At 72.2% G+C, this 115,343-nt stretch carries 94 protein-coding genes, 1 pseudogene and 1 riboswitch (1 of these 96 running past the window's edge); of the genes and pseudogenes, 60 read left to right on the top strand and 35 right to left on the bottom strand.

The window, feature by feature from the left end; genetic code table 11:
- Positions 1–1,408, top strand: partial view of a M14 family metallopeptidase gene (locus C5N14_RS08360; RefSeq protein WP_117667203.1) — the 3' portion only. 1,028 nt of this gene lie to the left of the window's left edge; 1,408 of the gene's 2,436 nt are visible here — the last part of the coding sequence; the start codon falls outside the window, past its left edge; it ends in the stop codon at positions 1,406–1,408.
- A 69-nt stretch (positions 1,409–1,477) separates the two neighbouring features.
- Here the strand turns inward: C5N14_RS08360 and C5N14_RS08355 are convergent, their stop codons facing one another.
- Positions 1,478–2,560, bottom strand: a complete 1,083-nt coding sequence (locus C5N14_RS08355; protein WP_117667201.1) for an SRPBCC domain-containing protein — start codon at positions 2,558–2,560, stop codon at positions 1,478–1,480.
- A 451-nt stretch (positions 2,561–3,011) separates the two neighbouring features.
- Here C5N14_RS08355 and kdpF point away from each other — a divergent pair, with 451 nt between their 5' ends.
- From kdpF to C5N14_RS08325, 6 genes are all read left to right on the top strand, one after another.
- A complete protein-coding gene (gene kdpF, locus C5N14_RS08350; RefSeq protein ID WP_036343797.1) occupies positions 3,012–3,101 on the top strand; it encodes a K(+)-transporting ATPase subunit F in 90 nt (29 codons plus the stop codon).
- Positions 3,101–4,756: a potassium-transporting ATPase subunit KdpA gene (gene kdpA / locus C5N14_RS08345; RefSeq protein ID WP_117667199.1), complete on the top strand. Its 1,656-nt coding sequence runs from the start codon at positions 3,101–3,103 to the stop codon at positions 4,754–4,756. Before kdpF ends, kdpA begins: the two co-directional genes overlap by 1 nt.
- Positions 4,757–4,776: 20 nt before the next feature.
- Positions 4,777–6,984: a potassium-transporting ATPase subunit KdpB gene (gene kdpB, locus C5N14_RS08340; protein WP_117667723.1), complete on the top strand. Its 2,208-nt coding sequence runs from the start codon at positions 4,777–4,779 to the stop codon at positions 6,982–6,984.
- Positions 6,984–7,865, top strand: a complete 882-nt coding sequence (locus tag C5N14_RS08335) for a potassium-transporting ATPase subunit C (RefSeq protein ID WP_117667197.1) — start codon at positions 6,984–6,986, stop codon at positions 7,863–7,865. The genes kdpB and C5N14_RS08335 overlap by 1 nt, the downstream gene beginning before the upstream one ends.
- A gap of 97 nt (positions 7,866–7,962) precedes the next feature.
- Complete coding sequence (locus C5N14_RS08330; protein ID WP_117667195.1) at positions 7,963–10,515, top strand: DUF4118 domain-containing protein; 2,553 nt, start codon at positions 7,963–7,965, stop codon at positions 10,513–10,515.
- Positions 10,512–11,198 carry a response regulator gene (locus tag C5N14_RS08325; RefSeq protein WP_117667193.1) on the top strand — a complete coding sequence of 229 codons (687 nt, stop codon included), beginning with the start codon at positions 10,512–10,514 and terminating at the stop codon, positions 11,196–11,198. Before C5N14_RS08330 ends, C5N14_RS08325 begins: the two co-directional genes overlap by 4 nt.
- Before the next feature lie 15 nt (positions 11,199–11,213).
- Here the strand turns inward: C5N14_RS08325 and C5N14_RS08320 are convergent, their stop codons facing one another.
- Positions 11,214–12,413 (bottom strand): S8 family peptidase, encoded by a 1,200-nt coding sequence (locus C5N14_RS08320; RefSeq protein WP_117667191.1) that lies wholly within the window; start codon positions 12,411–12,413, stop codon positions 11,214–11,216.
- An 882-nt stretch (positions 12,414–13,295) separates the two neighbouring features.
- Here C5N14_RS08320 and C5N14_RS08315 point away from each other — a divergent pair.
- The 5 genes from C5N14_RS08315 to C5N14_RS08295 all read left to right on the top strand — a co-directional run bounded on the left by C5N14_RS08315 (position 13,296) and on the right by C5N14_RS08295 (position 21,967).
- On the top strand, positions 13,296–14,630 hold the full coding sequence (locus C5N14_RS08315; protein ID WP_117667189.1) for an SWIM zinc finger family protein: 1,335 nt from the start codon (positions 13,296–13,298) through the stop codon (positions 14,628–14,630).
- Complete coding sequence (locus C5N14_RS08310) at positions 14,627–17,260, top strand: DUF6493 family protein (protein ID WP_243639313.1); 2,634 nt, start codon at positions 14,627–14,629, stop codon at positions 17,258–17,260. Before C5N14_RS08315 ends, C5N14_RS08310 begins: the two co-directional genes overlap by 4 nt.
- An 85-nt stretch (positions 17,261–17,345) precedes the next feature.
- Positions 17,346–18,884, top strand: coding sequence for a bifunctional 3-(3-hydroxy-phenyl)propionate/3-hydroxycinnamic acid hydroxylase (locus C5N14_RS08305; protein WP_117667187.1), 1,539 nt, complete (start codon positions 17,346–17,348; stop codon positions 18,882–18,884).
- Between the two features lie 216 nt (positions 18,885–19,100).
- Positions 19,101–20,654, top strand: a complete 1,554-nt coding sequence (locus C5N14_RS08300; protein WP_117667185.1) for a ricin-type beta-trefoil lectin domain protein — start codon at positions 19,101–19,103, stop codon at positions 20,652–20,654.
- A 56-nt stretch (positions 20,655–20,710) separates the two neighbouring features.
- Positions 20,711–21,967, top strand: a complete 1,257-nt coding sequence (locus C5N14_RS08295; protein WP_117667183.1) for a glycoside hydrolase family 16 protein — start codon at positions 20,711–20,713, stop codon at positions 21,965–21,967.
- A 736-nt stretch (positions 21,968–22,703) separates the two neighbouring features.
- On the opposite strand, the gene C5N14_RS32610 is transcribed toward C5N14_RS08295, so the two are convergent.
- On the bottom strand, positions 22,704–23,048 hold the full coding sequence (locus C5N14_RS32610; RefSeq protein WP_256371507.1) for a lactate utilisation protein LutB domain-containing protein: 345 nt from the start codon (positions 23,046–23,048) through the stop codon (positions 22,704–22,706).
- Between the two features lie 291 nt (positions 23,049–23,339).
- On the opposite strand from C5N14_RS32610, the gene C5N14_RS08285 reads away from it, so the two are divergent.
- From C5N14_RS08285 to C5N14_RS08255, 7 genes are all read left to right on the top strand, one after another.
- A complete protein-coding gene (locus tag C5N14_RS08285; RefSeq protein WP_117667181.1) occupies positions 23,340–24,251 on the top strand; it encodes a ribokinase in 912 nt (303 codons plus the stop codon).
- Between the two features lie 5 nt (positions 24,252–24,256).
- Positions 24,257–25,291 (top strand): ABC transporter permease, encoded by a 1,035-nt coding sequence (locus tag C5N14_RS08280; protein WP_207892653.1) that lies wholly within the window; start codon positions 24,257–24,259, stop codon positions 25,289–25,291.
- A 59-nt stretch (positions 25,292–25,350) separates the two neighbouring features.
- A complete protein-coding gene (locus C5N14_RS08275; RefSeq protein WP_117667179.1) occupies positions 25,351–26,370 on the top strand; it encodes a substrate-binding domain-containing protein in 1,020 nt (339 codons plus the stop codon).
- Between the two features lie 4 nt (positions 26,371–26,374).
- The gene (locus C5N14_RS08270) at positions 26,375–27,919 is read left to right on the top strand and encodes a sugar ABC transporter ATP-binding protein (RefSeq protein WP_117667177.1); all 1,545 of its coding nucleotides are present in this window, start codon (positions 26,375–26,377) and stop codon (positions 27,917–27,919) included.
- Positions 27,916–28,371, top strand: coding sequence for a D-ribose pyranase (rbsD, locus tag C5N14_RS08265; protein WP_117667175.1), 456 nt, complete (start codon positions 27,916–27,918; stop codon positions 28,369–28,371). The genes C5N14_RS08270 and rbsD overlap by 4 nt, the downstream gene beginning before the upstream one ends.
- A gap of 40 nt (positions 28,372–28,411) precedes the next feature.
- Complete coding sequence (gene deoC / locus C5N14_RS08260; protein ID WP_243639309.1) at positions 28,412–29,116, top strand: deoxyribose-phosphate aldolase; 705 nt, start codon at positions 28,412–28,414, stop codon at positions 29,114–29,116.
- Positions 29,117–29,199: 83 nt separating this feature from the next.
- The gene (locus C5N14_RS08255) at positions 29,200–29,967 is read left to right on the top strand and encodes a GntR family transcriptional regulator (protein WP_117667173.1); all 768 of its coding nucleotides are present in this window, start codon (positions 29,200–29,202) and stop codon (positions 29,965–29,967) included.
- On the opposite strand, the gene C5N14_RS08250 is transcribed toward C5N14_RS08255, so the two are convergent.
- On the bottom strand, positions 29,954–31,156 hold the full coding sequence (locus tag C5N14_RS08250; protein ID WP_207892651.1) for an NB-ARC domain-containing protein: 1,203 nt from the start codon (positions 31,154–31,156) through the stop codon (positions 29,954–29,956). The genes C5N14_RS08255 and C5N14_RS08250 overlap by 14 nt on opposite strands.
- A 235-nt stretch (positions 31,157–31,391) precedes the next feature.
- On the opposite strand from C5N14_RS08250, the gene C5N14_RS08245 reads away from it, so the two are divergent.
- Together C5N14_RS08245 and C5N14_RS08240 are read left to right on the top strand one after the other, a co-directional pair.
- On the top strand, positions 31,392–32,438 hold the full coding sequence (locus C5N14_RS08245) for a serine protease (protein WP_117667169.1): 1,047 nt from the start codon (positions 31,392–31,394) through the stop codon (positions 32,436–32,438).
- A 147-nt stretch (positions 32,439–32,585) separates the two neighbouring features.
- On the top strand, positions 32,586–32,819 hold the full coding sequence (locus C5N14_RS08240; protein WP_117667167.1) for a hypothetical protein: 234 nt from the start codon (positions 32,586–32,588) through the stop codon (positions 32,817–32,819).
- A gap of 28 nt (positions 32,820–32,847) precedes the next feature.
- Here the strand turns inward: C5N14_RS08240 and C5N14_RS33940 are convergent, their stop codons facing one another.
- Positions 32,848–34,053, bottom strand: a complete 1,206-nt coding sequence (locus tag C5N14_RS33940) for a chitosanase (protein WP_117667165.1) — start codon at positions 34,051–34,053, stop codon at positions 32,848–32,850.
- A 288-nt stretch (positions 34,054–34,341) separates the two neighbouring features.
- The gene (locus tag C5N14_RS08230; protein ID WP_117667163.1) at positions 34,342–35,571 is read right to left on the bottom strand and encodes a CdaR family transcriptional regulator; all 1,230 of its coding nucleotides are present in this window, start codon (positions 35,569–35,571) and stop codon (positions 34,342–34,344) included.
- Between the two features lie 257 nt (positions 35,572–35,828).
- On the opposite strand from C5N14_RS08230, the gene C5N14_RS08225 reads away from it, so the two are divergent.
- From C5N14_RS08225 to C5N14_RS08190, 8 genes are all read left to right on the top strand, one after another.
- Complete coding sequence (locus C5N14_RS08225; protein WP_117667161.1) at positions 35,829–36,746, top strand: dihydrodipicolinate synthase family protein; 918 nt, start codon at positions 35,829–35,831, stop codon at positions 36,744–36,746.
- Positions 36,747–36,923: 177 nt separating this feature from the next.
- Positions 36,924–38,969 carry a M6 family metalloprotease domain-containing protein gene (locus tag C5N14_RS08220; RefSeq protein WP_243639307.1) on the top strand — a complete coding sequence of 682 codons (2,046 nt, stop codon included), beginning with the start codon at positions 36,924–36,926 and terminating at the stop codon, positions 38,967–38,969.
- Between the two features lie 88 nt (positions 38,970–39,057).
- Complete coding sequence (locus C5N14_RS08215; protein WP_128763539.1) at positions 39,058–39,492, top strand: hypothetical protein; 435 nt, start codon at positions 39,058–39,060, stop codon at positions 39,490–39,492.
- Positions 39,489–40,070: a TlpA disulfide reductase family protein gene (locus C5N14_RS08210; protein WP_117667157.1), complete on the top strand. Its 582-nt coding sequence runs from the start codon at positions 39,489–39,491 to the stop codon at positions 40,068–40,070. Before C5N14_RS08215 ends, C5N14_RS08210 begins: the two co-directional genes overlap by 4 nt.
- 397 nt (positions 40,071–40,467) lie before the next feature.
- On the top strand, positions 40,468–41,583 hold the full coding sequence (locus C5N14_RS08205; protein ID WP_117667155.1) for a sugar phosphate isomerase/epimerase: 1,116 nt from the start codon (positions 40,468–40,470) through the stop codon (positions 41,581–41,583).
- Between the two features lie 430 nt (positions 41,584–42,013).
- The gene (locus C5N14_RS08200) at positions 42,014–45,232 is read left to right on the top strand and encodes a ThuA domain-containing protein (RefSeq protein ID WP_117667153.1); all 3,219 of its coding nucleotides are present in this window, start codon (positions 42,014–42,016) and stop codon (positions 45,230–45,232) included.
- A 187-nt stretch (positions 45,233–45,419) separates the two neighbouring features.
- On the top strand, positions 45,420–46,667 hold the full coding sequence (locus C5N14_RS08195) for a glycosyltransferase family 4 protein (protein WP_128763538.1): 1,248 nt from the start codon (positions 45,420–45,422) through the stop codon (positions 46,665–46,667).
- A 38-nt stretch (positions 46,668–46,705) separates the two neighbouring features.
- Entirely contained in the window at positions 46,706–47,140 is a 435-nt protein-coding gene (locus C5N14_RS08190; protein WP_117667149.1) for a VOC family protein, read from the top strand.
- 171 nt (positions 47,141–47,311) lie between these two features.
- On the opposite strand, the gene C5N14_RS08185 is transcribed toward C5N14_RS08190, so the two are convergent.
- Positions 47,312–47,842, bottom strand: coding sequence for an SRPBCC family protein (locus tag C5N14_RS08185; RefSeq protein ID WP_117667147.1), 531 nt, complete (start codon positions 47,840–47,842; stop codon positions 47,312–47,314).
- A gap of 443 nt (positions 47,843–48,285) precedes the next feature.
- Here C5N14_RS08185 and C5N14_RS08180 point away from each other — a divergent pair, with 443 nt between their 5' ends.
- Genes C5N14_RS08180 through C5N14_RS08165 form a run of 4 tightly spaced genes read left to right on the top strand, consistent with a single transcriptional unit; the run spans position 48,286 to position 53,497 of the window.
- Positions 48,286–49,788: an O-antigen ligase gene (locus tag C5N14_RS08180; protein WP_128763537.1), complete on the top strand. Its 1,503-nt coding sequence runs from the start codon at positions 48,286–48,288 to the stop codon at positions 49,786–49,788.
- 26 nt (positions 49,789–49,814) lie between these two features.
- The gene (locus C5N14_RS08175) at positions 49,815–50,945 is read left to right on the top strand and encodes a Wzz/FepE/Etk N-terminal domain-containing protein (protein WP_165878052.1); all 1,131 of its coding nucleotides are present in this window, start codon (positions 49,815–49,817) and stop codon (positions 50,943–50,945) included.
- A 9-nt stretch (positions 50,946–50,954) separates the two neighbouring features.
- Positions 50,955–52,655 (top strand): oligosaccharide flippase family protein, encoded by a 1,701-nt coding sequence (locus C5N14_RS08170; RefSeq protein ID WP_117667141.1) that lies wholly within the window; start codon positions 50,955–50,957, stop codon positions 52,653–52,655.
- The gene (locus tag C5N14_RS08165) at positions 52,652–53,497 is read left to right on the top strand and encodes a sulfotransferase (RefSeq protein WP_165878051.1); all 846 of its coding nucleotides are present in this window, start codon (positions 52,652–52,654) and stop codon (positions 53,495–53,497) included. Before C5N14_RS08170 ends, C5N14_RS08165 begins: the two co-directional genes overlap by 4 nt.
- 54 nt (positions 53,498–53,551) lie before the next feature.
- Here the strand turns inward: C5N14_RS08165 and C5N14_RS08160 are convergent, their stop codons facing one another.
- Genes C5N14_RS08160 through C5N14_RS08150 form a run of 3 tightly spaced genes read right to left on the bottom strand, consistent with a single transcriptional unit; the run spans position 53,552 to position 56,845 of the window.
- Positions 53,552–55,036, bottom strand: a complete 1,485-nt coding sequence (locus C5N14_RS08160; RefSeq protein WP_117667137.1) for a hypothetical protein — start codon at positions 55,034–55,036, stop codon at positions 53,552–53,554.
- The gene (locus C5N14_RS08155) at positions 55,033–55,917 is read right to left on the bottom strand and encodes a sulfotransferase (protein WP_117667135.1); all 885 of its coding nucleotides are present in this window, start codon (positions 55,915–55,917) and stop codon (positions 55,033–55,035) included. The genes C5N14_RS08160 and C5N14_RS08155 overlap by 4 nt, the downstream gene beginning before the upstream one ends.
- Positions 55,910–56,845, bottom strand: a complete 936-nt coding sequence (locus tag C5N14_RS08150) for a hypothetical protein (RefSeq protein WP_117667133.1) — start codon at positions 56,843–56,845, stop codon at positions 55,910–55,912. Before C5N14_RS08150 ends, C5N14_RS08155 begins: the two co-directional genes overlap by 8 nt.
- A 239-nt stretch (positions 56,846–57,084) precedes the next feature.
- On the opposite strand from C5N14_RS08150, the gene C5N14_RS08145 reads away from it, so the two are divergent.
- From C5N14_RS08145 to C5N14_RS08120, 6 genes are all read left to right on the top strand, one after another.
- Positions 57,085–58,329: a glycosyltransferase gene (locus C5N14_RS08145; protein WP_117667131.1), complete on the top strand. Its 1,245-nt coding sequence runs from the start codon at positions 57,085–57,087 to the stop codon at positions 58,327–58,329.
- Entirely contained in the window at positions 58,326–59,294 is a 969-nt protein-coding gene (locus tag C5N14_RS08140) for a sulfotransferase (RefSeq protein WP_117667129.1), read from the top strand. The genes C5N14_RS08145 and C5N14_RS08140 overlap by 4 nt, the downstream gene beginning before the upstream one ends.
- 4 nt (positions 59,295–59,298) lie before the next feature.
- Positions 59,299–60,210 carry a sulfotransferase gene (locus tag C5N14_RS08135; RefSeq protein WP_117667127.1) on the top strand — a complete coding sequence of 304 codons (912 nt, stop codon included), beginning with the start codon at positions 59,299–59,301 and terminating at the stop codon, positions 60,208–60,210.
- A gap of 123 nt (positions 60,211–60,333) precedes the next feature.
- The gene (locus C5N14_RS08130) at positions 60,334–62,229 is read left to right on the top strand and encodes a CocE/NonD family hydrolase (protein ID WP_117667125.1); all 1,896 of its coding nucleotides are present in this window, start codon (positions 60,334–60,336) and stop codon (positions 62,227–62,229) included.
- A 172-nt stretch (positions 62,230–62,401) separates the two neighbouring features.
- On the top strand, positions 62,402–63,160 hold the full coding sequence (locus C5N14_RS08125) for a YdcF family protein (RefSeq protein ID WP_243639305.1): 759 nt from the start codon (positions 62,402–62,404) through the stop codon (positions 63,158–63,160).
- Between the two features lie 161 nt (positions 63,161–63,321).
- The gene (locus C5N14_RS08120) at positions 63,322–64,041 is read left to right on the top strand and encodes a glycosyltransferase family 2 protein (protein WP_117667121.1); all 720 of its coding nucleotides are present in this window, start codon (positions 63,322–63,324) and stop codon (positions 64,039–64,041) included.
- A 76-nt stretch (positions 64,042–64,117) separates the two neighbouring features.
- On the opposite strand, the gene C5N14_RS08115 is transcribed toward C5N14_RS08120, so the two are convergent.
- The 10 genes from C5N14_RS08115 to C5N14_RS08070 all read right to left on the bottom strand — a co-directional run bounded on the left by C5N14_RS08115 (position 64,118) and on the right by C5N14_RS08070 (position 75,391).
- Entirely contained in the window at positions 64,118–64,726 is a 609-nt protein-coding gene (locus tag C5N14_RS08115; protein WP_117667119.1) for a hypothetical protein, read from the bottom strand.
- Positions 64,727–65,499: 773 nt separating this feature from the next.
- Positions 65,500–67,989 carry an excinuclease ABC subunit UvrA gene (locus C5N14_RS08110; protein WP_117667117.1) on the bottom strand — a complete coding sequence of 830 codons (2,490 nt, stop codon included), beginning with the start codon at positions 67,987–67,989 and terminating at the stop codon, positions 65,500–65,502.
- Between the two features lie 198 nt (positions 67,990–68,187).
- Positions 68,188–68,718 (bottom strand): pyridoxamine 5'-phosphate oxidase family protein, encoded by a 531-nt coding sequence (locus C5N14_RS08105; protein WP_117667115.1) that lies wholly within the window; start codon positions 68,716–68,718, stop codon positions 68,188–68,190.
- A 266-nt stretch (positions 68,719–68,984) separates the two neighbouring features.
- Entirely contained in the window at positions 68,985–69,935 is a 951-nt protein-coding gene (locus tag C5N14_RS08100) for a ribokinase (RefSeq protein ID WP_207892650.1), read from the bottom strand.
- Complete coding sequence (locus C5N14_RS08095; protein ID WP_128763536.1) at positions 69,929–70,870, bottom strand: nucleoside hydrolase; 942 nt, start codon at positions 70,868–70,870, stop codon at positions 69,929–69,931. The genes C5N14_RS08100 and C5N14_RS08095 overlap by 7 nt, the downstream gene beginning before the upstream one ends.
- Positions 70,863–71,585, bottom strand: coding sequence for an ABC transporter permease (locus tag C5N14_RS08090; RefSeq protein ID WP_128763535.1), 723 nt, complete (start codon positions 71,583–71,585; stop codon positions 70,863–70,865). Before C5N14_RS08090 ends, C5N14_RS08095 begins: the two co-directional genes overlap by 8 nt.
- Before the next feature lie 53 nt (positions 71,586–71,638).
- A complete protein-coding gene (locus tag C5N14_RS08085; RefSeq protein ID WP_117667109.1) occupies positions 71,639–72,670 on the bottom strand; it encodes an ABC transporter substrate-binding protein in 1,032 nt (343 codons plus the stop codon).
- A gap of 62 nt (positions 72,671–72,732) precedes the next feature.
- A complete protein-coding gene (locus tag C5N14_RS08080) occupies positions 72,733–73,584 on the bottom strand; it encodes an ABC transporter permease (RefSeq protein ID WP_117667107.1) in 852 nt (283 codons plus the stop codon).
- Positions 73,581–74,387 carry an ABC transporter ATP-binding protein gene (locus C5N14_RS08075; protein WP_117667105.1) on the bottom strand — a complete coding sequence of 269 codons (807 nt, stop codon included), beginning with the start codon at positions 74,385–74,387 and terminating at the stop codon, positions 73,581–73,583. The genes C5N14_RS08080 and C5N14_RS08075 overlap by 4 nt, the downstream gene beginning before the upstream one ends.
- Positions 74,384–75,391, bottom strand: coding sequence for a LacI family DNA-binding transcriptional regulator (locus tag C5N14_RS08070; protein ID WP_128763534.1), 1,008 nt, complete (start codon positions 75,389–75,391; stop codon positions 74,384–74,386). The genes C5N14_RS08075 and C5N14_RS08070 overlap by 4 nt, the downstream gene beginning before the upstream one ends.
- 440 nt (positions 75,392–75,831) lie before the next feature.
- Between C5N14_RS08070 and C5N14_RS08065 the strand changes: the two genes are divergently transcribed.
- The 9 genes from C5N14_RS08065 (at position 75,832) to C5N14_RS08025 (ending at position 83,434) form a co-directional block, all read left to right on the top strand.
- Complete coding sequence (locus C5N14_RS08065; protein WP_207892649.1) at positions 75,832–76,833, top strand: dihydroorotate dehydrogenase; 1,002 nt, start codon at positions 75,832–75,834, stop codon at positions 76,831–76,833.
- A gap of 35 nt (positions 76,834–76,868) precedes the next feature.
- Positions 76,869–77,714 (top strand): IclR family transcriptional regulator, encoded by an 846-nt coding sequence (locus C5N14_RS08060; RefSeq protein ID WP_117667099.1) that lies wholly within the window; start codon positions 76,869–76,871, stop codon positions 77,712–77,714.
- The gene (locus tag C5N14_RS08055; protein ID WP_117667097.1) at positions 77,701–78,321 is read left to right on the top strand and encodes an orotate phosphoribosyltransferase; all 621 of its coding nucleotides are present in this window, start codon (positions 77,701–77,703) and stop codon (positions 78,319–78,321) included. Before C5N14_RS08060 ends, C5N14_RS08055 begins: the two co-directional genes overlap by 14 nt.
- Before the next feature lie 181 nt (positions 78,322–78,502).
- Positions 78,503–78,862, top strand: a complete 360-nt coding sequence (locus C5N14_RS08050) for a hypothetical protein (RefSeq protein WP_117667095.1) — start codon at positions 78,503–78,505, stop codon at positions 78,860–78,862.
- The gene (locus C5N14_RS08045; RefSeq protein ID WP_117667093.1) at positions 78,859–80,154 is read left to right on the top strand and encodes a Zn-dependent hydrolase; all 1,296 of its coding nucleotides are present in this window, start codon (positions 78,859–78,861) and stop codon (positions 80,152–80,154) included. The genes C5N14_RS08050 and C5N14_RS08045 overlap by 4 nt, the downstream gene beginning before the upstream one ends.
- Entirely contained in the window at positions 80,148–80,996 is an 849-nt protein-coding gene (locus C5N14_RS08040) for a hypothetical protein (RefSeq protein ID WP_207892648.1), read from the top strand. The genes C5N14_RS08045 and C5N14_RS08040 overlap by 7 nt, the downstream gene beginning before the upstream one ends.
- Before the next feature lie 46 nt (positions 80,997–81,042).
- Positions 81,043–82,359, top strand: a complete 1,317-nt coding sequence (locus C5N14_RS08035; protein WP_371685821.1) for a dihydroorotase — start codon at positions 81,043–81,045, stop codon at positions 82,357–82,359.
- A 185-nt stretch (positions 82,360–82,544) separates the two neighbouring features.
- On the top strand, positions 82,545–83,159 hold the full coding sequence (locus C5N14_RS08030) for a superoxide dismutase (protein WP_117667089.1): 615 nt from the start codon (positions 82,545–82,547) through the stop codon (positions 83,157–83,159).
- A gap of 5 nt (positions 83,160–83,164) precedes the next feature.
- Complete coding sequence (locus C5N14_RS08025) at positions 83,165–83,434, top strand: superoxide dismutase (protein ID WP_117667087.1); 270 nt, start codon at positions 83,165–83,167, stop codon at positions 83,432–83,434.
- Between the two features lie 148 nt (positions 83,435–83,582).
- Here C5N14_RS08025 and C5N14_RS08020 read toward each other — a convergent pair whose 3' ends face one another.
- Positions 83,583–84,080: an acyl-CoA thioesterase gene (locus C5N14_RS08020; protein ID WP_117667709.1), complete on the bottom strand. Its 498-nt coding sequence runs from the start codon at positions 84,078–84,080 to the stop codon at positions 83,583–83,585.
- A 138-nt stretch (positions 84,081–84,218) separates the two neighbouring features.
- Positions 84,219–84,433: riboswitch (cobalamin riboswitch) on the bottom strand.
- A gap of 375 nt (positions 84,434–84,808) precedes the next feature.
- Between C5N14_RS08020 and C5N14_RS08015 the strand changes: the two genes are divergently transcribed.
- On the top strand, positions 84,809–85,864 hold the full coding sequence (locus C5N14_RS08015) for a hypothetical protein (protein WP_117667085.1): 1,056 nt from the start codon (positions 84,809–84,811) through the stop codon (positions 85,862–85,864).
- Positions 85,865–86,068: 204 nt separating this feature from the next.
- Here C5N14_RS08015 and C5N14_RS08010 read toward each other — a convergent pair whose 3' ends face one another.
- The 7 genes from C5N14_RS08010 to C5N14_RS07980 all read right to left on the bottom strand — a co-directional run bounded on the left by C5N14_RS08010 (position 86,069) and on the right by C5N14_RS07980 (position 93,648).
- Complete coding sequence (locus tag C5N14_RS08010; RefSeq protein WP_117667083.1) at positions 86,069–86,800, bottom strand: hypothetical protein; 732 nt, start codon at positions 86,798–86,800, stop codon at positions 86,069–86,071.
- 90 nt (positions 86,801–86,890) lie between these two features.
- The gene (locus tag C5N14_RS08005; protein ID WP_165878050.1) at positions 86,891–88,117 is read right to left on the bottom strand and encodes a cytochrome P450; all 1,227 of its coding nucleotides are present in this window, start codon (positions 88,115–88,117) and stop codon (positions 86,891–86,893) included.
- Complete coding sequence (locus C5N14_RS08000) at positions 88,114–89,124, bottom strand: aspartyl/asparaginyl beta-hydroxylase domain-containing protein (protein ID WP_117667079.1); 1,011 nt, start codon at positions 89,122–89,124, stop codon at positions 88,114–88,116. Before C5N14_RS08000 ends, C5N14_RS08005 begins: the two co-directional genes overlap by 4 nt.
- Positions 89,121–89,873: a class I SAM-dependent methyltransferase gene (locus C5N14_RS07995; RefSeq protein ID WP_165878049.1), complete on the bottom strand. Its 753-nt coding sequence runs from the start codon at positions 89,871–89,873 to the stop codon at positions 89,121–89,123. Before C5N14_RS07995 ends, C5N14_RS08000 begins: the two co-directional genes overlap by 4 nt.
- A 175-nt stretch (positions 89,874–90,048) precedes the next feature.
- Entirely contained in the window at positions 90,049–91,221 is a 1,173-nt protein-coding gene (locus C5N14_RS07990) for a cytochrome P450 (protein ID WP_165878048.1), read from the bottom strand.
- 287 nt (positions 91,222–91,508) lie between these two features.
- The gene (locus tag C5N14_RS07985) at positions 91,509–92,090 is read right to left on the bottom strand and encodes a TetR/AcrR family transcriptional regulator (RefSeq protein WP_117667074.1); all 582 of its coding nucleotides are present in this window, start codon (positions 92,088–92,090) and stop codon (positions 91,509–91,511) included.
- Between the two features lie 46 nt (positions 92,091–92,136).
- Positions 92,137–93,648, bottom strand: a complete 1,512-nt coding sequence (locus tag C5N14_RS07980) for an MFS transporter (protein WP_243639301.1) — start codon at positions 93,646–93,648, stop codon at positions 92,137–92,139.
- A gap of 248 nt (positions 93,649–93,896) precedes the next feature.
- Here C5N14_RS07980 and C5N14_RS07975 point away from each other — a divergent pair, with 248 nt between their 5' ends.
- The 4 genes from C5N14_RS07975 to C5N14_RS07960 all read left to right on the top strand — a co-directional run bounded on the left by C5N14_RS07975 (position 93,897) and on the right by C5N14_RS07960 (position 98,517).
- Complete coding sequence (locus C5N14_RS07975) at positions 93,897–94,469, top strand: copper chaperone PCu(A)C (RefSeq protein ID WP_117667070.1); 573 nt, start codon at positions 93,897–93,899, stop codon at positions 94,467–94,469.
- A 23-nt stretch (positions 94,470–94,492) separates the two neighbouring features.
- Positions 94,493–95,686, top strand: coding sequence for a Dyp-type peroxidase (locus C5N14_RS07970; protein WP_371685812.1), 1,194 nt, complete (start codon positions 94,493–94,495; stop codon positions 95,684–95,686).
- Positions 95,687–95,768: 82 nt separating this feature from the next.
- Positions 95,769–96,320: a copper resistance CopC family protein gene (locus C5N14_RS07965; protein ID WP_117667066.1), complete on the top strand. Its 552-nt coding sequence runs from the start codon at positions 95,769–95,771 to the stop codon at positions 96,318–96,320.
- 223 nt (positions 96,321–96,543) lie between these two features.
- A complete protein-coding gene (locus tag C5N14_RS07960) occupies positions 96,544–98,517 on the top strand; it encodes a cytochrome c oxidase assembly protein (RefSeq protein WP_243639300.1) in 1,974 nt (657 codons plus the stop codon).
- Between the two features lie 161 nt (positions 98,518–98,678).
- Here the strand turns inward: C5N14_RS07960 and C5N14_RS07955 are convergent, their stop codons facing one another.
- Positions 98,679–99,287 (bottom strand): bifunctional 2-polyprenyl-6-hydroxyphenol methylase/3-demethylubiquinol 3-O-methyltransferase UbiG, encoded by a 609-nt coding sequence (locus C5N14_RS07955; RefSeq protein ID WP_117667062.1) that lies wholly within the window; start codon positions 99,285–99,287, stop codon positions 98,679–98,681.
- A gap of 363 nt (positions 99,288–99,650) precedes the next feature.
- Between C5N14_RS07955 and C5N14_RS07950 the strand changes: the two genes are divergently transcribed.
- The 4 genes from C5N14_RS07950 (at position 99,651) to C5N14_RS07935 (ending at position 107,593) form a co-directional block, all read left to right on the top strand.
- Positions 99,651–102,641, top strand: a complete 2,991-nt coding sequence (locus C5N14_RS07950; RefSeq protein WP_117667060.1) for a family 16 glycoside hydrolase — start codon at positions 99,651–99,653, stop codon at positions 102,639–102,641.
- A 556-nt stretch (positions 102,642–103,197) separates the two neighbouring features.
- Positions 103,198–105,795: a rifamycin-inactivating phosphotransferase gene (gene rph, locus C5N14_RS07945; protein ID WP_117667058.1), complete on the top strand. Its 2,598-nt coding sequence runs from the start codon at positions 103,198–103,200 to the stop codon at positions 105,793–105,795.
- A gap of 389 nt (positions 105,796–106,184) precedes the next feature.
- Positions 106,185–106,535 (top strand): PadR family transcriptional regulator, encoded by a 351-nt coding sequence (locus tag C5N14_RS07940; RefSeq protein WP_243639298.1) that lies wholly within the window; start codon positions 106,185–106,187, stop codon positions 106,533–106,535.
- Positions 106,532–107,593, top strand: coding sequence for a hypothetical protein (locus C5N14_RS07935; RefSeq protein WP_117667054.1), 1,062 nt, complete (start codon positions 106,532–106,534; stop codon positions 107,591–107,593). Before C5N14_RS07940 ends, C5N14_RS07935 begins: the two co-directional genes overlap by 4 nt.
- Positions 107,594–107,688: 95 nt before the next feature.
- Here the strand turns inward: C5N14_RS07935 and C5N14_RS07930 are convergent, their stop codons facing one another.
- From C5N14_RS07930 to C5N14_RS07915, 4 genes are all read right to left on the bottom strand, one after another.
- The gene (locus tag C5N14_RS07930; protein WP_117667052.1) at positions 107,689–108,012 is read right to left on the bottom strand and encodes an STAS domain-containing protein; all 324 of its coding nucleotides are present in this window, start codon (positions 108,010–108,012) and stop codon (positions 107,689–107,691) included.
- A complete protein-coding gene (locus tag C5N14_RS07925) occupies positions 108,009–108,524 on the bottom strand; it encodes an ATP-binding protein (RefSeq protein ID WP_117667050.1) in 516 nt (171 codons plus the stop codon). Before C5N14_RS07925 ends, C5N14_RS07930 begins: the two co-directional genes overlap by 4 nt.
- Before the next feature lie 137 nt (positions 108,525–108,661).
- A complete protein-coding gene (locus C5N14_RS07920; RefSeq protein ID WP_117667048.1) occupies positions 108,662–109,807 on the bottom strand; it encodes an RNA polymerase sigma factor in 1,146 nt (381 codons plus the stop codon).
- Positions 109,808–109,815: 8 nt separating this feature from the next.
- Entirely contained in the window at positions 109,816–110,223 is a 408-nt protein-coding gene (locus tag C5N14_RS07915) for a YciI family protein (protein WP_117667046.1), read from the bottom strand.
- 211 nt (positions 110,224–110,434) lie between these two features.
- Here C5N14_RS07915 and C5N14_RS07910 point away from each other — a divergent pair, with 211 nt between their 5' ends.
- Positions 110,435–110,644, top strand: a complete 210-nt coding sequence (locus tag C5N14_RS07910) for a hypothetical protein (RefSeq protein ID WP_117667044.1) — start codon at positions 110,435–110,437, stop codon at positions 110,642–110,644.
- A gap of 21 nt (positions 110,645–110,665) precedes the next feature.
- On the opposite strand, the gene C5N14_RS07905 is transcribed toward C5N14_RS07910, so the two are convergent.
- The gene (locus C5N14_RS07905; RefSeq protein ID WP_117667042.1) at positions 110,666–111,007 is read right to left on the bottom strand and encodes a helix-turn-helix transcriptional regulator; all 342 of its coding nucleotides are present in this window, start codon (positions 111,005–111,007) and stop codon (positions 110,666–110,668) included.
- Between the two features lie 159 nt (positions 111,008–111,166).
- Here C5N14_RS07905 and C5N14_RS07900 point away from each other — a divergent pair, with 159 nt between their 5' ends.
- The gene (locus C5N14_RS07900; protein WP_128763533.1) at positions 111,167–111,694 is read left to right on the top strand and encodes a hypothetical protein; all 528 of its coding nucleotides are present in this window, start codon (positions 111,167–111,169) and stop codon (positions 111,692–111,694) included.
- 204 nt (positions 111,695–111,898) lie between these two features.
- On the opposite strand, the pseudogene C5N14_RS07895 reads toward C5N14_RS07900, so the two are convergent.
- Positions 111,899–113,461 (bottom strand): annotated as a pseudogene (locus tag C5N14_RS07895) (MFS transporter); the annotation flags it as partial.
- A gap of 192 nt (positions 113,462–113,653) precedes the next feature.
- Here C5N14_RS07895 and C5N14_RS07890 point away from each other — a divergent pair.
- Positions 113,654–114,487, top strand: a complete 834-nt coding sequence (locus C5N14_RS07890; RefSeq protein ID WP_117667707.1) for a TetR/AcrR family transcriptional regulator — start codon at positions 113,654–113,656, stop codon at positions 114,485–114,487.
- Positions 114,488–115,343: the final 856 nt, after the last annotated feature.

The raw sequence follows: 115,343 nt of genomic DNA, 5'->3' as shown, positions 1-115,343 counted from the left end.
GGCCGACCGGCCGCTGTCGGTGACCGTGACGGACAAGGCCATCCGGGTCGCCCTGGCCACCGACGCCGCCGGGGCGGTCACCAGCACCGCCGCCGAGGTCGCCGCCGCGCTGAACGCCCAGGCCGGCGCGCTGGTCAAGGCGTACACCTACCGGGGCGACGCCGGCGCCGGCGTGGTCGCGCCGGCCGTGCGGACCCCGCTGTCGGACAACCTCAAGGCGCCCGCCGGCGTGTCCCGCGACCCCCACCCGGTGTACGCCATCCGGATCGGCAAGTACCGGGACGGTTCCCGCACGGGCGTGCTGGCGTACGCCCAGGAACACGCCCGGGAGTGGGTGCCGCCGCTGGTGACGATCGAGACCGCGGAGCGGCTGCTGCGCAACCACGCCACCGACGAGAACACCAAGCAACTGCTGCGCACCCTGGACATCTGGATCGTTCCGTCGATCAACCCCGACGGCGGGCACTACTCGTTCTACGACTACGCCTCGCAGCGGCGGAACATGACCAACCACTGCGCGCCGGGGGGAGCCACCGACGCCCTCGCCCGCAACTCGTGGGGCGTGGACAACAACCGCAACTACACCGAGTACAGCCTGTTCGACGGGTACTCGGGCGCGTCGGCGAGCTGCACCAGCGACACCTACGCCGGGCCGAGCGAGCTGTCCGAACCGGAGAACAAGAACGTCGACTGGCTGGCCCAGCGGCCGAACATGAAGTTCTCGATGAACCTGCACTCCTCGGGCAACTACTTCATGTGGTCGCCGGGCGCCTACGCCACCCCCGGGCGGCTCTCCGCCCCGCGACCGACGCTGGCCGAGGAGTCGTTCTTCTGGGGCGCGTCGTCGCGGATCCTCACCGCCATCAAGCGGCACCGCAACATGGCGGTCACCCCGGCGCGGACCGGCCCGATCTCCGACGTGCTCTACTCGGCGGCCGGGAACTCCGGGGACATGCTGTGGTACAAGTACGGCATCTACGCCTGGAACTTCGAGGTCGGCACCAGCTTCCAGCCCACCTGGGACGAGGCGCACCAGGAGGCGCTGGAGTTCAGCAACGGCCTGGTCGAGCTGATGCGGGTGGCCCGGGACTTCGACAAGGACAAGCACCGGCCGACGAGCACCCTGTCGGTCGCCCCTGGTGACACCCCGGGCACGGTGAGCGTCCGGTTCGACGTCAGCGAGCCGGCGGCGGTGTTCTACACCCTCGACGGCGGCCGGCCCAGCTACACCTCCACCCTGTACGCCTCGGCGGGCATCCGGGAGGGGGCGGAGACGCTGACCGTCCCGGTCGGCACGAAGATCCACTGGTTCTCGGTGGACGCGGCCGGCAACGTGGAGAAGAACTACCGCCCGGACGGCGACAGCAAGAACTTCAACCGGGGCTGGGCGACGCTGCCCACGGGCTGAGGCAGCCCGACCCCGGCGACCGGCGGCCCGTAGACGCTCGTCTGCGGGCCGCCGGCCCGTTCCCCATGCTCACAGGCCCGCGCACGGGTCGTCGTCCACGGTGCAGCCCGCGGGCGCCTTGCTGAGCGGATCGGCGTCGCGGACCTCGAACCGGATGGTCTGCGACCGTCGGGGCGGCACGGCCGGCCCGGTGAAGACGACGGACTGCCCGTCCTGCCGCCAGTCGGCCCCGTTCACGTCCGACACCGAGCTGCCCGGGGGCAGGGTGACGACCACCGTCCAACCCCGGGCCGCCGCCCCGGCCCGGTTGTCGACCACCACCTCGCCGGTGTAGCCGAAGACCCGGGTCGACACCGTCTCGTACCGGGCGCGCAGCGCCGCCGACGGCGACGGGCCCGGTGTACGCGACGGCCCGGCCGTGGCGGTGCGGCCCGGCCGGGCACTGCTCCTCGGGGCGGTCCGGGTCGGCCGGGCGGACGGGGTCGCCCGCGACGGGCCGCTCGTGGCGGGCGTGGCGCTCGCACCGGTGGGCAGGGGCAGCGGGTCGGGCGCCGCCCCGCGTTGCGGCTCGCCGGGCAGCAGGGCCCACGCGGCCAGCCCGGTGGCCAGTACGGCGCCGCCCAGCCCCGCGACCAGCGCGATCCGACGGCGGCCGGCCGGCGCCGGCCGGTCGCCCGACACCTCGGTCACCGGCAGCACGGCGGTCGCCGCGAGGTCGTCGCGCCGCAGGTCGACCTGCTGGAAGGCCAGCCAGTCGAGGATCGCCGGCAGCCGGCCGGTCAGCGCCTGCTGGTAGCACTGCTCGCGGCGCACGCGCTGCTCGACGGGCCAGGCGCCGCGCTCCAGGGTCTCCCGCACCGACAGCCGGCACCCCTCGGCCGTGCGGGTGATCGCGCAGGTCAGCAGGGTGTGCCGGCCGGCTTCGTGGCAGCGCAGGGCGATCAGCTCCGGCTCCCGCCGGTCGGCCACCTCCGCGTCGACGGCGGCGTCGAAGCCGGGCAGTCCCGCCGTGTACAGCAGCAGCCGGCCCGGCCGGCCGGTGACCGCCTCGGCCTCGGCGAACCACCGGGCGAGCAGTCCCGGCTCCGTCACCGCCCGCCAGACCCGGTCGGCAGGGTGGGACAAATCGATCTGGGCGCCGATCTCGATCACGGCGAGACTCTACGGGTCTCGATGTCCGATGCAGGCCCGGCCCCTGGTGGGCCGGCTCGGCACGCCTTCCTGAGCAGTGGCTGGTCATCGGCGTCGCCGCGCGCCTGACGGGCCTGCCGGGCCAGCAGGAGGTGCTGGGCGGGCCCGGTCCGACTCGCCGCCCAGGCGACCCGGCCCGGCTCAGGCGGGCAAAGCGCGCCGGTGACCGCCGTCACCGGCGCGGCCGGGCGCGTGAAAACGGCGTCAAGAAACGGCCCGTCGCCGTCATGGTCGCGTGAAGGACCCTGTCCGGACGGCGCCGGGGGCGTTGTGATTGCCCGGCGTGACCGGAAGGCGGTCGCGGCAACCGAGTCGGGTAAGAGGAGCCAGCCGTGTCTGACATGGTGTTCGTGCTGGGGACGGTGGCGCTGTTCGCGGCGCTCGCCCTCGTGGTGAGGGGCGTGGAGAAGCTGTGAGCGCCGTCAACGCCGTCGGCCTGGTGCTGGCGATCGGCCTGGGTGTGTTCCTGGTGGTCGCCCTGCTGTTCCCGGAGCGCTTCTGATGACCATGACGACAGCCGGTGTGCTGTTCATCCTCTCCCTCGTGGTGGCGCTGGTCGCCGTCCACAAGCCGTTCGGCGACCACCTGTACCGGGTGGTCTCGGGCACCCGGCACTCCCGCGTCGAGCGGGGCGTCTACCGACTGGTCGGGGTCGACCCGTCCGCCGGGCAGGCCTGGGGCGTGTACGCCCGCGCGGTGCTGGCCTTCTCGGCCGTGTCGATCCTGTTCCTGTACGCGTTCCAGCGGTTGCAGAACCACCTGTGGCTGTCCCTCGGCTTCGACCCGGTCGTGCCGCACGGGGCGTGGAACACGGCGGTGTCGTTCGTGACCAACACCAACTGGCAGTGGTACTCCGGCGAGTCGACCATGGGCCACCTGGTGCAGATGGCCGGGCTGGCGGTGCAGAACTTCGTCTCCGCCGCCGTCGGGATCGCCGTCGCGGTCGCCCTGGTCCGCGGGTTCGCCCGCAGCCGTACGGGCGACCTGGGCAACTTCTGGGTCGACCTGACCCGGATCACGTTGCGGGTCCTGCTGCCCGTCTCGGTGCTCGGGGCGCTCGCCCTGATGGCCGGGGGAGTGGTGCAGAACCTGTCCGCCGGCACCGACGTGACCACCCTCACCGGTGCGGCCCAGACGATCACCGGCGGGCCGGTCGCCGGCCAGGAGGTGATCAAGGAACTGGGCACCAACGGCGGGGGCTTCTACAACGCCAACAGCGCCCACCCGTTCGAGAACCCGACGGCCTGGACGAACTGGCTGGAGATCTTCCTGATCCTGCTGATCCCGTTCAGCCTGCCCCGGGTCTTCGGCCGGATCGTCGGCCAGCACCGGCAGGGATACGCCGTGGCCGCGGTGATGGCGGTCCTGGCGGTGGCGAGCGTCGCCCTGACCAACGTCTTCGAGCTGACCGGGCACGGCACGGTGCCGCAGGCGGTCGGCGCGGCGCTGGAGGGCAAGGAGGTGCGGTTCGACGTGTCGAACTCGGCGACCTTCGCCGCCGCGACGACGCTGACCTCCACCGGGGCGGTGAACTCGTTCCACGACTCGTACACCGCGTTCGGCGGGATGATGCCACTGGTCAACATGATGCTCGGCGAGGTGGCGCCCGGCGGTGTCGGCGCGGGCCTGTACGGCCTGCTGATCCTCGCGGTGATCACGGTCTTCGTGGCCGGCCTGATGGTCGGCCGGACCCCGGAGTACGTGGGTAAGAAGATCGGCTCACGGGAGATCAAGTTCGCCTCGCTGTACTTCCTGGTCACCCCGGCCCTGGTGCTGACCGGCACGGCGGCGGCCTTCGCCACCGGCAACGCGGCGACCGCGCTGAACGCCGGCCCGCACGGACTGTCCGAGGTGCTCTACGCGTTCACCTCGGCGAGCAACAACAACGGCTCCGCGTTCGCCGGCATCACGGTGAACACCCCGTGGTGGAACACCGCCCTGGGGTTGTGCATGCTGCTCGGCCGGTTCCTGCCGATCATCTTCGTTCTCGCCCTGGCCGGCTCCCTGGCCCGCCAGGCGCCCACCCCCGCCTCCGAGGGCACCCTGCCGACCCACCGCCCCCTGTTCGTCGGGATGGTCGTGGGCGTCACGGTGATCCTCGTGGCGCTGACCTTCCTGCCCGCGCTCGCGCTCGGCCCCCTGGCCGAAGGGCTGTGACCACCATGAGGAACGACGACATGACCCTTTCCCCGCAGGCGCCGCACGGCGGGGTCGACCAGGCCACCCCCGGCACGCCCGCCACCAGGGGCGACCGGGCCGGCGGCCTGCTCGACCCGAGGCAGCTGCTGACCTCCCTGCCGGAGGCGCTGCGCAAGCTCGACCCGCGCACCCTGTGGCGCAACCCGGTGATGCTGATCGTCGAGATCGGCGCGGCCTTCACCACCGTCCTCGCGGCGACCGACCCGTCGGTCTTCGCCTGGGCCATCACCGGCTGGCTCTGGCTGACCGTGCTGTTCGCCAACCTCGCCGAGGCGGTCGCCGAGGGGCGGGGCAAGGCCCAGGCCGCCACCCTGCGCCGGGCCAAGCAGGACACCATCGCCACCCGACTGGTCGGCTGGACCCCGGGCGCCCCCGCCAACGCCTACCGCGACGAGGCGGTGCCCGCGCCCGAGCTGCGCCGGGGCGACGTCGTCCTGGTCTGCGCCGGCGGGATCATCCCCGGCGACGGCGACGTCGTCGAGGGCATCGCCAGCGTCGACGAGTCGGCCATCACCGGCGAGTCCGCCCCCGTCATCCGGGAGTCCGGCGGGGACCGCAGCGCGGTCACCGGCGGCACGCGGGTGCTCTCCGACCGGATCGTCGTGCGGATCACCCAGAAGCCGGGGGAGAGCTTCATCGACCGGATGATCGCCCTGGTCGAGGGGGCGAACCGGCAGAAGACGCCGAACGAGATAGCGCTGAACATCCTGCTCGCCGCGCTCACGGTCGTCTTCCTGCTCGCCGTGGTGACGTTGCAGCCCCTCGCCGCCTTCTCCAAGCAGTACCAGGCCGCCGCCCCGGACACCGGCGCGATCACCGACGCGGGGGTCAGCGGCGTGGTGCTGGTGTCGCTGCTGGTCTGCCTCATCCCCACCACCATCGGCGCGCTGCTGTCGGCGATCGGCATCGCCGGCATGGACCGCCTCGTCCAGCGCAACGTCCTGGCGATGAGCGGCCGGGCGGTCGAGGCCGCCGGCGACGTGAACACCCTGCTGCTGGACAAGACCGGCACCATCACCCTGGGCAACCGGCAGGCCGCCGAGTTCCTGCCGGTCGAGGGGGTCACCGCCGCCGAACTGGCCGACGCGGCGCAGTTGGCCAGCCTCGCCGACGAGACCCCGGAGGGCCGGTCCGTGGTGGTCCTGGCCAAGAACGAGTTCGGGTTGCGGGAGCGGGAGCCCGGCCTCGTGCCGCACGCCACGTTCGTGCCGTTCACCGCCCAGACCCGGATGAGCGGCGTCGACCTCACGCCGGACGCGACGGTCGACGGCGGCGCCACCGGGCCCGCGCGGCGGGTCCGCAAGGGCGCGGCGGCGGCCGTGATGAAGTGGGTCCGCGAGCACGGCGGCCACCCCACCGAGCAGGTGGGCCAGGTCGTCGACGAGATCAGCGGCATCGGCGGGACCCCGCTGGTGGTGGCCGAGCACGTCGACGGTGAGCCGGCGCGGGCCCTCGGCGTGATCCACCTCAAGGACGTCGTGAAGGCCGGCATGCGGGAACGGTTCGACGAGATGCGCCGGATGGGCATCCGCACCGTCATGATCACCGGCGACAACCCGCGGACGGCGAGGGCGATCGCCGACGAGGCGGGCGTGGACGACTTCCTCGCCGAGGCCACCCCGGAGGACAAGCTCGCCCTGATCAAGCGCGAGCAGCAGGGCGGCCGGCTGGTCGCGATGACCGGGGACGGCACCAACGACGCCCCGGCGCTCGCCCAGGCCGACGTCGGGGTGGCCATGAACACCGGCACCTCGGCGGCGAAGGAGGCCGGCAACATGGTCGACCTCGACTCCGACCCGACCAAGCTCATCGAGATCGTCGAGATCGGCAAGCAACTGCTCATCACCCGGGGCGCCCTGACGACCTTCTCGATCGCCAACGACATCGCGAAGTACTTCGCCATCATCCCGGCCATGTTCGCCGGCATCTATCCCAGCCTGGACACGCTGAACGTCATGCGGCTGGCGAGCCCGCAGTCGGCGATCCTCTCGGCGGTCGTCTTCAACGCCCTGGTGATCATCGCGCTGATCCCGCTGGCCCTGCGGGGCGTCCGCTACCGCCCGGCGGCGGCGGCCAAACTGCTCAGCCGCAACCTGCTGGTCTACGGCCTCGGCGGCATCATCGTGCCGTTCGTCGGCATCAAGCTCATCGACCTGCTCATCCAGTTCATCCCAGGGATCTCGTGATGCGCCTACCCACCTGGCTCGCCCAACACCTGGCCGCCCTGCGCGCCCTGCTCGTGTTCACCGTCCTGCTCGGCCTGGCGTACCCGCTGGCCCTGGTCGCCGCCGGCCGCCTGCCCGGCCTGGCCGCCGGGGCGGACGGCTCGCTCGTCGCCGCCGGCGGCCGGACCGTCGGCAGCGCGCTGATCGGCCAGTCCTTCACCGACGCCGACGGCAATCCCGTCCCGCGCTACTTTCAGTCCCGCCCCTCGGCGGCCGGCGACGGCTACGACCCCACCTCCACCGCCGCCTCCAACCTCGGCCCGGAGAGCATCGTCGACACCCTCGCCGCCGACCCGGCCGAGTCGACCGAGAGCCTGCTCACCCAGGTCTGCGCCCGCAGCCGGGCGATCGGCCGGCTCGACGGCGTGGACGGCCGCCGGCCGTACTGCACCGCCGACGGCGTCGGCGCCGTCCTGGGCGTGTTCCACCGCGACGGGCTGACCGGGCCGGTCACCCGGGTGGTGAGCGTCAACCAGGCCGCCCCCGCCACCCCGTTCGTGACCACGTGGCAGGGCGTCCCGGTGGAGCCGGCGCGACCGGGCGTGGACCACGTCGCCGCCGGGGCGGTGATCGTCCCCGTCCGCGGCGACGCCCCCGCCGAGCCGGCCGTACCGGCGGACGCGGTCACCGCCAGCGGCAGCGGCCTCGACCCGCACATCAGCCCCGCGTACGCCGAGATCCAGGTCGCCCGGGTGGCCCGGGAACGCGGCGCGGACCCGGCCGCGGTCCGGCGGCTGGTGGCCGCGCACACCACCGGCCGGGCGCTCGGCTTCCTGGGCGCCCCCGGCGTTAACGTGCTGGAGCTGAACCTCGCCCTCGACCAGCGGTTCGCCGCTCGTTGAACCCCTCGCCGGGCGGGCCACGACAGGCCCGCCCGGCGGTCACCGCCCCGACCACGGCCGCGCCGCCGGACGGCCCGCCCACCGGAAGGACCCGCCCGTGCCCAGAGGGGAACTGCGCATCTACCTCGGGGCCGCGCCCGGCGTCGGCAAGACGTACGCGATGCTCCAGGAGGCCCGGCGGCGGGCCGAACGCGGCACCGACGTGGTGATCGGGCTGGTCGAGACCCACGGCCGCCCGCACACCGCCGCCATGATCGGCGACCTGGAGCAGGTGCCCAGGCGCGCCCTCGCGCACCGGGGCGTCGAGTTCACCGAGCTGGACCTCGACGCGCTCCTGGCCCGCCGGCCCGAGATCGCGGTCGTCGACGAGCTGGCCCACACCAACGTGCCCGGCTCCCGCAACGACAAGCGCTGGCAGGACGTGCAGGAGCTGCTGGACGCCGGCATCTGCGTGCTGTCCACGGTCAACGTCCAGCACCTCGAATCGGTCAACGACGTCGTCGCCCAGATCACCGGCACCACCCAGCGCGAGACGATCCCCGACGCCGTCGTCCGCGCCGCCGAGCAGGTCGAGCTGGTCGACATGACCCCGGAGGCGCTGCGCCGCCGGATGGCCCACGGCAACATCTACCGCCCCGACAAGATCGACGCCGCGCTCGGCAACTACTTCCGGATCGGCAACCTCACGGCCCTGCGCGAGCTGGCCCTGATCTGGCTCGCCGACAAGGTCGACGACCAGCTCGGCGCCTACCGCGCCCAGCAGGGCATCTCCGACACCTGGGAGGCCCGGGAACGGGTCGTCGTCGCGCTGACCGGCGGGCCGGAGGGCGACACGCTGATCCGTCGGGCGGCCCGGGTGGCCGCCCGGGGCCGGGGCGCCGACCTGCTCGCCGTGCACGTCGCCCGCAGCGACGGCCTGGCCGGCGTCGACCCCGCCCGGCTGGCCCGCCAGCGGGTGCTGGTGGAGAGCCTCGGCGGCACGTACCACCAGGTGCTCGGCACGGACGTGCCGGCCGCGCTGCTCGACTTCGCCCGCGGCGTCAACGCCACCCAGCTCGTCCTGGGCGCCAGCCGCCGGGGCCGGTTCGCCCAGCTGCTCAGCCGGGGCGTAGGGGTGACCACCACGGCCCTGTCCGGGCCGATCGACGTGCACCTGGTCACCCACCCGCAGGCGGGGCGGGGCCGGCGGACCGGTGGGTTGCCGGCCGCGCTGTCCCGGCGGCGCCGGCTGCTCGGCTTCGCCCTCGCCGGGCTCGGTATGCCGGCGCTCACCGGGGCGCTGAGCGCGCTGCCCGACCTCACCCTGACCAACGACATCCTGCTGTTCCTCGCCGGCGTCGTCGGGGTGGCGCTGGTCGGCGGCCTGTGGCCGGCGCTGGTCGCCGCCCTCGGCGGGTCGCTGCTGCTGAACTGGTTCTTCACCCCGCCGTTTCACACGCTGACCATCGCCGAGGCGGACAACCTGCTCGCGTTGGGCGTCTTCGTCGGCGTCGCCCTGGCGGTGAGCTGGGTCGTCGACGTGGCCGCCCGGCGCACCCGGGAGGCGGCGCGGGCCTCCGCCGACGCGCAGACCCTCGCCACCGTCGCGGGCGGCGTGCTGCGCGGCGAGCGCCCGCTGCCGGCGCTGCTGGACCGGCTGCGGGAGACGTTCGCGCTGCGCGCCGTCAGCGTCCTGGAACTGGCACCGGACGCGCGGGGACGCCCCAACCGGGCCTACGAGCGGGACGTCTGGCGGCTGGTGGCCGCCGTCGGGGAGGCACCGGCGACCAGCCCCGACGCCGGGGAGACGGCGGTACCGGTCGACGACCGGCTCACCGTCGTGCTGGCCGGCCGGCGGCTGGAGGCCGCCGACCGGCGGGTCGTCGAGGCGTTCGCCGCCCAGGCCGCCGTGGCGCTTCGCCAGGAACGCCTCGCCGAGGAGGCGGCGACCGCCCGGCCGCTGGCGGAGGCCGACCGGATGCGCACCGCGCTGCTCGCCGCCGTCAGCCACGACCTGCGTACGCCGCTCGCCTCGGCGAAGGCGGCGGTGAGCAGCCTGCGCAGCCACGACGTCGAGTTCGACGCCGACGACCGGGACGAGCTGCTGGCCACCGCCGACGAGTCCCTGGACCGGCTGGGCCGCCTCGTGGCGAACCTGCTGGACATGAGCCGGTTGCAGGCCGGCGCGCTCGGCGTGGCCGCCGCCGCGATCGGGTTGGAGGACGTGGTGCCGCGGGCCCTGGACGAGCTGGGCCCGGCCGCCGCCGACGTCGCCACCGACATCCCCGCCGACCTGCCCGCCGCGCTGGCGGATCCCGGCCTGCTGGAACGCGTGCTGGTCAACATCGTCGCCAACGCCCTGCGGCACAGCCCGCCCGGCCGGCCGCCCACCGTCACCGCCAGCGCCCACGCCGGGCAGGTGGAGCTGCGGGTCATCGACACCGGCCCCGGCATCCCCGAGGACCAGTGGGAACACGTCTTCCTGCCCTTCCAGCGCCTCGGCGACCGGGACAACCAGACCGGTGTGGGGCTCGGCCTCGCCCTGTCCCGCGGCCTCGCCGAGGCGATGGGTGGCAGCATCACCCCCGAGACCACCCCGGGCGGCGGGCTGACCATGGTGCTGCGCCTGCCCGCCGCCACCCTTACCGGCACCGAAGGGCCGCAGGAATGAGCCGCATCCTCGTCGTCGACGACGAACCGCAGATCCTGCGGGCCCTGCGCATCAACCTGCGGGCCCGCGGGTACGACGTGCAGGTCGCCGAGACCGGCGCCGCCGCGCTGCGGGCCGCCGCCGCCCATCCGCCGGACCTGGTGGTCCTCGACCTGGGCCTGCCCGACCTCGACGGCGTCGAGGTGATCCGGGGCCTGCGCGGCTGGACGACGGTGCCGATCATCGTGCTGTCCGGCCGGGCGGGCAGCGAGGACAAGGTCGCCGCCCTCGACGCCGGCGCCGACGACTACGTCACCAAGCCGTTCGGCGTCGACGAGCTGCTCGCCCGCATCCGCGCGGTCACCCGACGCCTCGCCGCCCCGGCGGCCGACGGGGCGACGGCGGCCCCCCGGGTGGGCCGGCACACCGTCGACCTCGTCGACCGCACGGTGACCCGCGACGACGGCGCGGAGGTCCGGCTCACCCCCACCCAGTGGGCGGTGCTCGACCGGCTGCTGCGCCATCCGGGCAAGCTCATCAGCCAGCGCCAGCTGCTGCACGAGGTGTGGGGACCGGAGTACCAGAACGAGACCAACTACCTGCGCCAGTACATGGCCCAACTGCGGCGCAAGCTGGAGGACGACCCGGCCCGTCCGCGACACCTCATCACCGAGCCCGGAATGGGCTACCGCTACCGGCCCTGACAGGCCGCCGCGACCTCAGCCGCCGCAGTAGAGCAGCCGGTTGGGCGAGCCGGCTCCCGGAGCGCCGACGACGCCGGTGGTGGCGGTGCCGGTGAGGTGGGCGGCGACCTGGGCGGGGGTCCAGGTGGGGTGGTCCTGGAGGACCAGGGCCGCGCACCCGGCGGTGTGCGCGGCGGCCATCGGCCCGCCGCTGATCGTGTTGGTGGCGGTGTCACTGGTGTGCCAGGTCGAGGTGATGCCCTGGCCGGGGGCGAACAGGTCCAGGCAGGAGCCGTAGTTGGCGGAACTCATCCGGGCGTCGGTCGGCGTGGTGCCGGCGACGGTGAGCGCCGCCGGCACCCGCGACGGGGAGTAGTTGCAGGCGTTGGTGGCGGAGCTGCCCGAGGTGACGGTGTAGGTCACGCCGGAGTTGATGGAGGCGGTCACCGCGCTGTCGAGCGCGGTGCTGGCGCTGCCGCCCAGGCCCATGGTGGCCACCGCGGGTTTCACCGCGTTCGCGGTGACCCAGTCGACCCCCGCGATGACCTGCGCGTAGGTGCCGCTGCCGGCGCAGTTGAGCACCCGCACCGGGACCAGGCGGACGTCCTTGGCGACCCCGTGCTGCTGGCCGCCGACGGTGCCGGCGAGGTGGGTGCCGTGGCCGTTGCAGTCGTCGGCGGGCAGGGCGCCGTCGACCGCGTCGTACCCGCCTGCGGCGGAGCCGGTGAAGTCGACGTGGGTGGCGCGGATGCCCGTGTCGACGACGTACGCGTGCACGCCGGGCGCGGTGTTCGGGTAGGCGTAGCGCTGGTCCAGCGGCAGCAGGCGCTGGTCGATGCGGTCCAGGCCCCACGACGGCGGGTTGAGCTGGACCCCGGCGGCCAGCGACACCACGTGGTTCTGCTCGACGTACGCCACGGCCGGGTCGGCGGCCAGTCGCCGGGCGGCCCGCTCCGGCAGCCGGGCCTCGAAACCGTGCAGCGCGGCACCGTAGACCTGGCCGACGGAACCGCCGTACCGGGCGGCGAGCCGCGTGGCCGAGTCGGCGGCGGTTCGCCCGCTGTCGGCGAGCACCACCACGTAGCTGCCCTCGACGGCGCTGGCCCCGCCCGCCCGCAGAATGTCGCCGGCGGCCGGTGCCGCGCCGGCCGGAGTCCCGGCCATGGCGGCGGCCACGACCGGGGCGAACAGGACGGCCATGGCGGCGGACCGGCGGCGGTTGCGTGGCGGCGTCATCCCGGCCTCCCGTGCTCTGGCCGTCTCCGGGGCCAGATGCCGCCGGGGAGACGACGCGAACGGACTGGGCCGAGCCTACCCATCATCCAGGGAGACGAATATATATCGGATGCCTCATACCGTGGCCCGATGCCTCATCGGGCCGTCGGGAGCTGAGACCGCGTTCGCGGGTGAGGGCTCGGGAGTTCGCATGACCTTGTTCACGAGCGAGACGGCCCTAGTCTCGCGTGTGTCCGGTGCGGGCGGCCGGTAGCGACCCGCGTCGGAGACTTCGGACGCTGGCAGGCGGTGTGGCTGGACCCAGAGGCGGTCCGCCACCGGCGATGCCTCCCCGCGTCAGACGCCGCTCGGATGGGAGGCTCTGCGAGAGGGGCGGCCCGGCATACCGCCGGGCGAGCCGCCTGGGCGGTGGAATCCGCGGTGGGAGGCCGCCGTCGCGGTGGCGCTGGCCCGCCTGCTGGCCGTGTCGGCCCGTACTGTACCTGACGGCCCTGTAGCCGACCCCTTCCGCCGAGCGCTTAACGCGCCGTACGAGCGCACACGATCGCGCTGGATGACACGCGCCCTAGCGCCGCCCCTCCCTTCGTGGGGGGCGACTCTCCATGATCGTTTGCTGTCCATGGAGAACTCGCCCGGCGTGTCGTCTCACAAATCAGCAGACGATCACGCCGGGCCTGTGTCGAAGCCGGCCGTGGGTGCAAGGGCGCGCCGACGGGGGCGATCCGGCCAGGTTGTGCTGTGCCCGATCACGACGGTCCGGCGCAGGGCCGGCTCGGCGGCCAGGGCCCGCTGCCGGGCGGCCAGCTGTCCACGCCGAGGCCGACCGATCCGCGTGATCCGCCCGGCGAGAACTGTCGGAGCGATCTTGTATCGTCCGGGCCCGTGAACGCCCAACAGACGTACCGGTACCTGGGGTCCTCGGCGCTGAGCCGTACCGGCCTCGCGTTGCAGACCAGCGGCGGCCCGGCGCCGAACCCCCGGTTCTTCACCGGCTTCCTCACCACGCCGCAGGCCGCCGCCGTCGGGCTGCTCGCCGTGGCCGAGGTGGCCCGCACCCGCTACTACCGGCCGGTCAGCCCGGCGAGCCTCGACCCGGTCGTCACCGGCAGCCGGGACCGGCTGCGGTTCGAGTCGTTCTCCGGCTGCTGCGGGGTCTACGCCCGCCTCGACGCCCTGCCGGAGGGCCTCGACGGCGACGTGGTGGAGCACGGCACCACCAACGTCGACGTCAACAACCCGCTGCGCCAGTCGCTCGCCCGGGTCGGCGGCCTCGACCCGCTGCACCTGTCGGTCGGCCCCGACGACCTGACCGTCTCCACCATGGACGGCGCGGTGGTGGAGAAGAAGGTGCCGCTGCCGGTGCGCTGGCTGCGCGGCTTCGCCGAGGTGCAGGTCCTGGCCGCGGCGTTCGAGCCGCGGGCGGAGATCCCGGCGGTCGAGGCCGCCGCGTTCCTGCGCCGGCTGCCGACGTCGAACGACCGGTCGGTGCTCTGGGCGGTGCCCGCCGGGCGTGGCCTGCGGCTGACCTCGCGGCCCGTGCCCGGCGCGGTCTGCCTCGCCGGCGCGGGCCGGCTGACCGCCCTGCGCGGCCTGCTGCGTTTCGCCCGGACCCTGCGCGTGTACGGCCCGACCGCCACGCCCGGCTCGGCGCCGCTGCCCAGCACCTGGGAGCTCGACACCGGGGCCCTGCGGCTGTCGCTGACCCTGTCCCCCGAGCCCTACCGCGGGTTCTCCGGCGAGGGCGCCGCCCTCACCGCCCTGGCCGGCGACGACGTCGTCGACGACGCCGAGCTGATCTCCGCCCTGCTGTCCTGGGACCCGACCGTCGACGTCGACGCGCTGGCCGCCTCCGCCGGCATCGACGCGGCCCGGGTCCGGGGCGCCCTCGCGCAGCTCGGCACCGCCGGGCGGGTCGGCTACGACGTCTCCGAGGCGGCGTACTTCCACCGCGTCATGCCGTACGACGCGGGCCGGGCCGAACGGGACAACCCGCGGCTGGTCGGCGCGCGGGCGCTGCTCGACGCCGGCGCCGTCGCGTCCGACGAGGCCGGCGCCACCGTGCGCAGCGGCGACGAGGTCTACCGGGTCCGCCGGCTGCCCGACGGCGGGTTCACCTGCACCTGCCCCTGGTGGGCCAAGCACCGCGGGCAGCGCGGGCCGTGCAAGCACGCGCTGGCCACCCGGATGGCCACCGCCGACGTGCGGGAGCGGGTGTGAAGACCACGGTCCGGCGCCGGTGGGAGCTGGCCGCCGGTGGCACCAGCGACCTGTTCGACCTGATCGACGCCGGATCGGCCGGGCTGATCGTCGACGCGCTGGCCGGGTTGCCCGAGGACCGGCGGCGCGCCGTCGGCGCCGAGCTGACCGACTGGCTCAAGGCACGGCGGAGCACCTGGTGGGGTATCGGCAAGGGCACCGCGCTGGCCGTGGCCGTGGTCGGCTGCCTGCCCAGTGCGGCCCAGGCGGCCCCCGTCCTGAGTCGTCGCGTCGTCGCCGTGGACGGCGAGCGGGCCGCGGCTCTCGTGCGGCGGGCCGCCGAGGACCGCGGGATCACCTGGCTCACCGACCTCGCCCTGCGGATGGCCGGGAAGCTCCAGCGCGACACCCAGGTCGAGCACTGGCGGTTCATCGCCGCGCTGCTGCACGCCGGGCAGGCCGAACCGCCGCCCGGGGACCGGTTCGTCGAGCTGTGGGTGCTCGCGCTGTCGCGGCCCGACCGGCCGGGGCGCGCCGCGCCCGTGCCGCTGCTCGACCGGCTACGCGCCGACCCGTTCCTGCCGGCGCTGCTGCCCCGGCTGTTCGAGGTCGACGGTCTCGGCTCGCCGATGATGTTCGACGAGATCGTCACCGACTGGAAGGACCGCCGCCCGCACGCCCTGCCGACCGCGCTCGCCCAGCTCGCCGCCGAGGGGCTGGTCGACCGCGCCGCCCTGCTCGACGGCGCGGTCGGCCGGCTGCTGCGCGGCGACCGGCCGGCGGCGCTGCGCGCCTTCACCGTGCTGCTCGACCTGCTCCAGCCGACCACCGACGAGGTCGCCGCCCGCGCCACCGACTACCTGCGACTGCTCGCCGACGCCCCCGGCGCCGTCGCCACCTCGGCGCAGAAGGCGCTGCGCGCGGTGCCCGACCTGGAGCTGGACGCGGTGCTCGACACCTCCCGCGAGGTGCTGGTGCGGCCGGACAAGGCGCTGGTGCGCGGCCAGCTCGCCTGGCTCGACCGGCTCGCCCGCCGGCACCGGGACCGGGCCGCCGAGATCGCCGAGGTGATCGCCGTCGCCGCCGAGCATCCCGCCGTCGACCTGCGCGAGCGCGCCACCGCCCTGGCCGCCCGCCACGGCCTCGACCCGGCCGCCGGCGCGGGCGCGACGGTCACCGCCCCGCGCGGCGACGACCTGCCCCGCCCCGGCCCGCCCCCGGCCGCCCCGCCGCCGATCACCGACGTCGACGAGCTCGCTGAGGAGGTCGCCGCGCTGCTCGGCACGGAGAGCCGGGACGAGCCGCTGGACCGACTCCTCGACGGGCTGGTCCGGCTCGCGGCGACCGACGGCGACCGGGTGCGCGCCGCGCTCGACCCGGTGCTGAGCCGCCGGCACTGGTCCTGGGCCAGCGAGCACCGCTGGGACCCGTGTTGCCTGTGCGGCCTCGTCGGCGACGTCCTGGAGGGCGCCGGCGGACCCACCCCGGCCGCCCAGCCCCGCAGCCGGTGGAGCGCGTTGCTGGCCGCCGTGCGGCGCACCAACCGGTCGCCGTCGCAGCCGGAGCTGGTCAGCACCGACTCCCGGGTGCCGGCGCCGCACGCCCTGCTGCGGGCCCGCGTCGCGGAGGTCGGCCACCACCTCGGCGAGCCGGGCCACCCCGGCCTGCTCGCGAGGCCGACCTCGGCCAACGGCGCGCTCGACCCGCTGGCCCTGCTGGAGCGGCTCGCCGCGCTCGGCGACCGCGAGCCGTGGCACTGGGACCTCACCCAGGCGCTGCTGCGCCTGCCCACCGCCGTCGACGACGGGCTGGCCGGCCGGGCCGAGGCGCTGCGCACCCCGGCCGGTGACCGGCTCGCCGCCTGGCTGCGCGGCGGCGGGCTGCCCGATCCCGTCATCCGGGTCACCACGCTCGCCCGCCGGGCCCGCAAGATCGGCTACGACTGGGAGTACGACCAGCTCCCGGCCCGCCGCGTCGCCGTCGAGCTGCGCCCACCGGACGGCTACGACGACCGGTACGGCCTGCTGACCGCCGACCCCGCCCCGATGCAGACGGACCACTTCGGCTGGACCCGGATGTGGCCGTCGGTGCTGCCCCACCACCTGGGCGTGGTCGCCGCGCACCTCCTGCCGGACGTGGCCGCCGCCGCGGACCTGGACCGCCGCGACGGTGCCCGGGCGCTGCCGCTGCTCGCCGAGTGCGGCGGATCCGGCGGGGCCTCCGTCGACCTCGCGCTGGCCTACGGCCTCGGGGCCCGCCACGGCGCCGACCGGGTCGCCGCGCTGGACGCCCTGCTCGCCCTGGCCGGCGCCGGCCGGCTCGACGCCGCCGCGGTGGGCGGGCAGCTCGGCGAGTTGGCCGCCGGGCAGGTGGTGAAGCTGACCCGGGCGGTCGAGCCGCTGCGCGACGCGGCGACGGCCGGGGCGCCGCTGAGCGTGTGGCGGCTGCTGGCCGCGGCGCTGCCGCCGCTGCTCGCCGCCCGCACGCCGCCACGGGGCCTGCCCGACCTGCTGACCCTGGCGGCCGAGACCGCCACGGGCACCGGGGTCGCGATCGAGGTGGCGGGGCTGGCCGAGGTGGCCGGCCGCAGCGGGACGACCCGGATGGTGACCGAGGCGCGCCGCCTGCACCGGGTGGTCACCGCCGGCTGACCGGGCGGTCGGTACCGTCGGACCGGGCGGGTCCGGCGCGCCGGCCGCCCGTATCCGGGTGGCGCGGGCCGGGCGAGGGGGACCGATGGAGGATCCGTGGCCCGTCGTCGTCGTGGGCGCCGGGCCGACCGGGGTGACGGCGGCCCGGCTGCTCGCCGTCCACGGTGTCCGCTGCGTCGTGCTGGACCGGTGGCCGGCCGTCTACCCCCGGCCTCGTGCGGTCCACCTCGACGACGAGGTGTGCCGGATCCTGCACCGGGCGGGGGTGCACGAGCAGTTCGCGGCGATCTCCCGGCCCGCCGAGGGGCTGCGGTTGCTGGGCCCCGACCACCGCGTCCTGGCGCAGTTCAGTCGCGGCACGACGGCCGGGATCCACGGCCACCCGCAGGCGAACATGTTCGACCAGCCGCGGCTGGAGGCCATCCTGCGCCGCGCCGTCGCCGATGATCCCCTGGTCACCCTGCGCGGCGGCGTCGAGGTCACCGCGGTTCGCGCCGACGGTGCCGGGGCGGTGGCCGTCGCGGTGACCGACCGGGGGTCGGGGGAGCGGGCGGCGCTGCGCGCGCGGTACGTCCTCGGCTGCGACGGCGCCAACAGCACCGTCCGGACGCAGGTCGGGTCGAGGATGCGCGACTTCGGCTTCGCGCAGCGCTGGCTCGTGGTCGACGTCGACACCGACGCCGCGATCGATGCCTGGGGGGGCGTGCACCAGGTGTGCGACCCCCGCCGGGCCGCGACCTACCTGCGCGTCGGGGCGCACCGGCACCGCTGGGAGTTCCGCCTCCTGCCCGGCGAGACGGCGGCGGCGGTGTCCACCCCGGCGACCCTGCGCGAGCTGGTCCGGCCGTGGACGGGGGACGTGCCGTTCGAGGCGCTCGTGGTGCTCCGCTGCGCGGAGTACACCTTCCGTGCCCAGGTGGCCGACCGGTGGCGGGCCGGGGGCGTGTTCCTGCTCGGCGACGCCGCCCACCTCACCCCGCCGTTCATCGGCCAGGGCCTGGGCGCCGGGCTGCGCGACGCCGCCAACCTCACCTGGAAACTGGCCTCGGTGCTGGCCGGGGGCCTGCCCGACGCCGCACTGGACAGCTACGAGGCTGAGCGCAGGCCCCACGTGACCGCGTCGATCCGGCTCGCCGTGGGCGTCGGCCGGGCGATGACCCGGGGTGGCGAGGTCGGCGACCTGCTGCGCCGGGCCGTCGCGCCCCGGCTGGTCCACGTCCCGGGCCTGCGGGCGCGGGTCCTGGACAGCACGACGCCGGCCCTGCGTCCCTCGGCCCTGCGCCGGCGGCGCTGGGTGCCGTGGAGCCGCGCCGGTCGGCTCTGCCCGAACCCGGTCCTGGGCGACGGCCGCCGCCTCGACGACGTGCTCGGGTCCCGCTTCGCGGTGCTCGTCGCCGGGCCGGTCCCCGGGGAGGTGGCCGCCGAGGCGCGGCGCCGACGGGTGGTGCTCGTGCCGGTGGAGCCGGGCTCGGCCCTCGGGCGGTGGCTGGGTCGCGGCGGGGCCCGGGCGGCGCTCGTGCGTCCCGACCGCACGGTGATGCGGACGGGCGCCGACGCGGCGGCGTTGCTCCGGGCAGCCCCGGCCCTGCCGCTCCGCCGGGTGCCGCACCGCGGCCCGGAGTAGGCCCCGGGCGTCGGGCCGGGCCGGCCCGGGCGCAAGCGTGCCCCGGGGATGACGGACCGCCCGCCGGCGGGTGGGCGGGCGTGGCGGGCAACTGGTAACAGTCTTGACAGAAGTCGTTAACATCGACAGACTTCGTTAGAGAGCGCTCTCTCAGCCCTTCCCGCCCCCCGCGTCGCACCGCCGCGACCGCCCGTACGTCCCCTCGGGAGGATCTTCATGCCGCGACAGCTACGCGCGTTCGGCACCATCACCGCAGCCCTCCTGCTCGTCGTCGCGTCGCCACTGGCGGCCCGCGCCGCCGACACCCCCGGCGCCCCCGCGGCCCCCGCCGCGACGGGCGTCGCCGACCTATCCCCGGAACTGGTCACGGCGATGCGCCGCGACCTCGGGCTGACCGCCGAGCAGGTCGGCGCCCGGCTGCGCGTCGAGGCCGCCGCCCCGCCGGTCGAGAAGCGGCTGCGCGCCCAGCTCGGCGCGGCGTTCGCCGGCGCCTGGATCCCGGCGGGCGGGCAGCGGCTGACCGTGGCGGTCACCGACCCCGCGCTGGCCGCCGTCGTCCGCGCCGAGGGCGCCGACGCCACCGTCGCCGCCCGCAGCGAGCGCACGCTCGGCACCGTCAAGCGGGCCCTCGACCGGCGCGCCGACCGGGCGGACCCGCAACGGATCCGCGGCTGGCACGTCGACGTCACCGGCAACAGCGTGGTGCTGACGGTGGCGCCGGGCGCCACCGCCGAGGCGACCGCGTTCGCGCGCACCAGCGGCGTCGCCGCCGACGCCGTCCGGATCGTCGAGTCCGCCGACACGCCCCGACCGCTGTACGACATCCGCGGCGGCGACCAGTACGTCATCAACGGCAACACGCTCTGCTCGGTCGGCTTCGCGGTCGCCGGCGGCTTCGTCACGGCCGGGCACTGCGGCGGCACCGGCAGCCCGACGCTCGGCTTCAACAACGTCGCGCAGGGCACCTTCGCCGGCTCGTCCTTCCCCGGCAACGACTACGGCTGGGTGCGGACCAACAGCAACTGGACCCCACGGCCCTGGGTGAACAACTACTCCGGCGGCAACGTCACGGTGGCAGGCTCGCAGGACGCCGCGATCGGCAGCTCCGTCTGCCGCTCCGGGCGTACCACCGGCTGGCGGTGCGGCACCATCCTGGGTCGCAACGAGACGGTGAACTACGCCCAGGGCGCGGTGTCCGGCCTGAGCCGCAGCAACGCCTGCGCCGAGGGCGGCGACTCCGGCGGGGCGTGGATCAGCGGCAACCAGGCGCAGGGGGTCACCTCCGGCGGCTCCGGCAACTGCTCCACCGGCGGCACCACCTGGTTCCAGCCGGTCAACGAGATCCTCGGCGCGTACGGGCTGTCGCTGGTCACGGCCGGCGGCGGGGGCGGGGACCGGCTGATCAGCAACTGGAACAACAAGTGCATCGACGTGCCGAACTCGAACTTCTCCGACGGCGTGCCCCTGCAGATGTGGAACTGCAACGGCACCGGAGCCCAGGCGTGGACCCTCACCGGCGGTTCCCTGCACACCCAGAACAACAAGTGCATGGACGTGGCCTGGGGGTCCACCGCCAACGGTGCGGTGATCCAGATCGCCAACTGCAGCGGCAACCCCGCCCAGCAGTTCGTCCTGTCCGCCGCCGGTGACCTGGTCAACCCGCAGGCCAACAAGTGCGTCGACATCGTCGACTGGAACGGCGGCGACGGCGCCCGGCTCCAACTGTGGGACTGCGCCGGCACCGCCAACCAGAAGTGGCGGCGGGGCTGACCGCGCCCCACCGCCCAGCCCTACGACCGCCCGGACCGTCCCCCGAGGAGGCCCCCGTGACCAGATCCCGCTCCGCGCCCCGCGCGTTCGCCCGCGCCGCCGTCGCCCTCGTCGTCGTCGCGGCGTCCCTCGTCCTGCCCGGCCCCACCGCGCCCGCCCAGGCGGCGATCGGCGGCATCACCTGGGCCGACGAGTTCAACGCCCCCGCCGGCACGGCCGTCGACCAGAGCAAGTGGCGGTTCGACATCGGCGGCAGCGGCTGGGGCAACAACGAGATGCAGTACTACACGAACAGCACCAGCAACGCGGTGCACGACGGCAATGGCAACCTGGTCATCACCGCCCGCAGGGAGAACCCGGCCAACTACCAGTGCCACTACGGCCGGTGCGAGTACACCTCGGCCCGGCTGCTCACCGCCGCGACGTTCACCCAGGCGTACGGCCGGTTCGAGGCCCGAATCAAGATCCCCCGGGGCCAGGGCATCTGGCCGGCGTTCTGGATGCTCGGCAACGACATGGGCAGCGTCGGCTGGCCGAACGCCGGCGAGATCGACATCATGGAGAACATCGGCCGCGAGCCGAACACCGCCTACGGCACCGTGCACGGGCCGGGGTACTCCGGCAGCGGCGGCATCAGCGGCAGCCGCAGCGTCGGCGCGCCGCTGGCCGACGCCTTCCACACCTACCGGGTGGACTGGCAGCCCAACTCGATCGTCTGGTACCTCGACGGCGTCGAGTTCCACCGCGTCGACCCGAGCCGGCTGGGCGGCAACCGGTGGGTCTTCGACCACCCGTTCTTCATGATCCTGAACGTGGCCGTCGGCGGCTACTGGCCGGGCTACCCGGACGCCTCCACCCAGTTCCCGCAGCAGATGCTGGTCGACTACGTCCGGGTCAACGGCTACACCGACGGCGGCAACCCGCCCACCGGCACCACGCGGCTCAGGGGCGCGCAGAGCGGGCGGTGCATCGACATCCCGAGCGCCAACCCGGTCGACGGCGCGAAGCTGCAGATCTGGGACTGCAACACCACGGCCGCGCAGGCGTGGACCTTCGCCACCGACGGCACGGTGCGGGCGATGGGCAAGTGCATGGACCCCGCCTGGGCCGGCACCGCCAACGGAACCGAGGTCAACCTCGTCACCTGCAACGGCAACCCGGCCCAGCGGTTCACCCTGAACGCCTCCGGTGACCTGGTGAACCTCAGCGCCAACCGGTGCGTCGACGTGCGCGACCAGAACCCGGCCAACGGGGGCAAGCTCCAGCTCTGGGACTGCGCGGGCAGCGCCAACCAGAGGTGGTCGCGGTACTGACCGCCGACCGGGGGCGCCGACGCGCCGCCCGCCGGCCGGGTGACGAAGGTGCCCGGCGCAGCGCGCGAGCCGCTGCGCCGGGCCCGCCGGCCAGCGGCTCCGGCGGGCGCGGTGGGCACCCCCTGCCGAGCCGTCGGGCCGCCGCGCGACCACGAAGAAGACACGCAGGACCGTCCCGCATGGACGACTGCGGTCGTCAGTCCGGGCGGGACCAGGACCACCACGGGGGTACGGGGGCGGGCACCCCTCCACCCGGTGCAGCTCGATGTCGCTGGTCGCGGACGGGCCGCTGACCAGGGTGCGCGGCCGGCGCCCAGGCCGGCAGGCGGGGCGGGACGATCACCCGGCCGCCGCCCGGGACGACCCGGGCCAGCTCGGCGGCCACCCTCGGCGAGCCGCCCCGGCGTGGCCGCGACGACCGTGGCGCGGTAGTCGGCGAGCGGGTCGAGCAGGGCCGGGTCGCCGGCCGGGTGCCCACCCCGGGTGCGGTGGTCCCGGGCACCGGCGGCACCGCCGGCTTGGGCCCCAGGGCGGCGGTGCCCACCCCGGGTGCGGTGCTTCCGGGCACCGGCAGCACCGCCGGCTCGGGCCCCAGGGCGGCGCGGATCCGCCCCAGCACGGTGTCCCCCGCGGCTCGGCGGCCCTCCTCGGCGATCGGACCGTCCGGAAGCGCGCGGGCTCATCGGTCCTCGCCCCGGGCCTGGCCGGCGGTCCCGGTCCCGTCGTCCGGCCGGGGTCAGACCCGGCCGGCGGTGCCGTGCCCGCCCCGGCTGTCGGCCCAGCCAGTAGAGCGCCACCACCGGCGGAAGGTACGCCGGGGCGGCCAGGGCACGTCCCGGCTGGCCGTCCACGTCGACAGCGGCGGCGGCAGGCGGGTGATCCACCCCCGCCGCCCGCCCAGCGACCGGGCGAGCCGCAGGGCGGACCCGGCGAGCCGGAACCGGCGCGGCGAGGCCATCACCCAGGCGGCCACGCCCATCGCGACGGCCTCCGCCGACGGCGGAGGCCGTCGGGCCCTGGCGGCGACGTGCTCGCCACGCAGGTCACCAGGATCGACGGGATGTCGATGCGCACCGGGCACCCGTCCAAGTAGGTGCCGCAGAGGCTGGACCCGTACGGCAGGGAGGCGCGGGGCGGCGCCGGGAGCGCGTCGTCCGGGCCGGGAGTCGCGGCTGGGCCGGGGGCGCGGCGGGGCGAAACGCGCGGAGGCGGCTCCACAAAAGGGGCAAAATTGTGTGATGGGCGTCTCTGTGGCGTCCCTCGGGTTGCGGAAACGTTTCGGATCAAAGTCGTCGAGGCCCTTGACATCGCCGGCTGGCGGTCCCTACGGTCCCCTCTGTTGTACATGGTTGTCCATGAACATGAGGCCAGGATGAAGATTGCAGTGATCGGCAGCTACGGCGCCGGGCTCACCATGCGGGTGTCCCGGGTGCCGGTCGCCGGGGAGACCCTGTCCGGTGGACGGTTCGCGTCCGGGCACGGGGGCAAGGGCTCGAACCAGGCGGTGGCCGCCGCCCGGCTCGGCGCGCGGGTCAGCCTCCTGACCGCCGTCGGCCCGGACCAGTTCGGCGCCGCCGCGCGCCAGCTCTGGGCGCAGGAGGGCGTCGACGCCGCCGGCGTACGCACCGCCGACGCCGCGACGATGGTCGGCGTCATCCTCGTCGACGAGCACGGCGAGAACCGGATCGCCATCGCCCCCGGAGCCCTGGACGAGCTGACACCCGCCGACGTGGAGGGTTTCGCCGACCGCATCGCCGAGGCGGACCTGGTCGTGGTCTCGCTGGAGATTCCGCTGCCGGTGGCCGTCGCGGCGCTGCGCACCGCCCACGAACGCGGAGTCCGGACGCTGCTCAACCCCGCGCCGGCCGTCGCCCTGCCGGACGAGGCGTGGGGCTGGATCGACGTGGTCACGCCCAACGCCAGCGAGGCCCGGGTGCTGACCGGCCGCGACCCTGAGGACCCGGCCACCGGCGACGAGCTGGTGGACCTGATCCGGGCCCGCTACGCCGGGACGATCGTGCTCACCCTCGGCGCCGACGGCGCACTCGTCGACCACGACGGGCGGCGGGTCCACGTCGACCCGGTCCCCGTGCCCCACGTCGTCGACACCACCGGCGCGGGCGACGCCTTCACCGGAGCCCTCGCTGTCGCCCTGGCCCGCGGCGACGCCCTCACCGACGCGGTCCGCTTCGCCGCCGCGGCCGGCGCGCACGCCGTCGGCGTCGCCGAGGTGATCCCCGCCCTGCCCCGCCCGGACGACGTCGCGGCCCTGTTGAGGAGATGAGACCGATGGCCCAGATGACCACCGCCCCCGCGGCGCCCCCCGTACCCGAGCGTGCCGCCGCCCCCGCCGCCCGTTCCCCGCTGCACCGTTTCCTGCACGCCCGGGAGGCCAGCACCTTCCTCGCCCTGGTCGTGTTGTTCGCCCTCGGCACCCTGATCGCCCCGGGCTTCGTCGGCACCGACAACTTCCTCACCGTCGGCCAGCAGATCGCGCAGATCGGCATCATGGCCGTCGGCGTCACCTTCGTGATCATCAACGCCGAGATCGACCTGTCCGTCGGCTCGATCTACGGCCTCGGCGCCGTCGTCTGTGGACTGCTGATGAGCTCCGACGTCGCCTGGCCGCTGGCCGCCCTCGGCGGGATCGCCGCCGGCGCGGTCGCCGGCCTGCTCAACGGCCTGATGACGGTGGGCTTCGGCATCCCGTCGTTCATCGTCACCCTCGGCACGCTGAGCGTCTACCGGGGCGTGACGCTGCTGCTCAGCGGCGGCTCGCCGATCTCGCTGTCCGCCAAGGACCCCGGCGTGGCCGAGTTCAACCTGCTCGGCCAGGGCAAGCTGTTCGGCCTGGTACCGATGCAGCTCGTCCTCTTCGCGCTCGTCGCCGTCGTCGGCATGATCGTGCTGTCCCGTTCCCGGTACGGCTTCAACACCTACGCCGTCGGCGGCAGCGCCGAGGCCGCCCGGCTGTGCGGGATCAACACCGGCCGGGTGAAGGTCGCCGCGTTCACCCTCTCCGGCACGCTCGCCGGCCTGGCCGGCGTGCTGGGCCTGTCCTTCCTCTCCTACGTGCAGGGCGTCACCGGCACCGGGATGGAGCTGACCGCCATCTCCGCCGTGATCATCGGCGGCGCGGCCCTGTTCGGCGGCTCCGGCACCATGCTCGGCACCGTCATCGGCGTCGCCTTCATCGGCGTGCTGCAGAACATCCTCAACCTGCGCGGCATCTCCTCGTTCTGGCAGACCGTGGCGACCGGCGCGGTGATCATCCTCGCCGTGGCCGCCGACACCTGGCTGCGCAGACGCTCCGGGCGTCGGTGACCTCCCCCGTCCCCCGCCCGCCACACCCCGTCCCCCCACACCGCAAGGAGCCCCCCGCAATGACGCTCTCCCTCCGGCGACGGATCGCCGTCGTCGCGACCCTCGGCCTCGCGCTGGTGGCCAACGCCGCCTGCGGCGCGGTCACCCCGGCCAGCACCGCCGCCGCCGACGGCAGCGGGTTCACGCTCGCCGGCTACATCAAGGACGCGGTCGAGAAGGGCCAACCCCTCAAGATCAAGCTCAGCTACCACGACCCGTCGCTGGCCTTCGCCGTCCCGATCCGGCAGGGCATGGAGCGCGGCGCCAAGGAGTTCGGCGTCGACGCCCAGATGATCGGGCCGTCCGGTGGCAACCCCGCCGACCAGGTCGCCGAGCTACAGACCCTGATCAACCAGAAGCAGATCCACGGTCTGGCCGTCTCCTCGGCCAGCAACGACGCCCTCAAGCCGGTCATCGCCCAGGCGTACGACGCCGGCATCCCGATCATCTCGTTCAACACCAACAACCCCGAGTCCAAGCAGATGGGCTTCGTCGGCCAGGACCTCGTCGCCTCCGGTAAGTCCCTCGCCAAGGAGCTGATCGGCGTCCTCAAGGGCAGGACGGGCAAGGTCGTGGTGGCCTCGGTCGACTCCGGCGCCGGCTGGTCCAACGACCGCTTCTCCGGATTCCAGGAGGGTGTCAAGGACGCCGGCCTGCAGATCGTCGGCCCGGTGAACACCGGCAACGAGCCCAGCGCCGCCTACAACACCATCGAGTCGACGATGGCCGCGCAGAAGGACGCCGTCGCCCTCGTCTCGCTCGACTGCTGCAGCTTCACCGCCGGAGCCAAGTGGCTCCAGCAGTCCGGCAACGCCGGAAAGATCCACTCGGTCGGCTTCGACGTCCAGCCGCAGACCGTCGAGTACCTCAAGTCCGGCGTCGTCGACCTGACCATCAGCCAGGCTCCGGCCGAGCAGGGCTACCAGGCGGTCAAGCTGCTCGCCGACTACCTGAAGAACGGCACCGAGATCTCCAGCGTCGACACGGGCGTCCTCGTCGTCACCCGCGCCAACGTCGGCGACGTGCCGGTGGAGGGCTGAGCCGATGACCAGCCCGGCCACGATCGCCGCCCCGACGACGGCCGCCGTCGAGGTGACGGGTCTGTCGAGGCACTTCGGAGCCGTACGGGCCCTACAGGACGTGACCCTGAGCGTGCCCGCCGGCAGCCTCACCGCCGTGATGGGGGAGAACGGCGCCGGCAAGTCGACCCTCATGAAGATCCTGGCCGGGCTGGACACACCCACGGCCGGCGCGGTCCGGGTGGCCGGGGAACAGGTCCGCCGGTTCGACCCGGCCACCCTGCTCAGCCGGCACCGGGTCGCCCTGGTCCCGCAGGAACTCGCCCTGGCCCAGGACCGCACGGTCGCCGAGAACATCATGCTCGGCGCCGAACCCGGGTCCCGCCCGTTCCCCGACCGCCGCCGCGTCGACGAGCGCGCCGCGGAGCTGCTCGACCGGCTCGGCCTGCGGGTCGACCCGCGCGGCGCCGTCCGGCACCTCGACGCCGCCTCGCAGCAGCTCGTGGTCATCGCCCGGTCCCTGGCCCGGCAGGCGCGGCTGGTCATCCTGGACGAGCCGACGTCGATCCTGTCGCCGGCGGAGTCGGAGCGGCTGTTCGGGGTGATCCGGTCGTTGCAGGCCGACGGCGTGACCCTGCTCTACGTCTCGCACCGGATGCCCGAGGTCTTCGCCCTGTCCCAGCACATCCACGTGCTGCGCGACGGCCGGCACGTCGGGCACTGGCCGACCGCCGAGGTCAGCCCCGACCAGGTGGTCGCGGCGATGGTCGGCCGGGAACTCGCCGCCGAGTTCGCCCGGCACGACACGCCCGCGCCCGCCCCGACGGCCACCCCCCGGCTGCGGCTGCGGGGCGTCCGCGGCACCGGGTTCACCGGCGTCGACCTCGACGTCGCGCCCGGCGAGGTGCTCGGCGTGGCCGGCCTGCCCGACAGCGGCCGGATCGAGCTGCTGCGCGGCATCTTCGGCGCCGACCCGATCAGTGGCGGTGAGCTGTCGCTCGACGGCGAGACGTTCACCGCCCGATCACCGCGCGACGCGATCCGCGCCCGCGTCGCGTACCTGCCGGGAGAGCGGCGGCAGCAGGGGATCCTGCCGACGATGAGCGTCGCCGACAACGTCAACATCCTGACGCTGGGCCGCCGGCAGCGCTTCGGCCTGCTGCGGCGGGGCGCGCTGCGGCGCGACGCCGACACCCGCGCCCGCGACCTGCGGGTGAAGACCTCGACCACCGCCCAGGGCATCACCCAGCTCTCCGGCGGCAACCAGCAGAAGGCGCTGCTCGCCCGCTGGTTGTCCATCGAGCCCCGGCTGATGCTGCTCGACGAGCCCACCCGCGGCGTCGACGTCGGCGCCAAGGCGGAGATCTACCGGCTGTTCCGCAGCCTCACCGAGGCCGGCGTCGGGATCGTCGTCTCCTCCTCGGACCTGCCCGAACTGCTGACCGTCAGCGACCGGATCGCCGTCCTGGCCGCCGGCCGGCTCGTCGGCGTCATCGACGCGGCCGAGGCCACCGAGGAGAAGGTCATGGCCCTGGCCACCGGCGCACACACCATGAAGGAGAACGCATGAAACGCAGCGGCCTGCTCAACGCCGAGCTGTCCGGGACGCTCGCCACCCTCGGTCACACCGACCTGCTGCTCGTGGTCGACGCCGGGTTCCCCATCCCGCGCGGCGCGCACCGCGTCGACCTGGCCATCGCCGAGGACCTGCCCCCGCTGACCACCGTGCTCGACCTCGTCGCCGACGAGATCATCGTCGAGGGCGTCGTGGTCGCCGAGGACGTGACCACCCACAACCGGCCGCTCGCCGACTGGCTGGGGCAGCGCTTCCCGGGCGTGCCGCTGACCACCCGCCAGCACGCCGAGATGCTCGGCGAGCTGGCCCACCAGGCCAAGGCGATCGTCCGGACCGGCGCGTTCAACCCCTGGGGCAACGTCGGGCTGGTCTGCGGCGTCGACGTGCCGCGCTGGTTCGACGAGCCCGGAGTCATCGTGCCCGACTACTACCGGGACCGGATGTAGTGGCGACACCCGCCACGTCGTACCGACATTGGAGAAGAACGTGAGCACTGCCATCCTGACCGACACCGAGATCACCTCCGCGGCGTTGGCGCCCTACATCCAACACACCCTGATCGACGTCGGCGTCACCCGCGACCAGATCGTCGCCCACGCCGAGGAGACCCTCCGGTACGGCTTCAACGCCGCCATGGTGCCCGGCTCCTGGGTCGCCGAGGTCGCCGAGGTACTGCGCGGCACCGACGCCGAGGTCGCCTCCGCGCTGGACTTCCCCACCGTGGGCGTGACCACCAGCGCCGGAAAGGCCGCCGAGGCCGAGAGCCTGGTCCGGGCCGGCGCCACGCAGATCGACATCGGCGTGCAGATCGGCTGGCTCAAGAGCGGCCGGTACGACGCGTTCCGCGCCGACATCGCCGGCGTGGTCGCCTCCGGCGTACCGGTCAAGGTGATGCTCGAACTGCCGCTGCTCACCCCGGCCGAGCGCGAGGCCGCCGTCGAGCTGTCCATCGAGGCCGGCGCCGCGTTCCTCAAGAACGCCAGCAGCGGCGCGGTCGAGGTGGCCAACCCCGACAGCGTCGCCTGGCTGGTGGCCCGCGCGCCGCAGGGCGTGCAGGTCAAGGCCTCCGGCGGGATCAAGTCCTTCGACCAGGCCGTGTCCCTGCTGCGCGCGGGGGCGGTGCTGCTGGGCACCAGCGCCGGGGTGGCTATCGTCACCGACGAAGTCAACGAGCACACCACGAGCTACTGACCGTCCGTCGCCCCTCGACACCGCACCGGTGGTCCGTACCACCACCGGGGTCGAGGGGCGACGGGCCGCCACGGGAAGGCGTCATGTCCGACCAGTCAAGCCCCGCCGGGGCGAGTGAGCAGCTCGACCGCGCCGCGCCCGCGCCGCTGCACGCGCAGGTGTCCGAGCAGATCAGGGCCCGGATCCTGTCCGGCGAATGGCCGCCGCACTACCGGCTGCGCAGCGAGCCGGAGCTGGCCGTCGACCTGGGCATCTCCCGGGGCACCCTGCGCCGGGCGCTGGCCACGCTGATCCGCGACGGCCTGCTCGTGCAGGTCCGCGGGCGCGGCACCTTCGTCACCTCCACCGCCATCGAGCCGTCCATCGCCCAGAAGCTCACCACGCTGTCGGAGGACTTCGCCCGGCAGGGCGTCACCGTCACCACCCAGGTGCTCTCCCACGAGGTGATGGCCGCCCCGTCGCCCGTGGCGGCCCTGCTCGACCTGCGCCCCGGCCAGTCGGTGCTCCGCCTGGAACGGCTCCGGTCGAGCACCGCCGGGCCGGTGGCCTGGCTGGTCAACTACGTACGCATCGACCTGGCCCCCGGCCTCGACCGGGACGACCTGGCCGACCGGTCGCTGTTCGGCCTGCTGGAGAACGACTACGGGCTGAAGATCAGCACCGGCCGGCGCACGTTCACCGCGACCGCCGCCTCCGGGCGGGTCGCCGAGGCCCTCGGGGTGCCCGAGGCATTCCCGCTGCTGTACCTGGAACAGATCACCTACCTCGACGACGGCCGGCCGATCGAATACTCCGACGTGTGGATCCACAGCGAGCGGATGCGGGTCACCTCCCTGCTCAGCCGGCGCTGAGCTGGGCCTGTTCCGGTCGTCGCGCCGGGGGACCGGCGCCGGGCGGGCGCACCCGGGACAACAGGGCCGGCGCCGTGACCCCGGTCGACCGGGCCGGGTCGGTCGGCCCGCGCAGGCGCGGCGGCCGGCCCCGCTCCGCCCCGGCGCCACCCCACGCCGGTTCGGCGGCCGTCCGGTCCGTGGCGGCCAGCACGAGCGTGCCGCGGGCCGCCGCCCGCTCCGCGGCGGCGCGCAGGGCCAGCGGGCGAGCCGCGCAGCGCCGGACGAGGTCGTACACGGCCTCGGGCTCCGCGTCGACCCGGTCGCCCAGCAGTCCGCGCAACAGTTCGACGGCCGCCTCGGTGCTCAGCGGCCCCAGCTCCAGCCGCCGCGCGCCGTGCCGGACCACCAGCTCGGCCAGGTTCTCCCGGCTGGTCACCAGGACCAGGCAGCCCGGTGACCCGGGCAGCAGGGGACGGACCTGTTCGACCGAGGACGCGTTGTCGAGCAGCACCAGCGTCCGGCGGCCGGACATCCGGGTCCGGTAGCAGGCGGCCAGCGCGGCGGCGGTGCCGGGCAGTTCGGTGCTGGCGACGCCGAGGGCGTTGAGGAAGGCGGCGAGCACCTCCGTCGGCGACGGCGGCTGACCCGAGCCGTCGCCTCGCAGGTCCACGTAGAGCTGGCCGTCGGGGAAACACCCGGCCACCCGGTGCGCCCAGTGCACGGCCAGCGCCGTCTTGCCGATCCCGGCCGCCCCGGTGAGCAGCACGGTCATCATCGCCGCCCGGTTCGCCGCCTCGGCCAGCAGCGCGTCCAGGGCGCCGCGGAGCAGGCCGCGCCCGGTGAACGGCAGAACGTCCGGGGGTAGTTCCCGGGGCACGGGGACGTGCGCCGCCGGTGCCCACGCCCGGTCCTGCGGCGCCGGGTCCACCGGCCCGACGTCGTCGCGGGCCTGGCAGCGGTGGGCCCGGCACCACAGGCCGGTGAACTCGTCGACGTCGCCGCCGAGCGCCCGGACGATCTCGCGTACCACCTCCCAGCGGGCGAGGCGCGGGCGGACGAAGGCGGCGTGGATGGACGTGGGGTTGATTCCCGTGGGCCACCGCCCGGTGCGGGTCAGCCGCTGCAACCGGCGCACGCTCGGTTGCCCGGCCGCGACGTGCAGGTCGTGCAGCCGCTCGTAGAAATCGGTCAGGGGACCCGCTGGCACGAACGGACGGGTGAGCCGACCCATCGGCGTTCTCCCCACGTATTCGACGCTGGTTCGGAAGTGGATACCAATTTCTATCACCGCCAGCGTCGACGCTATTGCCCTGAGTCATGACGCCGACACACTGTCAGCGACACAATTAACGCCTCGATCCGCTTCCGTTCATGCTTCCCGGCTGGCCATGCTGTCGCCAGCGCTTCCACAAGCGCCAATTCCACCACCGGGAGGGAAACGAATGCACTATCCGGACATCCGGCGCGCGACCCGGGTCGCCGCGACCGTGGCGCTCGCTGCGGGAATGGCCCTGGTCGGCACCGGCACCGCGCAGGCGGCCCCGGCGCCCGCCGCCACCGCCGGGGCGTCGGTCAGCACTGCGCCGGCGACCACCTCCACCACCGCCCGCAGTGGCCTGACGGCCGCCGAGCAGGCCAGCAACTACTGGACCGCCGAGCGGATGCGCACCGCGATCTCGGCGGACACGCTGGTCAAGAAGGCCCCCGCCAGCTCCGGTGAGAGCCTGCGCCCGACCGGCGCGGCCCAGTCCACGCCGCCCGCCGCGCCGAGCGTCAAGGCCGCGACCAGTCGCGTCCCCGCCGCTGGCGGTTCCATGGCCGCCAACGTCGCCGCCTCCGCCACGGTCGGCAAGGTCTTCTTCTACAACCCGGCCGACGGGAAGAACTACGTCTGCTCGGCGGGCACCGTGAACAGCGGCTCCAAGCTGCTCGTCATGAGCGCCGGGCACTGCGTGCACGGCGGCCGTGGCGGCCAGTGGATGCAGAACTGGGTATTCGTCCCGCTGTACAACTACGGTGCCGAACCGTACGGCCGCTGGTCGGCCAAGTATCTGACGACGTTCAATGCGTGGATCAACGACAGCAACCTCGATCGTGACGTCTCCTACATCACGGTGTGGCCGAACGGCTCTGGCCAGCGGCCCGTCGATGTGCTCGGCGGAAACGGGCTCTCGGTCAATTACAGCTACGACCAGGCCGTGACCATTCTCGCCTACCCGGCGGCGCCCCCGTACGACGGCGGCTGGCAGCAGTACTGCCAGGGCACGACCTACCGGCCCGGCATCTGGCCGTTCCAGGAGAACAAGATCGCCCTCGGCTGTGGCTTCACCGGTGGCTCCAGCGGATCGGTCTGGCTGCGGCTGTACAACGACGCGTACGGCTACGTCAACGGCATCATGAGCACGTTGGACGGCAACGGGGTGAACCGGAGCTCGTACTTCGACACCGCGGTGATGGACGCCTTCAACTCGGTGGCGAACCGCACCTGAGTCACCCGACAGGGTGAACCGCCGACCCCGACCGTGATCCGTGGGATCCGGTCGGGGCCCGCGCGCGTCCCACCGGGGTGGTGCTCCAGCCGCCCGGCCGGCGACCGGGACGGTCGAAGCGCCGGAGCCGGCGAGAAGGAGCGGAAGATGAGGAACGGCTGGGTGGTGGCCGTGGGGGCGGCGGTCGCGCTCGTGCTGGTCGCCGTCGTGGTGGCCGGGGTGGTGACGGCCCGCCGGTCCGGGCCGGCGGGGCAGCCCCCGGTCCCCACGCCCACCGGCGACGTCGGAACGGTCAGCACGCGCCTGCCGGCCCCGGACGACTCCTACTGGGACCCGGACCGGATGCGCAGCGCCCTGCCGGCGCCGATGCCGACCGACTGAGACCGTTCGCGCCCCCACGGCTGCCGGGCTACCCGATCCGGTACTGGTCGCCGTAGACGGCGAAGACCAGCGGCGTGTTCAGGTCGAAGTTGCCGTTGTTGAGGAACACCCGCTGGGCGGTGTCGACCCGGGACGTGTCGGAGTGGGCCTCCTCCTTCTTCATCTCGGCGACCCGCTCGTCGAGGAAGGCGTTGAGCCAGGTCCGCTCGTCGCCGCCCTGGGCCGGCGGCTTCGCCCGGGCGAGGGCGCGGCTGCGGATCGCCCGCATGCCCTCGTAGCCGTGCATCACCGCCGCGTCGTAGTAGGCGAACTGGCCGAGCGCCCGCACCCCGTCGGCCTTGCCGTCGCGCACCGACGGGTTGAAGTACACCCGGTCCCGCTCGGACTCCTGGGCGGCCTGGAACGCACCGTCGACGGCGGCCGTCCGCCAGTCGCGGGGGTAGTTCGGGTCGAGGCCCGCGTGCGAGTCGGTGCCGTTGACGCTGCGCAGGGCCGGCAGGTACGGGGCCAGCACGTTGCCCGGCTTGCTGGCCGTGTACGCCTCGACCAACTCCAGCATGTCGCCGGTGCCGGAGCAGAAGCCGATGATGCCGGCGGTGTAGCCCCGCCCGTCGCCGATGTCCTCGATGTAGGAGAACTGGGCCCGCCAGTTCAGCGACGAGTTCTCCGCGGCGGACACGATCTGCATGGCCACGTCCTTCTTCGCCGGGTTGTCGAGGTTCACCCCGGCGGGGGCGGACGGGCTGGGGGTGGTGCCCCCGCCGGGCACCGTCCACCGCTGGTTCGCGCTGCCGGCGCAGGTCCAGATCTGCAACCGGGTGCCGTCGGCCGTGCTCCGGTCCGTGACGTCCAGGCACTTGCCCGAGCCGGCGTTGACGAGGGCGCCGTCGGCCGCGCTCCACCGCTGGGCGCCGGTGCCGTTGCAGTCGTACAGCTGGATCTTGGCGCCGTCGGCGGTCGACGCCGCGGTGACGTCGAGGCACTTGCCGAGCGCGCGGATCGAGCCGTCGGCGTTGCCGACGGTCCAGACCTGGGCGGCGGTGTTGTTGCAGGTGTAGAGCTGGACGGCGGTGCCGTTGGCGGAGCTGGCGGCGGCGACGTCGACGCACTTGCCGCCCAGGCCGGTGATCGGCCCGGCGGTCGCGGCGCTGGCCGACGGCAGGCCGTAGCCGACCGCCGCGGTGGGGATCAACAGGGCCACGGCGAGGTAGGCGGCTGTCCTCTTGGCGGGCATGGCACTCCTAGGGTGGGGGACGGGCGGTGCCGGCGGCGCGTGTCGGGTCAGCCCCGGTCGGCCCCGATGATCCGGGGGGTGCGGTCGTCGGCGGCCTGGGCCACGGTCAGGGCAGGAATGCGTGAATGCGGCGTCGGCCGGGCCTTTTTCGGGTGGTTGTCGAGAGCCCGCGACAATTAGGCAACTCTATTAACAGATAGCAGTACGTCTATCTCATGTCAATCGGCGCGCCCGTGCTGCCACTGCGGACAGCCGCCGCGGTGGGTGGGCGCGGGCGGGCCGACGGCGTCACGCCGGGCGGTAGTGGCCGGTGAGCCGACCGAGCTTCATGGCCAGGTGCAGGCACAGCCGTTCGTTGCCGTCCTTGAGGTCGGTCCCGGCGAGCTGCTCCACCCGTTGCAGCCGGTAGTAGAGGGTGGTCCGGTGCAGCCGGAGCTTCTCGGCGGTCGCGTGCGCGTTGCCCGCCAGGTCGAGGTACGCCTCCAGGGTCTCCAGCAGCACCTGGTGGGCGTCGTCGCGCAGTAGCCGCTCAAGCCCGGGATGGACGCCCGCGACGTCGAGGTGCTGGCTGTCCAGTTGGGACAGCACCCGGTAGATGCCCAGGCCGGCCCAGGAGACCACCCGGCCCAGCGCGGGCAGTTGCGTGCCGACCCGGGCCGCCTGCGCGGCCTCCTGGTAGGATTCGACCGCGCTGGACAGCCCGGCGCGGGGCTGGCCGATCCCGGTCACGGTCCGGTCCACCGAGGCCAGGCCCCGGGTCGCGGTGCCCAGCGCCTCGTCCAGGTGGCCGGCGGACGCCTCCGGCGAGGGCCGGCCGGCGACCCGGTCGCCGCAGACCAGCAGCACCCCGTGGTCGTGCCAGACCAGGTGCAGCGTCTCCCGTACCCCGATCCACCGGCGGGTGGTGACCAGGGCCTGTTCCAGGGCGATCCGGGCCACCTCGTCGGGCTGCCGTCCGCCGGCCGGCACGAGTTGGGCGACGAGCGCGACGGTCGACCCGTCGGCGGCCACCACGCCCTCCTCCAGCAGCGCCCGCGCCGCGTGCTCGCGCGCCTGCCGGCTCTCCACCAGCAGGGTACGGGTGGCCTCGGTCTCCCGCTGCGAGGCCAGCTCACCGAGCAGGTTCTCCCGGTACAGGGCCAGCGACAGGTCGGTGAAGGCGCCGGTCGCGGTGGCGATGTCGGCGTCGGTCATCGAACCGTCCGCGTCGATGAACCAGACGAACCCGAGCAGCAGGTCGTCGTGCCGGATCGGCACGCAGACCCTCGCCAGCAGGTCCAGCTCGGCGCACGCGGGGGTGCGGACCGGCGCGCGTGCCGTGAGCACGCCCATGCCCCGGAACCAGGCGATCACCTCCGGCGTCGTCTGCCGGCGCAGGATCGACATCCGGCGGACGTCGTCCATCGGGCCGTCGTGCTCGCTGTAGGCGACCACCCGCTGCCGCCGGTCCTCGATGAGGGCGGGTCGCCCCACCCGGGCGGCGACGGCGTCGACGATTCGCTGGAGCTCACCGTGCATGTATCTCCCCTGGTTGCGCCGCGTGACAGGGGTCGCGCGACCGCCAGTCCTTACCCTCCGGTGCCGGTGGGTCATCGCGCAAGGTCCACTGTCGAAGTCGCGACAAAAGGACGGGCGGCAACGCGACTGTTCCGGCATCTGTCCGAAGACCGGTGGCGACGGACGTTCCTAAGGTTCCGGTACGGACCGCACCAGCGCCGCCGCGCACAGTGCGGGTGGATTGACGGGCGGTGCCGGCGCGGAGAGGGGATACCCGAGTGGGAGCTGGTAGGCCCTGGCGGGGCGTGCTGGTCGCCATCACCACGCCGTTGCGCGCCGACCTGTCGGTCGACTTCGACCAGCTCCAGGAACACGTCCGCTGGCTCGCCGCCGAGGGGTGCCACGGGGTCGCGCCGTGTGCATCGGTGGGGGAGTACCGGGCCCTCTCCGACGACGAGCGGGCCGCCGTGGTGCGGGCGACGGTGCAGGCCGCGCCGTCCGGCTGCGCGGTGGTGCCCGGCGTCGGCGGCTACGGCAGCCGGCAGGCCCGCCGCTGGGCGGAGCAGGCCGCCGAGGCCGGCGCCCACGGCGTGCTCGCGCCGCCACCCGACGGGCCCGCCGCCCGCGCCGCCGACGTGGTCGCCCACTACCGGGAGGTGGCGGCGGTCGGACTGCCGGTGGTCGCCCACAACGAACCCTACGACTCCCGGCTGGACCTCACGCCGGACCTGCTGGCGACCGTCGCCGAGATCGACGGGATCGTCGCGGTCAAGGAGGTCACCGGCGACGTCCGCAGGCTGCACCGCCTGCGGGACCTCTGCCCGCACGTCGACGTGCTGGTCGGCGCCGACGACGTGGTGCTCGAACTGGTGCTGTGCGGCGCCACGGGATGGGTCGCCACCCTGCCCAACGCGCTGCCCCGCCAGGCCGTGCGGCTGTACGAGCTGTGCGTCGCCCGCGACCTGGGCCGGGCGCTGCCGCTCTACGCCGAGCTGCACCCGATCCTCGGCTGGGCCTCCCGGCCCGAGTCCGTGCAGGCCGTCAAGCTCGCCATGGAGTGCGCCGGGCGGTTCGGCGGCCGGTGCCGCCCACCGCGCGGACCCCTGTCCGGGCCCGCCGCCGACCGGGTGCGCCGGGACGTGCTGCGGGCCCTCGCGGCGACCGCCGAACCGGCTTCCGGGGCCCCCGCTGGCTGATCCGCCGGTGGGCGCCGGTCCTTCAGGTGTCGGAAGTCGCCGGCCCACCTGCCGACATCTGCACGGTGACCGGCACCGTCCCGCCCTCCTAGATTCGCTGCGCGGCCTGCTGACAGGTGTTCCGCGATACCCCCACCGGGACGTCGGCACCGCGTTCCTCCGACGAGAGGTGGTTCCGTGCACCGTGCTACCCCCAACCGAACCCGACTGAGGCGTTCCCTGCTGGCCGCAGCCGTGGTGACCACGCTCGTGGCGACCGGGGCGGCGCAGGCCGCCGCGGCCCCGGCCAACCCGGCCGGCGGCACCGCGCCGTTCCAGGTCCTCGATCCGCAGGCCTGGCAGAACCCGGACACGATGACCTGGAACGACTACAAGGCCGTGCCCGGCAGGAACTGGGCCGACCCGAGCGTGTCGGGCTCGGTCCGCAACTTCAAGATCGCCCTGGTGGCGCTCGACTATCCCGACCAGACGTTCGCGGTCTCCCAGCGGGCCCGCTCGACGGTCTTCGGCAACCCCCAGTCCGTCGCGACCAACATCCCCCGGGCGGACGTGCCGAAGTTCTACCAGGACTTCCTGAACACCCCGAACACCCTCAACAAGGGCCACACCCTGCACGAGTACTGGATGCAGGACTCCAACGGCCGTTACGGCGTCGACCTCGCCGGGTTCGGGCCGTACCAGATGCCGGCGAAGTCCCACCAGTACGGGCTGGACAACAGCTTCAACCCCGGCGCCTGCCCGAGCGGGGACGTGTGCGGCAAGAACATCCGCACCGACGGCCTGGGCGCCTGGCGGGCGGCCGTCGGCGATGAGGTCGCCAACCAGTACGAGCTGGTGTTCATCCTCAGCGCCGGCCAGGACGAGTCGTCGACCTGGCAGGAGTTCGGGCAGATGATCTTCCAGAACAAGGAGGACGTGCCGGACGCCTGGGGCCCGCCGGACCCCAACCTGCCGAACTGGGCGAAGACCCGCTACGTGGACTGGACCTCGTGGAAGGCGGCGGCGACATTGTGGCCGAACGCCGGCGGCGGCTCCTCGACGCAGGGGGAGAGTTCCGGCATGGGCGTCTACGCCCACGAGCTGACCCACTTGCTGGGCATCGGCGACAACTACAACAACCCGTACGGCGAGCCGCTGCGCAGGGCGTACACCGGGATCTGGAGCATGATGTCGCGCGGGTCGTTCAACGGCCCGGGCGGTCCGCACACCCGCTGGCAGATCCCGCCGACCAACGGCGGCTCGATGGGCTCGCTGCACACGGTGCGGGACAAGCTCAAGATCGGCCTGCTCGGCGAGGAGCACGTGCTGCGGCTGTCGCGGGAGTCGCTGGCCTCCTCGGGCCTGGTGGTCGCGCAGGTCACCGCCCGGGCGGTCGACGCCGGCCCGAAGGGTCTGACCGGCGTGAACATCGCGCTGAACAAGGACCTGTCGCCGACGTGCGGCGTCAGCACCGACCCGCTGTGCGACGGTGGCAACTTCAACAACTACACCGTCGAGGTCGTCGACCGGATGGGCGCGGACTCCTTCACCCCGGACAGCGGCGTGCTGCTGAGCAAGACGAAGAACGCCGACAGCGCGCCGTTCCAGTGGGTGGTGGACGCCAACCCGCAGGACATCGACATGATCGACTTCTACCGGCCCGACGGCACCCCGCAGAAGATCACCATGGGTGACTACCGGCAGCTCTCCGACGCGCTGTTCCACGCCGGCGCGGACACCGGCAGCCAGTACGAGTACATCGACGAGGCCAACCGGCTGCACTTCTACATCGTCGACCTCAAGCGGGACTCGGCCGGCTCGCTGTCCTACACCGTGGCGGTGCGCTCGCTGGACGGCACCGGCGGGCCGAGCAGCCGCGGCGTGACGCTGGGCAAGGGCGAGGTGACCAGCGGCGGCAAGCCGACCAACCGCGGGGTGACCTGCTCGTTCGAGCTGACCAACACCGGTTCGTACTCGGCCGGCGGGCAGCAGCACCCGGAGAACGTCAGCGCGTACCTGAAGTCGGACGTCTACCGCCTGTCGGCGGAGGTGGCCGGCCAGGGCTGGCGGACCTGGCTGCCCAACCAGCTCGCCACCGCGCAGTTCGGCAAGTCCACCACGGTCAAGGTGTCGGTGGGTGCCACCGCCGCCGCCGCGGACACCGGTTTCGTGAAGCTCACCGCGACCTCGGAGAGCGACCCGACGAAGACGGTGACCAGGCAGTGCCGGGTCGAGAAGTCCTGACCGGCGCCCGAGGTTGACCCCGTTCCTGCCGGGTCCGCGGCGGCCAGCCGCCGCGGACCCGGCAGGCGGGCGAGAGGAGGAGGACGACGTGCGGCGAAGCACCATGACGCTGCTGCCCCTGCTGCTGGCCGGCGCGACCGGCTGCGGCGCCGTCGGCGCCGCCCAGGAGGCGGTCTCCCCGACGACCGTCCGGGTCCTGGTCCGCGACATCAACATCCGGGCCGCGGGCGTGGACTGCTCCGGCACCGGTCCGTACCTGCACTTCCACAATCGGGCGCCGTTCCGCGTGCTCGACCCGGACGGCGCGGCGCTGGCCAGCGGGCGGCTGCCGGCGGGCACCGCGGTGGCCGCCTTCGCCGAGGACCTGGGGGTCGAGCGGGTGCCCACCTACTGCGAGTTCGCCGTCCCCGTGCGGGTGCCGCAGCGGGCCTCCTACCGGCTGGAGGTGGACGGCCGGCCGGCGCTCGACCTGACGCCGGACAGCAGCGAGGGCCCGGCGCTGGTGGCGGTGGTCCCGGCATGAGGCGGGCGCTCCTGCCGCTGCTGCTGGTGGCGGCGGCGCTGCTGGGCGGGTGCGGCACGCCCCCGCCCGAGCCCGCGCCGGCGCCCGCCGGCGGGGCGGCGACGCTGCCCGGGCCGGTCCCCGCCGACCTGGCGTTGCGCCCGGCGCCCGGCTCCGCCCCGGCCGCTCCGGCGTTCACCGGCGCGCTGACCGACGGCACCCCGCTCGCCGCCGCCGAGCTGTGGGCACAGCGTCCGGTCGTGCTCGTCTTCTTCAGCTCCTGGTGCACCACCTGCGCCAGCCGCCAGGCCGCCCTCAGTGACCTCGCCCGCAGCTATCGGGACCGGGTGGTCTTCGTCGGCGTGGCCGGCGCGGACCAGGCCGACGAGGTCCAGGACTACCTGCGCGCCCACCGGGTGGAGTATCCGGTCGTCCTGGACGACCAGCAGACGATCTGGCGCTCGTACGCGGTGCGGGAGCCGCCGGCCGTCGTGCTGGTGGCCAAGGGCGGCGCGCTGCTGCGCGGCTGGCCGGGCGGCCTGGACGCCCCGGCACTCGACCAGCGGCTGCGGGAACTGGTGCTGGCCGGCCAGCCGTAGTCCCGTCGCAGGCACCTCGGTGCGGCGCCGACCCGGCACCGGTCGGCGTCGCACCGAGGCTTCCCTGTGCCCGGGGCACGGCTGCCCGCACGTCCGAATCTGCCCCCGGGCCCGTGGTCGCCGGGACGGGTGGCCTGCTCAGGGCACCCGTTCGGACGTTCCCCCTACCTGTTGGACAACTTTTGTTCGTACGAACGAAAGTTTCTCCGTTGGAGACCTATCTTTCCCTGTCGGTCAGCGTTAGTGTCCGATTCACGGACGTAACACGGCTGACATTCCCCCTTGACCGGCCAGTTATCGGCGGGCTGTGCGTATCGGCGGCGCAGGCCCCTCACCCTCCCAACAGGATTCGTTCGTCACCGTGGCCCCCCGGGCCGCCCTTGAAAGGTGGAAGATCGTGAACGAGGCATATCGCCGTACGGCTACCGATCCGCAGCAGCGCTCCCAGCTCACCCGTCGCCGGCTGCTCGCCGCCTCGGCCGGGGCCGCCGCCGCCCTCGGCGCGGCCGGCCTGCCCGTGCTCCAGACCGGCACCCCGGTCCGCGCGGACGGCAAGTGGCGGGTCGACCCGCTGATCCCGGAGCGCAACCGGGGCATCATCCTCTACAGCGTCCGGGACCGGATCTCGGCGGCCCCCGACGACAGCGGCGTGCCCTACGGCTTCGAGCGGGTGCTCGCCAGCCTGGCCGCGATGGGCTACAAGGAGATCGAGTTCGCCGGCTACAACCAGCACACCTCGATCCTGGGCGGCCGGCAGATCACCCCGACCGAGATCCGGAAGATCCTCGACGACAACGGCCTCGTGGCCAACGGGACCCACACGTCGATCAACGCGGCGACCTTCCAGCAGCAGCTCGACATCGCCGAGGAACTCGGCATGAAGAACATCGGCACCGGCAGCGACCCGACCAACAGCTCCTACCAGTCCGACTGGGACGCCGCGGCGGACACCTGGAACGAGCTCGGCCGGCAGGCCAAGGAACGTGGCATGCGGCTGTACACCCACAACCACGACGCGGCCTACTCGTTCCTGCTGGACAGCGGCCCGCTGGACGCCAACAACAAGCCGACCCGCTCCTCCGGTATCCGCCGGCTCGAGTACTTCTTCGCCAAGACCGACCCGAAGTACGTCTTCTTCGAGCTGGACATCTACTGGGCCTACGTGGCCCGCTACAAGCACACCAAGTACGTCAACTCGGCCGGCCGGGAGAAGACCGCCCTGTTCGACCCGATCCTGAACGTGGCCCGGCGCACCAAGCGGTTCCCGCTCTTCCACGCCAAGGACGGCAACCGCAACACCACGGTGCCCAACGGGTACGAGATGGTGCCGCTCGGCGAGGGAGACATCAACTTCCAGCAGTTCTTCCAGACCATCGGCGAGTCCGACTTCCACCACGCCAACTGGGAGCAGGACAGCGCCCCCGGCGGCGCCGCCGCCCCGGGCCAGTCGCTCGACTTCGCCCGGCTCAGCTACCAGAACATGTCCGAGCTGACCATCTACCGCAACGACTGACGGCACCGGGGCCGGCCGCGCCGGCCCCCGGCGGGCGCGGTCGCGTCCCGGTACGCGACCGCGCACCCGCCCCGCGCCGCGGGCGGCGCCGGACCACCCGCGTACGCGCACCCGCCGCCGCGGACACCGGCGGTGCCGGCCGGCCGCCATCCGTACCACGACCGGCCCGCACGGGCCGCAGAACCCGCAGGCGGGCCGCCGGCCCCCGCGGGCATCCTCCCCGCAATCCCGTACCCCGGGCGCCGCCGTCACGCCAGCGCCCGGGTGATCGGTCGTCGCAGCGTGCGGCCGACCAGCCGGACGGGCGGTCGGTCGACCCGGGACAGCGGCGTCCCGGCCCCCGCCCGTCGCAGCACCCACCACCACCCTGGCGGATGCGGCATCCCGCCAGGGGGCAGCGCACCTTCCGAGCCCCCCACGGAGGAATCACATGGCAAGACCGTTACACCGATGGCTCGCCCTGGCAGCGGGGCTGGGCCTCGTCCTGCCCCTCACGGCGGTGGCCCCGGCCGCGGCCCACGAGGGGCACGAGCACAACAGCGTCCTGGTGTTCACCAAGACCGCCGGCGAGCGGCGGGCGTCCATCGACAAGGGCGTCAACGCGATCCGGACCCTGGGCAAGGCCAACGACATCACGGTCGACGTCACCGCGAACTCGACCGCCTTCTCCGACGACAACCTCGCCAGCTACGGCGCCGTCATCTTCCTCAACACCACCGGTGACGTGCTCAACAGCGGCCAGGAAGCGGCCTTCGAGCGCTACATCCGCAGCGGTGGCGGGTACGTCGGCGTGCACGCCGCGGCCGAGACCGAGCCGGACTGGACGTTCTACCGCGACGTGGTCGGGACCAAGGTGTCGGGTGCGTCGTCGGTCGGCGCCGCCACCATCGACGTGGCCGACCGGGCCCACCCGGCGAGCAAGCCGCTGGCGCGCCAGTTCAGCCTCGACGAGGAGTGGTACAACTTCACCACCAACGTCCGGGGCAACGCGCACGTGCTGGCCACCGTCGACGAGAAGTCCTTCACCGGCGGCAGCATGGGCTACGACCACCCGATCTCCTGGTGCAAGGAGTACCAGGGCGGCCGGTCGTTCTACACCGGGCTCGGCCACTCGGAGAGCTCGTACGGCAACGGGGCGTTCCGCAAGCACCTGCTCGGCGCCATCCAGTGGGCGGCCGGCCTGGTGCAGGGCGACTGCGGCGCGACGATCAACGCCAACTACGAGAAGGTCATCCTCAACGACGAGCCCGGCGAGCCGATGACGCTGTCGGTGCTGCCCGACGGGCGGGTGCTGCACAACACCCGCAGCGGCGAGATCCGGCTGTACGACCCGGAGACCGGCGCCAGCCCGGTGATCACCACCATCCCGGTGTACCAGCACGACGAGGACGGCCTGCAGTCCGTCACCGTGGGCCCGGACTTCGCCACCGACAAGTGGGTCTACGTCTACTACGCGCCCAAACTGAACACCCCCACCACGGACGCGCCGGTGACCAGCACCGACCCGAGCGTGTGGGACGCCTACAAGGGCTACAACCAGCTCTCCCGGTTCAAGTTCGTCGAGGAGCCGACCCCGCACCTGGACCTGGCCAGCGAGCAGCAGATCCTGCGGGTCGACGTGGACCGCGGCGTCTGCTGCCACGTCGCCGGTGAGGTCAAGTTCGACGGCAAGGGGCTGCTCTACCTGGTCACCGGCGACGACACCAACGCCGGCGGCTCGGACGGCTTCAGCCCGATCAACGAGTCGCCGACCCAGGGCCCCGGCTACGACGCCCAGCGCTCCGCCGGCAACACCAACGACCTGCGGGGCAAGGTGCTGCGGATCAAGGTGAAGGCCGACGGGTCGTACAGCATCCCGGCCGGCAACCTCTTCCCCGAGTCGGCGGACCGCGACGACAAGACCCGCCCGGAGATCTTCCTGATGGGCCTGCGCAACCCGTTCCGCTTCGACGTGGACTCCCGCGGCATGGTCTACCTCGGCGACTATTCGCCGGACTCGCGTACCCCGAGCCCGACCCGCGGCCCGGAGGGCACCGGCCGCTGGCTCGCCACCAACAAGGCCGGCAACTTCGGCTGGCCGTACTGCTACTCGCCGACCCTGCCCTACATCGACTACGACTTCGTCACCAAGCAGTCGAAGGGCGCGTTCAACTGCGCGGCGCCGGTCAACGACTCGCCCCGCAACACGGGCCAGCGGGTCCTTCCGCCGGTGCAGCAGCCCCAGTTCTGGTACACCTTCGACGGCCGCACCACCTGCGCCGAGGGCTACCTGTCCACCCCGCCCGGCACCTGCGACTTCAAGTGGCCGGTGGTCGGCACCGGCGGCGTCGGCCCGATGGGCGGACCGATCTACGACTACGACGCGGAGCTGGCGTCCGACGGCAAGTTCCCGGAGTACTACGACGACGCGGTCGTGTTCGGCGAGTTCAGCCGGGACAAGATCTTCATGATGCGCACCAACGGCAGCGGTGGCCTGCTCGGGGTGGAGCAGTTCCTGCCGGGCTTCGTCTTCGACAACCCGATGGACATGGAGTTCGGCCCGGACGGCAGCCTCTACCTGCTGGAGTACGGCGACGGCTTCTTCCGCGCCAACCCCGACGCCGCGCTGTCGGTGATCCGCTACGTCAAGGGCAAGCGGGCGCCGGTGGCGAAGCTGGAGGTCGGGCCCACCTCGGGCCAGGCGCCGCTGACCGTGCAGTTCTCCAGCGCGGGCTCGTACGACGCCGACCCGGGTGAGTCCATCGCCATCGCCTGGGACTTCGACGGCGACGGCACGACCGACTCGACCGCCCCGGACGCGTCGTACACGTACACCAGCAACGGGGTGTACACCGCCAAGCTGACCGTCACCGACTCCAGCGGCAAGACGGCGGTGCTCACCCGCGAGATCACGGTGGGCAACACCGCGCCCACGGTGAAGGTCACCGCGCCGCTGGCCGGGACGTTCTTCAACTGGGGCGACACCGTGCCCTGGACGGTCACCGTGACCGACCCCGAGGACGGGCCGATCGACTGTAGCCGGGTGACGGTGTCCTTCGTCCTCGGCCACGACAGCCACGGGCACGGCATGAGCGACGCCAACGGCTGCTCCGGCTCGTTCGAGAGCCCGGCAGACGGCGCCGACCACGCCGGTGGCTACCTGTACGGCGCGATCAGCGCCACCTACACCGACCTCGGCGCCAACGGCCAGCCGGCTCTGTCCGGCCTGGACCAGGTGGTCCTGCAGACCCGGCGGCAGCAGGCCGAGTTCGCCCAGGTGCAGCAGGGCGTGTCGGTGGTCACCACCAACGACGCCGGCGGCGGCTCGCACGTGGCCGGCATCGACGCCGGTGACCACATCGCGTTCGACCCGGTCAACCTTGGCGGGGTCGGCTCGGTGACGTTCCGCTACGCCGGTGGCTCGACGGCCACCGCGGGCACGCCGCGCGGCGTGGTCGAGTTGCGGCTCGACTCGCCGACCGGAGCGCTGGTGACCAGCGCGACGTTGAACGCGACCACCGGCACCAGCGTCTGGGCCAGCCAGACCGTCCCGGTCAGCCAGGCGGCCGGGTCGCACAAGCTCTACCTGGTCTTCAAGCCCGTCGCCGGCGGGCCGACGACCGGTCTGTTCAACCTCAACTGGGTGGAGTTCGGCGGCTCGACCGCCTGACCAGGCCCTCAGTCGCCGGGGGGGACGGACACGTTCCGTCCTCCCGGCGACGCACCGGGTACGGGGTGGCCGGACGTGCTGCTCGGGTTGGCTGTCCGGCCCCTGTCCGACGGTCCGCCGATGATCTAGCGTCCCGTGCGTCTGGTGCCTGTTCGCCACCTCGGGCGCAGCGAACCTAGGGGGGACAGTGCCATTTCGTGAGGACGCCGTAGAGGCGACCGACCACTCCCGCCCCGACCGGTCGGAGTCGGGCACGACCCGGCCGCCGGGGTGGCGCCCCCTGCGGGTGGCGATGATCGGGCAGAAGGGCGTGCCCGCCACCTACGGGGGGATCGAGCGGCACGTGGAGGAGATGGCCAGCCGGCTCGCCGCGTTCGGCCACGAGGTGACCGTCTACTGTCGGGACAGCTACGGCGACGTGTCCGTCGAGCAGCACCGGGGCATCCGGCTGCGCCGGGCCCGCACCGTCGCCAGCAAGCACCTCGACGCGATCGTGCACTCGACCACCTCGACCCTGGCGGCCCTGGCCGAACGGCCCGACATCGTGCACTACCACGGGCTCGGCCCGATCCTGACCGCCCCGCTGGCCCGCTACGCCTCCCGGTCGAAGGTGGTGCTCACCGTGCACGGCCTGGACAACCAGCGGGACAAGTGGGGCCGGGCGGCGCGCGCCGTGCTCGGCGCCGCGTACCGGCTCAGCGGGTACGTCCCGGACGCCAGGGTGACCGTGTCGCGCGGCCTGTCGACGCACTACGCGACCAGGTTCGGGCGGCCCGCCCGGTACATCCCCAACGGGGTGGCCGCCCCACGGCACCTGCCGCCCCGGCAGCTCGACAGCCTCGGCCTGCGCCCCGGGGGGTACCTGCTGCTGGTCGGCCGGCTCGTGCCGGAGAAGGCCGCGGACCTGCTCGTCCGGGCGTTCCGGCGGCTGCCCACCGACCTGCGGCTGGTCGTCGTCGGCGGCTCCGCCTTCACCGACGAGTTCGTCGCCCGGCTCCGCCGCGAGGCCGGCGACGACCCGCGCATCGTGTTCACCGGCTTCGTCTACGGCGAGCAGCTCGCCGAGCTGTACTCGCACGCGGCGGCCTTCGTCCAGCCCTCCCGGCTGGAGGGGCTGCCGCTGACGCTGCTGGAGGCCGCCTCGTACGGGCTGCCGGTGGTGGCCAGCGACATCGAACCGCACGTCGAGGTGCTGGAACGCGACGCCCCCGGCCGGCGGTTGTTCCGCGACGGCGACGGCGACGACCTGTTACGGGCGTTGGCCACCGTGACCGCCGACGTGCCGGCGGAGCGGGCCGGCGCCGCGCTGCTGCGCGACCGGGTGCTCGCCGAGTACAACTGGGACGCGGCGGCCCGCGACCTGGAGCGGCTGTACTTCGAGCTGGCCGTCCGGTCGCCCCGCCTGCGCCGCCACCCCGGCCCCCGCCGGGGCTGACGGGCCCGACTGTCGTAGGTGCGCGCTACGGTCCTGCCATGGCAGCCAGGATCGATCTGACGCTCGACTGCGCAGACGCGCAACTCCTCGCCGCGTTCTGGAAGACGGCACTGGGCTACGTCGACGAGCCACCGCCCGCCCCCTTCGCGACCCGCGCGCAGTGGCTCGCGCAGTTCGACCTGCCGGAGGACGACTCCGCCGACGACGGCGCCTGGCTCTGCGACCCCGACGGCATCGGTCCCCGCCTGTCGATCCTCCGCGTCCCCGAGCCCCGGACGGCGAAGAACCGGCTCCACATCGACGTTCGGGTGCCGGGGCACGGCGGCCCCGACGAGCGGTGGGCGCGGATCAGGGCGGAGTCCGAGCGCCTGGTCGAGGCGGGCGGGAGCGTCCTGGCGGAGTTCGACGGCCACCACGTGGTGCTGGCCGACCCGGAGGGCAACGAGTTCTGCGTCGCCGCAGCGGCGGCCTGAGGGGCGCGGCCCGCCGGGCGTGCGGAAGTGGACAGCGCCTCTACTGCTGGATGTCGTTGTGACCGAGGCGACCCGCCCGCCGGCGTCCTGCGCCGCGAGTTCGCCAGCCGTACGTGGCGGGGCCGTCGTCCGCGGGTCTGGTCCGGACGGGCGGCGTGTCGACTCAGGACCCTAGCGGTCGCCCTCCGCGAGCCCCCGGATGCTGCGCAGCGCCGCGGTCATGTTGGTGCGCAGCTCGTCGAGCCGGAAGGCGACCAGATCCTCCTCGCGCTCGGGCATCTGGTCGATGAACAGGCTGATCCCGGAACGGCCGGGGCCGATCCGGGCCGTCTGCCGCAACCGGGTGCCGGTCGTCTCGGGCGCGAGTTCGAAGCACCAGGCCGCCGCCGGCTCGGTGCAGTTGCCGTCGGGGCCGGCGAACCTGCCGTCCACGTCCAGGACGGTCCACCCGAACCGGCGCTGCTCCTCCAGCTCCACGACCTGGCAGACGGTGCGCCACTCACCGATCTGCCGGTGGCGGTTGTAGCCGACGAAGCTCGCCCCGAGCCGGGGGCCGTCCGCGCCGTCGAGCCACTCCACCCGTTGCAGCTCGGGGCTCAGCCGAGCCGGCAGGTGGATGTCGGTCACGAGCTCCCAGACCTGCGGCGGAGCCGCCTCGACGTAGAGCTCACACGCTACGCTCGGGCCGTCGGTGTATCGCACGCTGCCGCCTTCGGTGTAGGGCTGGGCGCCCCGGTCGACCCGTGGTGGACGGGAGGGGGAACCGGGCGCCGCCGTAGGGATGCCGGTCACGCAGCTCGCGGGGGTCGGGGCGGCGGGCGGACCCGAGTCCATCGACGTGCGTGACCAGCTTTCCCACGTTATAGAGGGTTGCGGGACGTCCCGTCAATCCTCGTCGCGGCCACCCGGTGCCGGGCCGGGAACGCGGCGCGCGGCGGCCGGTCGCCGGCCCGTGCCACACAGTGGTCGATCACGACGCCGTCACGTCCCGTGCGACGATCATGGGCCGTGTCGCCGCGGAGGGCCGGACGTTGCGTCGTCCACGGCCGCCGCAACGGCCCATGTCCCCGGTGCGGCGGCAACCGTTAGATTAGGCCGTTCTCCCGGTCCCTCGGCTGTGACCGGCAACGGCACCCTGGAAACGAGTGGTCGGCGAGCGAGTGGACGGACAGCGACACGGCACGGTGCGTGACGCCGGCCTACCCGACGGAGCCCGGCGTCGGCCGGCCGGCGACCCGACCGGGCGCCTGTTGACCGGTGGCGCGGCGCTGCTCTGCGCCGTGGTGGCGGTCGTCGCCGGCCTGGCGATGACCCGCGGCGACCGGGTCGGCGTGGTGCTGCCCCTCGCGGTGGTCGCCGGGCTGGTGGTCGGGGCGCTCGCGCTGACCCGCTTCGCGGCGTACGTGCTGCTGATGCTGGCCGTCCGCTCCTGCGTCGACCTGTTCAAGCTCAGCGGCCCGAGCGCCGGCCGGGCCGACGCCGGCGCCGCCACCCGGACGCTGGACCCGTCGACGATCCTGGCCGTGCTGTTCCTGCTGGCCGCCGGCCTGTGGCTGGCCGCGCAACTGCGCGAGAGGGGCCGGCTGCGCGGCTCCCCGCTCGGCGTGGCGCTGCTGCTGGTCGGCGCGACCTCGCTGGTCAGCGCGCTGGGCGCGGCGCAGCCCGTGCCCAGCGCGCTGGAGGCGCTGCGCATCGGCACCGTGGTGGTGATGTTCGTCGTCCTGGAGCAGTTGATGCCGGACCTGCCGGCGATCCGGCGGTTCCTGCTCGCGGCCTACGCCTCCCTGGCGCTGGCGCTCGGCTACACCGCCGTGCTGTCCCTGCTCGGCGACCCGCCGGCCGAGGTCAAGGGCGACTTCACCCGGATCAGCGGGCCGTTCAGCCAGTCGACCACGTTCGGCCGGTACCTGATGTTCATGGTGATCTTCGGCTTCGGCGTCCACCGGTACCTGGGCCGCCGGCTGCGGGTCGCCCTCGGCGTGCTGCTCGCGGGGTCGCTGCTGTTCCTGCTGCTCACCAACACCCGTAGCGCCATCCTCGGCGCGGCCCTGGGCCTGGTCGTCGTCGCGGTACTGCACCGCAGCCGGCGCCTGCTGGTGGCGCTGTGCCTGGTCGCGGTGGCGGGCGGGGCTTTGCTACCGACGGTCGCCCAGCGCTTCGGGCAGCTCGCCGACAGCACCGCCGTCGGCGGCGGCCCGACCGGCAACACCCTCGCCTGGCGGGTCGACTACTGGTCGGAGATCGTCGCCCTGGCCAACCGGAACCCGGTCACCGGGATCGGGCCCAACATGACCAAGTTCGAGGCCGACGAGGCGAAGAAGCCGCACAACGACTTCCTGCGCGCGTACGTCGAGACCGGTCTGCTCGGCCTGCTCGCCTACCTGGCGATGATGGTCCTCTGCCTGCACGCCGGGTGGGCGGCGCTGCGGCGGGCCCCGCCGGGCACGCTGGGCCGGGGGATCGCGGTAGGTTTCCTCGGCTGCGCGGTCGCCTTCGTGGCGGTCAGCGCGGCCTCCAACGTGATCTCGAACGTGGTCACGCTGTGGTACTTCGCGGCGTTCGCCGCCGCGGCCAACGCGATCGCCCGGGGCGCGGACCGGGCCGTGGCGCCCGACGCGCCGACGGCGCTCGGGCGGGACATCGGATGAGCTACCGGACAGTGGGGAGCGCAAGGGTGGAGATCGTCGACTATCTGCGGGTCGCGCGGCGTCGACTCTGGGTCCTGGTCGGTGTCCCGTTGGTCGCCACGGCGGTGGCCGCGCTGGTCGTCCTGCTCGGCCCCCAGCGCTACACGGCCACCTCGTACGTGGCGGCGCCGGCGCTGGTCGGCGGCGCCGCGGCCCAGCAGTACACCGGCACGCAGGCGGCCAACCAGTTCGCGGCGGCCTTCGCCGCGGCCGTGACCTCCCCGCAGGTGGTCGGCCAGGTGTCGGCGGACACCGGCGTCGCGGCGGGCGACCTGCGCGACGGGCTGAAGGTCGAGCAGGTCGGGGCGAGCAGCCAGCTCACCCTGACCTACACGGCGACCAGCCGGTCCACGGTGGTCCCGGTGCTCACGGCGACCGGGCAGCGCGCCCTGTCCTTCCTGTTCACCAGCCAGGTCAACATCGCCACCGGCGAGGTGCGGGCGGCCACCGACGAGCTGACCGCCGCCACCCGGGCGATCAACGACTGGGAGAAGACGAACAAGGTCAGCCAGCCGGACAAGCTCTACCAGGCGACCCTGCAGGAGATCGCCAGCATGCGGCAGCAGCAGTTGCAGATGCAGGCCGTCGGCAACGGCCGGGGCGCCGACGCCGCGGCCGAGGCGATCTCCGCCGGGCAGAAGCGGCTGGACGGGCTCGGCCCGAAGCTGCCCGACTACCAGGCGCTGCTCGCGCAGCGCGACGGCGCCAGCACCGCGTTGTCCTCCGCCCGCCAGGCCCTCCAGCAGGCCCGGGCCCAGGCCCAGGCCGCCGACCCCGCCCAGGTGACCAGCCTCGGCGAGGTCGAGCCGGTCTCCCGGGGCCGGGCGCTGGCCGGTCTCGTGCTGCCGGTGGCCGGTGCCGGCCTGCTGCTGGCCGTGCTGCTGGTGGCCGTCCTGGAGCAGGTCACCCGCAGCCGCGCGGCGACGACCGGCCGGGCCACGACCACGCGCCGCGCCGCGCCGACCGGCCAGGCCGCGCCGGCGCACCGGGCCGAGGGGACGGGACCGGACGCGGTGAACGGACGGGCGGACGCCGTCGGCCCGGGCGGCGCGACCGGGCGGGCCGGCACGCCCGCGCCCCGGGACGTCAGTTCCGAGCCCGAGCTGCGGCACCGGTAGGCGGGCGGCGTGGCGGCCGAACCGGACCGGCGGACGGTGCGGGTTCCCCCAGCCGGCGCCCGGCGCCCGGCGCCCGGTCCCGCCCCGCAGGGCGAGCCGGAGCCGCAGGGTGCGCCAGCCCCGCAGCCCGGTCCCGCCCCGCGGGGCGAGCCGGAGCCGCAGGGCGACCGGCACGTCCGGGGAATGGCCCGGGGCGGCGGCCTCAACCTGGTCGGCGCCCTGCTCAGCCAGGCCGCGGTCTTCCTGATCATGCTGCTGCTGGCCCGGGTGCTGGGCATCCGCGAGGTCGGCCGGTACGCCCAGTGCTACGCCGTGCTGTCCCTGGCCGGGCTGCTCTCGCTCTCCGGCTTCCGGGCCGGGCTGACCCGGTTCGTGGCGGTGCACCTGGCGGACTCCGACGCGCCGGCGCTACGCGGCACCGTCCGGCTGGGGTTGGCCATCTCCGCCGCCTCGTCGGTCGTCCTCGCCGTCGCGCTGGCGCTCGGGGCCCCCTGGCTGGCCGCCCGGTTGCACGACCCCGGACTGGTCACCGGCCTGCGGCTGGTGGCGCTGACCCTGCCCGCCTCGACGATCTGCGAGGCCGCCCTCGCGGCGACCCGGGGCTGGCGGACCCAGCGCCCGTTCACCTTCATCGGCCAGCTCTACGAGCCGGGCACCCGGCTGCTGCTGACCGCGCTCGCCCTGGCCACCGGCGCGGGCCTGACCGGGGCCTACTGGGCGCTGGTCGGCGCCGGCTGGTCCGCCGCGCTGCTCGCCCTCGTCGCGTTGGGCCGCCTCGTCCGGCGGGTGCCCTCGGCCCGCCCGGTGTACCGCCCCCGCCAGCTCTTCGGCTTCTCCACCGTGAGCTGGGTGTCCTCGCTGTCCTCGACCGGGCTGATCTGGGTCGACACCCTGCTGCTCGGCTTCTTCGCCAACCCGGAGATCGGCGTCTACAACGTGGCCACCCGCCTGGTCACCGTCGCGATCTTCGTGCTCGCGCCGATCAACGCCGCGTTCGGCCCGTACATCGCGCACCTGCACCACCGGGGGGAGCTGGCCGACGTCCGCCGGGTGTACGCGGTGGCCACCGGCTGGGTGGTCCGGTTGTCCATGCCCGCCTTCGTCGCGTTGCTGGTCCTGCCCGGCGACCTGCTGCGGGTCTTCGGCGGCGAGGTCGCCGCCGGCGCGGCGGTGACCGTGGTCCTGGCCCTCGGTCAACTCGTCAACGCGGCGACCGGCCCGTGCGGCACGGTGCTGAACATGTCCGGCCGGGTGGCGGTCAACATGGCCGACAACGTGGCCGCCCTGGTGCTCAACATGCTGCTCAACCTCTGGCTCATCCCGGCGTACGGCATCGTCGGCGCGGCGCTCGCGTGGAGCGTGTCGCTGATCGTGGTCAACGTCGCCCGGGTGCTCCAGGTCCGCGCGTTGGTGGGCGCGCTGCCGTTCACCGTGGGCATGGTCAAGGGGATCGCCGCCGGCGCGGCGGCGCTGCTCGCCGGGCTGCTGGTGCGCTGGCTGCTGCCGGGCTGGCCGTGGCGGCTCGGCGTCGGCCTGCTGACGATCGTGACGGTCTACCTGGCGGTCGTGCTGGCGCTGGGGCTCGGCCGGGAGGACCTGATGGTGCTGCGGGCCCTGGTGCGCCGGCGCGGCCGTGGCGTCCCGAAGCCACCCCCGCCCGGCACGCCCACCGGCGGCACGCCGACCGCCGGCACCGTGGTGGCCCGGTGAGCGCCGGGTCCCGCCGGGTCGCGGTGGACCGGCTGCGCCGGGCGGTACGCGGCACGCGGGCCTGGGCCCGCGCTGCCCGGCCCGGCCCGGTCGGCGCGCTGCCCGACTTCCTCGTCATCGGCGGGCAGCGCTGCGGCACCACGTCGCTGCACCACTATCTCGCCGCGCATCCCGAGGTGCGGGCCGCCACCGGCAAGGAGTTGCAGTTCTTCAGCCTGCACGCCGGACGCGGACAGCGCTGGTACCGGGCCCACTTCCCGCCGGCCGCCCCCGGCCGGCAGAGCTTCGAGGCCAGCCCCTACTACCTGTTCCACCCCGAGGTGCCGGCGCGGGTGGCCGCGCTGCTGCCCGAGGCCCGGTTCGTGGCACTGCTGCGCGACCCCGTCGAGCGGGCCTACTCGCACTACCTGCACACCCGCTCGCTCGGCCGGGAGCCGCTGGCCTTCGCCGACGCGCTCGCCGCCGAGCCGGGACGGCTGGCGGCGGCGCTGCGCCGGGGGCCGGACACCCCGGCGGCCCACCGGGCCCTGCGCGACCACTCGTACGCCGCCCGGGGCCGCTACGCCGAGCAGCTCGACCGGTGGTTCGCCCACGTGCCCCGGGAACGGCTACACGTGGTGCGCAGCGAGGACCTGTACGCCGACCCGGCGGCGACGTACGCCGGCATCCTGCGCTTCCTCGGGCTGGCGCCGTTCACGCCGGACGCCTTCGCCCGGCACACCCGGCGGGCCGAGCGGGGGCCCACCCAGCTCACCGACGAGCTGCGGGCCGACCTGACGGCCCGGTTCGCCCCGCACAACGCCCGCCTCGCCGAGCTGCTCGGCTGGCCGCGCACCTGGTGACGCCGGCCCGCCGTGCCGTGCCCGCCGGTCAGCGGGCCGGGCCGCAAGGGCTGGTCAGCGGGCGGGGCCGAGGATCGCGGCGGGGTCCCCGGTGGACCGGATCAGCACCGGCTCCGCCCCGATGGTGACCGTCCCGGCCACCCGTCGCGGCTCCGCGCCGACCGGGCTGCTGTCCAGGCCCGGCGCGGCCGGCAGCGACACGGTCCGGCCGGAGCCCGACCAGAGCACCAGCACGGTCAGCTCACCGCGCCGGAACGCCACCCCGGTCAGCCCCTTCGCGGTCACCGGCTCCGCCGTCGCGTCCTGGGCCGCCAGCGCCAGCCCGGCCAGCTTCACCCCGGCCGGCCGTACGGTGCCGTCGGGGTCGAGCAGGCCGTAGCGGACCTCGCTGCCCTGCCGGTTGCCCGGGTTGTACGCCAGCGGCAGCCAGAGCACCTGCTCGACTCCGCCGGCCACGAGCTGGACGACCGCCTTGACCATCTCGTCGGCCCGGCTGGCGGCGTCACCGTCGCCGTCGCGCCAGAACTGGCCGACCTCCCACGCCTGGACCGGCACCCCGGCCGGGGTCTGCTCCCGCAGGTAGTCCAGCAGCGCCGGCACCCCGGCGAAGTGTTCGTAGAAGTGCAACTGCCGCACGTCGACGACCCGCTCGTCGAGCAGTTCCTCGGTGACGGCGAGGAAGGCCAGGTTGCGGGCGTTCTGCTCGGTGGCCAGGGCGGCCCGGAGCTGCTCCGGACGGTCCACGGCCGGGATCTGCCGGCCCCGGGTGCCGACCCGGCGCGGGAAGTACGCCCGGTACGCGGCGACGGCCTCGTCCGGCCGGCCGGCGCGCACCAGCCGGTCGGCGATGCCCATCCCGTACGCCACGCTGCTGATCCCGGAGTCGACCACCCTCGCCTGCGGGTCGGCCGACCGGACCGCCTCGGCGGCGGAGGTGACCAGCCGCCGGTAGTCCGCCGGGCTGCCGGCCCAGTACTGCGGCGCGTTGACCTCGTTCTCGATCGCGTACTCCCGCACCCCGTAGGGCGCGTAGCGGCGCACCACGTCCCGGACGAACCCCTGGTAGACGGCCAGGTCCCGGGGCATCGCCGACTCGGTCTTGTTCGCCTGACCGCGAATGTGCCGGGCGGTGCCGCCGGTGGCCCAGCAGACCCCGGTGCGGATCTTCAGGTGCAGGGTGATGCCGAGGTCGCGGCTCTCGCGGGCGATCCGGTCCACCGCCGAGAAGTCCGGGCTGCCCTGGTTCTTCTCGATGTCGCACCAGCTCAGCTCGTGGTAGGTCGCCGAGCCGGAGAGCTGCTTCAGGTACGGCACGAACGACTCGTGGCGCGACCAGTCCCAGTGCGCGCCGAACGGGTTCCGCACCCCCGGCGCCGCCGACGGTCCCGGCCCGGCCGTCGGCCCGGTCGCCGCCGCCGATGGCGTCGGCGTCGGCCGGGGCGTGGGGGAGGGGGCGTCCGAGCAGGCCGCCCCGGCGGCCAGGGCGAGCGCCAGCGCGCCGGCCAGCAGCGGGGCGCGCCGCCCCGGGCGGCGCGTCACCGGTACCCCAGCTCGCGCAGCGTCGCGCCGGAGAAGACGCGGACCAGCACCCGCAGGAACGGGTCCAGCTCCCGCCGGTACGTGCCGACCCGCGAGCCGTAGATGGCCGCGTCGGTGCGCGCGGCGGCCCGCCGGCGGTCCGCCTCGGCGGTGTACTTGCCCGCCACGTCGTGCTGCTTGCCGCCGTAGTCGAGCACTCCGGCCTCCCAGGGTTCGCCGAGGAACTCGAACAGCGCCCGCATGGCCTTCTCCGGGTCGCCGACGGTGTCCTCGTAGCGCAGTTCGTGGTACCGGTCGGCGGGCAGCCGGCGGCCGGCGGCGCGGGCGACGCGGATGTAGCGGGGCCACTTGACCACGCACTTGACCGCCGACCAGTAGCCGAACCGCTTGCGGTGGGAGACGACCACGTCCCGGCCGTCCCGGATGACGTGCACGAACTGCGCGTCCGGGAACACCTCGGCGAGGAAACCGATCGACAGCGCGTACAGGGGCGTCTTGTCCGCCCAGCGGGTCTTGCCCCGGGACCGGGCGTAGTCGCCGTGGATGCCGCCGAAGAAGTCGGCGATGCGGCCCAGCCAGTACTCCCGGGGGAACCCGAAGCGGGCCAGCCGCTCCCAGTCCCGGCCGACGATGCGTTGCATGTCGGCCAGGAACCGGGTCTCCGGGCCGCAGGACACCCGGGAGTGCGAGTCGAGCACCAGGCGCAGCATCGTCGTCCCGGACCGCTGGCAGCCGACCAGGAAGATCGGCCCCCGGGGCCCGGTGCCCGGGGCCGCCCGGTCCGGCTGCGGGCCGTCGGCGGCCGGCGGGACGTGCGGGGCCTCGCCGGCCGGCGGGACCTGCGGGCCGTCGGCGGTCGGCCGGGTGTCCGGGTCAGCCACGGCCCACCGCCCGGTCCGATCCGGCCCGCGCGTCCAGCCGCCCGGCCAGCTCGGCGCACAGCGCCCGCACCCGGCCGTCGAGCTCCAGCCGGGGCCGGCGCGGGGCGCGCGCTCCGATGTGGGCGTGCAGCGCCGGGTCGTACGGCAGGTCGAGGAACGCGCACAGCCGCCGCGTGTACGCGGCCGGGTCGGCCACCAGCGCGTCGTACGAGCAGAGCAGCGTGTCGTCGCGGTCGGCCAGGCCGAGGGTGAAGAACAGCGAGTTGCGCACGTACCAGAACAGGGCGGCGGCGGTGTGCGGGGTCATCCGGTCGTAGTCGAAGCCGGCGATCAGCTCGCGGGTCGGCCCGTCCAGGCGCTGCCCCTGCCACCGGTCGCCGATCGTGCCGTCGGCGATCGCCCGCAGCGCCCGCAGGTTGGCGTCGCCGAACTTCGCCACCTCGGAGCGGGCCCGGTCGTCGACGTCCCGGTACGCCCACAGCACCCGGCCGGGACGCAGGCCCGCCAGGCCGAGCAGCTCGTCCACCCGGTGCGTGTCGCACAGCGGCTTGACCAGCACGTACCGGTGCCGGCTGCGCCGCACGACGTCGGCGAGCACCGCGTCGGAGCGCAGCCGGAAGCGGTGGAACACCTGCCGGTCGTTCTCGTTGCGCACCTCGAACGACGGCGCCGCGTCCAGCCCCCGGGCCAGCATGTTGGTGCCGGAGCGTTGCAGGCCGACCAGGTACACCGGCAGCGCCCGGCCGGGCGGCTGCGGGTGGGCCCGCCGCCAGCGCCACTTCGCCAGCGCGGTGCGGGCCCGCTGGACGGGGTCGAGCCGGTCCTCCTCGACGAGCCGCCGCACCCCCTCGGTGCGCGCCCAGCGCAGGTGCCGCACCACCCGCCGGGCGGTGTACGCCCACGTCGAGGGTTCGTCCTGGTGGGCCACCGGGTCCTCCTCGGGCCTGACGGGTCGGGGCGGGGGACACGCTACCGGCAGATCATCGTGGCCGGCCACGTGGCCGTGCGGCCAGCGCCGGATCGGCCGTGTGGTCAGTTGGGGATCATGATCTGGACTCGTCCGCCCGATTTGCATACCGTGGGGCCCTGGCCACCGCTGCTGCCCGGTGCCCGCCCTTGCCCCCACCCCTGAGCGGCCACTCAGCAGGCCACCCCTGGAGCAGGCCGATGCGTGTCCTCCACGTCAACAAGTTCCTCTACCGTCGCGGCGGCGCCGAGGGCTACCTCCTCGACGTCGCCGCGCTGCAACGGGGCGCGGGCGACGAGGTCGCGTACTACGGCATGACGCACCCCGACAACGACGCCCCGCTGCCGTACGCGCGGCACTTCCCGCCGCTGGTGGAGCTCGACCCGGCGCCGTCGGGGATCGGCCCGCGCGCGACGGCGGCGGCCCGGATGATCTGGTCCCCGGCCAGCCGGCGCGGCCTGTCCCGGGTGATCGACGACTTCCGGCCCGACGTGGTCCACCTGCACAACATCTACCACCAGCTCTCACCGTCGGTGCTGGCCGCGGCGCGGGCCGCCCGGGTGCCCTGCGTGATGACGCTGCACGACTACAAGCTGGCCTGCCCCAGCTACCAGATGCTGGACCGGGGCGCGGTGTGTGACGCCTGCGTCACCGGCGGCCCGCTGCGGGCGGCCCGGCGCCGGTGCAAGGACGGCTCGCTGCCGGCCAGCGGCCTGCTGGCCGTGGAGTCCTGGCTGCACCGCTGCACCCGGGCGTACGGGCCGGTGCAGGCGTTCGTCAGCCCCAGCCAATTCCTGGCGCGGGTGATGCGCCGCGCGGGCGTCTTCCCGGACCGGATGCACGTGGTGCCCCACTTCGTCGACGTCGCCGCGACGCGGGTGAAGCCGGCCCCGGGCGGGTCGGTGGTCTTCGCCGGCCGGCTGTCGGCGGAGAAGGGCGTCGACGTGCTGGTCGAGGCGCTGGCCCTGCTGCCGCCCGAGGTGTCGCTCGACGTGGCCGGCGACGGCCCGGCCCGCGCCGGGCTGACCGAGCTGGCGCGGCGGCGCGCGCCGGGCCGGGTCCGGTTCCACGGCCGGCTGGACAAGGCCCGGCTGCACGAGCTGGTCCGGTCCGCGGCGGTGGCGGCCGTGCCGTCGCGATGGAACGAGAACCAGCCGATGGCCGTGCTGGAGGCGTTCGCCTGCGGCGTGCCCGTGGTCGCCACCGACCTCGGCGGGCTGCCCGAGCTGGTCACCCCCGGCGTGGACGGCGAGGTGGTCGCCGCCGACGACCCCGCCGCGCTGGCCGCCGCGCTGGGCCGTGTCCTCGCCGACCCAACCCGGGCGTACGGGATGGGGCTGGCCGGGCGCGCCCGGGTGGAACGGGACTTCTCGCCGCAGGCACACCTGGCCCGGCTGCGCGAGGTCTACGCGACGGCGGCGCTGGCGCTGCGAGAGCCTGCGTGACCCGCCCGGTGCGGGTGCTCTACCTGGCCGGCAGCGGACGCAGCGGCAGCACGCTGGTCACCACCGTCCTCGGCCAGTACGCCGGGTTCTTCGCGGCCGGCGAGCTGCGCTACCTGTGGCAGCGCGGCGAGGTGGAGAACCGGCCCTGCGGCTGCGGCCTGCCGTTCCGGGACTGTCCGCTGTGGCGTGCGGTGCGCCGGGACGTGCCGGTCGACCGGGCCGGCGGGATCGCCGGCCGGCTGCGCGGCCGGCTGCGCCTGCGCGGCGTGCCCGCGCTGCTGCGCCGCCACCGGCGCGGCCGGCGTGCCGTGCCCGCGCACCCCGACGACGCGGCGCTGGCCGGCCTGTACGCCGCCGTCGCCCGGCACGCCGGGGCACGGGTGGTGGTCGACTCGTCGAAGCTGCCGCCGTACGGGGCCCTGGTCGGCGCACTGCCCGGCGTCGAGCTGCGGGTGCTGCACCTGGTCCGCGACCCGAGGGCCACGGCCTTCTCCTGGCGGCGTCGCCGGGGCCTCGACGGCGAGGCCGACCAGCGGCTGATGAGCCGGCCGCCGGTGTGGAAGGCGGCCCTGCTGTGGCTGGTCTGGAACACGCTGACGGCCCGGCTGTGGGCCGGCGAACCGGGCCGCTACCTGCGGGTGCGCTACGAGGACCTGACCGCCGACCCGGAGGCGACGCTGGGCCGGATCGTCGCGTTCGCCGGCGCCGGCCCGTCCACCGGTGCCGAAGCCGGCCCGTTCACCGGTCCCGCGACGGTGCGGCTGGCGCCCACCCACTCGGTGGCCGGCAACCCGTCGCGGCACCGCACCGGCCCGGTGCCGATCACCGCCGACGTCGAGTGGCGGCGCGGGCTGTCCCGGTGGTCGTACGCCGTGGTGACCGCGCTGACCGCGCCGGGGCTGCGCCGCTTCGGCTACCCGTGGCGTCGGGGCGGCCCGGCGGCGGCCACCCCCGAGGAGGACTGAAGGCATGTTGGCCGTGGTGGTGGGCACCGGGCGGTGCGGCTCGACCCTCGTGCAGGAGCTGCTGTCCCGGCATCCCGACGTGGGGTTCGTCTCCGGCGTCGACGACAAGCTGTCCCGGCTCAACCTCACCGGCCGGTTCAACGGGCCGCTGTACCGGCGGTCGGCGCCGCGCCCGGCCGGCATGACGTCGCTGCGGCACAGCCGCCGGCTGCTGGAACGCGGCCGGCTGCGGGTCGCCCCGTCGGAGGCGTACCACCTGCTGGACCGGCACGTGCTGGCCGGGTTCTCCCGCCCGTGCCGGGACCTGACCGCCGACGACCTCACCCCGCACGTGGCACGGCGGCTGCGCGCCTTCTTCGACGCCCGGATCGGGCGGCAGCGCTCCCGGCTGCTGGTGCACCACGTCACCGGCTGGCCGCGCACCGGGTTCCTCCGGGCGGCCTACCCCGGGCTGCGGGTGGTCAACGTGGTCCGCGACGGCCGGGCCGTCACCAACTCCTGGCTCCAGATGGGCTGGTGGGACGGCTGGCGCGGCCCCGACAACTGGTACCTCGGGCCGCTGCCGGCCGACCTGCGCCGGGAGTGGGAGGAGGCCGCCCGGTCCTTCCCGGTGCTCGCCGCGCTCGGCTGGAAGATGCTGATGGCGGCGTTCGCCGACGCCCGGGCCGCGCACCCGCCGGGCCAGTGGCTGGACGTCCGCTACGAGGACCTGCTCGCCGACCCCCGCGCCGAGGTGGCCCGGATGCTCGACTTCCTCGGGCTGGACTGGACGCCGGCGTTCGAGCGGGGCTTCGGGCGGTACGAGTTCCCCGCCGGGCGCCGGGCGGCGTACCACGACGAACTGGGCCCTGAGCAGCTCGCGGCCGTCGAGCGGGCCCTGGCCGAGTCGCTGCGGCAGTGGGGCTACCGGGACTGACCGCTTCCCGCCCGGCGCGGGTCGCACCCGTCGAACCACGCCCGGCGAAGTTCCTACACGTGCAGGTGGTGGCACCGGGCACCGGCTCGTAGCGTACGCAGCCTCGGACCTCAAGGAGACTGCATGGCTACAGTGGGAACGCGCTGGCGCACAGGCGTGGCCGTACTGTCCGCGACGGTGCTCGCCGCCCTCGGCGCGGCGCCGCAGGCGCTGGCGGCGGACGGGCCGCCGTCGATCGTCGTCCAGGACGGCGTCACCCAGCCGGTGTTCGGCTACGCCGACGCCATCCGGGAACGCCTCTTCATCGACTCCACCTTCGACAGCGACAACGACGGTCTGCGCGACATCATCGCGTTCGACCTGATGCGGCCGGCGGCCACCGCGCAGGGGCTCAAGGCCCCCGTGGTGATGGACGCCAGCCCCTACTACTCGACGGTCTGCCGGGGCAACGAGTCCGAGTGCAAGGCGGACCTCGACGGCGACGGGCTGCTGGACAAGTGGCCGCTGTTCTACGACAACTACTTCGTGCCGCGCGGCTACGCGGTCATCCTGCTGGACATGGTCGGCACCAACAACTCCACCGGCTGCCCGACCACCAACGCCAACCAGGACAACCTGAGCGCCAAGCAGGCCATCAACTGGCTCAACGGCCGGGCCACCGCCCGCAACGCCGCCGGTGAGATCGTCAAGGCGGACTGGCACAACGGCAAGACGGGGATGATCGGCAAGTCGTACGACGGCTCGCTGGCCATGGCCACGGCGGTGACCGGCGTGAAGGGCCTGACCACGGTCGTGCCCATCAGCGGCCCGACCGAGTACTACGACTACGTGCGCAGCAACGGCGTGGTCACCCGGGGCAACAGCTACGTGGCGTCGCTGGCCAACACGGTCACCAACCCCGAGCGCCGGGAGTACTGCAAGCCGGTGCGCGACGCGATGGCCGCCGCCGACGGCGACGAGCACGGCGACTACACGGCCTTCTGGAACGAGCGCAGCTACGTCAAGAAGGTCCCCAACGTCACCGCCAGCGTGCTGCTCTACCACGGCCTCAACGACGACAACGTCCGGCCGGACCACTTCAGCAAGTTCTGGTACGCCCTGGCGGAGAACAACGTGCCGCGCAAGCTGTGGCTGTCCCAGGAGGGCCACGTCGACCCGTTCGACTCGCGCCGCGCGGTGTGGGTGTCGACCCTGCACCGGTGGTTCGACTTCTGGCTCCAGGGCGTCGCCAACGGCATCATGGACGAGCCGCGGGTGGACCTGGAGCGGTCCGCCGACGTGTGGGAGACCCACGCCGACTGGCCGATCCCCGGCAAGGCCGACACCGAGGTGTTCCTCCAGCCCGGCACCACCGGTGCGGGCGGCCTCGGGCTGGTGCCGACCGCGAAGCCGGCGACCGGGGCGTTCCAGGACAGCCGCACGCAGAGCCAGAACACCATGATCCTCAACCCGGACGTGGTGCAGCCCAACCGGCTGGCCTTCCTCTCCGCGCCGCTCACCGCGCCGCTGCACATCTCCGGCACCCCGACCGTGCAACTGCGGGCCTCCGCCGACCAGACCGACACCAACCTCGGGGCGATCCTGGTCGACTACGGCACCGACGAGCGGGTCGCGCACCGGGCCTCCGGCGAGGGAATCATCACCCTGACCACGGAGGACTGCTGGGGCGAGAGCAGCCCGACGGACGACGGCTGCTACAAGCAGACGACGAAGCGGGTGGCCACGGCCGACTACGAGCTGGTCACCAAGGGCATCATGGACGCCCAGAACCGGCAGTCGATCCGCGTCGCCGTGCCGCTGGTGCAGGGGGAGTCGTACAACTTCAGCTTCCCGCTGCTGCCGGAGGACTACGTCTTCAAGCCCGGCCACCGGATCGGCGTGATCATCGTGGCCAGCTACCCGCAGTACTCCAGCCAGGCGGACACCACCGCCGCGAACCTCCAGGTCGCGCTGAAGAGCAGCAAGATCGTCCTGCCCGTGGTCGGCGGCACCGCCGCCGCGCACGCCGCCGGCCTCTGACCGGCTGACCGGCGGGCCGCCCGGCGCGGCTCGCCACCAGGGCGGCCCGGCGATCGACCCTCCGCGGAGGACCGTCGATCGCCGGGCCGCCCCGCTGCCCCGCACCTGGCTACCCTTGCCGCGGAAGAAGCCACCGAGGGGAGGGCACACGTCGCCGACCGCCACCGTGCTCGTGGTCTTCGGACGCGGCGTGCTGCGCGCCGGGGACACCTGGGCGCTCACCCCGGCCAGCATCGCCCGCGTGCGGGCAGCGGTTGACTACGTCGCCGCGAACGAGGCGTCCTTCGCCCGCGCAGCCGGGCAGGGCCGGACGCCCCGGATCGTGTTCAGCGGCGGCTGGGCGGAGGCCGCCGAGGGCGCGCATCCCCCGCCCGAGGGATGGCGGGAGGGCGACCTGATGCTGCGCCAGGCGCTCGCCGCCGGCCTCGACCGGCACGCGGAGTTGCGCGCCGAGACCCGCTCGCGCAGCACGCTGGAGAACCTCCTGCACACCGTCGAGGACGGACTGCTCGACGGCCACGCCTTCGGCCCGGGGCACCCGCTGGGCATCGTCTCGCACACCTGGCACCTGCCCCGGATCAGGTATCTCGCCCGCCGGACCCTCGGACTGCGCGGCCCCGCGCTGCTCGATGTGCACGCCTGCGGCGGGGAGGCGCTGCCGAGGTGGTGGCGCGAGCCGGCCGCTCGGATCGCGTCCCGGCTGTGGTTCCTCGGGGCCCGCGACCCGGCAGGCCTGCTGCGCCGGGAACGCCGGCTGGTGACGTCGATGCGCCGCGTCGACCGGCTGGCGCGCCGCCGCCGGGGCGCGGCGGGCGGAGATCGCGCCGTCGTCCCGCCCCGGCCCGGTCCGGGTGCCTCCGGCTCGGCCGTGCCCGTGCCCGACCCTGGGCCGGCTGCCGGGCGGGCGAGACCGCCCCGGCGGAGCACGTGACGGACGGCCGCCGACGGGGTACAGGCTCCCACGCCACCGGATCGACCTCGACGAGGACGACGGTCGCGGCGACGTCGAGGAGGTCACGTGGACAGGATGGACGGTCCTTCGGGCGGGCGCACGGGTGCGGGCCCGCCCGGGCGTGGCGTGGGTGGGCGGCGGTGATCGTCCTCGCCCCGGTGTACGAGCCGGGTTCCCGGCTGTCCGAGTTCGTCGCAGCGTTGCGCGACGCCGCACCCGGCGTCCACGTCGTGGTGGTGGACGACGGCAGCGGCCCGGCGTCGGCCCGGGTCCTCGACGCGGCGGGGGAGTTCGGCTGCACCGTCCTGCGGCACGCGACGAACCGGGGCAAGGGGGTGGCCCTGAAGACGGGGTTCCGGCACGTCACGCGCGCGTACCCCGGCCACGACGTGGTGTGCGCCGACGCCGACGGCCAGCACGGGGTCGCCGACGTCCTGCGCGTCGCCAAGCGCGTCGAGGAGGCCGGCGTGATGGTGCTGGGCGTACGGCGGTTCGACGGCGAGGTGCCGGTGCGCAGCAGGGCCGGCAACGACCTCACCCGGCTGCTGTTCCGCGTCGCGACGGGCTGCCCCGTGCGGGACACCCAGACCGGGCTGCGGGCGTACCCGCACGGCCTGCTCGACTGGCTGCTCACGGTCCCCGGCGAGCGGTACGAGTACGAGATGAACGTCCTGCTGTACGCCGCCCGGGCCGGCCGGCCCATCGAGCAGGCGACCATCGCCACCACGTACGTCGGCGACAACGCCTCGTCGCACTTCGGGTCCCTCACCGACTCGGTGCGGATCTACCTGCCTCTGCTGCGGTTCTCCGCCTCGGCGCTGCTGGCCGCGACCGGGATCTCCCGCCGGCCCCGCCGCTGACGGCGCCCGGCGGCGGTGGACGCGCCGCTGGCCGGGTCCCGTCGTCGGGGACCCGGCCAGTTGGCTGTTCGGTGGGTCAGCTGTTCCAGTGTTCGGCGACGAGGTCGGCGGCCTGCTGTTCCCACTGGGCGTACGCGTCGGGGTAGGCCGACACCTGCACCGTCTGGGCGGCCTCGGTCAGCGGCATGTCCTGCCACCCGTCGACCTGCTTGAGGCCCTTGAGGAACGCCAGGGTCGAGTGCTCGGGGTCGGTGATCTGCTCCGGGGAACCCCAGCCGCTGGAGGGGCGCTGCTGGAACAGGCCCAGCGAGTCGTGGTCGTTGCGGTCGCCCAGGTGACCCAGGTTCTCCAGCTTCGACTCCTGCAACGCGGTGCCGACCGAGATGACGGCGGCGCGCTCGTCCAGGCCGGCCTTCTTCGTCGCGGCGATGATCGCCTTGACGTTGGCGGTCTGCTCACCGTCAAGCGCGATACGCGACTGCTCGCCCCGCACGCCGTGCGGGATCAGCTTGCCCTTGTCCACGCCCGGCTTGTCCACGCCCGGCTTGTCGGCCTGCACGGCGACCGCCTTCGGGGCCGACTCGACGGCCGGAGCGGCGTGGGCGGTGGCCGGACCGGCGAACACACCACCGGCGAACGCGAGACCAGCGATACCGAGAACGCTCTTACGCATGATCGGGTTCATGGGGGTGACTCCAATTCGGGGGTCGACACACCCGGCCCGGGGAAGGGCAGGCGTGTGAGCACCACGTCGAGGCGCCCGAAGAAAACCAGAAAAAGGGGGGAAGGACGCGCACCGGGGGGTGCCGGTGGCGCCGGGTCCAGATGTAACGACCGACAGCCGGCCCGCATTCCATCCCGGGGGAGATGCCCTCGGGCAGCCCAGCGGCACATGCGCTACTCGATCGTCCGCCATGTGTAACCACCCCGGCCCGGCCGGTGTTCCGCCACCCGGATGCCGCCCGTCACACCCAGCAACGGGCCGGCAGCGCGAAACGGACATTCCGTGCGAAACGGGGTGGCTGGTCCTGGGGTGGGCGGGATGATCGACTTCAGGTCACTGACAACGGGGCTTCGAGGGCGGCGGAGGCCGCCATGTCACCGACACAAAGTCGATCAACGTTGTGAACGACGGGCGTCCCGGCCGATCGGGAGCCGAATGACCTGGGCCCCCGACGGCCTGCGGGCGCGGCTCGTCGCGGCGGCCGGGCAACGGCTGACCGTACGCAGCCCGCACGGCGATGCGGTCCTCGACCTGGCCGCCGCGGCGCGGTCGAGCTGGCCCTGCCCTGAGCGCATCCGGGCGGGCGCCGGCCGCGTACGCCGCGGTGGCTCCGGCGTAGTGAGCTCCGAAGCTCGCACCGCTCCAGCACCGATCTCAGGCGTGCCCGCTCCTCCTCGGACGGAGCGGGCACGGACGACAGTGCAGGACGTGACGCAAGACGCGCCCCGGGCCCCTCAGCAGCGCGTGCCTTCCCGCACCTCCAGGAGCGGCAGGCCCGCCGCGTACCGCCGGAAGAAACCGGCGGTCGGGGTGTCCGCCATCGCGACGGCGTCCGGGGTGCCCTCCGCGACCACCGCACCCCCGTCCGGACCGGCTCCCGGCCCCAGGTCGATCACCCAGTCCGCCGACGCGGCGACGGGGATGTCATGTTCGGCCACGACGACGGTGTTGCCCGAGTCGAGCAACACATCGAGCGCGTCCACCACACGCTGGATGTCAGACGGGTGCAGGCCCGAGACGGGCTCGTCGAGAACGACGAGGCCGGCCTTGCGGCTCGCAGCGCCGCGCTGGATCGCGGACGCCAGCTTCAGCCGCTGGGCCTCGCCGCCGGACAACTCTGTGGCGCTCTGGCCGAGTTGGAGATAGCCGAGCCCGACCTGGTTCAAGGCTCCCAGGGTCTCCGCGAGCTGCCGGGGCTCGGAGAACTGCTCCACGGCCTCGGCGACGGTCAGCTCCAGCACCTGATCGATGGCCAACCCCTGATACCTGATTTCCAAGGCCTCCGGCTTGTAGCGCCGACCCTCGCACGCGTCGCAGACCACCCACACATCCGGCAGAAAGTGCATGTCGACCAGCTTGCGGCCGTAACCGGTGCAGGTCTCGCAGCGGCCGCCACCCGCAGTGTTGAAGCTGAACCAGGAGGCATTGACCCCGCGCCCGTGCGCCACGTCGGTCTCGGCGAACAGCTTGCGAACGATGTCGAACGCCTTGCTGTACGTAGCCGGGTTGGACCGCGGCGTTCGCCCGAGCGGTTCCTGATCGACGACGGCGACCCAGCTGAACCCCTCAAGGCCGGTCACCTCCCGCACCGTGTCGGCCGCCGTCCCGTTCAGGGCGGCCTCCACGCTCGCCCCGAGCGCGCCGAGTAGGCTGCTCTTGCCGCTGCCGCTCACCCCGGTCAGGCAGGTGAGCCGACCGGCGGGGAAACTCACCAGGTCCGCGGTCACGTTGTGCGCACGCAGGCCGTGCAGCTCCACCCAGCCGGTGTCGTCCCCGGTCGGGCGGCGGGTCCGGTGCAGCCGCGGCCCCACACCGGCCAGATAGCGCCCGGTCAGCGACTTCGGGTGGGCGGCCACGTCGGCGGGAGGCCCCGACACCAGGACCTCACCGCCGAAGCGGCCCGCGCCGGGCCCCATATCGATCACCCAGTCGGCCCGGGCGATCAGCTCAGGGTCGTGCTCGACGAGGAGCACCGTGTTGCCAGCCTCGCGCAGCTCCAGGGCGATGTCGAGCAGGTGCGCCTTGTCCGCCGGATGCAGCCCGGTCCCGGGCTCGTCTAGGACGAAGATGATGCCGCTCAGCTCGGTGCTGAGCTGCGCGGCGAGCCGGGTCCGCTGCAACTCACCCGCGGACAGCGTCGCCGCGCTCCGGGACAGCTGGAGATGGGCCAGGCCGAGCCGGTCGAGGATTCCGAGCCTGCGGCCCAGGTCCTGCAGCAGCGGCTCACCCACCTCGCGCTGCCGGGCGCCCAGGTCGTCCGCCACGCGCTCTGCCCAGCTGCGCACCTCCCGTACTTCCACCTCGAGCAGGTCGGGGTACGTCAGCCCGCTGAGCCGCACGGACCGGGCCAACTGGTCGTACCCGCTGCCGCCGCAGGTGCCGCAGGGCTGCTTGCGCATGTACGGCAGGTAGCGCTGCTTGGCACTGGACGTCTGGGCGTTCACGAACACCCGCTCCACCTCGGCGAGCGCGCCCCGCAGCGGCTGGCTCGAGGTGTAGGTCATCAGGGCCGTCTCATTCTTGTTCGGCATGTCGACGGTCGCCTCGATCTTCTCGTCACCCGTGCCGTACAGCACGCAATGACGGAACTCCTCAGGCAGCGACTGCCACGACCGGCCGAGGTCCACGTCCCGCTTCTCGGCAAGCGCCGGCACGAACGCGTGCTCCCCCGACCGCCACTTCGCGTACCAGGGCGAGGCCCCCTCGAAGAGCGGAAGCTCCGGGTGGGTGATGACCAGGTCCTCCTGCGCCTGCCAGCGCCCGCCCACCCCGTGGCAGTTCGCACAGCTCCCTTCCGGCGTATTGCGGTCGAAGTGAGCGGTCGTCAGATGCCCGTCCCCACTCTCCGCTGCCGGGTCTGCGCCGATCCCCGGAAGGCGCGAGTACAGCAGCCCCAGGTGCCCGTCGATGCCGGTGATCGTCGCGACGGTGGAGCGGGGGTTGCGGTTCAGACGGCGCTGGTCGACCGCGAGCGTCGCGCCGAGTCCCAGGATGCGGTCGACCTTCGGCCGATTGCGCTGGGTGATGTACTGCCGTACGAACGGCGAAAGTCCCTCCAGATACCGCAGCTGGGCTTCGTTGTGCAGGGTATCGATGGCCAGCGAGGTCTTGCCGCTGCCGCTCACTCCGGTGAAGGCGACGAGCTGCTGCTTGGGGATCCTCACGGACACGTCCCGCAGATTGTTGGTACGAGCCCCCACCACGTCGATGGTCTGGCGCCCCATACTCGCGACATCCCATACGAATGCAGTCAACCTTCGTCCACCCTCTCGCAACGCAGCGGGACATGGGCGGAGGGGCCCCACCCATGCCGACCAGACCGATCACGCCACTACGCGGCAGGTCGTCATCAATGGCGCTGAGCGGCCGCTTCACCAGATCTCTCATCACGTGGCCGGTCCCGATGCGGCCCGTGCTGCCGATCAGGACTGGGACGGCGCAGTGAGCCTTGCGATGTCGGGGGCGTAGACGGTCATCCAGTGCGGATGCAGCCGGTAGTAGACCACGTCGTTGTCCCAGTCGAAGAAGTCGTCGCCGTAGAAGTCCTTGAGGTACGCGAGCAGGTCCGGCCAGTCCGCGGCCGGCTCGCCGTCCCGGGGGTTGAGGATCTCCACCTTGCCGTGCGTGAACACGCCCAGGTCCTCACCGCGCATGTGCGCGGCGCTGACGGCGGACCGCGCCGCGAGGTGGCGCGCCTTGGCGGCGCCGCGCGCCGTGCCGAAGTGCCACTTTCCGTGCAGGAAGTGCCCATCCACACCGCTGATCCGCGGCTCGCCCTTCGCCGTCACGGTGGACAGGGCGAGGGTGCACATGCCGGTGAGGACCTGGCTGAGCTGCTCCGCGGTCGGTGTGCTCTCGGTGTTGATGATCGAGCGGAGGTGTGAGGTGGAGCGGGAGAGGGAGGCGTCGAGGAGGTCCTGAAGCTCTCTGAGGTCTTCTGGAGTTTCGCGCATGGAGCTCCCTGTCTATCCGTATCTATCGTGGTGCCCGGTCCACGCCCACCATCGACGCCGGCCGGTGAGACCATGCTCGACCCAAGACCTGACACCTTGTGTCATATTTCTTCATCCGTCTTGCGGACGCCACCGGGCCGCCTGGCCGGACGCCACGCAGCGACTGGCTCTGACGGCCTGGAGCCGAGGGTGGAGAATCCAGGAACAGCGGTTGGCGCTGAGAACGATCATGGTTTGGTGGTTCCGTCAGGGGATCGGTCACGGTGTCAACCGCCCGTACCGACCGGCACCTCACGCAGCCCGGCCATCGCGTCGGACACCTCGGCGCTGACCGGCAGGGCGCCCTGGGCGCCTCTTCCCCGGGTCGACAATGCCGCCGCCACGACCGCCCAGCGGGCTGCTTCGATGACGGTTTCACCGGGTCGTGCCACCAGTGCCGTGGCGAGGGCTCCGCAGAAACAGTCCCCCGCGCCGGTGGTGTCCATCGCCTGCACCGGAAGCGCCGGCACGTGTGTGGCCTGGCCGTCGGGCTCGACCACCAGGGCGCCCTGCGCCCCGAGGGTCACCACCACGGTGGCAGCGAGACCGAGACGTCCCACCGCGCCCGTAACATCGTCCAACCGTCTGGGGACGGGCGTCCCGGCCAGGAGCGCCAGCTCGGTGCGGTTCGGCACCAGGATGTCCACCCGACGCGCGAGCGCCTCGGGTAGCGGGCACGCGGGTGCGGGATTGACGACCAGCAACCCGCCGGCCAGTTCGGCGGCTCGTTCCAGGGCGGGCATTCCGACCTCACACTGCATCAGGGTGAGGGCCGCCGCCCCGATCACGCCGCTTTGGCGGTCGATGCAGACCGGGTCGAGGGCGGCGTTGGCCCCGGGGCTCACCACGATGACGTTCTCTCCCTGACCATCCACTGTGATCAAGGCTGTTCCGGTAGGGGTTCCACCGACGACGATCATCCCGGACACGTCCACGCCCCGTCCGGCAAGCCGCTGCCGGACCAGGTCACCGGCGGCGTCGTCGCCCACGCAGCCGACGAAGGCGACGGATGCCCCCAGCGTGGCAACCGTCATCGCCTGGTTCGTGCCCTTCCCGCCGACCCCTTCCCAGTACTCCCGCGCGGTCAGCGTCTCGCCGGGGCGGGGCAGCCTGTCGGTCACCACCAACCGGTCCAGGTTGGCGCTGCCGACCACAGCGATCATCGGCTCGTTCAGCATGCTGCCATCTCCCTGTTCGATGCCCATCCCCGCGCGACTGCCCGCCACCGGGCCTCGTGCAGACCGTGTACCACCCGCACCGCCGAGCCCGCTGCGGCGGTCATGCTTGATCTACCGTTCTCGTCGACGGTCACTGCGGCCGCGACCTCGGCCGTCACCATGCCCGGGCAGACGGCGACAGCCGCAGCGACCAGGTCGTGGCAGTACCGGGCCGACCCCGCGGACCAGTAGTACGCCAGCAGTTGTGCCCGCAACCTGAGCCAACCCTCCCCGCCAGCGAGCGCGTACCGGACAGCGGTGTCCGGGCACCTCGCCTGGGTGGTCACGTCGGTCGGCACGATCCGAACGCCCTTGCCGGGCGGGTTGGTGAGCAGCAGCCGGGCCGCGTGGGGATCCCGCGCGAAGTTCGGTTCGGCCCCCTGCACCACGCCGGGCAGTGAGAACGCCCCGCCCATGACGGTCAGCCAGGCTTCCCCGGGCCGGTGTCCGCCTTGGCTGGCGATCCGCGCCGCCGTGGTGCACGGGCCGAGCACGAGGTAGTCGGTGTGTGGCGGTAACGCCTCGTCATCCATCCCGCCGCCGAATTCGGGTCCGCACGGCGGTACGAGCGTTCCGAGCCCGTACTCACCGTGCAGGTGCACTCCGGACGGCACCGAGGTCCGTCTCGCCGGCGTCACCTCGGCGCCCCGCAGCAGCAGCGGTCGACGGACCGGGGCAAGCGTCTTCAGGACGTGGGTGACCGCGGCTCCGACGACGTCGACAGTGCGGGCTCCGCCGGTCGCGATGACCGCGGGGACATCGACCTCCGGCAGGCAGAGTAGCCAGGCGAGCGCCACCAGATCATCCACGCCGCCGTCGGTGTCGACCACGATCCGTCGCCGCGTCCCGGCCATGGCAGCGCCGTGGCCGGGACGCGGCGATACCTGCTCAGGCACCCGCGACACCGAAACGGGAACGCAACCAGCTGGCGGCCGTACCGATGCCGGACCAGGCGAGCAGGCCCAGCAGGCTCAGCAACAGCAGCCCGACCATGGACTGCGGGACGTTGTCGGTTTCCTGGCCCTGAGCGACCATGAAGCCGAGTCCGGCCTGGGCACCGATCAGCTCACCGATGACCGCAGCCGTTACGCCGGCCAGCGCACCCAGCCGCAGCCCGACGACGATGTGCGGAAGTGTCATCGGCAACTCGACCCGGAAGAACCGCTGCGTTCCCGACATGGCGAGCACCTGACACAGGTGCCGGTAGGCCGTGCCGATGTCCCGCAGCCCGGCCAGCGTGTTGACCAGCACTGGGAAGAAGGTGACCAGGGCGACCAGTGTGATCTTGCTCGTCACGCCCAGGCCGAGCCACAGCACCAGCAGCGGCGCGATCGCGATCTTCGGCGTGATCTGGATCAGCACCAGTAGTGGCATTGCCAGTCGTTCCAGCCAACGCCAGCGGGCCGCCATCACTCCGGCGAGTACGCCCACCGTCAGCCCGATGGCAACGCCCTGCAACAGCTCGACAGCGGTCACCCTGATGTGTACGAGCAGTTGATCGCCAGCGAGCAACTGCCCGGCGTACCGCACGACCTCAACCGGCCCCGGCAGGGTGTACGCCGGAACGTCCGCGGCCTTGACGTAGCCCTGCCAGATCAGCAGGAACGCCACCACCGAGGTCGCACCGAGCAGGGTGCGGGGGAGCCGACCGAGTCGCCGTTCGGTCACGAGGATGCCTTCTGCACGAAGTCCGTCGCGCGTACGTCGCCCTTGATCAGGCCGTACTGCTTCTGGGCGTCCACCGCCTTCTGCCAGGCCGCTGGGTCGCCGTAGCCGAGCCCGTTCGCCTTGGTCGCCTCGCTCTGCCACAGCTCCTTGGCGAACACCTCCTGCATCACCTCGGTCACTGTCTGCTCTTGACCGGCGAAGCTGGGGGCGTACTTCTGGACCGACATCGTGACGGCAGCCGGCAGCTTGCCGTCGATGAGATCCTGCAGTGCCGTGTTCAGTGCGCTGGTGAATCCCTTGACCACCTGCGGATTCTTCTGGGCGTACTGCTGACCGGCGATCACCACGTTGCCGAACGAGGGCAGGTACTCGTTGGACAGGATCTGGTTCACCTGAACCCCCGCCGCCTTGAGGGTGTAGTAGCGCAGCCGGGAGAAGACGATCGCGTCGACTTCCTTGTTCTGCAGGGCGGAGACGATCGCCCCGGTGCCGACCACCTTGACGGTCATGTCCTTCTTCACGTCCAGGCCCGCTGAAGCGGCCATCGCCGTCAACTGCACGTAGTTCGGCGAACCGAGACTGGTCACGGCGACGGTCTTGCCCTTCAGCTGTGCGGGGCTGGTGATACCGGAGTCGGCGATGGTGAGCAGGGCACCGATGCCCTGCTGGTATGTCGTGTGCACCACGACGTCGGGCACTCCGTTGGCCACGGCCTGGATGACGGTGTCCGCGTTCGGGAAGCCGAACTGCACGTTGCCCGCAGCGACGTTCTTGGTGATCGTCGCGGCATCGGCGTACAGGAACTCGACGTCAAGTTTCTGGTCGGCGAAGTAGCCCTGCTCCTTCGCCCAGTACAGGGGTGCGTAGTAGGGCGCGGCGGCGCCGTCGATCTGGATGCTGACCTTTGTTGTGCCGCCGTCCTTGCCGCCTGTCGCGGGGGGCTCGACGTCGCCGCAGCCAGCGGTGACCGTGACGACGGCGCCGGCGACGACACCGGCGAGGATGGATCTGCGGTTGATGCGACGCATTGCGCTACCTCGAATCAGGGTGGGGGAAATGGTGGAAAGAGCCCGATTGCGTTGGCGTGGAATCAGGCCGGGACAGGGTCGCGCCAGGACAGGGCGCGGGTCTCCACGAAGGTGACCAGTTGGTAGACGGCGACTCCGACGGCGATGATCACCACGATCGCGGCCATCAGGGTGGGCACCTGGTACGACGAGTTGGCCTCCACCAGGAGATAGCCGAGTCCCTGGCTTGACGAGATCCACTCGGCGACGACGGCGCCGGTCATGGCGTCGACCACGGCAACCCGCGCGGCGGCGAAGATCGACGGTGACGCCGCCGGGATGTCGATCCGGAACAGCTTGGCGACCGGTTTCATCCCGATGGTCGTGGCCAGGTCCTGGTACCCGGAGTTCACCTGCCGGAGCCCGGTCACGGTGCCGACCAGGATCGGGAAGAAGGACAGGCTCACGATGAGAATGAGTTGGCTGGTCAGACCGAGGCCGAACCAGAGGACGAACATGGGGGCGAGAGCGATCTTCGGCATCGCCTGGAAGACGACCAGGAACGGGTAGATCATCGCGTCCACGACCTGTGATCGGGACACGAGCACTCCCAGCAGCGCACCGACCACGGCCCCGATGGCGAAGCCGAGCCCGATGTTGCGAACGGTGTAGCCCAGATGGGTCCAGAGCGTTCCGTCCCGCGCCAGGTCCACCAGTTGCCCCCCGACCTCACCGGGGCTGGCCAACAGGAATCGCGGGACATCCGCCGCCTCCTGGTACCCGGCCCAGACGGCCACGATGACGAGGACGTAGAGCAGCGCGACGAAGGGCTTGAGCACGATCGGCAGGCGGCGGGACCGCCGTCGCCCCGTACCCGCCGTCTCGGCCCGCGGCGCGGCGACCATCGATTCGGGCGCCGAGGTGGGGGCCGTCACAGCTCCCCCCGTAGCATGGCCTGGAACTCCGCGAACCGTGGGTCGAGCTTGGTCTCCGCGTTCCGTGGCCGGGGCAGGGGTACGTCGTGGACCGCGCGGACCCGGCCGGGATGCGGTGACAGCACGACCACCCGGTCGGCGAGGTACGCCGCCTCGTCGACGCTGTGCGTGACGAAGACGATGGTCTTGCCGGTTGCGGTCCAGATTCTGAGCAGGTCATCGTGCAGCTTCTCCCGCGTGATCTGGTCGAGCGCGCCGAAGGGCTCGTCCATCAGCAGCAGCGCCGGATCGTGCGCGAGGGCCCGGACGATCGAGGTCCGCTGGCGCATGCCGCCGGACAGTTCTCTCGGCAGCGCATCGGCGAAGTCCGTCAGGCCGACCAGGCTCAACAGTTCGCGCACCCGCGGCTCGTACTGCTGGCGCGGGATCTTCAACGTCTCGGGGGCGATGGCGGCGTTGCGGAAGACGGTGCGCCACGGCAGCAGCACCGACTCCTGGAAGACGTAGCCGATGTCCCGTCCCGGCGTCGGCTGGCGCGACCAGATCGTTCTGCCGGAGGTGACGGTGTCCAGGCCCGCCATGATCCGGAGCAGGGTGGACTTGCCGCACCCCGAGGCGCCGATGATCGCCAGGATTTCACCCTGTCGCACGTCGAGCGACACATCGTGCAGCGCGTGCACCACCTTGCCGCGCTCGGATCGATATTCCTTGTTGATGCCCGATATCCGTAGCAGCGTCCCGGCCGGTACGGCTGCCGCCGTGCCTGTCTGATTGTCGACGGAACTTCCGGTTGGCGCACTCATTTCTGTTCACATCCACAACTCGATCGGAAGATTGGCTCGGCGGGCAGGCTGACGTGCCTCGCCGGTCGGTACGGATCGCGTATGCGCTTCTCCATGAGGGTCAGCGCCTCGGCGGCGAGCAGGGACAGGGGCTGCCGCATGGTGGACAGCGGCGGTGTGGTGTAGGCGCTGACGTCGGTCCCGTCGAAGGAGACGATGGCGACGTCGCGGGGCACGTCGAGCCCTCGGTCGCGCACGGCGCGCAGCAGGCCCAGTGCCTGCCGGTCCGAGGCGACGAAGACGGCGGCGGGCAGTGTCAACCGGTCGAGCAGTTGGGCACCGGCCAACCGTCCGCCGTCCGGCGTGAAGTCCGACGACACCTCCCACGCTTCGGCGGTGATGTCGTGGTCCCGTAGTGCCTGCCGCCAGCCGGCGGCCCGTTCCCGTCCCACGACGGTTTCGCCGGGGCCGGACAGGCACGACACCTGCCGGAAGCCGTGCCCGAGCAGATGGCTGGTGGCCAGACGGGCGCCCTCGTGGTGATCCACCGCGACCGAGTCGTGTCCGCTGGTGGCCTCCGGCGGCACGCGGTCGAGTACGACCACCGGGCACGGGGCGTCAGCCAACGCGAGTGCGTTCGAAGGGCTCTCGTGACGGGGCACCCACAACACCCCCTCAGCCCGCACGTCGCCCATGGCGGCGAGCCGTTCCGCCTCCTCCCGTCCGTTGGAGTGCAACAGGAAGAGCAGCTTGCCGCGCCGCGCGGCTTCGGTCTCGATCGCATGCGCCAGTTCGGCGAAGAACGGGTTGCCGCCGTCCGGCATCAGCAGGCCGAGAAACCCGCTGCGGGTACGACGCAGCGCCTGGGCGACCCGGTTCGGGCGGTAGCCGAGTTCCCGGATGGCCGCCTCGACCCGGGCCCGGGTCGCTGGGGCCACGGGTTTTGGTCCGCCGTTCAGCACATAGCTGACCACTGCGGCGGATGTCTGTGCCCGCTTGGCCACGTCGGCTCGGGTCACCTTCATCAGCACCTCCGGGGGAAGGAGGAACCGAAGATATGTCCATCACAACGTGTAGTCAACACGTGTAGATGATTTGGTGTCGCCGCGGCAACGTCTCAGGCGGCCCGGCGCGCCTCGCTGCTGCCTCATCGAGCCGAAGGTCTGCTTCGCCTCCGCGGAAATCCGGGGAGTCCTTGGATCTGAGGTCGACGATGCGACGAGCCCGTCCGGGGGTGCACCCCACCCGGCGGGTGCCCCGGCCGCGCAGGCCATCAGGTCCCGTCCGGAGCTGCCAAGCGGGGTCCCTGCGGAGCCGCCTCAGCCACTCAAGCTGGATAAATGCTCGACATAACGCATCGCACCCCGCGCCGGCAGCAAGCGCCGGCAGCCCTTGACGAACGTCTAGCCATGGCGCATAGTCGGCTCTTCCCAAGTGGAAGGCGTTCATCCGCGTGGAGGAAACAATGCTGTGCGCCTCATCCGGCACCATGGGCGAGGCTGCCGTCGCTCCGACGGCGGAGGCGGACTCAAGAGACCACTTCTGGGCCACCAGCGACCCCGTGGCGGTCGACCTGTCCGTCACGATGGGTGACATCAGGCTGAACAATCCCGTCATGCCGGCGTCCGGTTGCTTCGGCCCCGAACTCGGCGCCCTGCTGCCGGTGCACGAGTTGGGCGCCCTGGTGACCAAGACCGTCTTCGCCACGGTCCGGTCGGGCAACCCCGCACACCGGATCACGGAGGCTGCCGACGGGATGCTCAACAGCGTCGGTATCCCGAGTCCCGGCATCGCCGAGTTCCGGGCACAGGTGCTTCCGCGGTACCTGGCGACGAGCGTGCCCACCATCATCAGCATCGGCGGGCTCACCGTGGCGGAGTACTGGGCAGCGGCAGATCAACTGGCCGGACACGGCGCCACCGCGGTCGAGGTCAACGTCTCGTGCCCCAATCTGGAGCATGGCGGCCTGGCCATCGGCACCGATCCGAGCACGGTGGAGCGGGTCGTGTCCGGAGTGGTCGCCCGTTCGGACGTACCGGTGTTCGTCAAGCTCACCCCGAACGTGACCTCGATCGCAGAGATCGCCCGCGCCGCGGAGCACGCCGGAGCCACCGCCATCACCGTGGCCAACACCTTCCCGGCGATGAGCGTGGACGTCACCCACCGCTCGGCCGTACTCGGCAACGGTGTCGGTGGGCTCTCCGGGCCGGCGGTGAAACCGATCGCGCTACGCCTGGTCTGGCAGGCCGCCCAGGCGGTCGACATCCCGGTCATCGGCTGTGGCGGCATCACCACCGCCCGGGACGCGCTGGAGTTCCTGCTCGCCGGGGCAACCGCCATCCAGGTCGGCACCGCCAACTTCACCCGGCCGTACGCCATGGCGCAGATCGTCCGGGGCCTCGGACCCCTGCTCGCCGCATCGGGCACGATGACCGTTTCGGACGTCATCGGCTCGTTACGAGTCTGAGCTTTCGCGCCCGAGCGCCTGTCGAAGGAGAGACCGTGCAGCCGGTTGTCAGAGCCCTGGAAATACTTCGCGCCATCGCCCACCACGGCGACGGGATGACCATCGGGGATATTCACTCGACGCTCGGCATCCCGCTGGGCAGTGCCCACCGGTTGCTGGCCGTCCTGACCGAGCAGGAATTCGTCACCCGGTCACCGATCAACCGACGTTACTTCCTCGGACCTGCCGCCCGGCAGCTGACCGAACAAAACAACCGGCTCACCTCGACCCTGACCGCACCACACCCCGCAGTCGTCGCAGCCGCGGCCGAGTCCGGCGAGACGGTCTTCCTCTCCGAACTGGTCGGCAGCCAGGTGGTCTGCATCTCGCTCATCGAGAGCAAGCACCCGCTACGCCTGTTCGTGCGGATCGGCCAGGAAATGCCCCTTCACGCCGCCGCCTCCGCGCGGGCGCTCCTCGCCGACCTGGACACCGGTACAGCCCGCGCGCTGCTCGCCGACCGCCCGCTCACTTCCTTCACCTCGGACACCCCGGCCACCCCCGATGCCGTGATCGAACACCTGGCGATCGTCCGGGCACGCGGGTACGACGTGTGCGACGACGAGCTGGACCGCGGAGTGTGGGCCGTAGCAGCGCCGATCCGGACGTCCATCGGTACAACCTGCGCGAGCCTCACCCTGGCCGCAGCCGCCGACCGGATGCGCGACCCCGTGGCCCGGGCAGGAGCGATCCACCTCGTGCTCACCACCGCAGCTCGGCTCAGCGCTGAACTCGGCTACATCAGCCGGTTCCCGTCGTCACCGTCGGTCCCGCAGATGGATCAGCCGGACAAGCCACGCCCGAACCGACCAGCCTCGGAGGAAGACCATGATCCGCGCTGACAGCGCTGTGGACACCGGTACCAACCGGCGGAACATATTCCAGAGCCGCCACCAACGTTGGACGGAGCTGGCGCGGGACCTCCGCGCCGCAGCGTGCCTACCAGGCGAGTTCATACTCGACGCGAGTGAGCCTGTCGACACGTACATCGACGTTGTTCTGTTCGAAACCCGGCCGACGATCCTCCGCCGGATGGCTGCCCTGTTGGCGGATCTGGTGGACGCGACCGCCGACAGACTGGCCGCCCGGACACAGGTGATGCCGCTCGTCACCGCGCTGTCCCTGGAGACCGGGCTGCCCTTCGCCATGATCCGCAGCCTCGATGAGGGGGGCGGGTCACGGGTCGAGGGCGAGCTGCACGCCGGCGAGCGGGTCGTCCTCGTCGAGGACGTGATCGTGTCTGGTGCGCATACCGCGGGCGCGGTGCGCGCACTGCGTGACCTCGGCGCGGTCGTGCCGGGCGTACTGGCCGCCGTCGACCGCAGCCGGGGCCGGAGCCATACCGCCGCCGACTGCCCCGTCCAGGCCCTGTACACCCCGCTCGACCTGCAGATACCCGACCAGGCGCGGCCCTGCGCCCGAACGGACGCCAGCCAGGCGACAGCCTGACAGACCGGGGCGCCCCGCGTCGCGAACCCGCGCGTACACCACCTACCCGAATGGAGCTGAGACCGCGATGACGACCCACCCACCATCTCCGGACCGACTAGCCGCCGCCGTCGACGAACTGCGACGGGCGGCGGCAGACGGCGGTGTCGCAGACGCCGCCGCAGTCGAAATCGTCGGCCGGATGCTCGCCGAGCGGCTGCGGCCGCAGCACCCCGATGTCATCGTCGGGCGGGACAACATCGACGACTGCGTGCTGACCCATGTGGTATGCCGGGAACTGGACATCCCGGCGGTACGGGTTTACGAAGGATCAGGACTGCTCTCGCTGAGTCGGCATCCCACCGCCGGATCGCGAGCCGCGCTTCTCGCCGTGGCGTGGTCCGACCTGTCACCGCTTCGGACACTGCAACGCCTCCTCGCCAACGATCAGGTGACCGTGGTGGCCGTCGCGGCAGCCCTGCCCATCCCCGAACCGGCACTGCCCGGTCCGGCCGGGAACCCGGTCGCCACCGTCACCACGACGACGGACGCACCACGATGAGCCCGACCCTGGTGGAAACCAGCCTGCCACCGGTTGACACCGGCCGGCTGACCCACCTGCTGACGGAGTTCGCCGGATACAGCGAGACCACGCACGGGGTGACCCGGCTCGCGTACACCCCGCTAGAACGCGGGGCGCACCGCATGTTCACCGACGAGCTCAGTGCGCTCGGCCTACATACCTGGACCGACGCGGCAGGCAACAGCTACGCCGAGATAGCCGGGGGCGGGCCAGCCCGCGCCATCGGTACGGGCTCCCACCTGGACACCGTGCCGAACGCCGGCCGGTTCGACGGCATCGCCGGCGTGGTAGCGGCGATGGAGGTAGCCCGGATCCTGGTGGAGAGCGACGCGCGACACACGCATCCGATCAGGTTCGTGGCGTTCGCCGGCGAAGAGGGCGCCCGGTTCGGCCAGGCCTGTACCGGCAGCCGGATCGCGGCAGGCCTACTCGACTCGCCGGACCTGGCCGACCTGCGGGACACGCGTGGTGTGTCCGTTGCTGACGCCATGCGGTCGGTGGGGCTCGACCCGGATCGTGTCTCGGAGGCGCGCTGGAGCACGGACGACTGGGCGGCATTCGTGGAACTCCACATCGAGCAGGGCAACGTGCTCGAAGCACAGGCCATTCCGGTGGGCATTGTCGAACTCATCTCCGGCAGTACCCGTCTTCGGCTCGACCTGCATGGACGCGCCTCGCACACCGGGGGCACCCCGATGCACCAACGTGCCGACGCCATGACCGCCGCAGCCGAGATAACGCTGCTCGCCGAGGAGATCGCCACCGACGCTCGACACCACGGTACGCGGGCGACGGTCGGCCGGCTGGAGCTCGAGCCAGGATCGATCACCACCATCCCTGGCACGGCCCGACTGTACGTCGACATCCGCGACGTGGACAGCGATCGACAGCGAATGACCGCGGTCGAGTTGATGAACGGTGCCCGGAGCATCTGCGAGCGGCGCGGACTGACCCTCGACATCGAGACGTTGGGCGACACCTCCCCGGTCGTGCTGCCGGTCTGGTTACGTCGCAAGATCGCCGACGTCTGCACCACCACAGGCACCAGGTACCGGGTACTCCCCAGCGGCGCCAGCCACGACAGCCAGATGATCAACAAGGTCGTACCGGCTGGAATGATCTTCGTCCCGAGCCGGAACGGTCTGAGCCACGTCCCGGACGAGTGGACCAGCGTGGAGGATCTCGCCGTCGGTACCGACCTGCTCGCCCGCAGCCTCCTCGCCCTGGACCGCGAGCTGGACTCCGGAACCACGGCGGAGGCGACGTGCTGAACACCGCGGGCCACCTCGTGCCGCTGGATCTGCCACCGACACACCGCCCCCGACCCACCTGGCACCACGCACCGGTGCTCCGCCATGAACCGGTCGGCGACCGGTACCGCCTTCTGCGCCTGCACGCCCCGACCATCGCCACCCGGGCCCAGGCCGGCCAGTTCGTCATGCTCACCGCAGCGCGCACCGACGAGGTCGGCCCCGTCCTGCCCCGTCCGATGGCAATCTACGACGTGGTACCGGAAACGGGCACGCTCGACGTGGTGTACGGGGTTCTCGGAGGGGGCACCCGAAAGCTCTCGACCTTCGCCGTTGGCGAGACCATGCTCGTGACCGGGCCGCTGGGCCAGGGATTCCACCTCACTGCCGGCAGCAACCACGTGCTGTTGCTCGGCAGGGGAATCGGCACCTGCTCGCTGACCATGGTCGCCGCAGCCAATACCGCCCGGGGCGGCGTGACGACGGCTGTCGTCAGTGCCCGCCACCCGGGGGCCCTGGTCGGCGTCGATGTGCTTCGCCGGGGCGGAACCGGGCAGCTCCACCAGGTCACGGACCAGGACGCCACCAGTGAGCCCGACTTCCTGGCCACACTGCTCACCGCGACGCTGGACAACAACCCCCCGGAACTCATCCTTACCTGCGGTTCACAGCGACTGGTCGACCTGGCCGCCGAACTCGGCCGGCGGTGGGGCGCCGAGGTGCAGGTTTCGGTCGAAGCCCACATGGCGTGTGGCCTGGGGTACTGCCACGGATGTTCGTCCGGGCAACGGGGAGAGGGCAGGGAAGCTCCCCTGGTCTGTCTCGACGGGCCGGTCTTCTGGTGGAACGTCGGCCATGGCTGAGCCGAGCTGGGACGTTTCGGTAGGGCCACTGTCCCGGCAGCCGCTTCTGCCATGCACGGTGCTCCGTGGCGTACGCCCCTACGGCGACCGCCCGATAGATCTGCTGATCGAAAATGGCAAGATCGCCGCACGCGGCGACATCGGCACCGGACCGGATGTCCTCGACATCGCCTGCCACGGTCTCATCGTCCTGCCCGCCCTCACGGATCTGCACACCCACCTACGGGAGCCGGGCACCGAGGACGCCGAGACGATCGCCACCGGCACGCTGGCGGCGGTCAAAGGTGGGTACGCCACCGTGTTCGCGATGGCGAACACCAATCCGGTGGCCGACGGCCCGGAACAGGTGGAACACGTCGCCGTCATCGCCGAGCACACCGGCCACTGCCGGGTACAACCCGTGGGCGCGGTGACCCTCGGTCTCGCCGGTGTCACCATCGCCCCGATCGAGGCGATGGCTGCCTCGCACGCCAAGACCCGGATGTTCTCCGACGACGGCCGGTGCGTGGAGGATCCCGCACTGATGAGGCAGGCGCTTCGCCGGGCGGCCGACGCGGGTGGATTCATCGCCCAGCACGCGCAGTCGTCACCGCTGACACCGGGCGCTCAGGCCAACGACGGGGCACCGGCCCGCGAGTTGGCACTGGCCGGCTGGCCGAATGTGGCCGAAGAGGTGATCATCGCTCGGGACTGCGTTCTCGCTGGCGCGGACAACACACCCCTGCACATCTGCCACGTCTCGACCCGTGGCAGCGTGGAGATCATCCGCTGGGCCAAGTCCCGGGGCTGGCCGGTCACCGCAGAGGTCACCCCACACCATCTCCTGCTCACCGACGAACTGATCCGTACCGGGGACACCCGTTACAAGGTCAACCCGCCGCTACGGGACATCCAGGACGTACTGGCCCTGCGCGACGCCCTCGCCGAGGGCATCATCGACGTGGTCGCCACCGATCACGCGCCACACACCCCGACAGCCAAGAACCGCCCATGGTCCGACGCCCCACCCGGCATGCTCGGCCTGGAAACCGCGCTGCCGGTCGTCGCGGAGACCATGGTGCGTACGGGACTCATGTCCTGGCGCGGGCTGGCCGAGGCGATGGCCATCCGGCCGGCGGCCATCGGGGGGACCGGCGTCGGCTCCGACCCGCTCCAACCAGGGATGCCGGCCAGCCTGTGTCTTGTTGACGCCGGAGCCGACTGGACGGTCGATCCCACCCGACTGGCCAGTCCCGCGCGCAACACGCCCTTCTCCGGTCACCGATTCGGATGCCGGGTGGTCGCCACCATGATCGACGGCAGGCTCGCCTGGTCCACCAGCGAGGTAACGCTCAGCAAGGACTGTGTGGATTTCCGTCCTTGACCACGTCAACCGGCGCTGATGCGTTGGCGGATCGGTGGACGAACTGAGCCGCGTGGCCGTGCCATCGCCGCGGTCACCCGATCGGCTTTCCGATGTGATCAATGCCCGCTCCCCATGACACGACCGCTCTTGTTGCAAGATACTGGCAACAGCCAAATGGCGGCAACATCATCGGAGGACACCTGATGGCGGTCTACACCCTGCCCGACATGCCCTACGACTACGGCGCCCTGGAGCCGGCCATGTCCGGACAGATCCTGGAGCTGCACCACGACAAGCACCACGCCGCGTACGTCAAGGGCGCCAACGACGGCCTTGAGCAGCTCGCCGAGGCCCGCGCCAAGGGCGACTTCGGCACGCTCGTCGGCCTGGAGAAGACGTTCGCGTTCAACCTGTCCGGACACGTCCTGCACTCGATCTTCTGGAACAACCTGTCTCCGGACGGCGGCGACCGACCCGACGGCGAGCTCGCCGCGGCGATCGACGAGCACTTCGGCTCCTTCGACGCCTTCGCCGGACAGCTGTCGGCGGCGACGAAGGGCGTGCAGGGCTCCGGCTGGGGTGTCCTGGCCTGGGAACCGCTCGGTCAGCGGCTGATCGTGGAGCAGGTGTACGACCACCACGGCAACGTCGGTCAGGGCTCCACCCCGCTGCTGGTCTTCGACGCCTGGGAACACGCCTACTACCTGCAGTACAAGAACGTGCGTCCGGACTACGTGGACCGGCTGTGGAACCTGGTCAACTGGCCGGACGTGATCGCCCGGTTCGACGCCGCCCAGGCCGCGAGCCCGAAGATCTGACCCGGGTGAGCGCACCCACCCCCGCCACGGCGGAGCTGGTCCAACGCGCCGCCGGGGTCATCGCGGCCACCCACCGCGGTGACCTCGCCGGTGCCGAGGAACTCCTCGCCGCGTTCCCCGGCGAGCAGGCCAAGACCCTTGGCTTCTACCTGCTCGCTGACCTCGCGCTCGGCCTGGTCCGGGCCGGCAGCGGGCAGTCCATGGACGACCTGGTCCGGGAGCTGTCCCTGCTCGTCGCGGTCACCGCAGGTCAACCACCACCCGCCGGGATCTGACCGCGGGGTCCTCGTCGCCGATCGCCGACCACGAGGACCCCGCCCGCGGTCATGCACAGGAGTGACGGCGCGGACCACGCCGTGCCGCCGGGACGACGATCGCGGCGACATGGCCGGCCAGCGCGGCCACGGACAGTCCAACCACGCCTCAGCCCTCCTCGACGCCGTCGAGCAGCGCCCGCCGCAGGGCAAGCCGGTGCTCCCGGCGGATCTGCGCCTCGCGGTAGCGGCACCGGTCGCCATCGGTCTCGGGTAGCAGCGGGGGCACGGTGCGCGGCTGACCGTCGTCGTCGACGGCGACCATGACCAGGTGGGCGGTGGCCACGTCGGTGGGTGGTACCGCCCGGTCCCAGCGGTCGGCGGTGACCTTGACCGCCACCTCCATCGAGCTGCGACCGGCCCAGGTGATCCGGGCATCGACGTGAACGACGTCGCCGACCCGGACCGCACGGAGGAAGGCGGTCTCGTCGATGGCGGCGGTGACCGCCGGCCCGTCGGAGTGCCGGGCGGCAACCACTCCGGCGACGGAGTCGATGAGGTTGAGTATCCGGCCTCCGTGCACGGTGCCCATCAGGTTGGTGTGGTGCTGGTCCATGATCTGCGACAGGATCAGGTGCGACGCCGACGGCGGTCGGCCGGCGGTCATGGTGGTGTCGTGCACAGCGGTAGTCCGTCCCTCGAACCCACGCCGCCGAGACACGGACACGCTGTCGAGGGCCCGCCCGCGTCGGGGCGCGGCGGGTCACCCGCCCAGCCCTCCCGCGAGGCCGACGGCAGCGCACACGGTTGTGTACGCGGCACGGGCAGGTCTTCGGACTCGTGGGCAGGACCGGGGTCACCGGTCTCCTACTGGCCGTCGCTTCCCGGGCCGGTGGCCCAGTGCTGATGACGGCGGTCGTTCCCACTCACCGCTGCGGGGCAGTCCCGGACTTCCACCGGGTTCCCTCTTACGACGCTCGGCCGAGTCCGGCCGGGCGAACCAGCGCCGTCCCGCAGCGTATCCCGCCGCCGGTCACGTCTCGGGCGGCGGCGGGGCCGGCTGTGAGGTAGCTCCCTCGCCCCATCTCCTGCACTTCTCGCCCGTCGGTGCCGCTGCCGGCTGGGTCGTAACTGGCCCCACCTCTTTGGGTGTTGGGGTGGTCGTGACGGTCTAGAGTGGCCCTGCCTGAGCGGTGTCCTCGTCGTTGAGGATCCTCCGTTGACGTTGATGGGAGGGCCCGGGATGGGGTCCATGGCGGGGTTGTTCGCGAACGCCCGTGCAGGCGGGGCGGCAGGTCACCGTGCAGATGCCGTTGATCGAAGGAGGGTCACGGCAGCCGGAACGCTGACGCAGCTCGACGGATCTTGCCGTGGACCCGTGGCGGAGGTGGTCTGATGACGTCGCGCTTCGATGACGTCGCGCTTCGCGCCCCCGTCGATCCTGCGCTCGCCCGTGCGGAGGGCCGCGAACTGGTACGTCACGAGGGCGGACGTTCCGGCGAGGCCGCGGCCGGAGGTTGGATCGTGTTCCAGAGCGCCGTACTTGTGGTCGGTGCGGGGGCGTTGGCCGCCCTGTGCGTGCTGATGGTGCAGCTTATGTTCGGTGCGCCCGGCGCCGATGCCACGACGGTGGTGATCGCGGGTCTCATGGTGGTTCCGCTCGCCGTGATGCGGATCCGGGGTGTCGTCCGGGGTCGTCGGGCCTCGGAGGTCGGCTGGTACCGGCTGAGGCGTTTCACCGAGGCGAATGGGATGTCCTACACAGCCGTCGAGAAGGATCCGGTTCGACCGGCGGCTTTGTTCCGCGTCGGATCGTTGCGGGTCGCGGGTGATCTGGTGACCGGGACTGCGCATCGTCCGTTCGAGGTCGCGAACTACGCCTATTCCACCTGGACGGGGTCGACGCGCATGCCGCACACGGCCTGCTACGTCATGTTCACCGTGCGGACAGCGTTGCCGCCGATGACGCTGGTGACCGCCGCGCGAGATGTCCCGTCGTGCGCATGGGGGGTACCGCCATCGCACCGGCCGCTGGTGATGGGCGGCTCGTTCGACGTGCATTTCCAGGTTCTTTGCGCACCGCAGGATGACGACGCCGTCCGGAGGCTGCTCACCCCCGCGGTGCAGGAGACGCTCGTCGAGCTCGCGGGGAACTGCGACGTCGAGATCGTCGACGGCCGCGTCTTCTTCATCGCGCGTTGGGCGCTGCCGAACACGGCTCCCGCATTCTGGGAGTGGATCGAGGACCTCGCCGCGCTGGTGGACGAGCAACTGGACCGACAGGGCGGTTCTGCCGTGCCGGGCAGGCGAGTCGCGGACGAAGCGCGTCGATCGCGCAGAGCAACGCTGTTCGCGAGGACGAGGCTGCGCGGAACCGCGGTCGTCGGCTGTCTGATCCCGTTGCTGTTCGGAGTCGTCGCGGCGGCTTTGACCAGCGCGAACATGTGGTAGGCGCAGGCTCGGCCACGAAGGGGAGGGGCTCGGCGTCGGGGTGCATGGCCCGCTGGGCCGCGATCAACACCATGACCCGCCGCCTCGCCCACACCCGCAACCAACTCGCCGCCACCAGCTGAGAAGAACGACCGTTGCTAAAGCTGGCTCCCCGACCAGCGGCCGTCGGTTGCGCAAGCGCAAGCGCAGGCGCGGCGCGAAACCTCAGTACCAGTAGTAGCTCCAGTTTCCTTGGCAGTCGGACTCGAAGGCTTCCCGGCTCTCGAGAGCGATGTTGACCGGGATGATCCTGGTTGACCCGAACTCGTCCTCTTCGGCGATGAGGGCGCGGAGTTGTCGTTCCCACTCGTACCATTGCGGTGTCTGCCGCAGTTGCGTGACCTGAGCCGCAGTGTGGACGAACACGGAGACGCTGTGAAGATCCGCGTTCACGGCGACGGTCCAGACGCTGGCTCCCCAGTCATCGCGGGACTGGTCCCACCGCTCCTGCGGTATCGCCGCCATGACGCGGGTCGTGGCCTCCTCATCGAAGCACCCCAGCCCGCCCAGAATCGGATCAGTTGTGTACTCGATGCAGCCAAGTGCTGCGATGCGCCGGGCCCGCGAACCTGGAAGGTTCCCCACCCGCAACGCCCGTGCCGTGAACTGCCGCCACCGCCACGGACCAAACTCGGCAACGATCTGATCGAAGACCGCGTCCGCCCGCAGGCGGCGTTCATGGTCGAGTGCCGCGCCACGTACCCAGGCGGTTATGGTCGGAACCTCCACGCCCGGGACTCCGTGGCCGGCCACGGAGTTCATGGACCCGCAGGTAAGGGCAACAACGGGCTGACCGAGCCGAGCCTCGAGCGCCGGGCGAAGTTCCGCGTCACCGGCCGTCTGTCCTCGGAGGACATTCGCAACCTCCTCGAACTCGTCGTCTTCCTCCGCGCTCACACCAGCATTCTGCCGCACCAGACATCGCTGTGTGACTGCCTTACCCGGTCGTCGGGTACCGCGCCACGTCGCTTGACCTACCGGCGTGGCTCAGGACGCGACGACGGGCGTGAAGCTGACCGGCAGTTCGTCCAGGCCCCGGAGCATGCCAGGCCAGCGCCGCACCTCCTCCAGCGGCTTGGCCAGCGCGAGATCGGGCAGCCGGCGCAGCACCGTACCGAGCGCGATGGTGGCCTGCTGGCGGGCCAGCGCCTGGCCCAGGCAGTGGTGCATGCCGTGCCCGAAGCTCAGGTGCGGGTTCCGGTTGCGGGCCAGGTCCACCACCTCCGGCCGCGGGAACTGCGCCGGGTCGCGGTTGGCGGCGGCCAGCGACACCACGACCATCTCGCCCGCGGGGATCCGGACCCCGCCGAACTCCACCTCCTCCTTGGTGAACCGGGCCACGCCGCGGGTCACCGGACCGTTGAGCCGCAGTAGTTCCTCGATGGCGGGCGGCAGCAGCGCGGAGTCCCGGCGCACCGCGTCGGCGAGACCGGGGTCGCGCAGCATGGCCACGATCGCCGAGCCGATGAAGCAAACCGTGGTCTCGTGACCGGAGAGCAGCAACATGATCGCCATGGCGACGACCTCGGTGTCGGTCAGCCGCTCCGCGGCGTGCGCCTGGGTGAGCGCCGACAGCAGGTCGTCGCCCGGCTCGGCCCGCTTGGCGGGCACCAGCTCCTCGAAGTAGCGGGTCATCTCGGCGCGGGCCGCGTCCGCCCGGCGCAGCGTGTCCGGGTCGGCGGGTGGCATGGCCAGGCCGACGCTCCAGCCGCGGAACAGCCGGTGGTCCTGGTACGGGACCCCGAGCAGCCGGCAGATCACCGCGATGGGCAGCGGGAAGGCGAGGTCGTTGACCAGGTCGGCCCGTCCGGTGGGCGCCACGGCGTCGAGCAGCCCGTCGGTGAGCTCCTGGATCTGTGGTTTGAGCTGCTCCACCAGCCGGGCGGTGAAGCCGCGCGCGACGACGCCCCGCAGCCGGGTGTGGTCGGGCGGGTCCACCGACAGCATGCTCCAGGCCAGTACGTTCGCCCGCCGCCGCTGCTCGGCGGGGCCGGGTAGGACGGAGGCCCCGTATTCGAGGCTGTTGCTCAACCGGGGGTCGTTCAGCGCGGCGACGGCCTCGGCGTACCCGGTGACCAGCCAGACGGGCACGGCACCGCGCAACCGGACCTGCTGGACCCGTCCGCTCGCGCGGATCGCCTCCAGCAGGGCGTACGGATCCTCCTGCTGGGAGAAGTCCTTCGGGATGTCGAACCTGGCGGGGGCGACGGTCACGGGAGCGCTCCTTCGCTGACGGCGTGGCGGATGGTCGCCGGTCGAACCCATTCGGTGAGCAGGCGGCCGTCCCGGACCCGGAACCGGACGCTGGGGCGGGGCGAGGCGGTGTCGACGACGAGCGTCCGCTCCTCCGTCCAGCCTTCCAACCGGAACTCCGACCGGCCGATGTGCACCAGCGCGAACGTCGGATCGCCCGCCAGCACCAGGACCGGCCGTCCCTGGTCGACCTCGATGCGGCCCGGCACGTCGGGCCGGGCCTCGTCCAGCGGGTCCTCCTCGGACCACCGCGAAAAGTCGGCGGGCACCGGGAACTCGCAGCCCAGCCCGGCCAGGTCGGCGGCCCGCAGCGGCACCGGGTCGGTGGCCAGCAGGACGTCCGGCCAGGGCAGCCGGTCCAGGTACGCCTCCGGGAACAGGTCCAGCAGCGACCGGGTCACCAGGCAGTCGATCACCAGGTGGACGCGCGGTTCGGGTCCGGTGTTGCGCACGTAGTGCGGCCGGTCGAAGTCGCCGAACCACAGGCGGCCCACGTCCCAGTGGTACGGCGTGGACTCGATGACCAGCTCCGCGCCGGGATTGGTGATCACCGGTACGTGCAGCCGCAGCACGCCCCACGGGTATCCGCACTTGCCGTCGCGGTGTTCGTGCACCTGCGCCCCGGGGCCGAGGGACATCAGCCGGACCGCGCGCAGCGGCGCCGGGATGGTGGAGAGCAGCTCGGCCAGGTACGGCGAGCGGGCCAGCAGCGGGGTGTCCCGGTACGGATCGAGGCCCGCGCCGCCGGGATCGGTACGCCCCGGGTCGCCGGTCGGGCTGCGCAGCGGCAGGATTCGCCAGTCGATCTCGACCGGGGCGGCGAGTCCGGCCTGGCTGTAGGCGCGCTGCGCCCGCCAGCGGTGGTCCCGCAACGCGTGTACCTCGTCGGCCAGGCGTGCCGGGTCGTACCGCCGGTCCAGCGGCACCACGGCGGGGAGAGCCGATTTCGCCGCCCGGACGCGGTTCACGCCGACGCCTCCTTGCGCACGACGACCCCACCGGGGTCCTCGGCGGAGACTCCGGCGAACACCAGCCCCGGGGCAGGCGCCAGCCCGGCAGCGGCCAGGTCGGCCAGCACCGGCTCCGGCCGGTGCATGTTGTGTCGGCGCTCGACCTTCTCCGTGGCGAGCAGCCGGTCTTCATGGAACGTGCGGTAGATGTAGGTGAGCTGCGACTCGTCCGGGCCGAGCGCGGTGGCGGCGGCGGCGAGCTCGTACCGGCACTCGCCGACGGTGACCTCGTCGACGACCCGCTCCGGGAAGTCCGGTGCCGGTTGCCTGAGCACCATGTCCATGGCCAGCAGGCCACCGTCGGCGAGGTGGTCGGCGACGGCGCGGAACAGGTGCGGCCGGTCGGCCGGCCGGATGTGCTCCAGCACGCCGCCGAAGTACGCGTAGTCGAACCGACGGTCGAGCCGGAACGGCGGCACAGCGACATCGAGCACGGTGACCCGCGCCTGCAGGTGCGGCCGTTCGGCCAGCTTCGCCAGCAGCACCGCGCGCATCGTCGCGGACCGTTCGAGGCAGACCAAGCCGGCCACTTTCGCCGCCACGGCCAGCGTCGCGCGCCCGGTGCCGGGTCCAATCTCCAGCGCATATCCGTCGGACGGGGCGAACTCCGTGAAGAACGACACCGAGGGGAGCGCCTCGTCGCCGAGCTTCGCCCGGAATAGATCGTAGTAACCGGCTGCGAACGCGTACGGATCCGGGCCTCGCATGTTCGTGTCCTCCTGGTCGAGTACATTCTTTCCGGCCAGGACAGTGCCCGTCGGGCACCTTCGGAACATCGTCCGGGTGCCCGACGAACACTGCCTCTCACTTCAATTTGACTCAGTGCCAGTAACGCATGTCGTCCCTCCCTTCGTCATCGATCGGGAATGCGACCGCGACCGGCTATCGCAGGGCGATTTCCAGACGGTCGAGGCCACGCAGGGTGAGGTTGCGCCGGTACGCCGGCTCGGCGAGCAACCGGGCATGTGGGTACTCCGTCGTGAGGACGGTGCTGAGGATCCGGGCCTGCAGTGTGGCGAACGGCGACCCGAGGCAGGAGTGCGCGCCCCGGCCGAACCCCAGGTGCGGGTTGGGTCTGCGGTCCGGCCGCCAGGCGTTCGGGTCGGGAAAGCGCTCGGGGTCCCGATTGGCGGCGCCCAGCAGCAGGGTCACCGCCTCGCCGGCCCGGATCCGCACCTCGCCGAACCGGCTGTCGGTCACGCAGGCGCGTGCCGTGGCCTGCACCGGTGAGCTGAGCCGGACGAGTTCGTCGACGGCGGCATCCGGTTCGGCGTGGCGGAACGACTCCGCCCGGCCGGGCTCGGCGAGCAGGACCGCGACGGCGAGGCCGAGCAGCCGGCTGGCCGACTCGAAGCCGGCGTGCAGCAGGACCCGCAGGCTGTTGGCCACCACGGTGCGGTCGACGCCGGCGTCGTCGGCGTGCCGCGCGACATGGGCGATCACCCCGGCGTCGGGCGGATCGGTCAGCCAGGTCCCGGTGTACGCCGCCAGCTCCGCCCGGGCGCCCATCGCCGGCGGGCCCAGCTCGGGCCAGAGGCCGGCGTCCATGCCGTCGGCGATCCGGTTGGCGACCGGCACGAACCAGGCGAGGTCCAGCTCGGGCACGCCGAGCAGGTCGGTGATCGTACCGGCGGCGAGGGGCTCGGCCACCTCGCCGACGAAGTCGAAGCGATCACGCTCGGCGAGCCGGCCGAGCAGGGCCCGGGTGCGCCCGGCCACCAGCCGCGCCGCGGCCGGGGTGTCGACCAGCCGGGTCGCCTCCATGAGCAGCCGGCGGATCGCCGTGTGCTCCGGCGGATCGAGGGTCTGCACGCTGACCGCCTGTGGCGGAACCTGTTCGCCCACCCGTCGCCAGTCGGCGCCGAACCGGGCGCTGTCCCGTAGGACGGCGGTGCAGTCGGCGTGGCGGGTGAGCATCCAGGATTGCAGCGGCTCGTAGTAGAAAATCGGTTCCCGTGCGCGCAGCCGGGCGTAGACCGAATATGGGTCGCGCAGATCCATCTGCCGTAACAGGGGACCGAGCGGATCGTCCATGTCAATTTCAGGCAGCGTCATATCCGCGCACCCCTCAGGCGTAGGCATGCGCCTTGTGGGCGCGTACCGCCGATGGTCTTTCTGCCGGTATCGGCATTCAATCACATGACGTCTGTCGATGGAAGGTCCGGAAACCGGCGCTTGTGGACAGCTACGGTGGCATCGTGGCGTACCGACGGCGGGGCCGGCTACCCGTAGGCCCGCCGCAACGCCGAGGTGCTGCGCGGATACGACGGGGCGTTGCCGGGGTCACCTACGACGTGCCACTCCAGGCGCGCGTCTGGGGCACCGCGACCGCGTGGTCGGTCTCAGCCGCCGGACGATGGCGGGGCGCAGTCCGAGAGGGTGAGTCGGATGAGCTGGTCTTCGAGACGCCGCAGGTTCGCGGTTCGGGTCAGGGTTCCCCACAGGGGCGCGTTGACGGCACCATCGGCGGCGGAGACGACCAGCGCGAGAATCTCCTCCGGCAGACCGTCGGCCCGCAGTTCCCGGTCCCAGCGTTCGGCATCGGCGCGGGCCAGCTCCGCGACGGCGGGTATCGTGATCAACTGAGCGAGCAGGGCGATGGTCTCCAGCAGCACCCGCTCGTCCTGCGAGGTGTCCAGACAGGCGCGCACATAGGCCCGGGTGAGTCGCCCCGGCGCGGTGTCGGCCGGATCCAACGCGGACTCGACCGCGTTCCGGAAGGTCTGCAGTAGATCATCGGCCAGGGCGCGGATCAGATCTTCCTTGCTGGCGAAGTGGTAGACAAGCCCGCCCTTGGAGACGCCGGCCTGCTGGGCGATGTCGTCCAGCGTCGCCGAGACACCCCGGGTACGGATTATCGCCCCGGCCGCGTCGAGCAGGAGCCGGCGCGTCTCGCCGGGTGAGCGTCCGGCCTTACGGCCCACCGTCGTCCCTCCCTCTCCCCGCCCGCGTGCCCTCAGGAAATCCGGGTCAGTCTCGCGTTGACGGGATGGTACGCCAAGCGGCGATGGCGGCGATGGCGGCAAGGATCGCGGCGGCCACCGAGGTGATCTGCATGGCGTGGACGAACGCCTCCCGTGCCGCGTGCGCCAGGTCCGAACCCGGTTCGACCACGCTCAGCGCCGAGGCGAGGGAGTCCCTGATCCGGTCCTGCACCGTGCCGGGCAGTTCCTCGGGGATGGCGACGAACGCCCGGTAGGCGAGCGTCACCACCGATCCGAGAATGGCGATACCGAGCGCCACACCAAGCTCGTAGGCGGTCTCGGAGATCGCCGACGCCGCGCCGGCCTTGCGGGGCGGTACCGCGGAGACCACCACGTCGGTGGTGAGCGTCATCGCCAGCCCGACACCGAGCCCGACCGGCACGAGCGCGAGACCGAGCCAGAGATAGTGTTCGGCCCCTTCGGCGGCCGCGACCAGTAGCAGCCCGACGGCGGTCAGCCCCAGCCCGGCGGCGATCGCTCGACCACGGCCGAGCCGGGTGATCGCCACCCCGACGAGACCGACGACGAGGATGGAGGCGATCGTCGCGGGCATCTCGGCCAGCCCGGCCCGCAGTGGGCTGAAACCGCGGGCGAGTTGCAGGTACTGGGAGAAGAAGAAGAGCAAGCCGGTCAACGCGAAAATCGCGATGAAGTTCGCCAACACGGCACCGCTGAACGCCGGATTGCGGAACAGGCCCACGTCGATCAACGGCGCGGTCAGGTGTCGCTGCCGGCGCACGAAGAGCACGCCCAGCACCAGGCCGGCCAGGAGACAGCCGAGGGTGATCGCGTCGAGTCCGTCGCTGACCGCGTGCTTGACCGCGTAGACCAGGGGCACGATCGTGGCCATCGACAACCCCGCGGAGAGCAGGTCGAAGCGTCCGGGGTTGGGGTCGCGGGACTCCGGCAGCAGGATGATGCCGGTGACCAGGAGCGCAACCATGATTGGTACGTTGATCAGGAACACCGAGCCCCACCAGAACCGTTCCAGCAGCGCGCCGCCGACCAGCGGCCCGAGCGCGATCCCGCCGCCGCCAGCCGCCGACCAGACCGCGATGGCCCGGGTGCGCTGGCGCGGATCGGCGAACATGTTCCGGATGATCGACAACGTCGACGGCATGATGGTCGCCCCGGCCACGCCCAGCAGTAGCCGAGCGGCGATCAACAGCTCCGCGCTGGTCGAGAAGGCCGCCAGCAGTGAGGCCAGGCCGAACGCCGTCGTACCGATCAGCAGCAGCCGCTTGCGGCCGACCCGGTCCGCGAGCGTGCCCATCGTGACGAGCAACCCCGCCAGGGCCAGCGAGTAGATGTCCCCGATCCACAGGATCTGCGTCGCGGTCGGGGCCAGATCGCGGGTCAGTGACGGCACCGCCAGGTAGAGCACCGTGCCGTCGATCGCCAGCAGCAGCACTGCGGCGACCAGTACCCCCAACGCCGCCCACCGACGCCCCTCCGACATGACCTGGGCATCCATGACCGGCCGCTTACCCGCACTCATGGCGAGTGACTATACCGACCAGTCCGTACAGTTTCCCAGTCCGCGCTGCGAAACCCGCCGGAAGCTACCTGCCGGCAGCTACCTCCCGGACTGGTTGCCGACGCACCGCCGGCGGGCCGGTCGCCGACGTTCGACGGATCGTGTCTGCCATCGGCCTGCGCCTGGGAATTACTACGAGGCGTAGGAACTAACTGCGTCCTGGGTGCGACCAACCCGACAGCAGCACAACATCCTCGGAGGCAACTTCAATGCGTACAGCCGCCACACCGGGACCGCGACGGCGCCCGGCGGCGTTGACGACCCTCATGGCCACCGTCGCCGCGGTGGTCCTCGGTTCGGCCGGGTGCGGGTCGTCGGACCCCGCGCCGGGCGCCGGTCCCAGTTCGGCAGCGACCACCCCGGCCGGTCCGATCACGGTGCGAGACCCGTGGGTGAAGGCGGCCGACAGGGGGATGACGGCTGCCTTCGGCACTCTGGTCAACAACAGCGACACCGACATCACCGTGGTGAGCGCGAGTACGCCGGTGTCACCGATGGAGCTGCACGAGATGACCATGAAAGACGGCAGAATGGTCATGCAGCCCAAGGTTGGCGGGATCGTCGTCAAGGCCAAGGGCAGTCACGTTCTGGAGCCCGGCGGCGACCACCTGATGTTGCTGAACGTCACCGCCCCGGTCAAAGCCGGTGACGAGCTGACGTTCACCCTGACCTTTGCCGATGGGAAGACCCTCCAGTTCTCGGCGGTCGCCAAGCCATTCACCGGCGCGGGAGAGAGCTACGATCCCGGCCACCCGAGCATGAGCATGAGCCCGGCGACGTGACCGGCCGTGGCACCGGCCGGCCGGTGAGCAGACGAGGCCTGCTCACCGGTGGTGCCCTGACAGCCTCCGGGGCCCTGGCCGGCGCGGTGGCCGCGACGGTGGCAACCCGGGACCACTCAGCCGCGGCCACAGCCACCACCGTCGGGACGCTCGTCGAGCCGTTTCACGGCACCCGGCAGGCCGGAGTCTCCACCGCCGCGCAGGCACACGCGTGCTTCGTCGCGTTCACCCTCCGGCCGGACCCGGACCGGGCGGTGCTGGGCCGGATGCTGCGCCTGCTCAGCGACGACGCCGCCCGGCTCACCCAGGGGCAGCCGGCGCTGGCCGACACCGAGGCCGAACTCGCCGTCCTACCGGCCCGGCTGACCGTGACATTCGGGTTCGGGCCCGGCCTGTACCGGGCGGCCGGGCTGGCCGACCGCCGGCCGCCGTCGGTGGCCGAGCTACCGCCGTTCGCCGTCGACCGGCTCCAGCCGGCCTGGTCCGGCGGGGACCTGCTGCTGCAGATCTGCGCCGACGATCCGGTCACCGTCGCCCACGCCCAACGAATGCTGATCAAGGACAGCCGCCCGTTCGCCACCGTCCGATGGGTGCAGCGGGGCTTCCGTCGCAGCCACGGTACCCAGCAGGGGAACCCGACCCAGCGGAACCTCTTCGGCCAGCTCGACGGCACCGCCAACCCGCGACCCGGCACGCCCGCCCTCGACACCGCCGTCTGGAGCACGGATGAAGCGCCCTGGCTACGCAACGGCAGCACCCTGGTACTACGCCGGATCCGCATGGACCTGGAGAAGTGGGACCTGCTCGGCCGCACCGACCGAGAACTGGCCGTCGGCCGACGGCTGGACACCGGAGCACCGCTGACCGGACAGGCCGAGCACGACCCGCCGGACTTCGCCGCAGTCAACGGGGCGGGCCTGACGGTGATCCCCGACTTCTCCCACCTGAGCCGGGCGCACGTGACCGAGGACCGGCAGCGAATCCTGCGCCGGCCCTACAACTACGACGAGGCCCCGGCAGCCGACGGCACCGCCGACAGCGGGCTGATCTTCGCCTCCTATCAGGCCGACATCACCGAACAGTTCCTACCCATTCAACGGCGGCTCGCCGAGCGGGACCTGCTCAACGAGTGGACCACGCCGATCGGTTCCGCCGTCTTCGCCATCCCGCCCGGCTGCCCGCCCGGAGGGTGGATCGGCCAACAACTCCTCGGTTAGATCACGTACGCACAGCTCCCGACCTACTCCCGCCGACCTGGAGACACCTGCCATGTCCGTACCGTCGCGCCGAGTCTCCGCCATGGCCCGGCTGAGCCTCGCGGCCCTGGCTGCCGTCCTGGTCGTCCTCGGCGTGCCCACACCGGCCCAGGCCCACAACAGCCTCCGCTCCGCCGACCCTGCCCGCGACGCCACCCTGAACGTCGCGCCGACGGAGATCGCACTGGAATTCACCGAACGGCTGAATCCCACCTTCACCACCATCGTGGTCACCGACGCCGGCAACCAACGCGTCGGTACGGGAGCACCCGTGGTGGCCGAAACTCGTGGCACGGTCACCCTCACCGCGCCACTGGGCAATGGCACCTACACCGTCGCCTACCGGGTCGTCTCCGCCGATGGTCACCCTGTTCAGGGCTCCTACGCCTTCGCGGTGGCTGATCCTCGGTCCAGCACGAACCCAACCGCTGTACCCGTACCGTCCGGCGCCGCCACAACCAGTCCAGAGGCCCCCGCCGCCGCTGCGGCGAAGGAGAACGGCTCGGGTGCCGGCGTGTTCATCGGCGCGGCGGTATTGGTCGGGCTCGTCACGACAGCCGGTGCGATGTGGTGGCGTCGCCGGATCCGCCGATAAGAAGATCCCGCCAGGGCCGCTGGGCGCACCGATCCGACCGGCAGCCGACGCGCTGGTCCAGCCCGAGATCAAGGTCAAACGAATGTCCGAAACCGATGCCCGACACCGGCGCCCGATCGAGGGCGAGACCGGACAGGGCACCCCGCCTCCGGTAGCCGTCGCGGAAGCTCCTCCCCGTGGCCGAGCTGACGTCCGTCGGTCGATGGCCCCTTTCCCTTGGTGGTTGACCGGCGTCGTCGGCGTTGTCGCGGTCGTCGTGCTGCTGGTCGCACTGCGCGCTGGTGGCGCCCTGGCCACGGCCATCCCCGGCCTGCCCGACCCCGGCCCGGGCGTCATGTGGGCGTTGCCGGTGTTTCGGCTCCTGCTCGACACCTTGGCCACGCTGACGGTCGGCATGACGATGACCGCCGCGTTCCTGCTTCCCGGAGACGGGCCGACGGTCTGCGCCCGTGGTTACCAACTGCTGCGCCGGAGCACCGTGACCGCGGCCGGCTGGGCGCTGACCGCCACCGTCCTGATCGTCCTCACGGTGTCAGACCTGCTCGGACAACCGCTGAACAACCTGGGTAGCGCCACCGTCGTCAGCTTCGCGGCCTCCATCCCCCAAGGTCAGGCACTGCTACTGCAAGCCGGGCTCGCCCTGGCGGCGGCGGTGCTGTCGCGGGCCGGGGTGTCCCGCTGGCTGGCCGCCACGGTCGCGCTGCTCGCGATGGCCGCACTGCTACCACCGGCATTCACCGGACACGCCGCCGGATCCGGCAACCACCAGATTGCGGTAACCAGCCTCGCCCTGCACATCCTCGCCGCCGGCATCTGGGTCGGTGGACTCGCCGCCCTATTGATGATGCGCCGCAGCCGCCTGCTCGCGGACACCGCCACCCGGTACAGCCGCCTCGCCCTGGGCTGCTGCACCGCCGTCGCGATCAGCGGCCTGGCCAGCGCCGCCGTACGCCTCGGCACAGTCGACCAGCTATGGCAGTCCCGCTACGGTTGGCTGCTCTGCGGCAAACTCGCCGCACTGCTCGCCCTCGGCGCGCTCGGCGCGAGACACCGGCGGCACACGCTTCCCGCCCTGCGAGCAGGCCAGCGCGGGGCATTCACCCGGTTCGCCGCCGCGGAACTGGTGGTCTTCGCCGCCGCCGTCGGACTCGCGGTCGCCCTCTCCCGCAGCCCCACCCCGATCCCGGACGACCCGCTCGACGCCGACCCGCTCACCGAACTGCTCGGCTTCGCGATGCCCGCCGCGCCAGCCGCCACCCGAGCGATCGGCCAACCGCTACCGGACATGTTCTTCCTGACCCTCGTCACCCTCGGCGTCCTCGCTTACCTCACTGGCGTGGCACGCATGCGGCGGGCCGGGCACCACTGGCCGGCGACCCGGACCGCGAGCTGGCTGGCCGGCATGCTGCTGCTCGCCGCGATCACCAACCTCGGGATCGCCCGCTACGCCTACGTGCTGTTCAGCGCACACATGGTGCAGCACATGGTGCTGTCGATGCTGGTACCGATCCTGCTCGTCGGCGGCGCCCCGATCACCCTCGCGCTACGGACCCTGCGCCGACCGGCCGACCCGCAGATGCGCGGTGCCCGGGAATGGCTGCTGCTCGCCCTGCACAGCCGACCGGCCAGGATCCTGACCCACCCGCTGGTCGCCCTCGCCATCTACACCGGCAGCCTCTTCGGGCTCTACTTCAGCGACCTGCTCGGCACCCTGATGCGCTCCCACCTCGGGCACCTGGCCATGCTCACCCACTTCGTCCTCGCCGGCTACCTGCTGTTCTGGGTCCTCATCGGCGTCGACCCCGGACGGCCCAGACTCGCCCCACCCCTGCTGGTGATCATCCACCTGGCGTCGATGATGGCGCACGGCTTCTTCGGCCTGATCCTCATGCAGAGCACCACCGTCATCGCTCCCGACTGGTACCTCGCCGTGCATCCTGACTGGGCCGCACCGCTACTCGACGACCAGCACCTCGGCGCCGGCATCGCCTGGGCCTTCGGCGAGCTGCCCGCCGCCGTCGTCATGATCGTCCTTGTCCGGCAATGGATCCGCGCCGACGAACGCGAACAGGCCCGCCTCGACCGGGCCGCCGACCGCGCCGACGCCACCGGCACGCCCGACGACCTCGCCCGTTACAACACCTTCCTTCGCGACGCCGCCCGCGAAAGCGACCGCCGCCCGGACCGCCCACGATGAGGTCAGGCCGATCGTGCCGTCGACGGTGTCCACCGCAGGCGCGCCGACGACGGCATCGACAGCGCCGGTCACAGGAACCCGAGTGACCCTGGCGACGCCGACCACACCGTCAGGTCGTCCACACCGGCGGCCGACGAGCCCACGCAGCTCGCCGGCTGAGCTCACCCTTCGGTTGCGATTGCCGCGATGGCGGCGTGCGGCCGATGAGTGCCTTCGCTGGGTCGCTGCAGGCGCTCAACCTCCGTGAAGCCGGCTCGCGTCAGTCGCTCGGAGAGCTCGTCGACGGGCCAGCGATAGGCGGTCACGACCTTGTGGTCGAAGGCGGCGACCTCGTCGCCGTCGAAGAGACCAAGCACTAACGTTCCGGCCGGGGCCATTGCTCGCCGGAACTCAGCGAGCACGCCGTCGAGATTCTGCGGCGAGAGATGGATCAACGAGTACCAGGCCAGGATGCCGGCGATGGAGTGGTTGGCAACGGCGAGGTTGTCTATCGACCCGAGTTGGTACCTGCCGCTCGGGTGGGCCGCCTGCGCATGGGCGATGAACTCGGGGACCATGTCGATTCCCGTTGCGTCGACGCCGAGCGAGCGAAGGTAACCGGTGATATGGCCGGGCCCGCAGCCCAGATCGAGCACCGGGCCAGGTCGGCCCGCCAGATGTCGCCCGATGAAGGCGAGGTCGTCGGCGTGTACCTGCTGGCTTGTACCGAACAGGCCGATGTAGAGCTCTGCGACGGACGCATATGCCTGCCGGACCTGTTCCAGGTTCACCGCATGACCTTATCGGCCCTCGGATCGGGCAGACCCGCGGTCCTCAGGGAATGACCTCGCAGCCAGCGAGCGAGGCGGGCCTGCTGGGAGAGACCTGGGGGGACTCGCTCCTCGGCCGCGATCCTGGCACACCATCCACTGCTGGGTCGCCCCGGCGAGGGGTGGCCGATCGTCACCGCCGCACCCGAACTTTCGCAGGTATCGACAAAAGTTGCGTTTGGTTGGTCGGAAGATCTGGTTATCGCGACGAATGTGGTCGATGATGTCTCCTGACCCATGATCGAAGTTCAGCGCTACGCCGGGCAGGCACCCTCGGCGCGTGTCGATCGTGGGAACGTCCCGACCCCCGTCCCTGGAGGATCGATGCCCCGTCCCCCCTCGCGCGCGAGACGTCTCGTCGCACTCCTCAGTGCCGTCCTCGTCGCGCCCCCGGTCGCCGTCGGGCTGGCGCCCGGCGCCGTCCACGCGGCGGACCTGCCGCCCCAGGAGCCCGGTGTCACGCTGCGCACGTACGACGTGCGGGTGCCGCTGAGCACGATCTGCACGCTCAAGCCCGGCCAGACCCCGAACGTCGACAAGCTGATGCCGGTCATCGACTGGCGCACCGCGGCTGACTTCGGCTTCGAGGACAACTTCGTCACCCACGCCCTCGGCAACATCAACATCCCGGCCGCGGGTGCGTACACCTTTCGGTTGACCAGCGACGACGGCTCCCGGCTCTACATCGACGACGCGCTGGTGGTCGACCACGACGGGCCGCACGGCGCCACCTCGAAGGACGGTGCGGTCACGCTGACCAAGGGCTACCACGCGCTGCGCGTGGAGTACTTCGAAGCCGGCGGCGGCCAGCAGCTCACCCTCTCGTGGCAGCCGCCGGGCGAGACGAGCTTCACCGTGGTGCCCAACTCGATGCTGAGCACGGACGCCGGCGTCGTCCGGGTCACCGCGCCCGGATTCAAGGCCTGCCAGGGGGTGTCCGACGCTCCGGGAGACGGGCTCCCGCTGGACTCGGTCAACCCCAACTACACCCTCACCGACCTGCGGCCCGCCGGCTTCGAGCCACAGGTGTCCGGGATGGCGTGGACCGCCGACGGCCGGCTGGTCATCTCCACCTGGGGTGAAACCGACCAGCTACAGGGTGAGGTGTACATCCTGGACAACGTGACCGGGGCGACGAGTCCCGACCAGGTCACGTACAAGAGGGTCGCCAGTGGGCTCAAGGAGCCGATGGGCGTCGCGGTCGTCGACGGCACCATCTACGTCTCACAGAAGCACGAGCTGACCGAGCTGCGCGACACCGACGGTGACGAGGTCGCCGACGAGTACCGCAACGTGGCCACCTGGCCGTTCGGCGGCAACTTCCACGAGTTCGCGTTCGGCCTGCTCTACAAGGGCGGCAACTTCTACCTCAACCTTTCGGTGGCGATCGACTTCGGCGGCGCCACCACCAACCCGCAGCCGGCGCCGAACCGGGGCACCAGCATCGTGGTGAACAAGCGCACCGGCAAGGTCAGCTACGTCGCCGGCGGCCTGCGCACGCCCAACGGCATCGGCTGGGGTCCGGACGATGCCCTCTACGTGACCGACAACCAGGGCGGCTGGCTGCCCGCGTCCAAGCTGGTCCGCATCGAGCAGGACAAGTTCTTCAACCACTACACCAACCCCGCCGGCCCGTTCGACGACAACCCGGTGGCCAAGCCGGTGCTCTGGCTGCCGCAGAACGAGATCGCCAACTCGCCGAGCACGCCGGTGCTGCTCAAGAAGGGGCCGTTCCGCGGGCAGTTGCTGATCGGTGACGTCACCTACGGCGGCCTACAGCGGGCGTACCTCGAGGAGGTGGACGGCGTGCAGCAGGGCGCGGTGTTCCGCCACACCCAGGGGCTCGAGGCCGGCGTCAACGAGGTCTCCATCGGGCCCGACGGCGCCGTCTACGTCGGCGGCCTGGGCGCCGGCGGCAACTGGGGCCAGGCCGGCAAGCTCAATCACGGCCTGCAGAAGCTGACCCCGAACGGCGCCAACACGTTCGACATGAGGTCGATGACCGTCACCAAGCAGGGCTTCACGATCGAGTACACCCGGCCGCTCTCCACCGCGACGATCCAGAACATCGCGCAGAGCTACCGCCTGGAACAGTGGCGGTACGCGCCGACCCCGGCGTACGGCGGCCCCAAGGTGGACGAGGAGCAGTTGACCGTCACCGGGGTGAAGGTCTCCGCCGACCGCAAGAAGGTGACGCTGACGGTCCCCGGCCTCAAGCGCGACCGGGTCGTGCACCTGCGCTCGCCGCGCCCGTTCACGGCGGCCAACGGCGAGGAACTGTGGAACACCGAGGCGTGGTACACGCTCAACGAGATTCCCGGTGCCCAGCCGGACCGGATCTTCTACGAGGCCGAGGAGGGGCACCGGAAGGGCTCTGCGACCATCGACACCGAGCACGCCGGCTTCTCCGGCGTGGGCTTTGTCGACGGTTTCGGCTCGCTGAACACCTCCACCACCGTCCACGTCGAGGTGACCAAGGCCGGTGAGTACGAGGTCGGGCTCCGCTACAGCAACGGCCCCAACCCGTTCCAGGGCGACAAGACGATCAGCATCTACGTCAACGGCCGCAAGGTGAAGCAGACCGTTCTGCCCTCGACGATCACCTGGAAGCAGTGGGCCACCAAGACGGAGCTGCTCACGCTGCGCCGCGGCGTCAACGCGATCGAGTACCGGGTCGACGCGCCCGACACCGGGCACGTCAACCTGGACCTCATCACGGTGCGCAAGACCGGTGAGCGAATCGTCCTGTTCGACGGGGTCGACCTCTCCGAGTGGCAGCACACCGACGGCCGCACGGCGAGCTGGGCGAAGGTCGAGGGCGGGGCGATGGAGGTCCGCAACGGCGACCTGCGCACCAAGCAGGCGTTCGGCGACTTCCGGCTGCACGTCGAGTTCAAGGTGCCGCTGCTGCCGCCGGAGGTCACCGGCCAGGCCCGCGGCAACAGCGGGGTCTACCTCCAGGAGCGGTACGAGATCCAGGTGCTGGACTCGTACGGCGACCCAACGCTGGACACCAACGAGGCCGGCGCCATCTACCTGCAGAAGGCGCCCGACGTCAACGCCGCGACACCACCCGAGACGTGGCAGACCTACGACATCGAGTACCGCGCTGCCCGCTACGACAGCACCGGCACCAAGATCGAAAATGCCCGGGTGACGGTGGTCTGGAACGGTGTGCTCGTCCAGGACGACGTCGCCATCACCGGCCCGACCGGCGGAAACATCCCCGAAGGCCCCGCGACGGGGTCGATCCGTCTCCAGGACCACCAGAACACCGTGCAGTACCGCAACATCTGGATTGAGCCGCTCGCCTGAGCGGCGCACCGGACGGTGCCGGGTCGGGTCACCCCCGACCCGGCACCGGTCGCCGCCGCCTGAGCGGCCCGGCGCCCCCGGACCGGTCGCCTGCTCCGGTGGGGGAGTGTCCTGATCTCGGCTCTGTCTCACATGCGGTGGTGACGGAGGGTGCGGGGGCACCGACTCCACCAGCTCCGGCTGGAGTACAGAACGCGAGGTCTGGGCCCGCGAGGTCTGGGCCGGCCGTTGGCGCCTTGCTTCGCCGAAGAGGTCACCAGGCAGGATCCCCTGGTCTGCGCGCTGTTGGAACGGGCCGCCGATGTCGACCTCACCTCAGACGACCGATGTCGACTTCACCTCAGACGAGGTGGCGGCCTACGGCGCGGCATGGTTCAACAACATATGTATCGGTCCCACTTTAACTTATATCGCACTGGGGGGCTTGCGGCAAGACCCGGGTCTTGCCGCAGAATCGTCGGCCGGATCCAAGAATGGACGAAGAATTGGGGCACGACGTGGTGATCCACCCGGTCAGCGAAGTGCAGTGGACGACGGCCGCCTCGGAGGTATCGCAGTGATCGAGCAGTACGTGTTAGGTCTCCAAGAGGTCGACGAGACGCAGGGCGCGACGGTTGGCGGCAAGGGCGCGCACCTGGGGGCGTTGTCGCGGATCGACGGCATCCGGGTGCCGGCTGGCTTCTGCGTGACGACGGACGCCTTCCGGCGGATCATGGCCGAGGCGCCGTGGATCGACGATCAGCTCGATCAGCTGTCGCGCCTGCACCCGGACGACCGGGAGGCGATCGGCACGCTCAGCGCGGAGATCCGCCGGACCATCGAAGGGATCGTCCTCCCCGACGATGTGGCTGCGGCGATCACCCGGGCTCTCACCGGGCTCGGTGCGCGAGCTGCCTACGCCGTCCGATCCAGCGCGACGGCCGAGGACCTGCCGACGGCCTCCTTCGCAGGCCAGCAGGACACGTACCTGAACGTCATGGGGCTGGCGGCGATCCTCCAGCACGTCAGCCGGTGCTGGGCCTCGCTCTTCACCGAGCGCGCCGTGACCTACCGTCAGCGGAACGGCATCGACCACCGCACGGTCTACATGGCCGTCGTCGTGCAGAAGATGGTCTTCCCGCAGGTGGCCGGCGTCCTGTTCACGGCCGATCCCGTCACGTCCAACCGAAAGGTCGCCTCCGTGGAGGCCAGCTTCGGCCTCGGCGAGGCTCTGGTCTCCGGGCGGGTGAACGCGGACGCCTACAAGGTGCGGGACAGCGAGATCATCGACAAGGCGGTCGCCACCAAGCGGCTTGCCGTCCACGCCCTGCCGGGTGGCGGGACGAGAGAACAGGCGATCGACTCGGAGCAGCAGGACCAGCCGGCGCTGACGGATGCCCAGGTCGTGCGGCTGGTGCGGCTGGGCCGGCGGATCGAAGCCCACTTCGGCCACCCCCAGGACATCGAATGGTGCCTGGTCGACGATGACTTCCAGATCGTCCAGAGTCGGCCGATCACCACGCTGTTCCCCGTCCCCGAGACCGGCGACGGAGAGAACCACGTCTACGTCTCCGTCGGTCATCAGCAGATGATGACCGACCCCATGAAGCCGCTGGGGCTCTCCGTGTGGCAGCTGACGGCCCTCGCGCCGATGTACGACGCCGGTGGAAGGCTGTTCGTCGACGTCACCCGGCGCCTGGCATCGCCTGCGAGCCGCGCCGGCCTGCTCGCTGTCATGGGAAGAGGCGATCCGCTGGTCAGGGACGCGCTGGAGACCGTCATCGACCGCGGCGACTTCATTCCGTCGCTCCCCGATGAGGGTCCAGCAGGGCCGCCCGCTGGCGGCGCGCCCGCCCCGATCGAGACCGATCCGGCCATCGTCACCGACCTGATCGAACGCAGCCGGGCGTCCATCGCCACCTTGCAGCGCGACATCCAGACGACATCGGGGCCGGCGCGGTTCGACTTCCTCTTGGCGGCCTTCCAGGAGCACAAGCGGGCCGTGGGGGAGCCGCGGAGCATGCAGGTGATCATGGCGGGGATGGAGGCCTCGTGGTGGCTCAACGAGCAACTGCAGGCGTGGCTGGGCGAGAAGAACGCGGCCGACACCCTCACGTTGTCCGCGCCCCACAACGTCACGTCGGAGATGGGGCTGGCGCTCCTCGACGTCGCCGACGTCATCCGCCCGCATCCCGAGGTGGTGGCCTTCCTGCAGAAGGTCGAGGACGAGGGCTTCCTGGACGAGCTGGCCAAGCTCCCGGGCGGCCGGGAAGCGCGGGACGCCATCCGGGCCTACCTCGACAGGTACGGCATGCGCTGCGTCGGCGAGATCGACATCACGAGGCCGCGCTGGAGCGAACGCCCCACCGCGCTCGTGCCCGTCATCCTCGACAACATCAGGAACTTCGAGCCGGGCGCCGGCAAGCGGCGCTTCGAGCAGGGGCGCCAGAAGGCGGAAAGGAAGGAGCAGGACGTCCTGGAACGCCTGCGAGCCCTGCCGGACGGGGAGCGGAAAGCCGAAGAGACCAAGCGGATGATCGATCGAGTCCGAACCTTCATCGGGTACCGGGAGTACCCGAAGTACGCCATTGTCAGCCGCTACTTCGTCTACAAGCAGGCCCTGCTGGAAGAGGCCGAGCGCCTCGTGCGCGACAACGTGCTTCGGGAGAGGGAAGACATCTTCTACCTCACGTTTCAGGAGCTTCACGACGTCGCGCGCACGCACCAGGCGGATGATCAGCTCATCCGCCGGCGGAAGGAGGCGTTCAGGTCGTATCAGGCGCTCACACCGCCCCGGGTGCTCACCTCGGAAGGTGAGGGCATCGCCGGGGCGTACCGACGCGACGATGTGCCGACCGGCGCGCTGGTCGGCCTCCCGGTTTCCGGCGGGACCGTCGAGGGGCGAGCCCGCGTCATCCTGGACCTGGCCGAGACCGATCTCGAACCGGGCGACATCCTGGTCACCGCCTACACCGACCCGAGCTGGTCACCCCTGTTCGTCGCGGTCGAGGGGTTGGTGACGGAGGTCGGCGGCCTCATGACCCACGGGGCGGTGGTCGCCCGGGAGTACGGCTTGCCCGCCGTCGTCGGTGTGGAGCATGCGACCAAGCTGATTCGGGATGGGCAGCGGATTCGCGTGCACGGAACCGACGGGTACGTCGAGATCCTGTCTTGATTGACCACGACCGGGAAGGCTGTTCGTAGCTTCGGTTGAACCAGTTGCGCCGGGCATGGTCAAAGGGACGGCCACGGCTGCGGTTGGCGCTGGGTAACCCTGCCTGGACGGACGCGGACCGCTTCGGCTCCGCCCAAGGACGACGTGGCCGCTGTATCCGGGACCGAGGACGATGGTCCGGCTGGGGGGTGGGGCGCCGACGATGCTGCTCTCCGCCGCGGGTATCGCGGGAGCGAAGTCCGGCCCGCCCAGGTCTGCGGCGTCCGCCGCGTCACCGTCGCCCATGATGACTCCTTCTCGTCGACTCGGCGGGTGCGACGCCTGGTGAACTCTGTCTACGATCCAGATCCTGACACACAGGATATCCTGGCGTCCATTATATTGGGTGGATGAGTTCTCGGGTGATGACGGAACCAGCCTTCTTCATCCTCACCGCGCTGGTCGACGCTCCGCGCCACGGCTACGGGATCGTGGCGGACGTGGCGGAGCTGTCGCGGGGGCGGGTGCGGCTGAAGATCGGCTCCCTGTACGGGACTTTGGACCGGCTCGTCGGCGACGGCTTGGTCGAGCTGGACCGCGAGGAGGTATGGCAAGGGCGGTTACGCCGGTACTACCGATTGACCGAGCGGGGCCGCGAGGCCCTCGCCGTGGAGGCTGAACGGCTGGCCGCGAACGCGCGTCTCGCCTCGACCCGGCTGCGTGATCAGCGGAACCCGATCACGGGGCCGGTGCCATCATGAGCCGGCTCGAAGAGCGCTACCGCCTCGTGTTGCGGCTGCTGCCCGCCGGCTATCGACAGGAATGGGAAGACGACATGGTCGCCGCCTTCCTGGAGAGCATGGACGACGACGACCCGGAAACCGCCGAGTACGCCGCAGACTACGGCCGGCCAGGCCTGGCGGAGGTCGCCAGCATCGTGTCCCTGGCCGTCCGGTTGCGTCTCGGCGGCTCCCAGGCGCCAGCCCGCTCCTACGCCTGGGGACAGGCCGTGCGACTGGCGACCCTGATGGCGATGCTGACCCACGCCGTCATGGTCACCGCCAGCATCGCCGTCACACTCTGGCTGTCCGGGAAGATCGCCTGGTTGCCGGCACCCGCACCCGCATGGGCGCTCACGCCGCCGTCGGGTATCTGGCACACCGCGTGGAACCTGGCCGGCTACGCCTGGCTCCCTGCCTACCTCGCGCTCGTTCTCGGACACCGCCGCGTGGCCCAGGCGGTCGCCCTGCTCGCCATCGTGCCACCCGCCGTCACCACCGCCGTGGAACAGGCCACCAATGACGTACCACTGTCAGTGACGCCCTGGGCCGTGCGGCTCATCGACATTCTCCTGGTACTCGCCATGGCGGCGTTTCACCGCGACGCCCCACCCGTGCCGCGCCGCCCGTGGCTCCTCGCGATACCGATCGGCATCCTGCTTGTCCCCCTGCCGCTGTTCGCCATCCAGGCCACGAGTCAGGCACCGAGGCTGCTGGACTGGCCCGGCCTGTCCTGCGTCATGGTCACCGCCGCCATCGCGGTCCGCCTAGCCGGGCGAGCATCCCGGCAGTCAGCTTCCACGCTGCCGTGGTCGCTGGCGCTCACCCTGCTCGCCGCGACCACCCTCGCCCTACGACTCGTGACTCTGCCCGACTACATCGGCCAGGCACAACGCACCGCACTCGGCACAATCGCGGTGACGGAAGCCATCGCCGTCCTGGCCGTGGCCCTACCGCTGGCCGGACGAGCCATCCGAGCGCTGCGCCGGCTTCCACCGATCCCTGCCGACGGCCAAGCGCCCACCACACCGACCGGGTAGGACCCACCCCCGTCACGATGCCACCGGCCCGCACCGATCCACCTGTCATGCCGCTGTCACGGGCTTGGCGCGGCGGGAGGTGCGGGCCCCGGGTTTCAGCTACTGCCGGGCAATAGACTGTCGAGCACGCCGGTGATCTGGAGAATACGGCGGACCCGGCCCGTGGCGTTGACCAGAACGAGTCGGCGGCCCACCGCCGTCGCCGTGTTCCGGGCGGTGATCAGGGCGCTGATGACGGTCGAGTCGATGAACTCCACCGCGTGGACGTCGACCTCGACCAGCTCGGCGGTGTTGATCGTCGCTGTGAGGAGATCCAGCAGTCGTGCGGCGGCGTTCACGTCGATCTCCCCGGACAGCGTGAGGACACTGCGGTCGTGCTCGACGCGGACGTGGTGTTGCCAGGTGGGGATGGGAATCACTTCTCGTCGTCCTCCGCCGGCTCGGTGAGGTGTGCCTCGCTCGCGTCCACGCGTTCTGCCCGGGGCATGGCGCGGCGCGACAGGTAGGCGGTGACCGAGGCGGTCATGCCGTCGGGCCGGCGGTTCAGCGTCAGGCCGCCGGTCAGCTCGTCGGCCAGCCACAGCCCTCGCCCCCCGGCCACATCTGCCGCCGGTAGCCGCACCTGCATGCTGCCAGCGGCGGCACCCTGGTCGCTGACCTCGCAGACCAGAACGTCGTCCCGGCGGCGCAGCTCGACGTGCCCGTGGCCGCCGCCGTGGCGCACCGCGTTGGCGACCAGCTCGTGCACGGCGAGAACGAAATTGTAGCCGGCGCCCTCGGGCATCCCCGCCGCGGACACCAGCGCCTCGACCGCGTGCCGCACCTCGGTGACCGTGGCGGCGGTGAAATCCTGCGACATCAGCGCCAGCTCGAAGGTGGCAGGCCCGCGCGCGCCGCCATCCCGTTCATGGAGCTGCCTGTCGTCGCCCATGCGGGGAGGCTACCCGGCCCCGACCGATCCGCGACCCTTGCACACCGGCAAGTGCCCCGCCCCCGCCCACCGCCGCGCGATACCGCTCTGCCCATGGGGCCGCGCCAGGTTCTGCGGGTAGGTCTGAGCGCGACCCGTCAGCGATACCTGCGGGCGTTGAGCCGGGCGGCCTGGCGGGTCAGGTGGTCGCGTTCGGCGAGGTTGGGTGCCTTCTGGGCCGCCTCGGCGTACAGCCGTGTCGCTGTCGCCAGGTCGCCGTCGCGTTCGTGGAGGTGTGCCGCCACCGCGGTGTGGCGGGGCAGTGAGTCGTTCAGCGCCGCGAGCGCCGCCAGGCCGGCGCGCGGTCCGTCGGCCTCGCCGATGGCCACCGCGCGGTTGAGCCGGACGATCGGGCTGTCGGTCAGGCGTGCGAGTTCGTCGTACCACTCGACGATCTGGATCCAGTCGGTCTCCTCGGCGGTGGGCGCGTCTGCGTGGAGTGCCGCGATGGCGGCCTGGGCCTGGAACTCGCCCAGCCGGTCGCGGGCGAGGGCCGCCTGTAGGATCTCGACACCTTCGGCGATCGACGTGGTGTCCCATCGGCTGCGGTCCTGCTCGGCGAGCGGCACCAGGCTGCCGTCGGGCGCGGTCCGGGTGGCGCGCCGGGCGTGGTGGAGCAGCATGAGGGCGAGCAGCCCGGCCACCTCGGGGTGGTCGATCGTGGCCGCGAGCTGCCGGGTGAGCCGGATGGCCTCGGCGGCGAGGTCGACGTCGCCGGAGTAGCCCTCGTTGAAGACCAGGTAGAGGACGCGCAGCACGGTGGCGACGTCGCCGGGCTGGTCGAACCGCACGCCGGAGACGGTGCGCTTGGCCCGGCTGATGCGCTGCGCCATGGTCGCCTCGGGCACCAGGTATGCCTGGGCGATCTGGCGGGTGGTCAGCCCGCCGACGGCGCGCAACGTGAGCGCGACCGCGGACGACGGCGTCAGCGACGGGTGGGCGCACAGGAAGTAGAGCTGGAGCGTGTCGTCCACCGCGGGCGCGGGCCCGGGCGCCGGCTCCTCGTCGACGAGGTCCTCACGCCGGCGGCGGGCGGCGTCGGACCGGGTCGCGTCGAGGAACCGACGCCAGGCCACGCTGACCAGCCAACCCTTCGCATCCCGCGGTGGGTCGGCCGGCCAGACGCGGACCGCCTCGACCAGCGCGTCCTGCACGGCGTCCTCGGCCGCCGCGAAGTCGGCTCCGCGGCGGACGAGGATCCCGAGCACGCTCGGCGTGAGGCTCCGGAGCAGGGCCTCGTCCACCTGAGCAGTCACTGCGTGATGGTGGGCGGCGCAGCCAGGAACGGGCGCACCTCGAGCCACTCGTGGATCGGCTTCCCGCCCGCGCCAGGGGCGGCCGACAGCTCCCCGGCGAGCTCGATGGCGCGCTCGTAGCTGTCGACGTCGATCACCATCCAGCCGGCGATGAGGTCCTTGGTCTCGGCGAACGGGCCGTCGGTGACCGGCGGGCGACCCTCGCCGTCGTACCGGACGAACATCCCCTCGGCGGCGAGCGCCTGACCGTCGACGAACTCGCCGGTCCCCTCGAGCCGGGCCGCGAAGTCGTTCATGTACTGCACGTGCGCCGAGATCTCCTCCGGCGTCCACTGGTCCATGGGCACGTCGTTGACCGGAGCCGGAGCGCCGCGGTAATGCTTGAGCAGCAAATACTTGGCCATCGTGGTTCTCCTCGATGCTGGTGCGACCCATCATGGTCGCGTTCACCACGGGGACGGAGCCAGTCACCAGTTCTCGACATCACCGTCCGAGATTTTTTGGGTCTCGTAGCTGAACCTGGGTGAGCCGCCTCGCGGTGTTCACGGCGTGGCGGGAGAGTGCACCCGGGTAGGGCCCGACGGCAGCCCGGCTGGCGGGGCCTCGCGTCGCAGGGTGCGGCTGCTAGTGGAGCCGGTGAGCGTGGGGTGGATCTTCCGTCCGGAGCGTGCCGGCAACGTCGAGGAGTACGCGGGCCTGCAGGTACCCGCCGCTCACCTCCGCGTCGAGCAGCTCGCCGCCGTACTCGATCCACAGCCGGCTCCGATCGAGCGTCGCAGGGTACGGCCCCTGTATCAGCCGGTCCCGCGCTACTCGACGGGCTGACGACGGTGAGATTGTCACGCGTCAGCGGGTTCGCCGTGCTGATCGCTTGCGTGGCGGGGTCAGCAGATCTGCGACCGTCGCGATCGCACTGGGCACCAGCCGGTAGTACGCCCACACCCCGCGCTTCTCCCGCTCCAGCAAGCCGGCCTCGGTGAGGATACGCAGGTGGTGACTGACCGTGGGCTGCGAGAGGCCGAGCGGCGCAGTCAGGTCAGAGACGGACGCCTCGCCCTCCGGGGCCGACTGGATCAGGCTGAGCAGCCGCAGCCGGGCAGGGTCCGCGAACGCCTTCAGGACTCCCGCGAGCCGCTCGGCATCGGCACGTTTGATCGGCTCACCGGCGAGTGGCGAGATTTGGGGCATAGCCGTTCCAGTCGATTTGTTTCCCACAACTGCCATCGTGCCATCCGCAGCACCCATCCATGCACATATCGGGTGTTCCGGGCGATCGCCGGACCGCTCGCATGGATCCTCAGGGCTCCACAGGTGGCCGACGGGCGTGCGCGCCTTACTGTGTTGGCCATGATCGAGACCGCTGCCCGGAAGGCCCGCAAACGGCGCAGGAACAGCGCATTCGTACTTGCGTGCATCAGCTTGGTGCTGTCGCTGATCGCGTGCGGTGTGGCTGGGCTGGTCTTCGACATTGACGAACTGGATGCCCTCCCGGTGCAGTCAGGGCCGCAGGTCGCCAGCGCGGCTCAGGTGGAAGCTGTCGCTCACGTGACCCTGCCTCCCGGAGCCGTGTTGCTGTCCGCCGCTTACAGCAACGGCCTGGAAACCCTGCTTTCGGCGAAGATCCGCATACCCCGTACTGCGCTTGACGCCTTCATCGCTGAGGCAGAGTTCACGGCGGCTCCCGAACCGGGGGTTCGGGCGGTCGACGCGAAACACAACGTCGGCGGCGGCAGCCTGTGGGACCCCGAAACCGCCAGGACCGTCTCCGGCATCGTCGAGGAGCAACCCACCGCCGACGGCACGCGCCGATCGGTCCTGTTCAACCTAGACGCACCCGACGTGGTCACCGTGTACCTGTACGCCAGTCGCGGCTGAAGCTCGCGGCCGGCCCTACGGCATTCGGGGTGCGTACCGCACATGCCGGAACGTGGAGCCGCCGGCGGTGTAGCCGCAGCCCGGGAGAGGGCGCGGCTACACCGGTACGGCCCACGGGACCGGGGTTCACGACGTGGGCGTCGGGGCGGCCAGTTCGTCGGCCCGGTCGCGGCTGCCGTGCTGTGCCGTCTGCCCGGGGACCGGTGAGGCGGGTCCGGGCCGGTCGCGTGCGGCGCGGAGCGCGGTGGCGATCAGGATGGCCCCGCCCGCCGTCAGGACGGCGCTGACCACCGCGGCGATCCGCATCTCGTGGGTGAAGGCGTCGAAGGCCACGCTCCGCAGCGCCTGTGCGGTCTGGTCCGGTAGGGCCGCAGCGGTGTCGACGGCGCCACCGAGGGTCTCCTCCGCCGCCGCCAACTCCTTGCCGGTGAGGCCCGCGGGGGCCTGGGACTCCATCTGCGAGCGGTAGACAGCGGTGCCGATGCTGCCGAGGACCGCGATGCCCAGCGCGCCGCCGAACTCGGCGGAGGTCTCCGCCAGGGCGGAGGCCGCCCCGGCTCGCTCCGGCGGCGCGGCGGACAGGATCACCTCGGTGACGACGGCGGCTACGCCGCCGATGCCGATGGAGACCACGGCCAGGGCGCTCACCAGGTAGACGATGCCCGAGTCGGTCCGGATCAGGGACAGCGCGACGTATCCGGCGGCTGCCACCAGAAGCCCGGCGGTCATCACGTTGGGCTTGCCGATACGCGGTGCCATCGCGGTGGCCAGGGCGATACCCACGGGCATCACGAGGAACGTGGGCAGCGACCACAGGGCCGACTCGAACGGGCTCATGCCCAGGACGAGCTGCATGAACTGCCAGTTGAACAGCGAGAAGCCGACCATCGCGAAGGTCGCCAGTGCGTCGATGAGCAGCGGCACGTTGAACCGGCGGGTGCGGAACAGCGCGAGGTCGATCATCGGGTTCACGGCCGTGCGTTGGCGGCGGATGAACAGTGCTCCCACGGCGAGTCCGGCGGCGATGCAGGCAGCCGGGGTCCACCCGAAGCCGTGCTCCGCCGTCAGCTTGATGCCGTAGATCACGGCGAGGACGGCCACCAGGGACAGCAGGGCGCCGAGCAGGTCGAAGCGGCCCGGCTTGGGGTCGCGGTACTCGGGCAGCAGCAGTGGCCCGAGGACCAGCAGCAGGAACATCACGGGGACGTTGATCAGGAAGACCGAGCCCCACCAGAAGTGCTCCAGCAGCAGGCCGCCGATGATGGGGCCGACGATGGCGCCGCCCGCGAAGCCGGCCGTCCAGACCCCGACGGCGGTGGCCCGCTGCCGGTCGTCGTGGAACATGTTCCGGATCAGGGAGAGGGTGGAGGGGGCCAGCGAGGCTCCGGCGATGCCCATAAGCATGCGGGTCGCGATCAGCATCTCGGGGCTGGACGCGTAGGCGGTCAGGACCGAGGCGAGACCGAAGGCCGTGGCCCCGGTCAGCAGCACCCGCCGCCGTCCGATCTGGTCACCGAGGGTGCCCATCGTGATCAGCAGCCCGGCCAGCAGGAAGCCGTAGGCGTCCATGATCCACAGCAGTTGGGAGCTGCTCGGCTGAAGGTCCGCCGTCAGGGACGGGAGCGTGACGAACATGACGGACATGTCCATGGACGCCAGTACGCACGGCACCACCAGAACGGCGAGCCCGACCCATTGTCTGGTTCCGGCTCTCTTGCTCGCTTCGGTCAAGTCCTTCGCTCCTGCTCTTTCGGCTGGCTGTGGCATGTCGGCCGGGACGGATTCCGTCACTCGGTGCGTACTTAGTACGCGGGCCGCTGCGTACAGGATAAGCACACGTGGGCGAGTGGCTGCAAACGCATTTCTGACCTGCGGCTTTCCCTGCTTGATGCGTTCGCTCCGATGGCGGGATAGAATTTCGACACACCTTCGGTAGGTGTGACGAAAAGGAGTGTGGTGATGTCGGAGCAGTCGGCCTGCGCGTCCTGCGGAAAGATGCTGGAGCCCGCGGAACGGGGGCGGCCGCGGCGCTACTGCTCCCGCGCCTGCCAAGCGCGGGCCTACCGGGCGCGTAGGACGGAGGCGCCGGTCGACGTCCCGAAGGACGGCGACAGCGCACCCCACCTCACCGTCGAGCGCATCGTGCGGGCCGGCATCGACATCGCGGACGCGGAGGGGCTCGACGCGCTGTCGATGCGCCGGGTCGCCACGGACCTCGGCGCGAGCACCATGGCCCTGTACCGGCACGTGGCGTCCAAGGACGATCTGGTGACCCTGATGGTGGAGGCCGCGATAGCCGACGTCCCTCTGCCCGACGCGCCGCCGCGGAACTGGCGGCACGGCCTCGAACGAGCCGCCTACCGCGACTGGGAGCTGTACCACCGCCACCCGTGGATCCTGTCGAGGGTTCTGGTGACGACCCGCGCGCACTTCAGCCCGGCACTCGCGGCGGACAGCGAGAGCGCCCTCTCCTCCTTCGACGGACTCGGCCTCGAACCTGCCGACGCACTCCGGTACATGTTCATGTTCGCCACCTACGTGCAGGGTGTGGCGCTGACCTACGTCAGCGACGTGGAGGCGGAACGGCAGGCGGGAAGCACCGCGCAGCGGACGGCGCACGCCTCGGCCCACGAACGCAGCCCGCTCTTCGAGCCCGGCGCGTACCCGCGGCTCGCCTCCGCGATGCGCGCGGGCGGCGCCGCCTGGGACCTCGACGCCCTGTTCGCCTCGGGCCTCGCCCATGTCCTGGACGGCATCGCGGCCGATCTCGCGCGGCGGGGCATCGAGGCCTGAGCCGCGGCGGGGCGGGCCCGTCACGCGGGCCGGATCGTCCCCGGGGTCAGCCTGCCGGGATGGACGACTGGGCCTACTCGGCGCGGCGGCGCACGACGTTCTCCCCGGTCACGACACGACTGGGTTTGTCATCGCGTTCGCGGGCGTCATGTTTCTGCGATTCCCCGGGCAGCGGAGCGGGGCAAGCAGCAGGTCTGCTGCCGGCGCGTCACCCGGTGGCGGGTCAGGACGGTCGCGATCGCCTCGGTGAGGTCTTCGCTGGTGTCGACGTCGAGGGCGCCGGCCGGGCCTGCTTCACCGCGAACGGATGGCGCAGTCGCCGCATGGCTTCCTCGCTGCCGTCGAATGTCACACCCGGACCGTCGGGCCCATCAGCGCTCGCCACGGCGAGAAACAACCCCGGTAGATCAACAACTTTCAATGCCATGCGGTAGTCCTGTCCTTCGGAAGAGGAGCCCATCAAGCCGTCGGCGTCTCGTGCCGGCAACCTCGTCGCAGACCCGGCGCTCAGGGCGGCGCCCGATCAGTGTCTCGATCACGGGCAAGCGCCCGGCGACACCGACACATCCCACCATACCCAGCTTCGCCGTCCGTCATGCGCCGCCGCCTCGGGCCGCCGCCCTCGTGCACACCCCTACCCAACACCACGTGCACGTCCCACCGGTGCCCTGCTCCAGGGCCGCGTGGCCGTCGTTGGGTGGTCAGCTGAGGCGGACGTCACCGATCTGGCGGACCGTTTTCGGGTCGCGGTGCTCGAAGGCGACGCTCGCCCCGTCGGCAGCCTCCGGCGACGGCGCGTCGCCGGCCAGCTGGCTCAGCCCGCCCAGCGCGCCACGGTGGTCCCGCTCGGCGCGCG

Origin of the sequence: Micromonospora sp. MW-13, assembly GCF_003434305.1 — a bacterium.
Taxonomy (GTDB): Bacteria; Actinomycetota; Actinomycetes; order Mycobacteriales; family Micromonosporaceae; genus Micromonospora.
The sequence above is the reverse complement of the archived record's forward strand: the minus strand, read 5'-3'. Positions and strand labels throughout refer to the sequence as shown.

What these genes read in the sequence shown, in the direction of transcription:
- kdpA (WP_117667199.1), top strand. Translation starts at nt 3,101, where the DNA reads ATGACCATGACGACAGCCGGTGTGCTGTTCATCCTCTCCCTCGTGGTG.
- kdpB (WP_117667723.1), top strand. Translation starts at nt 4,777, where the DNA reads ATGACCCTTTCCCCGCAGGCGCCGCACGGCGGGGTCGACCAGGCCACC.
- C5N14_RS08335 (WP_117667197.1), top strand. Translation starts at nt 6,984, where the DNA reads ATGCGCCTACCCACCTGGCTCGCCCAACACCTGGCCGCCCTGCGCGCC.
- C5N14_RS08325 (WP_117667193.1), top strand. Translation starts at nt 10,512, where the DNA reads ATGAGCCGCATCCTCGTCGTCGACGACGAACCGCAGATCCTGCGGGCC.
- C5N14_RS08320 (WP_117667191.1), bottom strand. Translation starts at nt 12,413, where the DNA reads ATGACGCCGCCACGCAACCGCCGCCGGTCCGCCGCCATGGCCGTCCTG.
- C5N14_RS08305 (WP_117667187.1), top strand. Translation starts at nt 17,346, where the DNA reads ATGGAGGATCCGTGGCCCGTCGTCGTCGTGGGCGCCGGGCCGACCGGG.
- C5N14_RS08300 (WP_117667185.1), top strand. Translation starts at nt 19,101, where the DNA reads ATGCCGCGACAGCTACGCGCGTTCGGCACCATCACCGCAGCCCTCCTG.
- C5N14_RS08285 (WP_117667181.1), top strand. Translation starts at nt 23,340, where the DNA reads ATGAAGATTGCAGTGATCGGCAGCTACGGCGCCGGGCTCACCATGCGG.
- C5N14_RS08280 (WP_207892653.1), top strand. Translation starts at nt 24,257, where the DNA reads ATGGCCCAGATGACCACCGCCCCCGCGGCGCCCCCCGTACCCGAGCGT.
- C5N14_RS08275 (WP_117667179.1), top strand. Translation starts at nt 25,351, where the DNA reads ATGACGCTCTCCCTCCGGCGACGGATCGCCGTCGTCGCGACCCTCGGC.
- C5N14_RS08270 (WP_117667177.1), top strand. Translation starts at nt 26,375, where the DNA reads ATGACCAGCCCGGCCACGATCGCCGCCCCGACGACGGCCGCCGTCGAG.
- rbsD (WP_117667175.1), top strand. Translation starts at nt 27,916, where the DNA reads ATGAAACGCAGCGGCCTGCTCAACGCCGAGCTGTCCGGGACGCTCGCC.
- C5N14_RS08255 (WP_117667173.1), top strand. Translation starts at nt 29,200, where the DNA reads ATGTCCGACCAGTCAAGCCCCGCCGGGGCGAGTGAGCAGCTCGACCGC.
- C5N14_RS08245 (WP_117667169.1), top strand. Translation starts at nt 31,392, where the DNA reads ATGCACTATCCGGACATCCGGCGCGCGACCCGGGTCGCCGCGACCGTG.
- C5N14_RS08240 (WP_117667167.1), top strand. Translation starts at nt 32,586, where the DNA reads ATGAGGAACGGCTGGGTGGTGGCCGTGGGGGCGGCGGTCGCGCTCGTG.
- C5N14_RS33940 (WP_117667165.1), bottom strand. Translation starts at nt 34,053, where the DNA reads ATGCCCGCCAAGAGGACAGCCGCCTACCTCGCCGTGGCCCTGTTGATC.
- C5N14_RS08230 (WP_117667163.1), bottom strand. Translation starts at nt 35,571, where the DNA reads ATGCACGGTGAGCTCCAGCGAATCGTCGACGCCGTCGCCGCCCGGGTG.
- C5N14_RS08210 (WP_117667157.1), top strand. Translation starts at nt 39,489, where the DNA reads ATGAGGCGGGCGCTCCTGCCGCTGCTGCTGGTGGCGGCGGCGCTGCTG.
- C5N14_RS08200 (WP_117667153.1), top strand. Translation starts at nt 42,014, where the DNA reads ATGGCAAGACCGTTACACCGATGGCTCGCCCTGGCAGCGGGGCTGGGC.
- C5N14_RS08190 (WP_117667149.1), top strand. Translation starts at nt 46,706, where the DNA reads ATGGCAGCCAGGATCGATCTGACGCTCGACTGCGCAGACGCGCAACTC.
- C5N14_RS08145 (WP_117667131.1), top strand. Translation starts at nt 57,085, where the DNA reads ATGCGTGTCCTCCACGTCAACAAGTTCCTCTACCGTCGCGGCGGCGCC.
- C5N14_RS08135 (WP_117667127.1), top strand. Translation starts at nt 59,299, where the DNA reads ATGTTGGCCGTGGTGGTGGGCACCGGGCGGTGCGGCTCGACCCTCGTG.
- C5N14_RS08130 (WP_117667125.1), top strand. Translation starts at nt 60,334, where the DNA reads ATGGCTACAGTGGGAACGCGCTGGCGCACAGGCGTGGCCGTACTGTCC.
- C5N14_RS08115 (WP_117667119.1), bottom strand. Translation starts at nt 64,726, where the DNA reads ATGAACCCGATCATGCGTAAGAGCGTTCTCGGTATCGCTGGTCTCGCG.
- C5N14_RS08110 (WP_117667117.1), bottom strand. Translation starts at nt 67,989, where the DNA reads ATGGGGCGCCAGACCATCGACGTGGTGGGGGCTCGTACCAACAATCTG.
- C5N14_RS08105 (WP_117667115.1), bottom strand. Translation starts at nt 68,718, where the DNA reads ATGCGCGAAACTCCAGAAGACCTCAGAGAGCTTCAGGACCTCCTCGAC.
- C5N14_RS08100 (WP_207892650.1), bottom strand. Translation starts at nt 69,935, where the DNA reads ATGCTGAACGAGCCGATGATCGCTGTGGTCGGCAGCGCCAACCTGGAC.
- C5N14_RS08085 (WP_117667109.1), bottom strand. Translation starts at nt 72,670, where the DNA reads ATGCGTCGCATCAACCGCAGATCCATCCTCGCCGGTGTCGTCGCCGGC.
- C5N14_RS08075 (WP_117667105.1), bottom strand. Translation starts at nt 74,387, where the DNA reads ATGAGTGCGCCAACCGGAAGTTCCGTCGACAATCAGACAGGCACGGCG.
- C5N14_RS08070 (WP_128763534.1), bottom strand. Translation starts at nt 75,391, where the DNA reads ATGAAGGTGACCCGAGCCGACGTGGCCAAGCGGGCACAGACATCCGCC.
- C5N14_RS08065 (WP_207892649.1), top strand. Translation starts at nt 75,832, where the DNA reads ATGCTGTGCGCCTCATCCGGCACCATGGGCGAGGCTGCCGTCGCTCCG.
- C5N14_RS08055 (WP_117667097.1), top strand. Translation starts at nt 77,701, where the DNA reads ATGATCCGCGCTGACAGCGCTGTGGACACCGGTACCAACCGGCGGAAC.
- C5N14_RS08050 (WP_117667095.1), top strand. Translation starts at nt 78,503, where the DNA reads ATGCTCGCCGAGCGGCTGCGGCCGCAGCACCCCGATGTCATCGTCGGG.
- C5N14_RS08045 (WP_117667093.1), top strand. Translation starts at nt 78,859, where the DNA reads ATGAGCCCGACCCTGGTGGAAACCAGCCTGCCACCGGTTGACACCGGC.
- C5N14_RS08030 (WP_117667089.1), top strand. Translation starts at nt 82,545, where the DNA reads ATGGCGGTCTACACCCTGCCCGACATGCCCTACGACTACGGCGCCCTG.
- C5N14_RS08020 (WP_117667709.1), bottom strand. Translation starts at nt 84,080, where the DNA reads ATGACCGCCGGCCGACCGCCGTCGGCGTCGCACCTGATCCTGTCGCAG.
- C5N14_RS08015 (WP_117667085.1), top strand. Translation starts at nt 84,809, where the DNA reads ATGACGTCGCGCTTCGATGACGTCGCGCTTCGCGCCCCCGTCGATCCT.
- C5N14_RS07995 (WP_165878049.1), bottom strand. Translation starts at nt 89,873, where the DNA reads ATGCGAGGCCCGGATCCGTACGCGTTCGCAGCCGGTTACTACGATCTA.
- C5N14_RS07990 (WP_165878048.1), bottom strand. Translation starts at nt 91,221, where the DNA reads ATGACGCTGCCTGAAATTGACATGGACGATCCGCTCGGTCCCCTGTTA.
- C5N14_RS07980 (WP_243639301.1), bottom strand. Translation starts at nt 93,648, where the DNA reads ATGAGTGCGGGTAAGCGGCCGGTCATGGATGCCCAGGTCATGTCGGAG.
- C5N14_RS07975 (WP_117667070.1), top strand. Translation starts at nt 93,897, where the DNA reads ATGCGTACAGCCGCCACACCGGGACCGCGACGGCGCCCGGCGGCGTTG.
- C5N14_RS07965 (WP_117667066.1), top strand. Translation starts at nt 95,769, where the DNA reads ATGGCCCGGCTGAGCCTCGCGGCCCTGGCTGCCGTCCTGGTCGTCCTC.
- C5N14_RS07950 (WP_117667060.1), top strand. Translation starts at nt 99,651, where the DNA reads ATGCCCCGTCCCCCCTCGCGCGCGAGACGTCTCGTCGCACTCCTCAGT.
- C5N14_RS07940 (WP_243639298.1), top strand. Translation starts at nt 106,185, where the DNA reads ATGAGTTCTCGGGTGATGACGGAACCAGCCTTCTTCATCCTCACCGCG.
- C5N14_RS07935 (WP_117667054.1), top strand. Translation starts at nt 106,532, where the DNA reads ATGAGCCGGCTCGAAGAGCGCTACCGCCTCGTGTTGCGGCTGCTGCCC.
- C5N14_RS07925 (WP_117667050.1), bottom strand. Translation starts at nt 108,524, where the DNA reads ATGGGCGACGACAGGCAGCTCCATGAACGGGATGGCGGCGCGCGCGGG.
- C5N14_RS07915 (WP_117667046.1), bottom strand. Translation starts at nt 110,223, where the DNA reads ATGGCCAAGTATTTGCTGCTCAAGCATTACCGCGGCGCTCCGGCTCCG.
- C5N14_RS07905 (WP_117667042.1), bottom strand. Translation starts at nt 111,007, where the DNA reads ATGCCCCAAATCTCGCCACTCGCCGGTGAGCCGATCAAACGTGCCGAT.
- C5N14_RS07900 (WP_128763533.1), top strand. Translation starts at nt 111,167, where the DNA reads ATGATCGAGACCGCTGCCCGGAAGGCCCGCAAACGGCGCAGGAACAGC.
- C5N14_RS07890 (WP_117667707.1), top strand. Translation starts at nt 113,654, where the DNA reads ATGTCGGAGCAGTCGGCCTGCGCGTCCTGCGGAAAGATGCTGGAGCCC.